At 39.1% G+C, this 115,343-nt stretch carries 105 protein-coding genes, 2 pseudogenes and 2 riboswitches (2 of these 109 running past the window's edge); of the genes and pseudogenes, 79 read left to right on the plus strand and 28 right to left on the minus strand.

Annotation, left to right across the window (positions count from 1 at the left end):
- From MKY46_RS07400 to MKY46_RS07470, 15 genes are all read left to right on the plus strand, one after another.
- Positions 1-196 carry the end of a CheR family methyltransferase gene (locus MKY46_RS07400; RefSeq protein WP_036123217.1) on the plus strand. The gene continues 578 nt to the left of window position 1, outside the view, so the window shows 196 of its 774 coding nt (coding positions 579-774); its start codon lies beyond the left edge, outside the window; it ends in the stop codon at positions 194-196.
- 407 nt (positions 197-603) lie between these two features.
- Positions 604-1,785 carry a chorismate synthase gene (aroC, locus tag MKY46_RS07405; RefSeq protein WP_036123213.1) on the plus strand — a complete coding sequence of 394 codons (1,182 nt, stop codon included), beginning with the start codon at positions 604-606 and terminating at the stop codon, positions 1,783-1,785.
- A gap of 3 nt (positions 1,786-1,788) precedes the next feature.
- Positions 1,789-2,880 (plus strand): 3-dehydroquinate synthase, encoded by a 1,092-nt coding sequence (aroB, locus tag MKY46_RS07410; RefSeq protein ID WP_036123210.1) that lies wholly within the window; start codon positions 1,789-1,791, stop codon positions 2,878-2,880.
- Positions 2,877-3,245, plus strand: a complete 369-nt coding sequence (gene aroH, locus MKY46_RS07415; RefSeq protein ID WP_036123206.1) for a chorismate mutase — start codon at positions 2,877-2,879, stop codon at positions 3,243-3,245. The genes aroB and aroH overlap by 4 nt, the downstream gene beginning before the upstream one ends.
- A gap of 18 nt (positions 3,246-3,263) precedes the next feature.
- Positions 3,264-4,364 (plus strand): histidinol-phosphate transaminase, encoded by a 1,101-nt coding sequence (hisC, locus tag MKY46_RS07420; RefSeq protein ID WP_036123203.1) that lies wholly within the window; start codon positions 3,264-3,266, stop codon positions 4,362-4,364.
- Positions 4,361-5,458, plus strand: a complete 1,098-nt coding sequence (locus tag MKY46_RS07425; protein WP_036123199.1) for a prephenate dehydrogenase — start codon at positions 4,361-4,363, stop codon at positions 5,456-5,458. The genes hisC and MKY46_RS07425 overlap by 4 nt, the downstream gene beginning before the upstream one ends.
- 59 nt (positions 5,459-5,517) lie before the next feature.
- Positions 5,518-6,804 (plus strand): 3-phosphoshikimate 1-carboxyvinyltransferase, encoded by a 1,287-nt coding sequence (aroA, locus tag MKY46_RS07430; protein WP_036123196.1) that lies wholly within the window; start codon positions 5,518-5,520, stop codon positions 6,802-6,804.
- Between the two features lie 95 nt (positions 6,805-6,899).
- Positions 6,900-8,168 (plus strand): tetratricopeptide repeat protein, encoded by a 1,269-nt coding sequence (locus tag MKY46_RS07435; protein ID WP_080717083.1) that lies wholly within the window; start codon positions 6,900-6,902, stop codon positions 8,166-8,168.
- A gap of 14 nt (positions 8,169-8,182) precedes the next feature.
- On the plus strand, positions 8,183-8,740 hold the full coding sequence (locus MKY46_RS07440; RefSeq protein WP_036123193.1) for a ReoY family proteolytic degradation factor: 558 nt from the start codon (positions 8,183-8,185) through the stop codon (positions 8,738-8,740).
- A 145-nt stretch (positions 8,741-8,885) separates the two neighbouring features.
- Positions 8,886-9,335 (plus strand): YpiF family protein, encoded by a 450-nt coding sequence (locus MKY46_RS07445; protein WP_036123190.1) that lies wholly within the window; start codon positions 8,886-8,888, stop codon positions 9,333-9,335.
- A 154-nt stretch (positions 9,336-9,489) separates the two neighbouring features.
- Positions 9,490-9,996: a QcrA and Rieske domain-containing protein gene (locus MKY46_RS07450; RefSeq protein ID WP_036123187.1), complete on the plus strand. Its 507-nt coding sequence runs from the start codon at positions 9,490-9,492 to the stop codon at positions 9,994-9,996.
- A 19-nt stretch (positions 9,997-10,015) separates the two neighbouring features.
- Complete coding sequence (gene qcrB, locus MKY46_RS07455) at positions 10,016-10,690, plus strand: menaquinol-cytochrome c reductase cytochrome b subunit (protein ID WP_036123184.1); 675 nt, start codon at positions 10,016-10,018, stop codon at positions 10,688-10,690.
- Positions 10,691-10,731: 41 nt separating this feature from the next.
- A complete protein-coding gene (locus MKY46_RS07460) occupies positions 10,732-11,505 on the plus strand; it encodes a menaquinol-cytochrome c reductase cytochrome b/c subunit (RefSeq protein WP_036123182.1) in 774 nt (257 codons plus the stop codon).
- A 317-nt stretch (positions 11,506-11,822) separates the two neighbouring features.
- Positions 11,823-12,419, plus strand: a complete 597-nt coding sequence (locus MKY46_RS07465; RefSeq protein WP_058844255.1) for a DUF1405 domain-containing protein — start codon at positions 11,823-11,825, stop codon at positions 12,417-12,419.
- Between the two features lie 60 nt (positions 12,420-12,479).
- Positions 12,480-13,154, plus strand: coding sequence for a zinc metallopeptidase (locus MKY46_RS07470; protein WP_058844265.1), 675 nt, complete (start codon positions 12,480-12,482; stop codon positions 13,152-13,154).
- 55 nt (positions 13,155-13,209) lie between these two features.
- Here MKY46_RS07470 and MKY46_RS07475 read toward each other — a convergent pair whose 3' ends face one another.
- Positions 13,210-14,079, minus strand: a complete 870-nt coding sequence (locus tag MKY46_RS07475) for a YitT family protein (protein ID WP_004232676.1) — start codon at positions 14,077-14,079, stop codon at positions 13,210-13,212.
- A gap of 115 nt (positions 14,080-14,194) precedes the next feature.
- On the opposite strand from MKY46_RS07475, the gene MKY46_RS07480 reads away from it, so the two are divergent.
- The 6 genes from MKY46_RS07480 to MKY46_RS07505 all read left to right on the plus strand — a co-directional run bounded on the left by MKY46_RS07480 (position 14,195) and on the right by MKY46_RS07505 (position 19,235).
- On the plus strand, positions 14,195-14,530 hold the full coding sequence (locus MKY46_RS07480) for a nucleotide pyrophosphohydrolase (RefSeq protein WP_036124534.1): 336 nt from the start codon (positions 14,195-14,197) through the stop codon (positions 14,528-14,530).
- A complete protein-coding gene (gene dapB / locus MKY46_RS07485) occupies positions 14,530-15,327 on the plus strand; it encodes a 4-hydroxy-tetrahydrodipicolinate reductase (RefSeq protein WP_036124532.1) in 798 nt (265 codons plus the stop codon). The genes MKY46_RS07480 and dapB overlap by 1 nt, the downstream gene beginning before the upstream one ends.
- A gap of 19 nt (positions 15,328-15,346) precedes the next feature.
- Entirely contained in the window at positions 15,347-15,751 is a 405-nt protein-coding gene (gene mgsA / locus MKY46_RS07490) for a methylglyoxal synthase (RefSeq protein WP_036124530.1), read from the plus strand.
- 33 nt (positions 15,752-15,784) lie between these two features.
- Positions 15,785-16,930, plus strand: a complete 1,146-nt coding sequence (gene bshA, locus MKY46_RS07495) for an N-acetyl-alpha-D-glucosaminyl L-malate synthase BshA (protein ID WP_036124528.1) — start codon at positions 15,785-15,787, stop codon at positions 16,928-16,930.
- Positions 16,917-18,086 (plus strand): CCA tRNA nucleotidyltransferase, encoded by a 1,170-nt coding sequence (locus MKY46_RS07500; protein WP_036124526.1) that lies wholly within the window; start codon positions 16,917-16,919, stop codon positions 18,084-18,086. The genes bshA and MKY46_RS07500 overlap by 14 nt, the downstream gene beginning before the upstream one ends.
- Positions 18,087-18,251: 165 nt before the next feature.
- On the plus strand, positions 18,252-19,235 hold the full coding sequence (locus MKY46_RS07505; protein ID WP_036124524.1) for a biotin--[acetyl-CoA-carboxylase] ligase: 984 nt from the start codon (positions 18,252-18,254) through the stop codon (positions 19,233-19,235).
- Positions 19,236-19,281: 46 nt separating this feature from the next.
- On the opposite strand, the gene MKY46_RS07510 is transcribed toward MKY46_RS07505, so the two are convergent.
- The 3 genes from MKY46_RS07510 to MKY46_RS07520 are packed head-to-tail and all read right to left on the minus strand — an operon-like array spanning position 19,282 to position 21,034.
- A complete protein-coding gene (locus MKY46_RS07510) occupies positions 19,282-20,118 on the minus strand; it encodes a DUF4097 family beta strand repeat-containing protein (protein WP_036124522.1) in 837 nt (278 codons plus the stop codon).
- On the minus strand, positions 20,119-20,721 hold the full coding sequence (locus MKY46_RS07515; RefSeq protein ID WP_036124520.1) for a DUF1700 domain-containing protein: 603 nt from the start codon (positions 20,719-20,721) through the stop codon (positions 20,119-20,121).
- Positions 20,714-21,034, minus strand: a complete 321-nt coding sequence (locus MKY46_RS07520; protein WP_036124518.1) for a PadR family transcriptional regulator — start codon at positions 21,032-21,034, stop codon at positions 20,714-20,716. Before MKY46_RS07520 ends, MKY46_RS07515 begins: the two co-directional genes overlap by 8 nt.
- Positions 21,035-21,463: 429 nt before the next feature.
- On the opposite strand from MKY46_RS07520, the gene panB reads away from it, so the two are divergent.
- From panB to MKY46_RS07575, 11 genes are all read left to right on the plus strand, one after another.
- A complete protein-coding gene (panB, locus tag MKY46_RS07525) occupies positions 21,464-22,303 on the plus strand; it encodes a 3-methyl-2-oxobutanoate hydroxymethyltransferase (protein ID WP_036124516.1) in 840 nt (279 codons plus the stop codon).
- On the plus strand, positions 22,300-23,154 hold the full coding sequence (panC, locus tag MKY46_RS07530; RefSeq protein WP_036124514.1) for a pantoate--beta-alanine ligase: 855 nt from the start codon (positions 22,300-22,302) through the stop codon (positions 23,152-23,154). Before panB ends, panC begins: the two co-directional genes overlap by 4 nt.
- Positions 23,155-23,156: 2 nt before the next feature.
- Positions 23,157-23,540, plus strand: coding sequence for an aspartate 1-decarboxylase (panD, locus tag MKY46_RS07535; protein WP_036124512.1), 384 nt, complete (start codon positions 23,157-23,159; stop codon positions 23,538-23,540).
- Positions 23,541-23,804: 264 nt separating this feature from the next.
- On the plus strand, positions 23,805-25,910 hold the full coding sequence (locus MKY46_RS07540; protein WP_036124509.1) for a 5'-nucleotidase C-terminal domain-containing protein: 2,106 nt from the start codon (positions 23,805-23,807) through the stop codon (positions 25,908-25,910).
- Between the two features lie 180 nt (positions 25,911-26,090).
- Entirely contained in the window at positions 26,091-28,862 is a 2,772-nt protein-coding gene (dinG, locus tag MKY46_RS07545; RefSeq protein ID WP_058844263.1) for an ATP-dependent DNA helicase DinG, read from the plus strand.
- Between the two features lie 167 nt (positions 28,863-29,029).
- A complete protein-coding gene (locus tag MKY46_RS07550; RefSeq protein ID WP_268987987.1) occupies positions 29,030-29,152 on the plus strand; it encodes a hypothetical protein in 123 nt (40 codons plus the stop codon).
- 174 nt (positions 29,153-29,326) lie between these two features.
- On the plus strand, positions 29,327-30,094 hold the full coding sequence (locus MKY46_RS07555) for an isocitrate lyase/PEP mutase family protein (protein ID WP_036125184.1): 768 nt from the start codon (positions 29,327-29,329) through the stop codon (positions 30,092-30,094).
- 25 nt (positions 30,095-30,119) lie between these two features.
- Positions 30,120-30,677: a bifunctional transcriptional activator/DNA repair enzyme AdaA gene (locus MKY46_RS07560; RefSeq protein ID WP_036125187.1), complete on the plus strand. Its 558-nt coding sequence runs from the start codon at positions 30,120-30,122 to the stop codon at positions 30,675-30,677.
- 14 nt (positions 30,678-30,691) lie between these two features.
- Complete coding sequence (locus MKY46_RS07565; RefSeq protein ID WP_036125188.1) at positions 30,692-31,597, plus strand: DNA-3-methyladenine glycosylase family protein; 906 nt, start codon at positions 30,692-30,694, stop codon at positions 31,595-31,597.
- Positions 31,594-32,079, plus strand: coding sequence for a methylated-DNA--[protein]-cysteine S-methyltransferase (locus tag MKY46_RS07570; protein WP_036125190.1), 486 nt, complete (start codon positions 31,594-31,596; stop codon positions 32,077-32,079). The genes MKY46_RS07565 and MKY46_RS07570 overlap by 4 nt, the downstream gene beginning before the upstream one ends.
- Positions 32,080-32,277: 198 nt before the next feature.
- A complete protein-coding gene (locus MKY46_RS07575; RefSeq protein ID WP_036125191.1) occupies positions 32,278-32,607 on the plus strand; it encodes a DUF378 domain-containing protein in 330 nt (109 codons plus the stop codon).
- A gap of 107 nt (positions 32,608-32,714) precedes the next feature.
- Here the strand turns inward: MKY46_RS07575 and MKY46_RS07580 are convergent, their stop codons facing one another.
- Positions 32,715-34,235: a CoA-acylating methylmalonate-semialdehyde dehydrogenase gene (locus MKY46_RS07580; RefSeq protein WP_340833895.1), complete on the minus strand. Its 1,521-nt coding sequence runs from the start codon at positions 34,233-34,235 to the stop codon at positions 32,715-32,717.
- Positions 34,236-34,248: 13 nt separating this feature from the next.
- Positions 34,249-35,610: an aspartate aminotransferase family protein gene (locus MKY46_RS07585; protein ID WP_036118699.1), complete on the minus strand. Its 1,362-nt coding sequence runs from the start codon at positions 35,608-35,610 to the stop codon at positions 34,249-34,251.
- A gap of 36 nt (positions 35,611-35,646) precedes the next feature.
- On the opposite strand from MKY46_RS07585, the gene MKY46_RS07590 reads away from it, so the two are divergent.
- Positions 35,647-35,862, plus strand: a complete 216-nt coding sequence (locus tag MKY46_RS07590) for a hypothetical protein (RefSeq protein ID WP_036118696.1) — start codon at positions 35,647-35,649, stop codon at positions 35,860-35,862.
- A gap of 120 nt (positions 35,863-35,982) precedes the next feature.
- On the opposite strand, the gene MKY46_RS07595 is transcribed toward MKY46_RS07590, so the two are convergent.
- Positions 35,983-37,152 (minus strand): PucR family transcriptional regulator, encoded by a 1,170-nt coding sequence (locus tag MKY46_RS07595; RefSeq protein WP_036118693.1) that lies wholly within the window; start codon positions 37,150-37,152, stop codon positions 35,983-35,985.
- Between the two features lie 140 nt (positions 37,153-37,292).
- Here MKY46_RS07595 and MKY46_RS07600 point away from each other — a divergent pair, with 140 nt between their 5' ends.
- The 7 genes and pseudogenes from MKY46_RS07600 to MKY46_RS07630 form a co-directional block, all read left to right on the plus strand.
- Complete coding sequence (locus MKY46_RS07600) at positions 37,293-38,537, plus strand: Zn-dependent hydrolase (RefSeq protein ID WP_036118689.1); 1,245 nt, start codon at positions 37,293-37,295, stop codon at positions 38,535-38,537.
- A gap of 44 nt (positions 38,538-38,581) precedes the next feature.
- Entirely contained in the window at positions 38,582-39,985 is a 1,404-nt protein-coding gene (gene hydA, locus MKY46_RS07605) for a dihydropyrimidinase (RefSeq protein WP_036118686.1), read from the plus strand.
- A gap of 99 nt (positions 39,986-40,084) precedes the next feature.
- Positions 40,085-41,452 (plus strand): NAD(P)-dependent oxidoreductase, encoded by a 1,368-nt coding sequence (locus tag MKY46_RS07610; protein WP_340833896.1) that lies wholly within the window; start codon positions 40,085-40,087, stop codon positions 41,450-41,452.
- A 200-nt stretch (positions 41,453-41,652) separates the two neighbouring features.
- Positions 41,653-42,915, plus strand: coding sequence for an NAD-dependent dihydropyrimidine dehydrogenase subunit PreA (gene preA / locus MKY46_RS07615; protein WP_036118683.1), 1,263 nt, complete (start codon positions 41,653-41,655; stop codon positions 42,913-42,915).
- A 138-nt stretch (positions 42,916-43,053) separates the two neighbouring features.
- Complete coding sequence (locus MKY46_RS07620; RefSeq protein WP_036118680.1) at positions 43,054-44,571, plus strand: NCS1 family transporter; 1,518 nt, start codon at positions 43,054-43,056, stop codon at positions 44,569-44,571.
- A gap of 45 nt (positions 44,572-44,616) precedes the next feature.
- Positions 44,617-44,826: a hypothetical protein gene (locus MKY46_RS07625; RefSeq protein WP_016995612.1), complete on the plus strand. Its 210-nt coding sequence runs from the start codon at positions 44,617-44,619 to the stop codon at positions 44,824-44,826.
- Positions 44,827-45,031: 205 nt separating this feature from the next.
- Positions 45,032-45,145 (plus strand): annotated as a pseudogene (locus MKY46_RS07630) (IS200/IS605 family transposase); the annotation flags it as partial.
- A 30-nt stretch (positions 45,146-45,175) separates the two neighbouring features.
- On the opposite strand, the gene MKY46_RS07635 reads toward MKY46_RS07630, so the two are convergent.
- From MKY46_RS07635 to MKY46_RS07645, 3 genes are all read right to left on the minus strand, one after another.
- Positions 45,176-46,345, minus strand: coding sequence for an FtsW/RodA/SpoVE family cell cycle protein (locus MKY46_RS07635; RefSeq protein WP_036118670.1), 1,170 nt, complete (start codon positions 46,343-46,345; stop codon positions 45,176-45,178).
- 762 nt (positions 46,346-47,107) lie between these two features.
- Positions 47,108-47,950 carry an IS3 family transposase gene (locus MKY46_RS07640; RefSeq protein ID WP_340833897.1) on the minus strand — a complete coding sequence of 281 codons (843 nt, stop codon included), beginning with the start codon at positions 47,948-47,950 and terminating at the stop codon, positions 47,108-47,110.
- Positions 47,947-48,453 carry a helix-turn-helix domain-containing protein gene (locus tag MKY46_RS07645; protein ID WP_340833790.1) on the minus strand — a complete coding sequence of 169 codons (507 nt, stop codon included), beginning with the start codon at positions 48,451-48,453 and terminating at the stop codon, positions 47,947-47,949. The genes MKY46_RS07640 and MKY46_RS07645 overlap by 4 nt, the downstream gene beginning before the upstream one ends.
- A 405-nt stretch (positions 48,454-48,858) precedes the next feature.
- On the opposite strand from MKY46_RS07645, the gene MKY46_RS07650 reads away from it, so the two are divergent.
- The 4 genes from MKY46_RS07650 (at position 48,859) to MKY46_RS07665 (ending at position 53,998) form a co-directional block, all read left to right on the plus strand.
- Complete coding sequence (locus tag MKY46_RS07650) at positions 48,859-50,232, plus strand: amino acid permease (RefSeq protein ID WP_036118664.1); 1,374 nt, start codon at positions 48,859-48,861, stop codon at positions 50,230-50,232.
- 151 nt (positions 50,233-50,383) lie between these two features.
- On the plus strand, positions 50,384-51,778 hold the full coding sequence (locus MKY46_RS07655; RefSeq protein ID WP_051891586.1) for a spore germination protein: 1,395 nt from the start codon (positions 50,384-50,386) through the stop codon (positions 51,776-51,778).
- Between the two features lie 25 nt (positions 51,779-51,803).
- Complete coding sequence (locus MKY46_RS07660; protein ID WP_051891585.1) at positions 51,804-52,892, plus strand: GerAB/ArcD/ProY family transporter; 1,089 nt, start codon at positions 51,804-51,806, stop codon at positions 52,890-52,892.
- Positions 52,889-53,998, plus strand: coding sequence for a Ger(x)C family spore germination protein (locus MKY46_RS07665; RefSeq protein ID WP_036118653.1), 1,110 nt, complete (start codon positions 52,889-52,891; stop codon positions 53,996-53,998). Before MKY46_RS07660 ends, MKY46_RS07665 begins: the two co-directional genes overlap by 4 nt.
- 35 nt (positions 53,999-54,033) lie before the next feature.
- On the opposite strand, the gene pgeF is transcribed toward MKY46_RS07665, so the two are convergent.
- Entirely contained in the window at positions 54,034-54,798 is a 765-nt protein-coding gene (gene pgeF / locus MKY46_RS07670) for a peptidoglycan editing factor PgeF (RefSeq protein ID WP_036118651.1), read from the minus strand.
- Between the two features lie 162 nt (positions 54,799-54,960).
- Here pgeF and MKY46_RS07675 point away from each other — a divergent pair, with 162 nt between their 5' ends.
- Both MKY46_RS07675 and safA read left to right on the plus strand, forming a co-directional pair.
- Positions 54,961-55,587, plus strand: coding sequence for a transmembrane-type terpene cyclase (locus tag MKY46_RS07675; protein WP_036118648.1), 627 nt, complete (start codon positions 54,961-54,963; stop codon positions 55,585-55,587).
- A gap of 231 nt (positions 55,588-55,818) precedes the next feature.
- A complete protein-coding gene (gene safA / locus MKY46_RS07680; protein WP_058844606.1) occupies positions 55,819-56,427 on the plus strand; it encodes a SafA/ExsA family spore coat assembly protein in 609 nt (202 codons plus the stop codon).
- Between the two features lie 384 nt (positions 56,428-56,811).
- Here safA and MKY46_RS07685 read toward each other — a convergent pair whose 3' ends face one another.
- On the minus strand, positions 56,812-57,768 hold the full coding sequence (locus tag MKY46_RS07685; protein WP_371327987.1) for a TRM11 family SAM-dependent methyltransferase: 957 nt from the start codon (positions 57,766-57,768) through the stop codon (positions 56,812-56,814).
- A 422-nt stretch (positions 57,769-58,190) separates the two neighbouring features.
- Here MKY46_RS07685 and MKY46_RS07690 point away from each other — a divergent pair, with 422 nt between their 5' ends.
- Together MKY46_RS07690 and MKY46_RS07695 are read left to right on the plus strand one after the other, a co-directional pair.
- A complete protein-coding gene (locus MKY46_RS07690) occupies positions 58,191-59,171 on the plus strand; it encodes a VanW family protein (RefSeq protein WP_036118629.1) in 981 nt (326 codons plus the stop codon).
- A gap of 102 nt (positions 59,172-59,273) precedes the next feature.
- Positions 59,274-60,098 (plus strand): methyl-accepting chemotaxis protein, encoded by an 825-nt coding sequence (locus MKY46_RS07695; RefSeq protein ID WP_036118626.1) that lies wholly within the window; start codon positions 59,274-59,276, stop codon positions 60,096-60,098.
- Positions 60,099-60,151: 53 nt separating this feature from the next.
- On the opposite strand, the gene MKY46_RS07700 is transcribed toward MKY46_RS07695, so the two are convergent.
- The 4 genes from MKY46_RS07700 to MKY46_RS07715 all read right to left on the minus strand — a co-directional run bounded on the left by MKY46_RS07700 (position 60,152) and on the right by MKY46_RS07715 (position 64,939).
- Positions 60,152-60,769 (minus strand): HAD-IA family hydrolase, encoded by a 618-nt coding sequence (locus MKY46_RS07700; protein WP_036118624.1) that lies wholly within the window; start codon positions 60,767-60,769, stop codon positions 60,152-60,154.
- A 578-nt stretch (positions 60,770-61,347) separates the two neighbouring features.
- On the minus strand, positions 61,348-62,733 hold the full coding sequence (locus MKY46_RS07705) for a DHA2 family efflux MFS transporter permease subunit (protein WP_036118621.1): 1,386 nt from the start codon (positions 62,731-62,733) through the stop codon (positions 61,348-61,350).
- Between the two features lie 362 nt (positions 62,734-63,095).
- A complete protein-coding gene (locus tag MKY46_RS07710) occupies positions 63,096-63,872 on the minus strand; it encodes a YibE/F family protein (RefSeq protein WP_036118617.1) in 777 nt (258 codons plus the stop codon).
- On the minus strand, positions 63,869-64,939 hold the full coding sequence (locus tag MKY46_RS07715) for a YibE/F family protein (protein WP_180957774.1): 1,071 nt from the start codon (positions 64,937-64,939) through the stop codon (positions 63,869-63,871). Before MKY46_RS07715 ends, MKY46_RS07710 begins: the two co-directional genes overlap by 4 nt.
- Before the next feature lie 426 nt (positions 64,940-65,365).
- Positions 65,366-65,491, plus strand: a riboswitch (FMN riboswitch).
- Positions 65,492-65,607: 116 nt separating this feature from the next.
- A riboswitch (FMN riboswitch) is annotated at positions 65,608-65,733 on the plus strand.
- 229 nt (positions 65,734-65,962) lie between these two features.
- On the opposite strand from MKY46_RS07715, the gene ribE reads away from it, so the two are divergent.
- The 10 genes and pseudogenes from ribE to MKY46_RS07765 all read left to right on the plus strand — a co-directional run bounded on the left by ribE (position 65,963) and on the right by MKY46_RS07765 (position 74,214).
- Positions 65,963-66,601 carry a riboflavin synthase gene (gene ribE / locus MKY46_RS07720; protein WP_340833899.1) on the plus strand — a complete coding sequence of 213 codons (639 nt, stop codon included), beginning with the start codon at positions 65,963-65,965 and terminating at the stop codon, positions 66,599-66,601.
- A gap of 24 nt (positions 66,602-66,625) precedes the next feature.
- A pseudogene (gene ribB, locus MKY46_RS07725) lies at positions 66,626-67,252 on the plus strand (3,4-dihydroxy-2-butanone-4-phosphate synthase); the annotation flags it as partial.
- Positions 67,253-67,270: 18 nt separating this feature from the next.
- Positions 67,271-67,738, plus strand: coding sequence for a 6,7-dimethyl-8-ribityllumazine synthase (gene ribH, locus MKY46_RS07730; protein ID WP_036118550.1), 468 nt, complete (start codon positions 67,271-67,273; stop codon positions 67,736-67,738).
- Positions 67,739-67,872: 134 nt separating this feature from the next.
- Complete coding sequence (locus MKY46_RS07735) at positions 67,873-69,315, plus strand: spore germination protein (protein ID WP_080717029.1); 1,443 nt, start codon at positions 67,873-67,875, stop codon at positions 69,313-69,315.
- 321 nt (positions 69,316-69,636) lie between these two features.
- Entirely contained in the window at positions 69,637-70,944 is a 1,308-nt protein-coding gene (locus MKY46_RS07740) for an ATP-binding protein (protein WP_036118547.1), read from the plus strand.
- Between the two features lie 97 nt (positions 70,945-71,041).
- A complete protein-coding gene (locus tag MKY46_RS07745; protein WP_058845066.1) occupies positions 71,042-71,590 on the plus strand; it encodes a histidine phosphatase family protein in 549 nt (182 codons plus the stop codon).
- A 13-nt stretch (positions 71,591-71,603) separates the two neighbouring features.
- Positions 71,604-72,449, plus strand: coding sequence for a GNAT family N-acetyltransferase (locus tag MKY46_RS07750; protein WP_340833900.1), 846 nt, complete (start codon positions 71,604-71,606; stop codon positions 72,447-72,449).
- Between the two features lie 70 nt (positions 72,450-72,519).
- Entirely contained in the window at positions 72,520-72,744 is a 225-nt protein-coding gene (locus tag MKY46_RS07755) for a DUF2829 domain-containing protein (RefSeq protein WP_036118538.1), read from the plus strand.
- Between the two features lie 54 nt (positions 72,745-72,798).
- Positions 72,799-73,554: a 3-oxoacyl-ACP reductase gene (locus MKY46_RS07760; RefSeq protein WP_340833901.1), complete on the plus strand. Its 756-nt coding sequence runs from the start codon at positions 72,799-72,801 to the stop codon at positions 73,552-73,554.
- A gap of 150 nt (positions 73,555-73,704) precedes the next feature.
- Complete coding sequence (locus MKY46_RS07765; protein ID WP_101966319.1) at positions 73,705-74,214, plus strand: QueT transporter family protein; 510 nt, start codon at positions 73,705-73,707, stop codon at positions 74,212-74,214.
- A 540-nt stretch (positions 74,215-74,754) separates the two neighbouring features.
- On the opposite strand, the gene MKY46_RS07770 is transcribed toward MKY46_RS07765, so the two are convergent.
- From MKY46_RS07770 to MKY46_RS07780, 3 genes are all read right to left on the minus strand, one after another.
- The gene (locus tag MKY46_RS07770; RefSeq protein ID WP_036118532.1) at positions 74,755-77,874 is read right to left on the minus strand and encodes a copper amine oxidase N-terminal domain-containing protein; all 3,120 of its coding nucleotides are present in this window, start codon (positions 77,872-77,874) and stop codon (positions 74,755-74,757) included.
- 416 nt (positions 77,875-78,290) lie between these two features.
- The gene (locus MKY46_RS07775) at positions 78,291-79,634 is read right to left on the minus strand and encodes a TldD/PmbA family protein (protein ID WP_036118529.1); all 1,344 of its coding nucleotides are present in this window, start codon (positions 79,632-79,634) and stop codon (positions 78,291-78,293) included.
- Positions 79,635-79,637: 3 nt separating this feature from the next.
- Positions 79,638-81,026: a TldD/PmbA family protein gene (locus MKY46_RS07780; RefSeq protein ID WP_036118526.1), complete on the minus strand. Its 1,389-nt coding sequence runs from the start codon at positions 81,024-81,026 to the stop codon at positions 79,638-79,640.
- Positions 81,027-81,203: 177 nt separating this feature from the next.
- Between MKY46_RS07780 and MKY46_RS07785 the strand changes: the two genes are divergently transcribed.
- The 4 genes from MKY46_RS07785 to MKY46_RS07800 all read left to right on the plus strand — a co-directional run bounded on the left by MKY46_RS07785 (position 81,204) and on the right by MKY46_RS07800 (position 85,230).
- Positions 81,204-81,428, plus strand: coding sequence for a transcriptional regulator SplA domain-containing protein (locus MKY46_RS07785; RefSeq protein WP_036118524.1), 225 nt, complete (start codon positions 81,204-81,206; stop codon positions 81,426-81,428).
- 12 nt (positions 81,429-81,440) lie between these two features.
- Entirely contained in the window at positions 81,441-82,469 is a 1,029-nt protein-coding gene (gene splB / locus MKY46_RS07790; protein WP_036118521.1) for a spore photoproduct lyase, read from the plus strand.
- 495 nt (positions 82,470-82,964) lie between these two features.
- On the plus strand, positions 82,965-83,900 hold the full coding sequence (locus MKY46_RS07795) for an arginine deiminase family protein (RefSeq protein WP_036118518.1): 936 nt from the start codon (positions 82,965-82,967) through the stop codon (positions 83,898-83,900).
- Positions 83,901-83,916: 16 nt separating this feature from the next.
- On the plus strand, positions 83,917-85,230 hold the full coding sequence (locus MKY46_RS07800) for an amino acid permease (protein WP_036118515.1): 1,314 nt from the start codon (positions 83,917-83,919) through the stop codon (positions 85,228-85,230).
- Here MKY46_RS07800 and MKY46_RS07805 read toward each other — a convergent pair.
- Both MKY46_RS07805 and MKY46_RS07810 read right to left on the minus strand, forming a co-directional pair.
- Complete coding sequence (locus tag MKY46_RS07805; RefSeq protein WP_340833902.1) at positions 85,177-85,983, minus strand: YqcI/YcgG family protein; 807 nt, start codon at positions 85,981-85,983, stop codon at positions 85,177-85,179. The two genes, MKY46_RS07800 and MKY46_RS07805, sit on opposite strands and share 54 nt — an antisense overlap.
- 446 nt (positions 85,984-86,429) lie before the next feature.
- A complete protein-coding gene (locus MKY46_RS07810; RefSeq protein WP_036118507.1) occupies positions 86,430-86,867 on the minus strand; it encodes a MarR family winged helix-turn-helix transcriptional regulator in 438 nt (145 codons plus the stop codon).
- A 120-nt stretch (positions 86,868-86,987) separates the two neighbouring features.
- Here MKY46_RS07810 and MKY46_RS07815 point away from each other — a divergent pair, with 120 nt between their 5' ends.
- Positions 86,988-87,575, plus strand: a complete 588-nt coding sequence (locus MKY46_RS07815) for an NAD(P)H-dependent oxidoreductase (RefSeq protein WP_340833904.1) — start codon at positions 86,988-86,990, stop codon at positions 87,573-87,575.
- A 26-nt stretch (positions 87,576-87,601) separates the two neighbouring features.
- Here the strand turns inward: MKY46_RS07815 and MKY46_RS07820 are convergent, their stop codons facing one another.
- The 4 genes from MKY46_RS07820 to MKY46_RS07835 all read right to left on the minus strand — a co-directional run bounded on the left by MKY46_RS07820 (position 87,602) and on the right by MKY46_RS07835 (position 92,695).
- A complete protein-coding gene (locus tag MKY46_RS07820) occupies positions 87,602-88,675 on the minus strand; it encodes a sensor histidine kinase (RefSeq protein ID WP_340833906.1) in 1,074 nt (357 codons plus the stop codon).
- On the minus strand, positions 88,672-89,349 hold the full coding sequence (locus MKY46_RS07825) for a response regulator transcription factor (protein WP_036118499.1): 678 nt from the start codon (positions 89,347-89,349) through the stop codon (positions 88,672-88,674). The genes MKY46_RS07820 and MKY46_RS07825 overlap by 4 nt, the downstream gene beginning before the upstream one ends.
- A gap of 14 nt (positions 89,350-89,363) precedes the next feature.
- Positions 89,364-91,121 carry an ABC transporter ATP-binding protein gene (locus MKY46_RS07830; protein ID WP_036118496.1) on the minus strand — a complete coding sequence of 586 codons (1,758 nt, stop codon included), beginning with the start codon at positions 91,119-91,121 and terminating at the stop codon, positions 89,364-89,366.
- Between the two features lie 389 nt (positions 91,122-91,510).
- Positions 91,511-92,695, minus strand: a complete 1,185-nt coding sequence (locus MKY46_RS07835) for an MFS transporter (RefSeq protein ID WP_036118493.1) — start codon at positions 92,693-92,695, stop codon at positions 91,511-91,513.
- A gap of 125 nt (positions 92,696-92,820) precedes the next feature.
- Here MKY46_RS07835 and MKY46_RS07840 point away from each other — a divergent pair, with 125 nt between their 5' ends.
- Together MKY46_RS07840 and MKY46_RS07845 are read left to right on the plus strand one after the other, a co-directional pair.
- On the plus strand, positions 92,821-93,699 hold the full coding sequence (locus MKY46_RS07840) for a LysR family transcriptional regulator (RefSeq protein ID WP_036118490.1): 879 nt from the start codon (positions 92,821-92,823) through the stop codon (positions 93,697-93,699).
- A gap of 198 nt (positions 93,700-93,897) precedes the next feature.
- Positions 93,898-95,148 (plus strand): MFS transporter, encoded by a 1,251-nt coding sequence (locus MKY46_RS07845; protein WP_101966311.1) that lies wholly within the window; start codon positions 93,898-93,900, stop codon positions 95,146-95,148.
- A gap of 52 nt (positions 95,149-95,200) precedes the next feature.
- Here MKY46_RS07845 and MKY46_RS07850 read toward each other — a convergent pair whose 3' ends face one another.
- The gene (locus MKY46_RS07850) at positions 95,201-97,036 is read right to left on the minus strand and encodes a multicopper oxidase family protein (RefSeq protein WP_036118480.1); all 1,836 of its coding nucleotides are present in this window, start codon (positions 97,034-97,036) and stop codon (positions 95,201-95,203) included.
- 312 nt (positions 97,037-97,348) lie between these two features.
- Between MKY46_RS07850 and MKY46_RS07855 the strand changes: the two genes are divergently transcribed.
- The 7 genes from MKY46_RS07855 (at position 97,349) to MKY46_RS07885 (ending at position 103,859) form a co-directional block, all read left to right on the plus strand.
- Positions 97,349-98,773 carry a tetratricopeptide repeat-containing diguanylate cyclase gene (locus MKY46_RS07855; protein ID WP_271912839.1) on the plus strand — a complete coding sequence of 475 codons (1,425 nt, stop codon included), beginning with the start codon at positions 97,349-97,351 and terminating at the stop codon, positions 98,771-98,773.
- A gap of 274 nt (positions 98,774-99,047) precedes the next feature.
- Positions 99,048-99,530, plus strand: a complete 483-nt coding sequence (locus tag MKY46_RS07860; RefSeq protein WP_036118471.1) for a cell wall elongation regulator TseB-like domain-containing protein — start codon at positions 99,048-99,050, stop codon at positions 99,528-99,530.
- 16 nt (positions 99,531-99,546) lie between these two features.
- Entirely contained in the window at positions 99,547-100,740 is a 1,194-nt protein-coding gene (locus MKY46_RS07865; protein ID WP_036118468.1) for a pyridoxal phosphate-dependent aminotransferase, read from the plus strand.
- Positions 100,741-100,768: 28 nt separating this feature from the next.
- Positions 100,769-102,064: an asparagine--tRNA ligase gene (asnS, locus tag MKY46_RS07870; RefSeq protein ID WP_036118465.1), complete on the plus strand. Its 1,296-nt coding sequence runs from the start codon at positions 100,769-100,771 to the stop codon at positions 102,062-102,064.
- A gap of 76 nt (positions 102,065-102,140) precedes the next feature.
- A complete protein-coding gene (locus MKY46_RS07875) occupies positions 102,141-102,872 on the plus strand; it encodes a DnaD domain-containing protein (protein ID WP_036118461.1) in 732 nt (243 codons plus the stop codon).
- Positions 102,873-102,885: 13 nt separating this feature from the next.
- A complete protein-coding gene (nth, locus tag MKY46_RS07880) occupies positions 102,886-103,548 on the plus strand; it encodes an endonuclease III (protein WP_036118459.1) in 663 nt (220 codons plus the stop codon).
- A complete protein-coding gene (locus MKY46_RS07885) occupies positions 103,545-103,859 on the plus strand; it encodes a YpoC family protein (RefSeq protein WP_036118455.1) in 315 nt (104 codons plus the stop codon). Before nth ends, MKY46_RS07885 begins: the two co-directional genes overlap by 4 nt.
- A 189-nt stretch (positions 103,860-104,048) precedes the next feature.
- Here MKY46_RS07885 and MKY46_RS07890 read toward each other — a convergent pair whose 3' ends face one another.
- Positions 104,049-106,697 carry a penicillin-binding protein 1A gene (locus tag MKY46_RS07890; protein ID WP_036118444.1) on the minus strand — a complete coding sequence of 883 codons (2,649 nt, stop codon included), beginning with the start codon at positions 106,695-106,697 and terminating at the stop codon, positions 104,049-104,051.
- A 2-nt stretch (positions 106,698-106,699) separates the two neighbouring features.
- Entirely contained in the window at positions 106,700-107,344 is a 645-nt protein-coding gene (gene recU / locus MKY46_RS07895) for a Holliday junction resolvase RecU (RefSeq protein WP_058845086.1), read from the minus strand.
- Between the two features lie 379 nt (positions 107,345-107,723).
- Between recU and MKY46_RS07900 the strand changes: the two genes are divergently transcribed.
- From MKY46_RS07900 to MKY46_RS07930, 7 genes are all read left to right on the plus strand, one after another.
- A complete protein-coding gene (locus MKY46_RS07900) occupies positions 107,724-107,918 on the plus strand; it encodes a hypothetical protein (protein ID WP_036118439.1) in 195 nt (64 codons plus the stop codon).
- Positions 107,919-108,134: 216 nt separating this feature from the next.
- Entirely contained in the window at positions 108,135-108,512 is a 378-nt protein-coding gene (locus MKY46_RS07905; protein ID WP_230593757.1) for a YppE family protein, read from the plus strand.
- Complete coding sequence (locus tag MKY46_RS07910; RefSeq protein WP_340833911.1) at positions 108,487-110,751, plus strand: DEAD/DEAH box helicase; 2,265 nt, start codon at positions 108,487-108,489, stop codon at positions 110,749-110,751. The genes MKY46_RS07905 and MKY46_RS07910 overlap by 26 nt, the downstream gene beginning before the upstream one ends.
- 123 nt (positions 110,752-110,874) lie before the next feature.
- Positions 110,875-112,449, plus strand: coding sequence for a helix-turn-helix domain-containing protein (locus tag MKY46_RS07915; protein WP_089933182.1), 1,575 nt, complete (start codon positions 110,875-110,877; stop codon positions 112,447-112,449).
- Between the two features lie 98 nt (positions 112,450-112,547).
- Complete coding sequence (locus MKY46_RS07920) at positions 112,548-113,516, plus strand: ABC transporter substrate-binding protein (protein WP_089933179.1); 969 nt, start codon at positions 112,548-112,550, stop codon at positions 113,514-113,516.
- Between the two features lie 29 nt (positions 113,517-113,545).
- A complete protein-coding gene (locus MKY46_RS07925) occupies positions 113,546-114,604 on the plus strand; it encodes a serine hydrolase domain-containing protein (protein WP_089933176.1) in 1,059 nt (352 codons plus the stop codon).
- Between the two features lie 209 nt (positions 114,605-114,813).
- On the plus strand, positions 114,814-115,343 hold the 5' end (the start) of the coding sequence (locus MKY46_RS07930; protein WP_089933173.1) for a ribonuclease H-like domain-containing protein. The gene runs 721 nt beyond the window's last position; the window shows 530 of its 1,251 coding nt (coding positions 1-530); it begins with the start codon at positions 114,814-114,816; the stop codon falls past the right edge of the window.

Raw genomic sequence — 115,343 nt, forward strand, 5'->3', positions numbered from 1 at the left:
CCATTATGATTTAATTGTTTGTCGCAATGTCATGATCTATTTCACAGAAGATGCAAAAGATCAAATTTATAATAATTTTAGTAAAGCCCTGCGCAAAGATGGTATTTTATTTGTTGGCTCAACAGAGCAAATTTTTAATCCAGCACGTTATGAATTTGATGTAGAGGACACGTTCTTCTATCGGAAAAATAGCTAATAATATGGATGAAAAGCTTTGTACAAATGACCAAAATAGTCTTGTACATATAGTAAGCAAGTATTAAACATAGATATTTCATACGCTTTTCGCTTATCATAAGCAAAGGCGTATTTTTTATAAAATTTAGCACTTCACTTTAGTAGTGCAACGAGTACTTTGTCAAATGCATGTTGTATCGAAGGCGAAACGTCAGCGGCAATTATGCTGTAGCGTAATGGATACAATTCAGCACGCCATTTCAGTAGTACACCGATTTCCTTTATAGACGTCGTTCAGAATATTCGCATTTAGAACGATGGAAATGGGGTGTACTGAAAAGACATTTGTAAAAGGACTGTTTTTTTAAAGAATATATGTTATAGTGAAAAATACATACTTTAGCGAGTTGAAGGGAGAAAGTGTTTATGCGTTACTTAACAGCAGGAGAGTCACACGGACCTCAATTAACGACAATTATTGAGGGTTTACCGTCACTCTTACCCATTACAGCAGAAAAAATTAATCATGATTTAAAACGACGCCAAGGAGGTCATGGACGGGGGCGCCGCATGCAAATCGAAACAGATACAGTAGAGATTGTTGCTGGTGTTCGACATGGTCAAACACTTGGCTCTCCTGTCGCACTAGTTGTAACAAATGATGACTGGAAGCACTGGACTAAAATTATGGGTGCTGAGCCATTAGCAGATGATATTAATCCTGAAGATATTAAGCGTCAAATTTCACGACCTCGTCCAGGTCATGCGGATTTAGTTGGGGGCATGAAATATGGTCACCGTGATTTACGCAATGTATTAGAGCGTTCTTCTGCACGTGAAACAACTGTGCGTGTAGCAGTCGGCTCTGTGGCAAAAGCTTTACTCAATGAATTAGGCATTTCCATTGTTGCACATGTGACTGAAATCGTAGGAATTAAGGCAGATACATCTGTACTAGAAGGAAAAACAACAGAAGAAATTCGTGCTATTGTCGAAGCAGATCCTTGTTACTGTGCTGACCCTGTAGCGTCTGCCAAAATGGTAGAGGCTATTGATGAGGCGAAAAAAGCTGGAGATTCTATCGGTGGTGTTGTAGAAGTCATTGTCGAAGGTATGCCAGCAGGTGTCGGCTCTTATGTGCATTATGATCGTAAGCTTGATGCGAAACTAGCAGCAGCCATGCTATCGATCAATGCATTCAAAGGTGTAGAATTTGGTCTAGGTTTTGAAATGGCACGACGTAAAGGCTCTGAAGTGCATGATGAAATTATTTGGTCTGAAGAAGAGGGCTACACACGAGCAACGAATCGACTCGGTGGCTTAGAGGGCGGTATGTCAACAGGAATGCCGATTGTCGTACGTGGTGTCATGAAACCAATTCCTACATTATACAAACCATTACAAAGTGTGGATATCGAAACAAAAGAGCCATTTAAAGCAAGCGTTGAGCGCTCTGATAGCTGTGCAGTACCCGCAGCATCTGTAGTTGCAGAACATGTTATTGCCTGGGAAATAGCGAATGCTATTTTGGAGCAATTTCATAGTGATCAACTACCTCAATTACAAGCTCAAATTGACGAGCATCGTCAATATACAAAGGGGTTCTGATTTATGCGTGTACCAGTTGCAACAAAATCGCATCAGTATGAAGTTGTTCTCGGTCATCAATTTCTAACTGAAGCTGTTCAAGCATTTGCAGATAAACTTCAAAAAGCAGATAAGCTGATCGTATTTACAGATAGCAATGTTTGGGCTGCACAGGGAGATTATTTCAAGGCAAATTTCCCATATGATTTTGAGGTTTTTATTTTACCTGGTGGTGAAGCTTGTAAAACCTTTGAACAATACAATGCTGCTCAAACATTTTTATTGGAACAAAAATGCTCGCGGAAATCATTTGTTTTTGCTTTTGGGGGTGGAGCTGTCGGCGATTTAACAGGCTTCGTTGTGGCAACCTATATGCGTGGAATTCCTTTTATTCAAATTCCAACGACCATTTTAGCCCATGATTCTGCAGTTGGTGGTAAAACAGCTATTAATCATCCGTTAGGAAAGAATATGATTGGTGCATTTTATCAGCCTGAAGGTGTTATTTACGATACGGCTCTTACCGAAAGCTTATCCGAACGTGAAGTGCGTTCAGGAACAGCAGAGTTAATTAAACATGCGATGATTTCTGATTCTATTTGGTTAGAGGAATTAATGACAGCTGATTCAGTGATTCATTTTAATCAAAATGAACTGGCCAAGCAGCTGAAAAAAGGAATTGAAGTGAAAGCTCAAATCGTGGCTGAGGATGAAACAGAGCAGTCCGTTCGGAAATTTTTAAACTTAGGCCATACATATGGACATGCCATTGAGGCAGCAGCTGGTTATGGCAAAGTAGCACATGGAGAAGCCGTAATGATGGGGTTGGTCTATAGCCTATTGTTAAGCGAGCGTTATGGAAAGCTGGAGCGAGCTTTCACCAAGTCATTTTTACAGTTCGCAGTGAAAAATGGCTATCCATTTGAGCCTGTGAATGATTATTCATTTGAACAGTTAACTAGTTATTTAATGAAAGATAAAAAAGTGGAATACGGCATTTTACAGTTCGTTCTTTTGGAGGAAATAGGTAAACCTTTTGTGAGAGCCATTGATTTAGAAGAATGCAAAGAAGTAGATGCCGAATATAGACAGTTATTAGCGGAGGTGCTTGTATGATTCGTGGACTTAGAGGAGCAATAACAATTGAATCGGACAGGCCAGAGCTTGTATGGGATGAGACAGCAAGATTAGTGCGTGAGGTTGTGGCAGCAAATCATGTGGAGATCGATGATATTGCATCAATCCTTATTTCTACAACGCCAGATATTACCTCTGCATTTCCTGCCCGTGCAGTACGCTTGATGGACGGCTGGCAATATGTCCCTGTTATGTGTACACATGAAATGGATGTGCCGAACGCTTTACCTTTATGTATTCGTGTATTAATTCATGCGAACGTAGAGGTAGCCCAAAAAGATGTAAAGCACTTGTATCTCAACGATGCAGTGAAATTAAGACCAGATTTGGCGCAGGCTAAATAAGTAGAGGAGATGTTTTAGATGAAGTGGAAACAACAATTGGACGGTATGCAAGCATATAAGCCAGGGAAACCAATTGAAGAAGTACAACGTGAATACGGCTTAAAGGAAGTCATTAAATTGGCATCGAATGAAAATCCGTTTGGGTGCTCACCTAAGGTAACAGCTTATTTACAAAATAATGCAGTGAATCATGCCCTTTATCCAGATGGCTATGCACAAAATTTACGTACAGCTGTTGCGAATCATCTAGGTGTCAAGGAAACACAGCTTCTTTTTGGCAACGGCTCTGATGACATTATTGCTATTATTACGCGTGCACTGTTGTATCCAGGAGTAAATACGATTATGGCGGATCCTTCCTTCTCTCAATACTGGCACAACGCTGAAATTGAAGGTGCTGAGGTACGAAAAATTCCTTGTGTTGAAGGTGCCCACGATTTAGATAGCATGGCAGCTGCAATTGATGACCAAACATCGATTGTTTGGGTATGTAGTCCAAATAATCCTACAGGAGTTGTCATACCTGATACGGCATTACGTGCTTTTCTTGCAAAAGTACCAAGCGATGTCCTTGTCGTGTTGGATGAAGCTTACATTGAATATGTAACACATCCTGGCCATAAGGATACGTTACCAATCATTGATGAATATCCGAATGTACTTCTATTACGTACATTTTCTAAAGCCTATGGACTAGCTTCATTCCGTGTTGGCTATGCGATTGGGCAAGCTGGCGTTATTGCTAAGCTTGATCCTGTTCGCGCACCATTTAATAATACAATCTTAAGTCAAGCTGTGGCAGCTATTGCACTCAGCGATCAAGCTTACATTGAAGCATGTCGTGAAGCCAATGAAAACGGCAAAAAGCAATATGTAGAATTCTGTGAAAAGCATAATTTAAAATACTTCCTATCTGATACGAACTTTATTTTCTTTGATACTCAAGCTGATAGTGATGTTGTCTTCCAAGAGCTGATGAAAAGAGGCTTTATTGTCCGCAGTGGCAATGCTCTAGGATTACAAGGGTTTATCCGTGTCACAATTGGTACAGAGGCACAAAATGCAGCATTACTTAGCCAGCTTGACGAAGTATTAACACAGCAAGGAGTATTTGCATGACACGCAAAGTACTCGTTATTGGGCTAGGCTTAATCGGCGGTTCGATTGCCCTTGCTTTGCAAAAAGCACCCGAAACAAAAATTATTGGCTATGATATGGATACACAAACACGTGAGCATGCAAAAACATTAAATATTGTGCATGAGATTGTTACAGATCCGCAGGCTGTTGCGGCAGATGTCGATATCATTATCTTTGGTACACCTGTTAATGCAACACTTGTGTGGATGGAGCAATTAAAATCATGGCCATTAAAAAATAAAGTCATTATAACAGATACTGGGAGTACAAAAAAATTAATTATGCAAAAGGCCAGCGAATTACGTGAGCTTGGCATTACATTCATTGGTGGACATCCAATGGCAGGTTCTCATAAAAGTGGTGTGTTGGCTGCAAAGGCGCATCTTTTTGAAAATGCGTATTATATGCTGACGCCGCTTGCTGGAGAAGAAATCGTTCATATGGCTAAGCTTGAAAGTTTGCTAAAATTTACACATGCAAAAGTAGTCAGTGTATCTGCGAGTGAACATGACCATATGACAGCTGTGGTGAGTCATTTTCCACATGTTATCGCAGCCTCATTGGTCCATCAATTAGGTGAGGAAAATGGAGAATACCCGATGACACGCTCGCTTGCAGCAGGCGGTTTTCGTGATGTTACACGAATTGCTTCCTCGAACCCCGTTTTATGGCGAGATATTACGCTACAAAATCGTGAGGAGCTACTTACTCAGTTAGAAGGCTGGGAAAAAGAAATGACTCGCATTAAGGAACTGCTGACGGATGGTTCTTCACAGGCTATTGAAAACTATTTTTCTGTTGCCAAAGAGCTGAGAGATGAATTGCCGATTAGTGCAGGGGCCATGTATACGCCATTTGACTTATATGTTGATGTTCCTGACTATCCAGGCGTTATTTCAGAAGTGACGGGCTTGTTAGCGGATGAAGCGATCAGTATTACGAATCTACGAATCGTTGAATCACGTGAAGATGTTTTCGGTATTCTCGTTATTAGCTTCCAAAGCGAAAATGATCGCGAACGTGCTGCGGCATGTATCCAACAACGAGCAAATTTCGAAACGTATATTTCATAGCATAAGAAAGCGTCGGTATTTCGGCGCTTTCTATCTTCATATTGAAGGGAAGAAAGTTTATGAGTGAAAAAATTTTGCAATACAATAAGCCTTCTTTACAGGGCACTTTAACCATTCCAGGCGATAAATCTGTATCCCATCGTTCTGTCATGTTTGGAGCTATTGCTAGTGGGACAACGACAGTAGAGGGCTTTTTACTAGGGGAAGATTGTTTAAGTACAATCGATTGCTTCCAGAAGCTTGGCGTTCAAATTGAGGTCGAAGGAACTAATGTAACGATTCATAGTCCTGGCATGGATGGCTGGCAGGAGCCAACAGACGTGTTGTATACGGGTAACTCTGGCACAACAACACGCTTAATGTTGGGTATTTTAGCTGGTTCTTCGGTTCATTCCGTGATGACGGGGGATGCATCTATCGGCAAACGACCAATGCGACGTGTGATAGACCCACTGCGTCAAATGGGTGCTCATATTACAGGGCGTGCTGACGGGCAGTACACACCCCTTGCTATACAAGGTACAAAACTACAGGCCATCGATTACAAGATGCCTGTAGCAAGTGCACAAGTGAAATCTGCTATTTTACTAGCAGGCTTGCGTGCTGAAGGAACAACGATTGTTAGAGAAATGGAAGTTTCAAGAGATCACACAGAGCGAATGCTGCGACAATTTGGTGCACAGGTAGAAGTAGACAATGGCGTTGTCTCCATTGAAGGCGGACAGTCTCTCAGCGGGACACATGTTGCTGTTCCAGGGGATATTTCCTCGGCAGCCTTCTTCTTAGTGGCAGGAGCCATTTGTGAGCATAGTCACGTAACATTAAATAATGTTGGTATTAACCCAACGCGTGATGGCATTGTCGAGGTACTTGAAAAAATGGGCGCAACAATGACCGTGACACCGAATGAGGATAATCAAGCTGAACCTACAGCAACCATTCAAATGGCCACATCTACTTTAACAGGCACAACAATTGAGGGGGACATTATTCCTCGTTTAATTGATGAAATTCCGATCCTTGCCTTACTCGCTACGCAAGCACATGGTCAAACAATCATTAAAGATGCTGAGGAGCTAAAAGTGAAGGAAACGGATCGCATCACGGCGGTTGTAACTGAATTGAAAAAGCTAGGTGCACAAATAGAAGCAACAGAAGATGGAATGATCATTAATGGACCAACACCATTAAAAGGTGCAAGTCTTCACACATACGGCGATCATCGAATTGGTATGATGGGGGCTGTTGCAGCTCTAATTTCGGATGGAGCCGTAACATTAGATGATGCACAATGCATTGCTGTATCCTACCCATCGTTCTTTGAACATATTGAGGCAGTGAAATAACAATTCAAGATAGACTCTCCAGCTTTTGGGGAGTTTTTTCTTGTTTCAATGGTAAATGTTTTGTAGCATAAAGGTATCAATGAAAGAATAGGTGAATGACTGTGAACAATGCGATGACTGAAATGATGCAAGCACTTGAACAAGGGGACTTAGCATTAATAGATCAGCTACTAGAATCATTTTTAACGAAGGAGCTACCTGAGGAGATTTATGCACTCGCTGAGATTTTTATGCAGTATGGGTACATGAAAGAAGCTGACCGTGTGCTGGAGCATTTACAATTTTTATTCCCAGAAGAGGCACAGTTAAAAATAGATCGTGCAAATGTATTAATGGAGCTTGGTGATGAAGATGAAGCATTGGATCTATTATTAGAAATCGAAGAAGCATCACCAGAATATCCGCAAGCCTTATTAGTTCTAGCCGATTATTATCAAATGCAGGGGTTATTTGAGGTTGCAGAAAAACGTATAAATGAAGCATTAGCGATTTTACCTGACGAGCCGTTATTACATTTTGCTAAAGCAGAACTTTTATTTGAAACAGGTCGTTTTTTAGAAGCTGCAAGGTTGTACGAAGACTTATATGAGCAGCAAAATGAATTTGCAGGTATTCAACTTGTTGAACGATTGGCAGAGGTGTATCGTGCAGGGGCTGCCTATGAAACGGCTTTTGATTATTATGTCAAGGCCCTTGAGGATGAGGTAAAGCCAGATATTTTATTTGGAGCGGCTTATTCCGCTTTCCAATCACAAAAGTACGAGATGGCTATTAAACAACTAGAGGAATTGAAAGAATTAGATCCGGATTACTTCTCAGCCTATTTATTGCTTGCGGAAAGCTATGCTATGACAGAGGATAATAAAAAAGCTTATGGGGCCATTCAAGAGGGGCTAAAACGCGATGAATATGATAAATCATTGTATTTATTTGCTGGTAAAATGGCGTTGAAAAATGGTTTGCCAGAAGAAGCGGAGCAACATCTGCGAGAAGCTATAGCGTTGGATCCTGAGTACATGGAGGCGGTATTAGCCCTTATTTCTGTGTTGGGACAACAGGAGCGTCATGAGGATGTTATCGAATTATTTGAAACGCTACAGCAAAATGATTTTGAATGGAGCACATTATATCCATTTGCAGCAGAGGCATATGAAAATTTAGAATTGTACGACCGTGCATACGAATTTTACCGTTTGGCATATAATGATTTTAAGGAAGACGCAACATTTTTAGAAAAATATGTTTACTTCTTATTAGAGGAAGGAAAACGTTCAGAGGCAAAAGAGGTTCTTGGACAATTAATCAACATTCAACCGGGTGAACCAGAGTGGCAAGAGAAGTTAGAAGCCTTAGAATTTGAGTAAAGGAGGGAGTGGGTATGACTGCTTCTGTATCAGTTGTTGATAAAAAAGCATTTGTTCGATGGTTTTTAAAAAATTATCAATTGAAACGTCGTGAGTGTGTATGGATTTTAAATTATTTATTAAGCAATGATGACTTACTAAAAAGAATCCGATTTGTGGAAGAAGCTCACTATTGTCCTAGAGCGATGGTGATGTCGACAGTAGACTCAACAGGTGTACCTTTTCGTTTCTACAAAGGCAATGTGATGACAGCAGATGCTGAGAAGTCTTTCCATGATTTACGCTTACATGAACAAGAAGATATGTATATACAATTGAATTTTCCAAATATACCACCAAGTGCACAATACTTAGCAGTTCTCGAAGAAAACCCTTATATGCCAGAAACACTGCTAGTCAGTGAAAAAGATCGTTTACTGGCAGAAGAGCTGCTTTCCAATAGCTTACTCGTATTCCAAGAAGAAAAATTACTCGCACAAATTGATGAAGCCCTCGACCAGGGAGATGAAGAACGCTTTTATGAATTGTCTAATTTGTTACAAGCATTAAAGGAAACGGCTAATTTACGTTAATCATAGGTAAAAATTGAATGTCCTTTATCCACTTCAATATGGTAACATTACTAGTGAATGAATGATTGTTTTCACTTTTAATTGGGTATCCTATTTTAGAGTGGATAAGGGCATTTTTATTTTGCGATAAAAGGAGGTTTGTTGAATGTATTTTAATGCAAACGATGTGACATCGTTTCTGGCACAGAAGGATTTCATTGATACCGCTATTGTTCCACTTGTATCCATCGATCTCTCTTCTGAAAAAATGAAACAGAGTGGTGCCGAAGTAGATTTTGTTATGTCTTTAACTTCGTTTATAGAGCAACAGTTCAAAGGCCGTTTATTAGTTATGCCACCATTTTCTTATATGACAAATTTAAAAAACGATGAATTTCCACAGCAATTAGAAGCACAATTACATAATGCTGGATTTAAGCATGTGTTCTTCATTACTTGTGACCACTATTGGACAAAGAGTGAAGAGAAAGTCAATATAGTTTGGTTACCAGCTATTCCGTTAGAGAGCATGGATGCAAGTGTGAAAAAATCTATTTTAGAAGATCAATTACGCCAGGTGATTCCAATGCTTTCGACTAAATGGGCACAGATTTAACAATTAGTTTCAATAAATGTTCACATTCTCCAGCTTTCCACAGAATGCTATATTGACCAAGCTATGGACTTGATATATCATATATATGTCCTAGTATTACTATTTGTAAAAGTATGTCCGTTGGACTGACCTTTAAGTTAGAGGGGGGAAAATAATGAGTAATAATCGAGTTTCACGTCGTCAATTTCTAAGTTATACTCTTACTGGTGTAGGTGGATTTATGGCGGCAGGTATGTTAATGCCGATGCTTCGCTTTGCAATTGATCCAGTGTTACAAAAGCATGATGGTGGAGATTTTGTAGAAACAGAGCATAAAATCGCTGACCTCACTGAAGAGCCTGTCAAAGTTGACTTTTCATTCGAGCAAGTGGATGCATGGTACAAATCGAATGTTACAAACGTAGCGTGGGTTTATAAAAATGGCGATCAAATCATTGCTCTATCACCTGTTTGTAAGCATTTAGGATGTATGGTTGATTGGAGTGGAGATTCTGGACACCCAGATCAATTCTTCTGCCCATGTCACGCAGGTCGTTACGAGAAAAACGGGAAAAACGTTGCAGGTACACCGCCTCTAGGTCCGTTGGATGAATTTGAAGTACAAGAAAAAGATGGCTATTTAATGATTGGTCCAGCAAAAGCAAATACTCTAGTTAAATAAGTAAGGGGGTACGACAACAGTGCTAAATAAAATTTATGATTGGGTCGATGAACGCCTAGATATTACACCGATTTGGCGTGATATTGCCGACCACGAAGTGCCAGAGCACGTTAACCCTGCACATCATTTTTCAGCATTCGTTTATTGCTTTGGTGGATTAACATTCTTCATCACAGTAATTCAAATTCTATCTGGTATGTTCCTAACAATGTACTATGTACCAGACGTTGTGAATGCCTGGAAATCAGTTTATTATTTACAAAACGAAGTAGCATTTGGTGAAATCGTACGCGGTATGCACCACTGGGGAGCTTCATTAGTTATCGTAATGATGTTCTTACATACACTTCGTGTATTCTTCACAGGTTCTTATAAAAAACCTCGTGAGTTAAACTGGATGGTTGGTGTAGGTATTTTTGGTGTAATGATGGGTCTTGGCTTTACAGGATACTTATTACCATGGGATATGAAAGCATTATTCGCTACTAAAGTAGGTATCGAAATTGCTGCATCTGTACCGTTTATCGGTGGGATGATTAAAATATTATTAGCGGGTGACACTACGATTCTTGGTGCTCAAACGTTAACTCGATTCTTTGCGATTCATGTATTCTTCTTACCTGCAGTATTGTTTGGGTTACTTGCAGCGCACTTTATCATGATTCGTCGTCAAGGAATTTCAGGACCGTTGTAATTGTCTTGACGGTTCGATGATCTTTAAAAGGAGGGGACACTATGCATCGCGGAAAAGGAATGAAATTTGTCGGCGATTCTCGTATTAAAGCGAATCACAGAATGCCGAATGTTCCAAAGGATTATTCCGAATATCCAGGTAAGACGGAAGCTTTCTGGCCGAACTTCTTACTGAAGGAATGGATGGTAGGTGCTGTATTTTTAATTGGATACTTATTATTAACTGTCGCTCACCCGTCACCACTTGAAGGGCCGGCAGATCCAACTAGAGCATATACACCGCTACCGGACTGGTACTTCTTATTTATGTATCAACTTTTAAAATACTCATTTGCTTCTGGTCCATACAATGTAATCGGAGCTATTGTAATTCCAGGTCTTGCATTTGGAGCGCTATTATTAATGCCATTTTTAGACAAGGGTCCAGAACGTCGTCCATCTAAACGTCCATTACCAACAGCGTTCATGTTATTAACTTTAGCTGCTATGTTCTACCTAACTTGGGAGTCAGTTGTTAACCACGACTGGGAAGCTCAAAAAGCTATGGGTGCGATTGTAGAAACAGTTGAGTTCGATAAAGAATCAGAAGGTTATAAAGTTTACGCTGGTTCAGCATGTATTACATGTCACGGTGAAGGTTTAGAAGGTGGAGCTGGAGCGCCTACTCTAATGAACACAGGTTTAACTGCTGATCAAATTAAGGACATTGCTCATAACGGTACTGAGAGCGGTAAAATGCCACCAGGATTATGGACAGGTTCAGATGAAGATCTTCAAAAACTTGCTGAATTCATCGAAAGTTTAAAAGCAGAGTAATAGTAAAAGAGTCAGGGAACTGGCTCTTTTTTTCTACCTTGTTATACTATTGGGACTGAGAGCCAAGTTAAAAGGTTCCCTGGTATAAGAATTTTTAGCGAAAAATGTCGAAAAATATTATTTTGTCTGGATTCAGCAAGTATTAGTTGTATCGAAAGTGAAGCATCAGCGGCAAAATTAATGGGACAAATAAGCGCATTAAATCAACAAACTAACACATATTGATGGTGAGGAACAATTGAAATGTAGAGGGATTGCTCTAGGATTTCAGAACAATACATAACGAATGTTTTTTAAGAACGGAAGGAGTTGACTTCATGCAACTAACAAGAGCAAATATTTGGTATCTTCTGACCCATAAATCATTCTTAATAGCACTGCTCATTATTAATCTATTAGGGACAATTTACGGCTATTATTGGTACGGTTGGCAGCTGGCTATTACCAAGCCGATTTTTTATATTTTTGTTCCTGATAGCCCGACAGCTAGCCTATTCTTCTGTTTTGTGCTGATAGCGTGGATTATAGGAAAAAGCTGGCCACTAATGGAGGTGCTCGCTCTCGTTACATTGGTGAAGTATGGTCTTTGGGCAGATGTTATGAATATTTGGACATTGATTGAAACTGGTACCATTGGCTGGCAGGGCTGGATGTTAGTTGGATCGCATTTTGCTATGGCAGTCCAAGCTATACTTTATTTGAAGAAGTATGTCTTCACTTATTGGCATGTAGCTATAGCAGCAGTGTGGACATTGCATAATGATGTCATTGACTATGTGTTTGGTCAAATGCCTATGTATCGAGATTTAGCTCAATACACAAGCTATATTGGTTACTTTACGTTTTGGTTATCCATTGCGTGTATTTTTCTTGCGATTTTCTCAATTAGGCAGCGCAAATATTTGCCGAATTAAGGTATAAATTATAGAATTATAGTATTGAGGTAGAAAGGGGTTAGAAAATTGTCAACTAGCATGTATATTGTTTATTTTGCCATTATTATGCTGCTCCCACTTTATGCACAGATGAAGGTAAAGGGGACGTATAAGAAGTTTGCAAAACAACGTACAATGAAGGGGCAGACTGGTGCAGAGGTAGCGCGTGCGATTTTAGATGCGAACGGCTTATATGATGTACGAGTTGTGCCAACGCAAGGTGTGTTGTCTGATCATTATAATCCGGCAACAAAAACAGTTGCTTTATCAGAAAGTAACTTTTATGAAGCGAGTGTTGCAGGTGCTGCGGTTGCTGCCCATGAGGTAGGTCACGCCATCCAACATAAAGAAGCTTATTCTATGCTTACATTACGTAGTAAGCTCGTTCCCGTAGCAAATATTTCGTCTAATATGTCTTGGATTTTTGTAATGATTGGTATTTTTGCAAGTAGTACGAATTTCTTGCTGTTAGGTATCATATTATTAGCAGCAGGTGTTGTTTTCCAATTAGTGACACTGCCAGTGGAATTCGATGCTTCAAAGCGTGCCTTAGTTCAAATGAATTCATTAGGTATTGTTACAAATGAAGAAGAACGTCCGGCACGAAAAGTGTTAAGTGCAGCAGCGCTAACATATGTAGCGGCGGCAGCAGTAGCCGTACTTGAGTTATTACGTTTAGTGTTAATTTTTACAAATATGCGTAGCGACGACTAAGAAAAAACTTGTTATAGTGGTACACCACTATAGCAAGTTTTTTATCTTCGTATGCTTAATGCAGTGGCTGCTTTTGATCGTCTAAGGTGAAGCCTTCCCCAGCCACATCTCGTACTTCTATAATGGAAACAAAGGCGTGCGGGTCGACTTCATGCACAATTGATTTTAATCGTACAACTTCATTGCGGCCAATGACACAATAGATCACTTCTTTAGGCTGTTTGGTAAAATGACCATGACCTTCTAAGATCGTTATCCCTCGCTCCATTCGTAGCGCGATCGTTTCAGCAATTGCACCAGACTTTTCAGATATAATAAGAGCACCACGTGCAGCGTAGGCACCTTCTTGGACAAAGTCAATAACACGAGCACCTACAAATACAGCAACTAGTGTATACATCATCGATCGAGCATCTAAGAACGTTAGCCACGAAAGGATAATGACAATGGCATCGAAGACAAACATAGTTTTCCCCATACTCCAGCCAAAATATTTATGACCAAGCCGAGCCAAAATATCGACTCCACCTGTAGTGCCGCCAAAGCGAAAAACAATACCAAGTCCAAGTCCGACGAAGACACCAGCAAAAAGTGCCACAAGTAACATGTCATCCTCTAAATGAATGGTAAATTGGTATTTTTGAAAAATCTTTAGAAAAAGAGAGACAGATAAAGTGCCGACAAGTGTATAGACAAATGATTTCTTTCCAAGCAATCGATAACCTATGATAAACATGGGAATATTTAATAATAGGTTCATTAAGGCGGGGTCCCATCCTAATGTAAAGTACAGTATGAGTGTAATCCCACTTAGCCCACCTTCACCCAGCTGATTTTGGATGTTGAAGTGAACAAAGCCGAAGCTAAAAACGGCGGCTCCGAGCATAATTGCGATAATATTACGAATTTTAATCTGTTTTAGCATTTGACCTCCTGTAGTTCCAAACAAATGAAGTAATGTTATCTATTATCTGACATTTTATTGGTTTTGACAACAATGGTGTAAATTTTATAGGATGGTAAATAGGAGCGTGATGATAATGACAGATCAATTAACAATGCAAGCATTGCAACAGCGTGTTGATGATTATATAGGACAATTTAAAGAAGGCTATTTCCCACCATTTGAGCTACTTGCGCGTTTAACAGAAGAATTAGGTGAACTGTCACGTGAGGTTCAGGATGTATATGGCCAAAAAAAGAAAAAAAGCACAGAGGACACAAATAGCATTGAAGAAGAGCTAGGAGATTTTCTCTTTGTACTAGTATGTTTTGCAAATGCACAAGGTATTAAACTAGATGAAGCACTTTTACGCGTCATACATAAATTTGAAACTAGAGATAAGGATCGTTGGACTAGAAAGGATGAAGAATGATGTCGATTCGTGTAGCCATTGCGGGTGCAAGAGGAAAAATGGGGGCTGAGGCTGTACATACGGTCATGAAACATGACAAAATGGAATTAGTAGCTGTACTAGATTATAAGGAAGTAGGAAAAACATTAGCTGATTTAGACATGTTTCCAGCAAGCTATACGGTACCTATATTTACTGAAATGCATGACCTTGTAGAAGTCACTGCACCAGATGTATTAGTAGATTTAACCAACCCACATGCAGTCTATAAGCATACTAAGGAAGCATTGAATTTAAATGTACGACCTGTAATTGGTACAACAGGATTTACAGATACACAACTAGAAGAATTATCAGCCATGGCCAAAGAAAAAGAGTTGGGTTGCATTATTGCACCAAACTTTGCGATTGGCGCTATCCTAATGATGAAATTTGCAAAAGAAGCGGCCAAATACTTACCAGATGTAGAGGTTATTGAAATGCACCATGATCAAAAGCTCGATGCACCATCTGGGACAGCGTTAAAAACAGCACAGCTAATACAAGAGGCCCGTATGCAAAAGACTCAAGGACACCCAGAGGAACAGGAAACCATTAAAGGTGCAAGAGGTGGAGACTTTGATGGCATGCGCATTCACTCCGTTCGTTTACCTGGTTTAGTGGCACACCAGCAAGTATTATTTGGAGGAGATGGGCAGCTACTGACGATTCGCCATGATTCATTAAACCGAAACTCCTTCATGTCAGGCGTTGCATTTTGCATAGAAGAGGTTATGAAAATGGATCAGCTTGTTTATGGTTTAGAAAACATCATCTAAAGATTGGGATGGAAGCTATATGAAAATCGCATTGATTGCACATGATCGTAAAAAAGACAATTTAGTACAGTTTGCTATTGCTTACAAAGATATTTTACTTGAACATACGCTATATGCTACTGGAACAACGGGACAACGTGTCATTGAAGCTACTGGTTTAGAAGTCACACGTTTTCGTTCGGGGCCGCTTGGTGGCGACCAACAAATTGGTGCTATGATTGCCAATAACGATATGGACATGGTTATTTTTTTCCGTGATCCATTAACAGCACAACCACATGAGCCAGATGTTTCTGCACTTATCCGTCTTTGTGATGTTTACCAAGTGCCACTGGCAACAAATATGGGAACAGCAGAAATATTATTAAAAGGCCTACAAGAGGGCTTTGTGGATTGGAGACTGATACAAGAAAGACGTAACTAATAAAAGACGTGATTTAGAAAGGATGATCATCGAATGAAAAAGCTAAAAATCGGCATTACCTGTTATCCTACAGTTGGTGGCTCTGGTGTCATTGCAACAGAATTAGGCAAAATGCTTGCAGAAAGAGGACATGAAATTCATTTCATCACCTCAAGCGTACCATTTCGATTGAATAAAATTTATCCAACCGTCTTTTTCCATGAAGTCGAAGTTAATAATTATTCAGTGTTTCAATATTCTCCATACGATATTGCATTAGCGAGTAAAATGGCAGACGTCATTAAGGATGAAGAGTTGGATGTGTTGCATGTGCATTATGCCATCCCACATGCGGTATGTGCGGTATTAGCACGTGAAATGAGTGGTCGAGATGTTGGCATCGTCACAACCCTTCATGGCACAGATATATCGGTGCTTGGGCAAGATTCTACGTTGTCACAAGCCATTAAGTATGGAATTGATAAATCTGATATTGTGACAACGGTGTCACATGCATTAAAAGAACAAACCTATGAATTGATTGATACAGTAAAACCAATTGAAACGATTTATAACTTTGTGGATGAGCGTGAGTACTATCCTCGTAATTCAGGAAATTTAAAAGAGCAATTTGGTATTCAAGAAGATGAAAAAGTGCTTATTCATGTGTCAAACTTCCGTAAAATTAAGAATCTTCCGGATATTATAGATGCCTTTATGAAAATTCGGGCTAATATGAAGGCGAAACTCTTATTGGTAGGAGATGGTCCAGAAAAGCATCGTGTCATGGATCAAGTAAAGGAAAGTCTGTATATGAAGGATGTTTTATTTTTAGGGAAACAGGAAAATTTAGCAGAATTATATGCGATTAGCGATATGAAACTACTACTTTCACAGCAGGAATCGTTTGGACTGGTTTTATTAGAAGCAATGGCTTGTGGCGTACCTTGTATTGGGTCAAATGTAGGCGGTATACCAGAAGTTATTGAACATGGTGTAGATGGCTATATTGTGGAATTAGGGGACACAGAGGCAGTTGCAGCGTATGCGACTCATTTACTGCAGGATGAAGAACTATTATTGCGTTTCCGGGAAGCGGCCATCCGAGCAGTAGATAACAAATTCCACTCATCTAAAATTGTTGAACAATATGAAAAACTGTATGAGAAGGTTGCGGAAAGAAATCATGCAAAACAATAAAGAATGGCAGGCAGCCTATTCAGTCATTGAACAACTAGAACAGGCTGGCTATGAGGCAGTTATTGTGGGTGGCGCTGTAAGGGATACTTTACTTAATCGCCCAGCTCATGATGTAGATGTTGCTACAAATGCCCTGCCTGAAGAAGTGAAATCGGTATTTCCACGAACTGTAGATATTGGGATTCAGCATGGGACGGTACTTGTTATCGTACCCGCTGGACCTGTTGAAGTGACTACCTATCGGACAGACGGGGAATACACGGATCACCGTCGTCCAGAAAAAGTACAATTTGTACGTTCACTGCAAGAAGATTTACAACGTCGAGACTTTACGATGAATGCCATTGCAATGCGTCTTGATGGCTCTTATGTGGATTATTACGGTGGTTACCAAGATATTGAAAAGCATATGATTCGAGCAGTAGGAGATGCACAACAACGTTTTTCAGAAGACGCTTTACGCATGCTGCGAGCGGTACGCTTTTCAGCACAGCTTGATTTTGCCATAGCAGCAGATACAATGTCTGCGATTCAAACTAGAGCATCTGATATTGCTTTTATCGCAAGGGAACGGATCAAAGCAGAGCTCGATAAGCTATGGGTAGGACAAGCAGTTTTTGGTGGTATTCAAAAATTAGAGGAAAGTGGTTTGGCTGCCTATTTACCAGGTGACTTTCAGGCTGAGTATTGGCGTGGCTTTCATACAGAGGACAAGCTCTTGGGCTGGGCTTATTTTGCCTTACTGCAAGGGACAGATTGGCGAGAGATAGTGAGAGATTACCGCCTATCTAATAAAGAAATGGCGTTTGTCAAATCGGTTTTGAGCGCATATGAAGCGTTAAAAGAGGGATGGACAAATACCCATTATTTTATGTACACAGCACAAGAGTTAGAGGCTGCCCAATATTTTGCACGGCTTCGCCAATTGGACGCAGCGCTACCACAGCTGTCTATTCGAGAATTACAGGCAATGCTGCCCATTCAGCAAAAGCAAGATTTAGTGGTGAATGGGGCGGATTTATTGAAATGGTCTGGAAAAAAAGGTGGACCATGGCTAAAAGATGCATTGGAGGACATGTTGAGCGCTATTATTCATCATGAACTCCAAAATGATCGACAACAGATTAAAAACTGGCTAGAGCAGCACTATTTCTAGGAAAGCGGGGCTGACTTATGGCTAACACAATATACAACAAGCAGCCGTCTCAGAAACATGGGACGGCTTTTATCTTTGGTGGTCATTTAGACTGATTTACAGTATGATAAAGACAAAATAGGTTACATAAAAAATAGCATAGTTGACTAAAGGATTGATGTGAAGATGACAATTTCCATGAAAGACGAAATTTTAAAAAGAATACTGGCTGCTGATGGTGAAGCAGTTTCAGGTCAGGAATTAGCAGATTCTTTGGGTGTCTCTCGGACGGCTGTCTGGAAGCATATGCAGACATTGCAGGAGGAAGGGTATACATTTGAAACCATCAAGAAAAAGGGGTATGTATTGACGGGTGTACCTAATAGCTTGAATCCAACCCAAATTGAGCTCTTTTTAAAGACAGCGCATTTTGGACGTGAAATCCATTATTATGATGTGGTAGATTCTACACAAACGATTGCGCATAAGCTAGCTCAAGAAGGAGCCCCACACGGTACGATCATTATTGGTGAGGAACAAACAGCGGGGCGTGGCCGTATGGCGCGTCCTTGGGAATCTGCACATGGTACTGGGATTTGGATGACCATTATTGTACGACCTGATGTTACCCCCCAACAGGCATCCTCCTATACACTTGTGGTGGCAGTAGCAGTTACAATGGCTATCAAAACATTATATAAGCATGTAGAACCAGCCATTAAATGGCCCAACGATTTATTAATTAATGGCAAAAAATGTACAGGTATTTTAACGGAGATGCAGGCAGAGGCTGATCTTGTGCAAGCTTTACTTGTTGGGATTGGCATAAATGCGAACCAAGCAGCAGCTGATTTTTCACCTGATATAGCAGATATAGCTACTTCATTACGATTAGAGGCTGGAGAAGAAATCAACCGCGCAGCCCTTGTGGCATCTATCTTGCACTATTTAGAACAATTTACAGAGTTATATGTGAAAGAGGGCTTCGCGAGTATCAAAACGCTATGGCAGCAATTATCCTGTACAATTGGTCAACGTATAGAGGTGAAGACATTACGTGAACGTTTTGAAGGGATTGCTAGTGGAATTACAGATGATGGCGTTTTACAGCTTACTCAGGACAATGGGATAATCCGAACGATTTATGCAGGGGACATTAAAATATTATAGAAAAGAAGCTGCAAGGAATTTTTCTTGCAGCTTCTTGAATTCAACTTTACTTCAGTGATACATCTAAATCACCATGTGATAAGGAAACATGCAGTTGATGGTCACCATTAGTTACTTGCGTCACCTTGCCACTTTGTTCTTCACCATCCATCGTAATATCACCGAAACTAGTTTTTAAGTCATAGCCTAAATCACTTTGTTTGTTTTGTAAGTGAAGTGTCATATCGCCAAAGCTAGAAGAAATGGTGGATTGACCATTTAATGTACCATCTATAGTGATGTCACCATGCTCACTTTCAATGCTAATGCCGTTACTAGCATATTGTTGGAGCGTCAAATCACCAAAGGACTGTGTAATCTCTGTTTTGTCACCAGTCGTGTTGTTGAAGGTAATATCTCCGTAATCTTGCATGAGTTGAAGCTCCTCATAATGTAATCCACGAACAGCTGTATCACCAAAATCACTGTCTATTACAACTGACTCTATTTTTGTATCTTTCGGGACATAGAGCTTGATAGAGGGAGAAGAAAAGCTATTGAAGCCAAATTGAAAACCATCCCTTTTCTTCGCCTTTGTTTCAATCGTTAAAACACCATTGTCTATATGATAGGTTACGTCTTGCTGCTCAAAGACCTGTGTCTCTAATCTATAGTCGTTATCTCTCGCAATAATTTCAATATCTCCATAGTCATTCACTATATTAATACTTGTAAACGTATCTAACTCATGTGATTGACTCACTAGATTTGTATGGCTTGGGACGTGAAGACCGTCGGCATCTTTGAAAATAAGCCAGCGACCGCCCGAAAAATAACCAACCAATGCAAGTAAAATACCTAATGCAATCATTGTCATGGCGATAAGGGTATTTTTAGATGTCATTTAGAAGCCCCCTTTCCGTTTTTTCGTTATTTTGTGGAATAGTCTTCCTAATGCTTCAACAGAAACAAGAACCGTTTTCTTAATAAAACGTGTGACAAAAGGAAAGAGTAGGACACCTAAGCCCGTTACAACCAATCCCGCACCCATAAAGAGCAGTGCAGTAGGCCAATGCTCTGTTAAAATCAAGAAGCCTGAAATAAGGGCTACGATGCCACCAGCAAAAATACTAATGACTGTCGCGATAATAGCCAGGATCAAGCTGACGATGACTGCGCCGAATGAAAAAATAAGTGCAATAGCTGTTGCCAGTAATGGCAGTGAAAGTGGCGCAGACAATATGGCTAGAATAATGAGCCAAATGGCTGACATATTCTTTTTCGTTGATTTGGCTGAGGAGGTTTCCAAATCCTTTAGTGCGAAATCAGCTAATATTTGTGAGGCGACATGAGAAGGGGAGCCAAGTTGCGACATGACCTGTTGCTCATTTTCCTCTCCAGCTTCCGCAAAGTATTCTTCATAATAAGTAAGTGCAGCATCTAACTCATGCGCAGGAAGCCGACGTAATTTTCCTCGTAGCTGTTTCAAATAGCTTGCTCTATCCATCTAAATTCCCTCCTAAAAGTACACAATCAACCTTTTCCTTATACACTTGCCATTCTTTTAATAGCTCTAATAATCGTATACGTCCTTGCTCTGTAATTTGATAATAGCGTCTATTTCTACCTTGATAGGGCTGATCGTATGTTGTTAAGTAATGTGCTTTTTGTAAGCGGCGTAATACTGGGTACAGTGTAGACTCCGAAATCTCCATGACCGATTGTACTTGCTGTGTTAAAGAATAGCCATAGGCGTCCTCTTTATCGACGATAGCCAATACACAAGCATCAAGTAAAGCTGAACCAAGCTGAAATGTCATCTCTCCACCTCACATATAGTACCTATACTTCATTTTATATTATATGACGTATAGTATGTGGATAGTATATGACTTATAGCATTAATTGTCAATTCTAATGAAAGATAAATTTTACCAATGTCGTTAAACGATGATATTGTAAAAAAATAATATTTGAAGATTAGTAGGAGAATCTGTTATAGTATGAGCTGAAGGGCAGTATCCATTGTGAACGGCACCTTCAAAAGCGCAAGATCCCATATTAACCAATATCTGCCTTGATCTTTTTAGACAGGGACGGAAGAAAACGATACGTTCAAATAGCTTTCTTTTTGTAAGCTATTGCCTCTTGATGAGGTTTTTTCCAATGAACGAAACACTACCCTTCTGTCCGTTTTCGGCACAGAGGGGTTTTTCTGTTTTCTTCCCTTAAAAAAGGAGGACTACAACATGAAAACGACGACAGATTTTTTAAAGATGAAAGCAGCAGGCGAAAAAATCGTAATGGTGACGGCATATGATTATCCGGCTGCTACATTCGCTGAAGACGCTGGTGTCGATATGATACTGGTCGGTGATTCACTTGGAATGGTCGTGCTTGGCTATGATTCTACAATGCCAGTGACTGTAGCGGATATGATTCATCATGCTAAAGCGGTTCGACGTGGAGCAAAGGATACGTTTATGGTCGTGGATATGCCATTCGGTTCTTATCATGGCGATGTCAATGAAACATTAACAACAGCCATTGCGATGATGCAACAAACTGGGGCTGACGCCTTAAAGGTAGAGGGAGCGGGTGAGGTTATTGCTGTCATTCGTAAATTAACATCAGCTGGTATTCCTGTCGTTGCTCATTTAGGTTTATTGCCACAGTCAGCAGGGGTGCTAGGCGGTTATAAAGTACAAGGAAAAACGGCTGAACAGGCTGCCGCGTTAATTGAAGAAGCAAAACAATGCGAAGAAGCGGGTGCTTGTGCAGTCGTATTAGAATGTATCCCTCACCAGCTGACTGAGGTTGTCTCCGCTAGTTTAATGATTCCGACCATTGGTATTGGTGCAGGAGTAGAAGCTGATGGACAAGTGCTGGTGTATCATGACATGTTAAGCTACGGCTCACATCATGTGCCGAAGTTTGTTCAACAATTTGCCGATATGGGCAAAGAAGCAAGCGCTGGCATGGTTCGCTATGTTGAAGCTGTGAAAGCAGGTACTTTCCCTGCACCAAAGCATTTCTTTACGATGAAAGAAGAAGCATTAGATAAGTTATATGGGGGCGTCCAAGCATGAGAGTCGTAACTACCATACAAGCATTAGCTGAAGAAATAAACGCAGCCAAGCAGGCTCATCAAACCATTGGACTTGTTCCGACGATGGGCTATTTACATGAAGGTCATTTAACATTGGCACAAACAGCTCGTGCTGAAAATGATGTAGTCGTTATGAGTATATTCGTCAACCCAACACAATTTGGACCAAATGAAGATTTTGAAAGCTATCCTCGTGATTTACCTAGAGATACTGCATTGGCACAGTCTGTTGGTGTTGATATTATGTTTGCACCAAGTGTGGAAGAAATGTATCCCCACGATGGTGGCATCCGTATACAGGCTGGTGAGCAAGCAACCATTCTTTGTGGTGCGAGTCGTCCAGGCCACTTTGATGGCGTGTTACAGATTGTCTCGAAATTATTTCACTTAGCACAACCAACTCGGGCTTATTTTGGACAAAAGGATGCACAGCAAGTTGCCATTATTGCAACGATGGTACGTGATTTTAATTTCCCATTAGAAATACGTGTTGTCCCAATTGTCCGTGAGGAAGACGGTTTAGCGAAATCTTCTCGCAATGTCTATTTAAGTGAGACAGAGCGACAGGAGGCCCCAGCCATCTATGAAGCATTACAATTGGCACGTGATAGCTTTCTAGCGAATGGTGATGCTGTGCGTGCACTGGCTAAAGCAAAAGCTCATATTCATGCACGAACGCATGGTCAGATTGACTATATCCAAATATTAGCTTACCCAGATTTAACACCCGTGACTGCTACGACACAGCAAGCTCTGTTGGCAGCAGCTGTCTATATAGGTAAAACACGCTTAATCGATAATTGTATCTTTACTGTGAAAGAAGGACTGTAAATATGTTACGTATGATGATGAATAGTAAAATCCACCGTGCAACAGTGACACAGGCGGATTTAAATTACGTTGGCTCCATAACAATTGATGAAGATATTTTAGATGCAGTAGGTATGCTAGCAAATGAAAAAGTACATGTCGTGAATAATAATAATGGTGCTCGTTTTGAAACATATATCATTGCTGGTGAACGAGGTTCAGGCGTAATTTGTGTGAATGGTGCAGCAGCGCGACTTGTGCAACGTGGTGATATTGTAATCATTATTTCCTATGTCTATGTGGATAATCATGAAGCCAAAGAGCATAAACCAACAGTGGCCATTATGGGAGAGGGCAATACTATTAAAGAAATGATTGCACATGAGCCAGAAGCAACAGTGATGTAGTGAAGTGAGTAGCATTCATTAAGATGGACGCAGCAATTTATAATTTGATATTAGATAGGAGGATGGCAAAGTATAGCCGATCCTCCTTTTTTCTGTATTCGTATCCATTACAAAAGTTTTGGAAAAATTTTTCTTTTCTTATTATTAAACTAGTTTTAAGATTATAATTTTGTAAAAAAATTCGAATGTTCTAGTATTTTGTGTCATATTTATGTAGAATTTAGTTGTTAGAACATCATTTTACTAGTGGAGGTATCATTTGTAATGGAAAATAAACGTAACAAATTTTTAACAGCAACTGCCGCAGCGTTAGCTGTAACAGCGGTAGCAGTAGCACCAGTATCGGCAGCAAGTCCTTTTTCAGATGTAAAAGAAAGTCATGCAGACTTTGATGGCATCGCTACTCTTTATGCAGCGGGGATTATTAGCGGATACCCAGATGGTACATTTAAACCTGATACAAATGTCACACGTGGACAGGCTGCTAAAATGATTGCAGGTGCCTTAAAGCTGGATACGAAAGATGTTGAGAATCCTAACTTTACGGATATTGGTGCATCCAATCCATATTATGGTTCCATTGCAGCGCTTGTAGAGCTAAAAGTTATTTCAGGCTATGGGGACAAAACATTCCGTCCAAACCAAACAATTACACATGGTGATTTAGCAAAAATCTTGTCGTCTATTCCAACATTACCAGAGTTAGAAAGTGTAAAAAACCATGCGGCTAGCGAAAATGTTACACGTGGACAGCTAGCAACTGTGATTGCAGAAGCCCTAACAAAATCAACGCCAGAAGATGGATTTACTTTATCAATTTTACATGTAAATGATACACACGCTCGTGCAAATGAACTACCTAAATTAGCAACAGCTGTAAAGGAGCAACGTGCAGCAAAGGAGAATGTTCTAACATTACATGCTGGTGATGCATTTAGCGGTACACTATACTTTAACGAATTCCATGGACAAGCAGACTTAGCATTATTAAATGAAATCGGCTTTGACGCCATGGTATTTGGTAACCACGAATTTGATTTAGGTTCATCACCTGAAGGCCATCAAGCACTAGTAGACTTTATTAAAGGTGCTAAATTCCCATTTGTGGATGCCAATACAGATTTCTCAGCAGATGACAAATTCACTGGTTTATTTACAGATTTAATTTCAAGTGAGCCTGAAAACGGTAAAATTTATTCAGGTATCGTGAAAGAAATCAATGGAGAAAAAGTAGGTATTTTCGGCTTAACGACAGAAGAAACGAAAGATATTGCTTCTCCAAACAAAGTGAAATTTACAAACTATATCGAGGAAGCGGAAAAAGCAGTGGCTGCCTTTGAAGGAATGGGCGTCAACAAAATTATCGCTTTAACACATATCGGTTATAATGATAACCCTAATGTGGATAATGATATTTTACTAGCACAAAACGTACCAGGCATTGATGTCATTGTTGGTGGTCATGATCATACAAAATTAGAGGAACCATTTGTAGTTGACACAAACACGGTTGGCGAAGCAAAAGATGCTACATTAATTGTACAAGCAAATGAGTATGTAAAATATTTAGGTACACTCGATGTAACATTTGATGGAGATGGTGTTGTCACAAAGTATAAAGGTGAATTAATTGACCTTGGTAAAGTAGCGGAAGATAAGAAATTAGTGAAGCTGCTTGCACCGTATAAAGCAAAAGTAGATGAAGTGAACAACAAAGAAATTGGTGTAACACTGAAAGAAGCATTAGCCAACCCTCGTTCAAGTGAAACTAGTCTTGAAAGTGTGCGTAGCAATGAAACAGCTCTAGGTAATATTATTACTGATGGTATGTTAGCAAAAGCACAAAAATTTACAGATAAAACAGTTGTAATGGCATTGCAAAACGGAGGAGGTATCCGAGAAGCAATTCCAGCAGGTAATATTACTGTTGGTCAGGTTATTACAGTCTTACCATTTGGTAATACATTAGCATTAATGGACGCAACTGGTGCTGAGCTAAAAGCTGCGTTTGAAGTATCATTGAAAAATGTACCGAATGAAAATGGTGGCTTCCTGCACATCGCTGGGGCAAAATTACAATATGATTCATCGAAAGAAGCAGGCTCACGTGTTGTATCTGTGGAGTACTTCGACAAAGCGACAGGTAAGTACGTTCCGTTGCAGGATGATAAACGGTATACAGTAGCAACGAATGCATACACGGCTAAAGGTGGAGATGGCTTTGATATGTTTGCGAAAGCATATGAAGAAGGTCGTGTTACAGATTTAGGCTTGTCTGACTGGGAAAACCTTCAAGAGCAATTACTATCCCTAAAAGAAGTGAAAACAACAACAGAAGGTCGTATTGTTGACCTAGCTAAAAAACAATAAACTTCTGATTGATTAGGTAAACAGGTAATCGTATTTTCTTTTACGCAACCTTAGGGGCTTCCTCTAAGGTTGCGTTTTTTGTATGGATGAAGTGGCTCATCAAAGGAGGAGAAAGGATGCCGTAAAGACAAATCTATGATAAAATTCAACTTATCTAATGTGAACTGTGAGTTGAGATGTATGATGGAAAGTCAAAAATATGCAATTGTAGATTTGGAGACAACTGGTCATTCACCAGCAAATGGAGACCGGATGATTCAAATCGCGATTGTTATTATGAAAGATTGGGAAATTGAGCGTACCTATACGAAGTTCATTAATCCAGGAAAAACCATTCCATCTTTCATTCAAGATTTAACGCATATCACGGATGAAGATGTTAAGGATGCCTTACCATTTGAGGCACATGCGGATTACATATATGAACTCTTAACTGATTGTGTGTTTGTCGCACATAATGCAGATTTTGACTTATCCTTTTTACAAGCAGAATTTAAACGTGCCGGACTATTGAAGTGGCAGGGTAAAAAAATGGATACGGTGGAGCTAGCTAAAATTTTGTTTCCGATGTCCCTCAGCTTTAAGCTAGGAGATTTAGCAGCAGATTTAAATATCGAGCTAGCCAATGCACATCGAGCAGACGACGATGCTCTTGCTACGGCAGAGCTATTCAAATATTGCTGGAAGGAGCTGTTAAATCTCCCACAGCTAACGCTAGAACAGATGCACAAGCGTTCATTTCGCATGAAATCAAATATTGCTCAGCTTTTTTTCGAGGCATTACAAATTAAACGTCAGCATCTGACAGGTCATGAAAATGTGCATTATTACCGCAATTTTGCCATTTGTAATGGTCGTAATCAGCATGAGAATGAATCACAAACGATGGACTATCCGCAAACGGTGGATGAAAAAAAGGCATTAATGGCAAAGGCACTCCCAAATTTTGAGGTAAGACCTGCACAATTTGAGATGATGGACACGATTTGGCAGGCATTACATGAACAAAAAGAGTGTGTGATTGAAGCTTCTACAGGTATTGGCAAAACCGCTGGCTATTTACTTCCTGCGATTTTGTATGCACGAGCTGTCCATAAAAAGATAGCCATTAGCACCTATACTTCTCATCTACAGGAACAGCTTGTAGAGGAAGAGCTACCTAAGATTGAAAAAATTCTTGGGACAAAAGTGAATTTATGTGTGCTAAAGGGAATGCAACATTACATTGATCTGGAACGCTTTGAGCAATGTATGGCCCATGCTGATGAATCCTATGATGATACATTTACTATTTTACAAATACTCGTTTGGCTGACAAAAACAGAGACAGGTGTGTTAAGTGAGCTCAATGTTTCTGGTGGCGGCCAACTGTTTTTAGAGAAAATCCGCAAAATACCGAGTGACAAGCCTTCAAAGGGCTTTGATTTCTATGAACGAGCGTTAAAGAATAGCACTGTTGCGGACTGTATTGTGACGAATCATGCCATGGTATTGAGCGATTTAGTGCGTCAAACACCGCTCTTTACACAAATTGATGGCTGGATTATGGATGAGGCACATCAATTTATTCAGGCAGCAATGCAGCAAGATGAGGTTGTCTTCTCCTATACACAATGGAAGTATATTTTCGGCCAAATCGGCACGATGGAGGACAGTGCTTTATTTCAACAGTTTTGCCAGGCAGCAAAGAAAAAACAGCGAGTAGCTATGCAAAATTTACAGCGACTGGATGCACAATTTATCCGTCTACAACGAACATTTGATGAAACAATTCAGCAAGCGATTCAAAAAATGCAACAGCAAGTTAAAGGGAAGCAAACTGGTAGTAAATGTACCTTGTTTTTAGAGGATGTTTCATTGGCGAAAGAGCCATTTGCACTAGTCAGTAAACTGACACAGCAATGGTTGGATCTAGCTAGTGGAATTACGCAGGCTTTCGAAAATAATATCGAGCAATTAGATAAAAATGACCTTTTTGTATTGTCTGAATGGCAGTATTGGATTCGAGAAGTGAAAATAAAAATTGCAGAATGGGAAGATATTTTTCTCTCCCCGCAGGACGGCAATTCTGTTTGGTTAGAATTTGATGTACGAAGTGTTCCAGGCAGTCTCCATGTCTTTAAAAAGCCCGTCAATGTCACACCAATTATTGAACAAGTGTTAGCACCTCTACGTCAGCAAGCAAGTATTGTTTGGACATCAGGTACATTAACGGTACCTGGCAATGAACGTTTTATTACACGTCAGCTAGGCATCTCAAATGAAGTCAAAGTTATGAAACTACAAGCACCACCAGCCTATTATGCGGGTGCTAAGGCATTTATTGTAACTGATATGCCAGATATTCAGCATGTCAGCCAAGAAGAATACATTGAGGCTGTTGCCCATGCTATTACACGGACAGTTCGTATGACAGAGGGGCGTTGCTTTGTGCTCTTTACGGCACAGGATATGCTACGAAAAACGGTCGAGCTTATTCAAGATAGTGAGCTTTTAGATGACTATATGCTTTTTGCACAAGGTGTGACAGGCGGTAGCCGTATGCGCATTTTAAAATCATTCCAAAAATTTAGCCATGCCGTGCTTTTTGGCACAAATAGCTTTTGGGAGGGTGTGGATGTGCCAGGGGATGCCCTTGCCTCTGTCATTGTCGTACGCTTACCATTTTCTTCACCAGAAGAGCCCGTTTTTAAAGCGAGAGCAAAGCATCTAACAGCTCAAGGCCGTAATTCCTTTACAGAGCTTTCCTTACCAGAGGCCATTATGCGCTTTAAGCAAGGCTTTGGTCGATTAATTCGTTCTTCACAAGATAAAGGTGCGTTCATTGTACTAGATCGTCGTATTACTAGTAAGTCCTATGGAAAAGAGTTTATTAAGGCATTACCGCCCATCGACGTAAGGAAATTACAGCTACCCGAATTGTTAAAAGAACTAAATCATTGGCAAAAATAACAGTAACCCCTTTTAGCATAAGCTAGAAGGGGTTTTACTATTGTACTGAGGGGTTTGATAATATTATTTTGCTATCATAATCACTGTTATTTGTTTTTATTTTGCACATCAAAAAGGTTGGCGTTTCGAACAATCTCAGTAATATAGTTCATGACGATTTCCGTTGCTTGTTGAACATCATAGCCATTATTGGGTTTATTACAGTGGTCATTTGGCAACGTGTAACGAAAGAAAAACGACAAGAGATTGCCTTCCAGCGTAAGCATGCAAAGGAACAGGCGCTTACTTAATGTAGTTTGATTTGAAATAACATGAAAAGACGTCAGGACAAAGCGATTGTTTTGGACGTCTTTTTTGTATGCCCCTATTGCGTCCAACGAGACCATAATAGCAAGATTGAGGACGAAATAAGTGGAGAATTCCTGATAATATGAGGTCAATCAAACAGTATGGAGGCTTTCGCTATGTCAAAAATTCAGGAATTCAATGATTTACATTGTGCACAAGAGCTGTTGTTTTTAGGAAATGCTTGGGATGTATTATCGGCATTAGCATTAGAAAAAGCAGGTTTTCAGGCGATTGGCACAACTAGCTGGGGTATAGCGAATTCATTAGGCTATGCTGACGGTGAATGGATAGACTTTCAACACCATCTAAATATTATTCAAGCTATTGCAGAGCAGGTGAACATCCCCGTATCTGCGGATATTGAAGCGGGGTATGGTCATGATGAACAAAGTATTATCGACAATGTGTTAAGAACAGCAGATGTTGGAGTAGCAGGAATTAACATCGAGGATTCCTTTAAAAAGCAAACTGGATTAAGAAATATAACAAAACACTGTCACCTGCTAGCAAATATGAGGGCAAGGCTAGATAATCATGGCTATAAAGATTTCTTTATTAATGCAAGAACAGATACGTATTTGCTGCTAATGCATCCGTTCGAGGAAACCATGATGAGAGCACAAGCTTATAGCGAGAGCGGAGCAAGTGGGGTCTTTATCCCAGGCTTAATAGATGTCAATGAAATAAGTGCTATCACAAGCAATGTGGATGCACCCATCAATCTTCTTTCTTTACCAGGATTAACAAATTGCCAACTATTAAAAGAATTAGGGGTAAGGCGTTTGAGCTTTGGCAATGCACTTTCAGATAAAATCATTGCCTATTTATCACAGCATGCTGCACAATTAGTAAAAGACCAAGATACTTCTTCTTTATATGTGTAATCTATGAAATTGAGGTGGTTCATTCGTGGACAATCCAATCAATTTATCCTTTGAGGAAAAGTGGGAAAAAATCATAGCATGTGATCAAACCTATGATGGGCTATTTTATACGGCAGTTAAAACCACTAAAATATATTGCCGTCCTTCCTGTAAATCAAGAAAACCGAAAAAGGTGAATGTTGAATTTTATGAAGATATTCAAGAAGTAGAAGCAGCCGGGTATCGTGCATGTAAACGTTGTCAGCCTGAAATAGAACATTCACCACATACCCAATTGATTAAAAATATTACAGCATTTATCATCAACGAGTATAAACAAAAGCTGACATTACAGGATATGGCGGCGCATGTCGGCATCAGTCCATTTCATCTTGAACGATTATTTAAACAAGAAACAGAAGAGACTCCCAGAACATATCTAGAAAAAATAAGAATTGATAAAGCTGCCCACTTATTAAAGCATACAGATGCTACAAATTTAGAAATTTGCTATGAAGTAGGATTTCAAAGTCCATCCAATTTTTATAAAGTTTTTCGACGGTTGAAAAATTGTTCACCTACACAATATCGACACCTTTCATAGAAAGGAGACCTATTATGAATTGGATAAATGCCGATTGTTATGTAGTCATCGAACCACCAAAAGAATTCAATTATATGGAATGTTTGCTGTTCTTAAAGCGCTCCAATCAAGAAAATTTGCATCATATAAAAAAGGACACACTCTTCAAATTATTAAAGATAAATGAACGGCTTATTTTATGTACCGTCACCGAGCAAGACAATAAAATAAAAGTATCCTTTCTGATGAATCAGCCAGCTGTCCATGAACGAGCAATCATCGTACAATATATAACAGAGTGGTTTGATTTAAACAGGAACTTGCAGGACTATTACCAGATGGCTGAACAGGATCCCATCTTATGTTCACTTACGAAAAAATATAGTGGATTACGTTTAATCGGAATTCCTGATTTATTTGAAGCACTGGTGTGGGCTATTATTGGACAACAAATCAATTTAACATTCGCTTATACGTTAAAAAAACGATTTGTAGAACATTTTGGAGAGCATGTTCACTTTAAGGGACAAAGCTACTGGCTCTTTCCGACACCAGAAAAAATAGCAGCCATTCAGGTAGAGGACTTGAGAAGCCTTCAATTTACATTGAGGAAATCAGAGTACATTATTGATATTGCGAAAAGTATAGCAAATGGTCAATTGACAAAAGGTTTATTGCGTCAAAAAGACGGCTACGAGGACATGAAACAAAGTTTAATGGCTATTCGAGGCATTGGTGCATGGACAGCCGACTATGTGTTGATGAAATGTTTACAAGAGCAATCTGCTTTCCCTATTGCAGATGTTGGATTGCATAATGCAATAAAAACACAATTAGCATTAGAGCGAAAACCAACGCTTGAGGAAATTCATCACTATGCGAAACATTGGCAAGGCTGGCAAGCTTATGCCACCTTTTATTTATGGAGGTCACTAGTATGAAACGGTATAAATTAGATTACAAATCGTCCATTGGAATTATTGAAATCGAAGGTAGTGAAACAGCTATTGATGGGATTAATTTTGCAGAGCGAGGGGAGATTGTCAATGTCCCTCAACAAGATACTCCTCAAGTGCTACTAACATGTGCTAAGCAATTGCATGAGTATTTTATTGGTGAACGTCATGCATTTTCATTTCCCTACACCTTTAAAGGTACTGATTTTCAGCAAGCAGTTTGGCATGCCTTACCTAGTATAGGCTATGGTGAAACAGCTTCTTATAAAGATATTGCAATGGCTATTAATAATGAAAAAGCTGTAAGAGCTGTCGGTAGTGCCAATGGCAAAAATAATATAAGCATTGTTGTTCCTTGCCATCGAATTATTGGCTCCAATGGAACGTTGACAGGGTATGGTGGCGGGATGTGGCGCAAAGAATGGCTACTTCAGCATGAGCAAACCTATAAAAACCCATCCAAGTAATGTTCGTTCATCGTCGTACCTTTCTTTGTGATAATAGCATCACTGCAATTCCATGCTGTATAAAAAAGTAGTTATTGCAAAAAATAAGACCGTCAAAATGGCGGTTTTAATGACTAGTCTTTGTCATTTTATCGCTTCTTATGACATCTCCCTGCTGCAAATTTAGCTTGGAGTAAAGACGATAAAGGAGGTGTACGCATGAGCGTGCTTTATAGAATTGCCTTAGTATTAGTCATTATAGGTGCAATCAACTGGGGACTCATTGGATTCTTTAGATTTGATTTAGTTGCTTATTTGTTTGGTGGACAAACTGCGGTCTTATCTCGATGGATATATGCCCTTGTTGGACTTGCGGGTCTAATCACCATACCAATTCTTGTGAAGCGATTTGAAGACGAGGATGATGTAGATACATTCACTCGTATGGACAGAAATCCTAGCTATGGCATGGAGGCTGGGGAGGAAGCGGATTTCACTGAAGTAACAAAGACAGAAGTGAAAAAAGTGGAGAAAAAAGAGAACGACTAATTAATCTGCAAAAACTGGTGACCCAATTTGGTTCGTCAGTTTTTTTAATAGAGCAAAAACATTCGCATGGCTCCTTTAAGAAGCAACACGAATGTTTATTTTAGTGATTAGTCTTGATTACTCGGAAAAGCAAAGGATGAGGTTACATCATTTCCTTGTTCCACCCATCTTTCTGATATGGTTTTCGCTTTTGTGAAGAAACGTACTTGGTCAGGGCCAAACATATGCCCTTCACCGAATCTTGAACGTTTCCAGCCACCGAAATTGTGATAGCCTACTGGAATAGGAATGGGCACGTTGACACCTACCATTCCAACTTCAATTTCAGTGGTAAATTTCCGAGCAGCCGCACCATTGTTTGTAAAGATTGTCACACCATTCCCTAATTCATGGGCATTAATAAGAGCAATTGCCTCATCCAATGTAGCTACTCGAACAATATTCCGTGCAGGTCCAAATACTTCTTGCTCATAAATTTCCATCCCAGGCTTTACGTGATCGAGTAGAGTAGGACCCAAGTAGAAACCATTCGATTGCTTGGCGATATTAGGATTTCTTCCATCACAGACAATTGTAGCACCTTCTTCCACGCTACGATCGATAAAACCAATAATGGCATCCTTGGACTGCTGTGTAATAACTGGTCCAAAATCGACTTCGGAGTCTGTATACGGACCCACTTTTAATTTGGCAATTTTATCAGCAAGAATACTGACTAATTTATTGGCTGTATCCTCACCTACAGGAATAATAGTTGAAATCGCCATACAACGCTGAGAGGCAGCTCCAAAGGCAGCACCTAGAAAGGCATTGGCAACGTGCTCTAAGTCAGCATCTGGCATAACCACCATATTATTTTTACCACCACCTAACGCTGTCACACGTTTCCCATGTTTAGAGGCTGTGGCATAAATAGCTTCTGCGACGGGTGTAGAGCCGACAAAGGAAATTGCTTCAATGGCTGGGTTGCATAACAGCTCATTGACAGCCTCTTTATCGCCATTAATGACAGTCCAGACACCATCTGGTAAACCAGCTTCTTTCCATAGCTCTGATAAAAATAGAGCGGAGCAAGGAACACGCTCTGATGGCTTTAAAATCACACAATTTCCTACGGCTATCGCCATGCTTGTAATGGCTAGTGGAACCATGGCAGGGAAATTAAATGGCGAGATAGCCGCCACTACGCCTAATGGTACTTTCATCGAATAGGCATTGATATGACCACCTACATTAACAGAATATTCACCTTTTAGTAGATGTGGGGCATTAATAGCTAAATCTACTGACTCTAAACCTCGTGTAATTTCGCCTTTTGCATCCTCCATTGTTTTGCCACTTTCAGTACAGATCATATCGATTAACTCATCCATATTTTCTGTTAATAGTTGGCGAAACTTTAGGACGATTTCTGCTCGTTTCCCAATAGATAAAGCACGCCAAGCTGGGAAGGCAGCTTTGGCAGCAGTAATCGCTTCCTGCACCTCCGCTGTTGTTGCTAAAGGAACACGAGCGATGACAGTGCCAGTACTTGGGTTGTAAACATCTGATAACTGGCCACTTTTCCCTAAAATCGTTTGTCCATTGATAAAATGACCTAGCTCTTTTATGTCAGTATTCGTTACCATCTAGCCATTCCTCCTACAGTTTAATAGATTGTAATGCCTGCACAAATTTTTCAATAATAAAATCTTTCTCATCTGAGGAGATAATCAATGGCGGAGATAATGTCAATACATTATTGAAACCTGCAACGGTTACACCATTTTTCCCAATGATTAATCCGAGTTCCTTACATTGCGCAATCACTTTGTTTACAAGCGTAACATCGAGTGGTGTTTTGCTGTCTTTATCTTGAACAAGCTCAACGCCAATCAATAAGCCTTTCCCACGAATATCCCCAACATATGGATGTTCCTTTAATTGCTCCTGTAAGGTAGCCAGAAGTGTTGCTCCTAGCGAAGCGGACTGGGCAAATAAATCTTCCCGCTCCATTATTTCAATATTTTTTAGTGCTACGGCACATGCCGCTGGTGATCCACCGAATGTGTTGACATGGCGGAAAAAGTCATATTCCTCACTCCCTGCAAAAGCCTCATAAATTTCACGGCGAACAGCTGTAGCTGACAGAGGCATATAAGCACTTGTTAAGCCTTTCGCCATTGTCACAATATCAGGCTGGATGCCGTAATTTTGAAATCCAAAAGCTTTGCCAGTACGTCCAAAACCACAAATTACTTCATCGACAATAAGCAATGCACCATGCTTTTCACAAATAGCTTTGACCCCTTGTAAGTAATGGTCATGGGGCATAAGCACGCCACCACCAGTGATGATCGGCTCCATAATGATAGCTGCAATGGAATCGGACATTTCCCATGTCATAAGATGATCAATCGCTTGAACGGATGGTAATGCACAAGGGTCCTTACTTTTAATATGATCTTCATTTGCACGATACGTGTCAGGCGGTGTGACATGAAGAAAACCAGGTGCCAGTGGCTCATATTTATATTTTCGCTGAGCTTGTCCAGTAGCTGCCAAAGCACCCATTGAGCTCCCATGATAGGCACGATAACGAGAAATAATTTTCGTTCGATTGGCATGACCTTTTTGTTGATGATATTGTCTAGCGATTTTGAAGGCAGCCTCATTTGCTTCAGAGCCACTATTGGAGAAAAAGACGACATAATCATCTTCTAAAAGCTCACTAATTTTTTCGCTTAATTTAATGGCAGGGATATGCCCTACAGATAATGGTGTATACGTATTTTCAATCAATTGCTCATAGGCAACTTTGGCAATGTCCTCTCGTCCATAGCCAACATTCACACACCATAAACCAGCCATAGCATCTAAATAGCGTTTTCCTTCAATGTCGGTAATCCATGCTCCTTTAGACGATTGGACAATCATCGTTGCATTCGGATTGTATGGCTTCATAGAGTGCCAAACAAATTGTTCATCTTTCACTTGCCAATTTGGGCTTGTTACATTAGTCACGAAGCTTCACTCCCTCTGTATAGGTGGTTGAATAGCATGCATATGTTTGTATCAGATGTGGACAACGAAAATGCACAGTTGACCCCATTTGTACTTTATATGTATGCCTTAAGTGTTTTAGAAGGGGTATTTATCTTGATTGAACTGAAGATTTCCTCCTACACTGAGGGAGATGAGTGTTTGCAGTGGGTGTTCAATCAATCGCTGAAAGAAAAGAACACCGTCAAAAAACACCACGTTCTGTGGCAATGACGGTGTGACCAATATCATGTTGCCTCACAATCTCAGGAGGATGTCGCAAATTTTGTAGCCGAGTTTTTTTGAAAAAATAGCAGAAGTAAAAAAGATTGAAAAATCAGATAATTAAGTAATCTACTGATGTGTTAAAACATCCTCAATTAAAAAAGCAATATACAGGTTAGTTTTCGTAAAGGGATTACTTAAGTCCATGTCCAATAGCATTTCGATTTTCTTTATTTTATAAAGAACCGTATTACGATGAATAAATTGACGTTCACTAATCCTACTTGTACTGCCATTTTCCTCAACAAATATGCGTAAAAAAGGAACGTAATCTGTGTTGTGCAATTCATCATAGCGATAAAGCTGTCCTAAAATATCCTGACTGAAAGACTTCATCAAGGGCTGATTTTGCACAGCCATAAGTATTTTATAGGCACCAATTTCTTGATATTTGTATAAGTAACGGTTGTTATGAAGCTGTGCTAAATGAATGACAGTTAATGACTCATCATAGCTTTTACGAGCATTTTCTAGCTCTTTATAATAGTTCCCTTTTCCGATAATAATATCTAAGAAACCGTTTTTTAAGGTGATTTTTTCATAGATTTCTTCCACGACTTTTGAGAAGGGTACATTCGGTGTTATGATTTGAGCTTTATCAATTAGAAAAATGAGGTGATTTTTATGCTTTAATTTTAAGAAGCGTTGATAGCGATTTTGAAAAGCGAATTGCATCATCACCTCATAACGGTCAATAGAGGCTTGGGTGCCAATGGTTGTGCAAGTAATGATCGCTAATTCTCTCCCGTGGGGAAATCCTAGCTGTGCTAGTTGATCTTTCATCGTGTTAGCGTTTTGTTTGTAGTGAAATAGTAGATTGAAAAGTACCTTTTCTTCGATGGAGAGCTCTTGATGATGGTTGGCAATAAATTGAAAAGTAGTTTTTAATAGATCGGCAATACGATAATTCCATGGCATTTGAAAAATAGGGAAATCATGTTGATTAGCGAAAGAGATGACGGCTTCAGGAATATCAGGAATGAAAGGCCCTGTATTAATGATAAAGCCAGCTACTTTTTTGGTGTAGGCTTGTTTGACAAGCTGTTCTAAGGAAGCTGCTTGTGCATCTAAATGAATGCCTGTTGTGACGACTAATTCATTAGGTCTACAAAACATGATTAAATCACTGCTCTCCACAACGTTAATACCAGTAACTCTGCGATACGTACCACTATGTCCAGCGACTAATGTGAGCATTGGGAATTGAACACCCTCTACAATTTTACGAATCGTCCCCATATTTACCCCCCTTAATTATGAACATAACTTACCATATATGATGTGCAGTTGCACATATTTTTTTAGTTTACTATCCATATCTCACAAGTTTTATTTATTTTAGAATGTTTAATAACTACTGTGAAAGAGAGGACTTGCATATGTATAAATGTAATAGTAGACGATTGCAAGAGTTAATTGAACAATTTAGTCAATTTGGAGCCACTGACAATGGTGGTGTCACACGTTTGTCTCTTTCGGATGAGGACGTTTTAGCAAGAAACTATTTTTGTAAGTGTTGTGAGGCGTTAGGTATGAACATTCAGGTAGATGATATGGGGAATATTTATGCCACGCTTCCTGGGAAAAAGAATGTGCCGCCCATCGTTATGGGTTCCCATCTAGATTCTGTTGAAAAAGGTGGGAGATTTGATGGCGTGTTAGGCGTACTAACAGCTATCGAGGCCATTCGAACAATAAAGGAAAATGACATTGAAGTGGATATTCCACTCATGATTGTCAATTTCACGAACGAAGAGGGGGCACGTTTTGATCCAGCCATGATGAGTTCAGGGGTCATCACCTCGAAGTTTGATAAAGAAAAAATGCTGCAATCCACAGATAAAAATGGCATTCGCTTTCAAGAAGCATTACAAGCAAGTGGCTATGAAGGAGAGCAGGTCAATCGTCTAAAAGAAGCACTGGCTTATATTGAATTGCATATTGAGCAAGGGCCAGTACTAGAGGCAAAAAAACGTGAAATTGGTGTTGTTGAAGGTGTACTAGGTATGGTCTGCTACGAAATCACCATTACGGGGCAATCGAATCACGCAGGGACAACGCCAATGTCAATGCGCAAAGATCCGATGATTGTTGCATCGACGATCATGACAGAGCTCCATGAGCAATTAGGCAAGGTGGATGAACAGCTTGTGTTTACCTTTGGTCGTATGCATGTTTCTCCAAATATTCATACAGTCATCCCGAATAAGGTGACATTTACCATTGATTCCCGTCACCAAAAGCCAGAGGTCATGCAACTGGTTGAGGATATTCTCAATGCACTTCCAGAGACAGCAGGCGGATGCCATATTCAGCCTGTCAAGCTATGGGGAAGAGATACCGTGCATTTCGATAGCGCCATTTGCAATGAAGTAGAAAGAGCATGTCAAAGCTTTGGTTACTCAGCTCATCGTATGTTTAGCGGCGCTGGTCATGATGCACAGTATATGGCAAGTATGGTTCCTTCCGCGATGATTTTTGTCCCAAGTATCGAAGGCAAGAGTCATTGTGAAGAAGAGGAAACAACCTTTGAGGATTGTGCAAAGGGAGCAGATATTCTGCTAGAAACGGTGTTAACGCTACAAACAAAGTTTAGTCTGGGCGAGACATATACACTGCATTAAACATCAAGGATTCTCTAATTTTGTGATGAAGGGTGAGGGGCACAATGAAAAAAATCATTAAAGGTGGACGAGTTGCAACTGCTGCTGACGTATTTGAGGCAGATATTTTAATTGATAACGGTAAAATTGTTCAGATTGGACAAAATTTAACGGATGCTAATGCTGAAATAATTGATGCAACAGGTAAGTACGTATTACCTGGTGGCATTGATCCCCATACGCATTTAGATATGCCATTCAATAATACGGTGACAGATGATGATTGGAAATCAGGTACAATTGCAGCGGCCTATGGTGGGACAACTACTATTTTAGATTTCTGTTTAACAGCTGGGGAAGAAAAATTGTCTACAGCGGTGGAGAAATGGCATGACAAGGCTAAAGGAAAGTCAGCTATTGATTATGGTTTCCACCTAATGATTGGCGACTTAACACCTGAAACGGAAGCTGAATTACCGAAGCTACTGGAGCAAGAGGGCATTACCTCTGTAAAAGTCTTTATGGCGTATGCAAAAGAATTCCAAGCAACAGATCGTACTTTATTTAAAGCCTTTAAAATCGCTAAAGATCTTGGTGCTGTGGTGATGGTACATTGTGAGAATGGCTATGTTATTGATGAGCTGGTAGAAGAAGCTCGACGTGCTGGTCATAAGGAACCCATTTATCATGCACTGACTCGTCCAGCCGAATTAGAGGGAGAGGCAACAAAGCGTGCCATCGAATTAGCCCATATTGCTGGAGCAAAGCTCTATGTGGTGCATGTGACATGTAAAGAAGCAGTGGATGAAATTATTGCTGCTCGTGAAAAAGGCTATGACGTCTATGGTGAAACTTGTCCGCCATATTTAACACTCGATCAATCAGCCTTAGCACAGCCAGGCTTTGAGGGAGCCAAATATGTATGGTCGCCACCACTTCGTCCGAAGTATCATCAAGAGCATTTATGGCATGCATTAAAGGCGAAACAGCTTCAGACCATTGGCTCAGATCAATGCTCCTTTAGCTTTAAGGGCAAAAAGCAGCTAGGCTTAAATGATTTCTCGAAAATTCCAAATGGCGGGCCATTCATTGAAGATCGATTCAGTATTTTATATTCGGAGGGCGTAGCAAAGGGGAGAATTTCAATCCATGAATTTGTGGATATGATTTCTACTAGTGCGGCAAAAATATTTGGCTTATTCCCGCAAAAAGGAACGATTGCGATTGGTTCTGATGCGGATATCGTTATTTTTGACCCAGAGGCAAAACGCCAAATTTCGGCTAAAACGCATCATATGAATGTTGACTATAACCCATATGAAGGCTGGGAAGTGACTGGGGAGCCTGTTAGTGTCCTAGTCCGAGGGGAATATGTCATTAAAAATAAAGAATTTGTAGGCATACTTGGCAGTGGACAATACATTAAACGTCCATTAAGAACAGTAGTTGCGGAAGCGTTAAATATTTAGCTTCCTTCAGTAGACGACCGATTGTTTTGACTGGAGAACAAAACAATCGGTTTAGTAATTGATTCACGGAAAAAATGCTCACATGAGGGGGATGTGGAAATGGTTCCGATTCAAGAAAACGCGATGACCATACAGCTTAGACGTAATTTCATGGAATTAAAAGGAAAGATGACAAAGAATGAGGCTATTGAGGAAGCCAATCGTTGTCTATATTGCTATGACGCTCCATGTATTAAAGCCTGTCCAACAAGTATTCAAATCCCGAATTTCATAAAAAAAATTGCATCTGGTAATATGAAGGGTTCTGCTACGACTATATTAGAAGCAAATCCTATTGGTGCAAGCTGTGCGAGGGTTTGTCCAACAGAAGAACTGTGTGAAGGGGCGTGTGTCTTAAATTCTTCAACAAAGCCAATTAAAATTGGTGAGTTACAGCGTTATGCAACGGATTGGGCAATGGAAACAAATGCCCAGCTATTCCAACCAGGCCAGCATAATGGACAGAAAGTAGCCATTATTGGAGCAGGCCCTGCTGGTTTATCGGCAGCACGTGAACTCAGCCGCTTAGGCTATCATGTAACGATTTATGAGGCGGAGGCAAAGGCTGGAGGTTTAGGTAGCTATGGCATTGTAGCGTTCCGTTTACCAAATGAAGTTGTAGATTGGGAAGTGGACCAAATTGAACAGCTCGGTGTGGACATTCAAACCAATACAACTGTAGGTGTGGATATTACAGCAGCTGAAATTTTGGCGCAATATGACAGTGTGATATTAGCTGTCGGTATGGGGGCTGTGCCGAATCTGGGCATTAAAGGTGAAGAACTAGAAGGTGTACATGATGCCATTGACTTTGTGCGAAAAACAAAAATGGGACCGCTTACAAATGATATTGTAGGAAAACGAGTAGCTGTGATTGGAGCAGGAAATACAGCCATTGATGGTGCTACAAGTGCAGTGCGCTTAGGTGCTGACAATGTGCAAATTCTGTACAGAAGAACGCAAAAAGAAATGACAGCGTACAAATTTGAATATGAATTTGCTAAGCAGGATGGCGTGGAATTTAAATGGCTAACTGCACCGAAGAAAATTATTGGCAATGAAGCGGGCAAGGTGACAGGCATTGAATGTGTGAAAATGAAGCTTGGTGAGGCTGGTGCTGATGGGAGACAACGACCAGAAGAAGTTGAAGGCTCCAATTTTATCATCGAAGTGGATGCGGTGATTAAAGCCATTGGACAAACGCGTTTTGTATCGTTAATTGAAGCCTTTGGTTTAGCCCATACAAATGGGGTTGTCGATATTGATGAAACGACAATGCAAACGTCTCATGACAAAGTATTTGCTTGTGGAGATGTTGTCTTTGGTAATGGACAGGGGGAAGCGATGGTGGTGACCGCTGTACAACAAGGAAAAGATGCAGCATACAAGATTCATGAACGTTTAAGAAAACCAAGTGAGATTGCATAAAGTGAACCTTCAATCCGTGGAGGTTTTTCATCCTCCACGGATTGTTCGTTTCACCAATCGGGTTTTTACAGGCTGTTGATTCAGCATTTGAATATTTGGGCATACCTTTACATTCTGAAGTCGGGGTCTTACAGCTTATACCTGATGCTATGCTTTCGGTACAAAATAGCTTGTTAATAAGGGATAGAGGGGGAACTTATATGGCTGACTTACGCATTAATTTAGCGGGTATCAAATCACCTAATCCATTTTGGCTAGCATCCGCACCACCAACGAATTCAGGTTATCAAGTACAGCGTGCATTTGAAGCAGGCTGGGGTGGTGCTGTTTGGAAAACATTGGGGGAACCAATTTTAAATGTGTCCTCTCGTTTTGCAGCAGTTAGTTTTAATGGTCAACGTGTCGCAGGCTTCAACAATATTGAGTTAATTACAGATCGACCATTAGAAGTAAATTTACAAGAAATATATGAGACGAAAAAGAGATTTCCGAATCATGCGATTATTGCCTCGTTAATGGTAGAGCCAAAGCAGGAAAAGTGGCATGAAATTGTGAAACGCGTAGAAGATGTGGGGGTTGATGGTCTTGAGCTTAACTTTGGTTGTCCACATGGGATGGCAGAACGAGGCATGGGTTCTGCCTCTGGTCAAGTCCCTGAGTTGGTGGAAAAACAAACGTACTGGGTAAAGGAAGCAGCGCGTACACCTGTTATTGTGAAGCTAACACCAAACATTACAGATATTACTGTAACGGCGGAGGCAGCGACAAGAGGTGGAGCAGATGCAGTTAGTATGATTAATACGATTAATAGTTTAGCAGGTGTCGATTTAGATTCGTGGAATACAGTGCCTAATGTAGCTGGCAAAGGGGCACATGGTGGCTATTGTGGTCCAGCAGTTAAACCGATTGCCCTCAATATGGTTGCAGAATGTGCCCGTAATCCATTAGTCAATGTACCGATTTCGGGCATTGGTGGTATCTCGAACTGGCAAGATGCAGCAGAGTTTATTTTAATGGGTGCCACAGGCGTCCAAGTATGTACAGCAGCGATGCATCATGGCTTTAGTATTGTGGAGGATATGATTGATGGACTGAATAATTATTTAGATGATAAAGGCCTAGCTTCGGTCATGGATTTAGTAGGTCGCTCTGTGCAAAGATATTCAAGCTGGGGTGATTTGGATTTAAATTATAAAATTGTTGCAGAAATTAATAATGATGTTTGTATCAATTGTAATAAATGCCATATTGCGTGCGAGGATACTTCCCATCAATGTATTGATCTCTATACAGAGGGTGATCGTCCAATGCTAAAGGTTCGTGAGGAAGACTGTGTCGGCTGTAACCTATGCTCCATTGTTTGTCCTGTCGACGGTGCCATTACAATGGTAGAACGTCCATCAACGATTCCGCCAATGACATGGAATGAACGTCAAGCCCTTCTGAGCAGTCTGTCAAAATAATGGCCTCTTTAGCTCAATACTGAATATAAGATAAAAGATGATTAAAATCGAAATTCCACCTTCCTTCAGCATTTGGTGGAGGAAGGCATAACTTCAAGTAGGTTGTCACGGAAATTAGAGAAAAAGGAGAGAAGTAGGATGGAACGTGAAGGGAATTATTTGAAATCCCCAGATTTACTTCCAGTGACACATCAACAAAGAAATATTGGAACATTTGGTTTTGCAGTGATTTGGATTGGCATGGCGATTGTTCTAGCGGCTTTTGCCATTGGTGGCTCAGCCATTATGAACTTATCACTACCAATGGTTATTGTAGCAACATTGGTAGGCTCTTGTTTAATCGGTGTCTTTATGACGTTAATTGGTGATATAGGAATTGAGCATGGGCTATCATTCCCAGTCTATATGCGTGCACCTTTTGGCACATTCGGTACACATATACCTTCCCTTGTACGTGGTGTCACAGCTGCTTGTTGGTTTGGTCTTAATACGTATTTCGGTGCTTTAGCGATAAATGGTATTTTAAATTTAATGTTTGGCTTTAATAATTGGTTTATCTGTTTCCTTGTATTTGCTGCTCTTCAACTTTTTAATACATCCCTAGGTATTAAATCCATTGAGCGCTTTGCTGATTTAGCAGCACCTGTCATTATTTTAATTTCTTGTTGGATGTACTACACATTAGCAGATAGTGCAACGTCACAAGGAAAAAATATTTGGACGTGGGTGGAAACCCCAACAACAGGCATTGCTGCTTTTACCGCTTTTATGGTAGTCGTGATGGCAAATATGGGCTTTTGGGCAACACTCGCAGCCGATATGCCTTCCCTATCTCGTTTCTTTAAGGCACCTAAAAATGAGCGAAATTGGTTTAAGCGTAATAAAACACAGCTTGTTGGCTCATTAATTGTTATGCCAATTACCAATACATTCATTGTCGCAATTGGAGCAGTTTGTTATATGGCTGTTGCATCGGCTGATCCGATCAACGCCCTACAACAAAGTGCAAGCGGCTTTATTTTAGGTATTTTATTGTTGATGATTGTGTTAGCGCAATGGTCGACTAATACCTCTGCCAATGTTGTGCCAGCTGCGACGATTTTCTCTAATATTGGCGGACCTAAAGTACCGTTTTGGGTAGGGGTTGTCATTGCAGGAATTATTGGTATTATTGCACAGCCTTGGAGCCTATTTGATGTGATGGTCAATGTCCTATTAATAATTGGCGGTATTTTAACGGCCATTGTAGGTATTTTATTTGCTGATTATTACCTAATTCGTAAACGCCGTGTTCATGTTAAAGAGCTTTATGAGTTAGATGGGCAATTTAAATATTATAAGGGCTTTAATATGGCCGGGTTAATTGCCTGGGTCATTGGGGGAGCGGTCGCGAATATTTTTGCAACTTATTCCTCTTTAGTAGGATTTGTTGTTGGAGCGGCTGTATATTATGTATTAGCGAAGTATTGGTGGTTTAAAAAGTATCCACAGGCGGAGCTAGAAGACCCGAGTGATGCCAAATATTTAGGCATTACAGTCGGGCATAATTTGGATGAACTATTTGGGCAACCAGCATCTGCTCCAACGTCGGCCCTAGAGGAGGAAGAACTTGTGGAGCAACCAGATCCTCTGTTAGAAATGAAGGGCGCCGAGTAAGATAGACTACATCAAGACATTTTCAAAAGAAGGTGAGGTGATGACATGTCTGAATTCCAACAAAGCACAGAGGAAATCCAAAAAGTAGATCATTATTTAGATAGTGGCTTTAAAATCAAATATGTCTACGAAAATTTAAGTGGGATGTTTGTAGAATTTGCTCGTCAGGAAGAAGTGACATTGTTGCAAATTCTGACAGCGGATGCACGTAAATACTTCTCTGCAAAATTACAAGAACAAACATTATTACAATAATGACCTACACTCTATTCCTTTCAATGAGATGGGAATAGAGTTTTTTGTATCTTTTGAAACGATGCGAGGGTTCCAAAGAGCTTCTAGCTATAGACAAGAAAAAAACCCCTTTCGTACAATGAGGTCTGGTCAATCAACTCCGTACGAAAGGGAATCCAAATGGATTATAAAAGTTTAGCACACAACATGGAATTGTAAGTATTAAATCGTCTTTGCTCCCCAGTATAGAAGACAGATTATTTATGGGCAAATCAAAGCAGATATAGGTAAAGTTTTACGCCAGATGGTAAGCATAAGAAAGCTACTCCTGCTAGAAGCAGTAATACTAAAAGCTTATACATTTCATTATTTATTCCTTTGTTGCTTTAAACATATAGCCGCTATAAGATTTGTAGATAATCATCACAATACCCATTAGCATAAAATTTGATATTAGTGAACTTCCACCATAGCTTAAAAATGGCAGTGTCATACCAGTTACTGGTAGAAGTCCAATGGTCATACCAATATTTTGGGTAATTTGGAAGGCCAATAAGCTAGAAATTCCTGCACCCATCAGTGTCATAAATGGGTCTCTTGCTTGTACTGTAATAACAACAATACGGTAAATAACAAAAAATAAAAGTGCAATTATAAAGGATCCTCCAATAAAGCCTAGCTCTTCGGCAATATTCGCAAAAATAAAATCAGTATGTTTCTCCACGACATAAACATTATTGTTCATGTATCCTTTCCCAGTAAACTCACCTGTACCAATTGCTAAAAACCCTTGCCTCGTTTGATAAGAAGAATCTGGATATTCATATGGCTGTAACCAACCATGAATTCGAGAAATTTGATGCCCTGATAATTTATTTAAAATTTTATCTGTAAAAAAATCGTGGGATTTTACATATAAAAGTACCACAACACTAATAATTGATAGAGGGACGGCTGTAAAGATGACAAGCAATTTTCTTTGTATACCTGAAAAGAAAATCATTGGTAAAATCATCGACATATAAAGCATGACCATGCCTGTATCAGGTTGCTTGTAAACGGCGAGCATCGGTGGAAGTGATATAATAGCAATTATGAAGAGAAGCCTCATATCCGTGAAAAAGGTAGGACGTTCGTATTTCTCTCGATGTGCGACGATAACCTTGCTGACAACGATTAAAAAGGCGAACTTTAAAAACTCTGACGGCTGAAATGATCCTAGCAAAGGAATTTGGTACCAGCGCTTCGCCTCGTTTATAGTTCTAGCTATACTTTCAGGTGCAATGAATAAGCTAAATGTTAATAACACCATTATCCAATAAAACGGCCAGCCAATTTTTTTAAGCTGTTCAATATCAAGTATGGCTATCCCATACATAGTTAAAAATCCGATTATGTAATAAATAAACTGCTTTATAATAAATGAGCTTGAATACTGTTCGAACACCGTACTACTGGAATGGACAAAGAGACAACTAATCATACCTAGTAGCATCAAGCTAATTACTAAACTTTTATCCAATTTATTGAAATGTAACATTCAAATATCTCCCCTTTGTTAGAAGCAACTATTAACGATAACGATTGGTAACTATGGAAGGTTGCGACATAACGGGGTAATAAATTTGACTTCAGATTATTTTGCTTAACTATTCATCCAATTTCCACAAAAATAGAACAAGTGATTTCTAGCTATATACTTTAATTATTGGTGATATATGGATAACTGGTTTTTTGATACATATGGGAAAGACAAGCTACTTGTACTATCGAATGGATTATTAGGTATTTTTAATGTTGATAATTTAGGGAAAAGTTATACTAGCCTATTAATCAAATTAAGCGTTAAAAGAAGTCTCTACTAACCTAGTGGAGACTCCTCTTAGTGTGGAAAAACAAAACAATCAATTGAAAGGGAGAAATGGATTTCCGTTGCAGGCTACTTGCTTTCCTGTGGGCGAGCTCCGAGCCGCTTCCTCCGCTACCGCTCCGTTTAGAGGCTCGCCTGTCTCGCTATCCCACGGGAGTCAAGTAGCCTTCCACTCCAGCCCACAAAAGTTTTACCTTTTTAGCGAAATTTTCAAATAAAGTGAAGGTGTTCACTACTTTTTATGAAGAGGTGTTGTCACGCATCACTTCTCCATATTGAAAATAAGAGCTTATTCCCTCTAAAAATAATGGGCTATTTAATCGCTATATTACTATGAAAAAAGTAAAGGCACTTTGCAGAATGGTTGATTGGAGTGGAGCCAGCGTCACTCCTAGGGGATTTAGTGATCTGACCCCAAAAATATAAACTTTTTTACGAAGCTTTTCGATACTCAACGGGACTTTTTCCGTTGAGTTTTCTTTTAATCCGCTCATGATTGTAATAGTAAATATAATCTGCTAATGCTTTTGTCAATTCTACATAGTTTTTAAACGTAGTCGTGTACAGAAATTCTGATTTCAGAATACCAAAAAAGCTTTCGATTACGGCATTATCTAAACAATTTCCTTTCCGTGACATACTTTGCTTGATTTCATGCGTTGCCAATAGCTCTTTAAAACGTGGTATTTGATATAACCATCCTTGATCAGAATGGATGATTAAGCCACTCTTTTTCGATAACTTTGTATACGTAAACGCCATTTTAAAAGACTGTTGAACTAACTCAAAATTGGGTGCTTTCGAAACCTCATATCCAACGATTTCTCGATTGAATAAATCTAATACAGCCGATATATAGAGTTTTTGACCATTTATTTTAAACTCTGTGACATCGGTTACCCATTTCTGATTGGGTGCAGTAGCTTCAAAATCACGTTGGATGACATTCTCTGCGACATAGCCGACTGTCCCTTTATACGAACGGTATTTTTTAGGGCGTACCGTCCCTTTTAAGCCCAATTCTTTCATCAATCGTTGGACTGCTTTGTGGTTGATTAAAATCCCTTCATTTCGGAGTGCAAGACAAATACGACGATAGCCATAACGACCCTTATGGTAATGAAAAAGTATCTGGATTCGTTCTTTGATCGCCTGATATTTATCTGGTTTTACCCATTTTTGAAGATGATAATAATACGTACTTTTCTTAAGTTTCGCGACTTTGAATAGAGCTTGAAGTGGAAATTCCAGCCTTAGCTCATACACAGCTCTCACTTTTTCTTCGGTTTGAATGCTTCCTTTTCTTGAACTAAGGCTTTCAACTTTTTTAAATAGGCGTTTTCCATACGTAAATAGTCAATTTCCGCTTTTAACTCTTCCATTGTTTTTTCGTTTAAGTCAGACGAAGGTGGTTGTTTTTTTGGCATCGATTGGCACTCCTTTTCTATTTGATAGAGTACCTTATCAGCCTTGGACATCCATTGTTTTTTCCATCTCCGAATGGTTTCACGAGAAGGAATATTAAACTTCGCAGCAGTCTGAAGGAGCGAATCGCCCGTCTCTATCAGATGTTGAATTACTTTTATTTTAAAAGAATCTTCGTAATTCGTGAACCCTTGAGGACGAATAATTCCTTCGATGCCATGATAGCGATATAATTCAATCCATAATCGAACGTACTGTCGATCCCTCTGTAATCGATTGGCAATCTGATACGTACTTTCTTTTTCTTCAAAGTAAGCTAGAACTGCGGCTAACTTTTGTTCATCAGAAATCACTAACTGCACCCCCTATAGTAGATTTTTAAGTCCAATATTTTGGGTGCAGTTCATAGCGTCACAGATGAGACCCTGGAGCGAGCGTAAGTGAGTGAAGCGGCTCATCGGACGCCCCCTGGAAAGGTCGCTGACGGAACGGAAATCAACCTCTCACCTTGCAAATTTGCTTTTTCTGCCGTTGACATCATCTTTTTTCAACAACATGAGAAGTCTCTACTAACCTAGTGGAGACTCCTTTGCGTTATTTAGTAAAGTTATAAAATGAAAGAACGGTATGAGCTAAATCTATCAAAATATCATTATTTTTTGTTTTTCCTAAAAATACATTTGTCTTTTTTAGAAAAATTGATTATGATTTTAAAGGTATTCAACGTAGAGAGAACATCGGAAAAGAGGCGTTAACGAGTGGCCAATAAGGAATTAAAACGAGGATTAGAAGCACGTCATATCCAAATGATTGCACTTGGCGGTACGATTGGTGTAGGGCTATTTATGGGCTCGGCCAGTGCAATTCAATGGACGGGACCTTCTGTACTCCTTGCCTATGGTATTGCAGGTATTTTTATTTTTTTCATTATGAGGGCAATGGGTGAGATGCTTTATATGGAGCCGAGTACAGGCTCTTTTGCAACGTTTGGCTATAAATATATCCATCCTTTAGCGGGGTATTTAACAGCGTGGAGTAACTGGTTCCAATGGGTTATTGTTGGGATGTCTGAAATTATAGCAGTCGGAACGTATATGCAATACTGGTATCCAGAATTACCAGCGTGGATACCAGGTCTTATTGCGATGATTATTTTAGGTTTGGCGAACTTTATTTCTGTCAAATCATTTGGGGAATTTGAATTTTGGTTTGCGATGATTAAAATTGTCACGATCATTTTAATGATTGTAGCAGGTGTAGGGCTGATCTTCTTTGGCTTTGGCAATGATGGTATTGCCATTGGTTTATCTAATTTGTGGAGTCACGGTGGCTTCTTTACAGGTGGCTGGACAGGCTTCTTCTTTGCCTTATCTTTAGTTGTTGCTGCATATCAAGGGGTAGAGCTTATCGGGATTACGGCTGGAGAAGCAAAAAATCCACAAAAAACGATTACTAATGCCATTCAAAGTATCATTTGGCGTATTTTAATTTTCTATATCGGTGCGATCTTTGTCATTGTGACGGTGTATCCTTGGGATGAACTTGGGACAATAGGTAGTCCATTTGTGGCGACATTTGCTAAAGTAGGTATTACAGCTGCCGCAGGTATCATTAATTTTGTTGTAATCACAGCAGCTATGTCAGGCTGTAACAGTGGGATTTATAGCGCTGGACGTATGTTATATACTCTTGCGATGAATGGACAAGCACCAAAATTTTTCGCCAAGCTTTCAAGGAATGGCGTACCTTTATTTGGAACAGCAGGTGTGTTAGTCGGGCTATTCATTGGTGTCATCCTAAGCTATATTGCTCCTGAAAATTTATTTGTTTATATATATAGTGCGAGTGTTTTACCAGGAATGATTCCATGGTTTATTATTTTAATCAGTCAAATTCGCTTTAGAAAAGAGAAGGGTATGCAACTGGCTAAGCATCCTTTCAAAATGCCTTTCGCACCCATTACAAACTATGTAACGATTATCTTTTTAATCATGGTATTAGTTGGTATGTGGATTAATGATGATACACGTATATCATTAATTGTTGGTATTATTTTCCTAATCCTCGTAACAATTAGCTACTATGTGTTTGGGATTGGCAAAAACCGCTACAGTAAAGATTCTATAGAATAAGCTAGAGGGATGTATCTCAACGTGAGATGCATCCTTTTTTCTGTCTATTTTTACTAGCACAATTTTTACATAAATGAACGGATAAAAGCCAAACTACTAAAAAATGAATGACAATGACTGGTATTCATCGGAATTAAAGGGGTTGAAAGAAATGAACGAGATACCGGAACAAATTGTAGCTAAATTGACGCAGGAAATCAACGAAATTGATGATGTAAAACTGAAAATGGTGGCGACAGAAGAGGGAGATGTCACGGTCATTTATTTCTCCTCGCTCATTGAAAAAATGACCTTACAAACCATGGTGACGATTCCGTTGGCTAATAATTTAAAACAAATTCATCAAATCGCTCAATATGTGGACCCAAAGGATGTCCAGGGAGCCGTTAAAAAATTGAATGCTGGGCAAACCCTCCTTTTTTTTCATGAAACGAATGCGTTGTTAAGCGTGGATACGTATAGTGCACCGACAAGGGCCATTACAGATACTGAAACGGAGTCCACAGTAATCGGTCCACAGGATGCATTTACAGAATCATTAGAAACAAATATTTCATTGGTGAGAAGACGCATACAAAGCGCTATGCTTAAAAACGAAAACCGTGTTGTCGGGTCTGAAGCCAATATTAAAATCTCGATTATGTATATGGATAATATTGTGAGTCATAAAAATTTAGAGGATTTAAGAAATCGGATAGATCAAGTAGATTATCCATTATTTACGGATATATCTGTGCTGAAGCAATTAATTGAGGATAATCCGTTATCACCCTTTCCGCAATATTATATGACAGTTCGTCCAGATAGTATTTGCCGTTATCTTCTAGATGGTAGAATCGTCGTTTTTATGGATAATAGTCAGTTAGCAATTGTTTGTCCTACGTCTTTTTTTGAAATGTTTGTGTCGATTGAAGATTATTACAACCGATGGACAACGGCAACTTTACTAAGGATGTTACGCTTTTTTGGTTTTTTCCTAACAATTATGATTACCCCCATGTATATATCAGCTCTAACCTTTCATCCAGAAATATTGCCCTATGAATTATTATTAAATCTTCAAGAGTCGAGGAGTAAAGTACCATTTCCACCGCTGATTGAAGTGCTATTTATCGAGCTGATTATTGAAGTGTTACGAGAAGCGGGTTCTCGAATGCCTGCCAAAGTCGGTCAAACAATTGGTATCGTAGGAGGTATTGTCATTGGGACTGCTGCTGTAGAAGCGGGGTTACTCAGTAATATTCTCATCGTGCTAGTCGCGACATCGGCCTTATTATCGTTCCTACCGCCGATTTTCTTAATGAGTAATACTAGCCGTTTTGTGCGCTATATTTTTATCTTATCAGCAGGACTCTTTGGCTTATTTGGCCAGATGCTCGCCTTTGCCTGGTTAATTCATCATTTATTAAGTTTAAAATCTTTAGGAACGCATTATATGACACCCGCTATTCCTAGAAAGCCAAGCGATTTATTGGATGGTGTCATCCGATTTCCAACTAAATACCTAAAAAGTAAATCAGGTCTTTCAAAAGCACAGAAAAAATAGAACTAGAAGAATGAGGTGGTCAACTTTGAGTACAACGAAAGGCAAAGTATTAAATCGCTATCATGTCATTTTTTTAGCTCAAAGTGTAATGCTTGGTACGGGTATCCTTTCACTACCTCAAAAATTAAGTTCTATGGGATATTCTCAAACATTTATGCCGCTTTTATATGGTCTGATAGCGACTCTTACACTGTTTGCAATGGTATGGCTGTGTTCGAAATTTCCTAATGATGATTTATTTAAGATGAACGAAATACTTTTAGGTAAATATATTGGGAAAGCCATCAATTTTTTCATCATTTTACAATGTACTGTTTTTAGTGCAGGGATTATAAGTAACTATATGCATTTAATACAAAGTACAGCGTTACAGGAACAAACGATTACATTACCTGTACTTTGCTTTTTACTTTTGCTTATTTACATCGTAAATGGCGGTATAAAATCAATTGCAAGATTTTGTATCATGACATTTTTTATTACGATTTGGATGTTCTATTTTACAAGGTGGGCGATTGAAAAAGGGAGTGTAAGTCATTTTCTTCCTCTCTTTAATTTTACGACTAAAGAGTTTTATGCAGCATTCAAGCAAGGCTATTTTTCATTTCTTGGATATGAATTAATTGTATTTTATTTTCCTTTTATCATTGATAAAAAGAAGGCTTTTCGTCATTCTTTATTAGGTGTTTGGATTAGTGTTTTTTTATGTTTTATAACAACGCTTATCAGTGTGATGTATTATTCGGAATGGCAATTGAAAAATGTAGAGTTTTCGGTGTTGAATTTATTTAAAGCAGGGGAATTTACCTTTATAGAGCGTATTGATATTATTGGCATTACACTTTGGGTATTTCTGATTTTAACTTCTATGACTGCTTATGTATGGTGTGCCAAACAAGGTGCCCATGCATTATTTCCATTACCTAAAAAAAAGAAGAATTATTACTTATATATGATTACCTGTCTGATCTTTGTCATTATTAAAATGCCTGTTTCGAGAGAAGTTCAGGATAAACTATTTTTGGCAAGTAACTATATAGGTTATATCTTAATTATATGGCCACTATTTTTAATCATGATCTACTTATTTAGGAAAAAGCAGGTGCAAGTATGAAAACACGTCTATGTATACTCAGTTTGATTGTTTTAATTTTACTTGTGGGCTGTTCTCGAAAAGAACTAAAAGTGCCATTAGAGGATATTGGCATGGTTGATTCGATGGCATTTGATTACATTGATGAAAATGAGATGAGGCTTACAGTGGCTATTCCTCAATACTCTCCAGAGGCAGAGCAGGATACGCAAAATTTTTCCATTACGACAGATCTAGTGTCCAGTGGCATAGTCAAAATAGAAAAACAATCAGATAAAAAGATTGTTTTCAATCAATTACGTGTGGTATTAGTCAATGAGGATTTTGCACGAAAAGGAAATGTCAGAAAGATTATTCAGCATTTATATCGCAATGCAGAGGTGGGAAATAAAGTGCTCATCGCTGTTGTAAAAGATAACGCAGAAGCTATTCTAAAGGGAGATTATCCTGATAAACCTAATATTAACTTTTATTTAAATGATCTATTAGAACCTAGTATTAATACAGCCTTTAATCCAAACACCAATATCCATGATTTTATGTATACAATTACGAATCCAGTAATTGATACCATTTTACCTTATATTGAAAAGCGAGGAGATAAATTAGAGGTGGAAGGTGTTGCAATTTTCAAAGGAAATCATATGCATGAACTGATTAAACCAGAGGAAGCACTGGTGATTCAAGCTTTGAATGGACGGAAAAATCTTGCTCCGTTACACTTAGACTTAAACGCAGGGCATGGGGAAGAGAAACTCATGATTGATTTAATTGAGAGCAGTGTAAAAAAAGAGAGTAATCAAAACGTGAATTCACCAAAATTAACGATTTTCTTAACAATCAAGGGTACATTAAGCGAGTATAAGGGTAAAAGAGAATCTCATTTGTTTACAGTTGAAAGCATTAGTAATTTAGAAAAAGATGTGAATAAACAGCTTGAACAGGATATTGGTGATTTTTTAGAGCGATTAAATAAAGCAGAGGTGGACCCAGCTGGCTTAAGTGAAGAATTTAGAATGTACTATCATGGGAAATGGACGACGAAAAAAACGAGGGCGCTTATTAGTAAATTAGATGTTAAAGTCCATGTAGAAACGTCCATTATTAGTACAGGTACATTAAAATAAATGGAGGCCAATTCGTCAAGAATTGGCCTTTGCTATTAGGATGTTTTCCGCATAATAAAGCTTAAATGTCTTCCTGCCTGTTTGTCCTGACGGTAGGAAAAGCCATTTGGGCTAAGGAACGTACAAGTTTCATCAATTTGAATTTGGTCAGCTGGAATACCAGCAAGCTCACATTGTTTTTTTACTGTTTGCTGATTATCAATATGATATTTATTCGTTTCTGCATTGTAGTACATAAAGTCTTCCGCATAACCAAGGCTGTGAAACTTTTCGTAGACATCTGCGTCCACCTCAAACTTTTGCTGACTCAGCGCCATACCAATTTGGACATGAAAATCCTCTGGTCGACATTGTTCTTCATTCATCAGATGCTCAAACAATTTGGGCGTTATTTCTTTGACAGTTCCTTGCCAACCTGAATGAATAACGCCAACTAGTCCGTTCACAGCATTATAAAAAATAACGGGAACGCAATCAGCCGTAAAACTACATAATAATAAATTCGGCTCTATGGTATAAAGGGCATCGGTATTTTTAACTGCTGTATCGATTTGCTCAGCACCTCGCCCTTTATCAGCTAATGTGACTTTATGAAAGTTCGCACTATGTGTTTGCTCGGTGCAAATAAAATGCTGCAAATCACAGTTCAACGTAGCGGCTAAATGCTGCCGATTGTCGATGATAGCTTGAACATTATCACAAATATGCAAAGCCATATTGTTTTGCTCTAGTTCCATGTCATCTTTCAAGGTAGTCCCAGCGATAAATTGTTCATTATCCACATAAATTTTTGTTTTCATTCAATCACCTCGTTTTACTATATAGGATTACTTATGGAATGTATAGGTTGCATCTATTTGATATTTAGCTACCCCTTTACCCTTCTATTAAACTTTTAGACATAATGAATCGTTTTCCTCACATATAGTAGGAGGAATGCTATATAGGGGAGAGAGCGAACATTGACTGAACTAAACCTATTATTAATTTGCCAATTAGGAATGGGTCTGTTTTGGATAATTACATACATACTCGTGATTTATAAAGGGTGGCAAGATAAAAAATATGGAATGCCTATGGCCGCTATTTGTGCCAATATTTCATGGGAGTTTATCTTTGCTTTTATTTACCCACAAAATGATCTCCAACGATACATTACACTCATTTGGCTTGTATTGGATATCTTTATTTTAATGCAGTTTTTACGCTATGCGCCAAGTGAATATCGTAGGATACTTACTAAAAAAATATTGTATGGCTCCTTTTTGGTTACGTTACTTTTCAGCATGTTGATGATTTTTGGCATCGTCTATGAGTTTCAGGATTTTGAAGGGAAGTACACAGCATTTTTCCAAAATCTTATGATGTCAGGGTTATTTATCGCTTTATTGTTGCAAAGAGGGAACTTAGCCGGTCAATCAATGGGAATTGCCGTCTGTAAAATGGTAGGTACATTGTTTGCTGCGGTTGGCTTTTATCTCTACTTCCGTACGCCATTGATTACCATTATTTCCATGGCAACGCTCTTTTATGATGGGCTCTATATTCTACTAATTTATCGATTAAAACGTAAACAATTAGCAAAATAGGCTATTTTGAGTAATTTTAAATAGCTGAATGTATTAGTAATGTATGCCAATTACAAAAAGATTGCAACTTGATGACAAAGCATATGATGAAAAATAGCGTAATAAAGGGTTTTGTTCGTTTGTGTTGTGCCGATGTCATACAATTGTAAAAATCCTTCCAAATATTTTGTGATGATTATGGCTCTGAAACTATTTACGATAATAGTAGAGCAAACAGGAAGGATGATGAACATGTTCAAAAAAATAAAAAAAGCAACACTCGCTTCAGTAATCGCAGCTTCATTATTAGTACCAGCAGCGGCAATGGCAGCCGAATCCTATACAGTGACATCTGGTGACACACTTTGGAAAATAGCGTTGAAAACTGAGACAGGCGTACAAGAATTAATAGATGCCAATCCACAGCTTGCCAATCCGAATCAAATTTCCCCTGGGCAAAAAATCAATATCCCTGTAAAGGAACAGGCCACGGTTGAGCAAGAGGTTGTTAAACTTGTTAATGCAGAACGCGCCAAAGCAGGTCTGCCAGCATTACAGGAAAATTGGGAGCTATCCCGAGTAGCCAAATATAAATCTCAAGATATGCATGATAAACAGTACTTTGACCATACAAGCCCAACATATGGCACACCTTTTACCATGATGAAAAACTTTGGTATTACGTACAAAGCTGCTGGTGAAAATATTGCAAAAGGTCAACGCTCAGCTCAAGAAGTTGTAACAGCTTGGATGAACAGTGCAGGACATCGTGCCAATATTCTCAATAAAAGCTATACCCATATCGGTGTAGGCTATGTGCAGGATGGTCATTATTGGACACAAATGTTTATTCAAAAATAAAATAGGACCCTGTTCTGTACTTGAGCTTTTTTACAAGAGTTAAAAATGATAGAGCATCTACTGGCTCATTTGATAGCTAGTAGATGCTCTTTTTTACGTAAACTTTGAACGTCATTTCTGTTGCTTCGAGAGTAATTTCCCTTTCTTCACGGGAATTCATCTTGCTTATCGACAATAGGGCGTGCTAATTAGTAGAAATAACTTTTCATGCGATACGGCTGAAAGTTGATAATTAAAATTCCGATGATTTCTCTATAAATTAGAATGGACGAGGGTTTTCAGTTAAGATTCTATATTAAAAGTTGCACAACAATATATTAACCCTGTTCTAAAATTAGGACAGGGTTAACATTATTTTATTGTCCTTCACCATATAGGTGTTTCTCATTTACATAAAATAATTTGACGTAAAAAAGACTGTTTTTTAGCAATACATCGGTCAACTATCTCGAATCCAGCTTCTTCAATTAAGTCATCAATCGTATCAATTGTAGCAATAATAATTTTATCTGAAATTCGTCGAGCGTGCTTTAGTATCTCACTTTGTTCTTCCCTTGATGCGTGAGTAAATAAGTTATATGGTAAATCAACAATCGCTACATCATAGTGCTCCGTTACCTCTGAAATCGGTCCTAGTGTAATTTTACCTTCTAGTCCGAAATAAGTGATATTACTTCTGGAACCCTGACATACATGATAATTAATGTCTCGACCTTCAATATCAATACCCATTGAAAGTCCCTCAATTATGACAGTTCCTATTCCACAACAGGGATCGATAGCACGTACATTTTCTATATGTGGAACTGCAATATTAGTAATAGCACGAGCAACTCTTGTGCTCAATGCGGTTGAATAATTGTGTGGCTTCTGTTTATGTTTAAGCCAAATGGGTTCACTTTTTGTATAGTTGCCAAAATACCAACGACCGTCTAAAGTAATAATCCCCAAGATAATTTCTGGATTGTCTAAATCTGGTTCTCCGTTAATCGACAATCCAATTTCTCTTTCAATTTTACGACGCTCTGCATGGTCTATTTTATTAGTAGTATTTATGACCATTTTATTTAAACTAATTACTTTGTAAGTGTTTTCTCCTACATTGAAATGCTTAAGACGATCCTTTAATACGTCTAAATCATTCTCTTCATATAATATCTCAAGTCTTTCTTCAATAAATGGGCTACGGCTTGGATCAATTTTAACATCGCTAATTAAATAGTTTGAGTCAGAATCTTTTCCAAAAAATGAGCGCATCTCCATTCTACATAAATCATATTCATCAATATGATGAATATAAGTGTAGATATACTTATCACGTATTTTTAAATCATTAGTCAATTTATTTTTCTTCCTTTAAATTCTATATTTTTATTTGTGGGAAATGTAGGTATAAGTAGTGTTTTAATATAAAACAAAATTTAGTCATTTATTTTAATCTAAAGAATCATTCTACTAAACTTTAGCCTTATATGCCATTTTATTTCTTTGAGAAGTAATGTTTTTAGGCTGTATAAATGATTCATGCGGAATAATCTTATCTAAATTAAGATAGCGAAGAGAAAATAGCTGCACCAAATAGTACTTATAATCCTCTATCGTCTAAAGGTTTATTCAATCATAAAATTTCACAGGTAATGGTGGCCTTCATATAGTGTGTTTTTGCAGTATTGACAAATAAAAATCATCAAAAAACAACACACTATGAGCAATCTACGAATAAGATGTCTCTGTAGTATGAAGATAGAGGTAGGTGTTCATGGTTGAGAAAGAAGTGGCTGGCTATATGCGGCATTATCTGTACGCTTGGGCTAGTAGGATGTCAGGACAAAGCGGCAAACGATAACAAGCTAGAACAAGAAATTCAACAACATGAAGAAGCTCAGCAGTCTGTTACGTATGAACAAGAGCACCCAATTGAGCCTATTGTAGAGCTTATTGATCCCGTAACACAGCAGATGGTTCAAACAATCTCTCCTAAGGAATTTGGCTTTGACACAGATCCGCAAGCTTATTACCAGCAGCTAGAACAATTAGCAAAGGAATTGGCGAGAGGAACAGACACAATGACTGGCTATGATCAACGAATGGTGCTCGATCGATTGGGAGAAGAAGGGCAAGTAATCAAAGGAAGACCGCAAACTATTTTAAAAGAAAGCGAATTAGTAGAGCGAATTCTAGAGGCTTCAACGACGGGTGGTCAAGTGGAAATGCCGCTCTATGTAACAGAAAGTGGCTATTATTTAGAGGATCTTCCTTTATTAGAGGATGTCGTTGTTGCATCCTATACGACATATTTCAATAGCACAGATAGTGGAAGAAATAAAAACATCGAGCTGTCGGCTAGGGCAATCAATAATGTCATTGTAGGTAGTGGTGATTATTTTTCTTTTAATACGATTGTGGGTCCGAGGGATGAAGCGAATGGCTATCAACCTGCACCGGAAATTATTAATAAGAAGGTAGTCATGGGGATTGGCGGTGGAATCTGTCAAACGTCTTCAACCCTGTTTAATGCTGTCGATCAAATTCCAATTAACTATGTGGAACGTCATCACCATTCCTTAGATGTGGGGTATGTACCAAAGGGAAGAGATGCTACTGTTTCCTACGGCAGTTTAGACTTTAGGTTCCAAAACACGAATGATGTACCATTTTTAATAAAGGCTACCTATGGCAATGATTTTCTAACAATTGAAATCAGAACGGCAGCGAAATATGTAGAAAAATTGACAAAGTCATAATGGCATGACAAGACACCACTGGACGTTGGTGTCTTTTTTTAAGTGACATGATATAGTTAAATTGAGATATTTTACAAAAGCTTTGGGAGAAGGGGAAAGACAATGCATCTAAAACTACAGGCAGCGATTGATTCGATTGATTTATACCAAGCAACTTATCCAGAGGATGCTTGTGTCATCGTGGCAGATAGAGAGAAAGTTCTTGCCTATAAACCGGGGAAACGTGTTGATTTAAAAGTAGGGGTTGGTGAACCAGTACATAAATATCGAGGGACTGCAACGGAAATAGCCTTAAGCTCAGGTCGCTTTGTGAAAGAAGAGCGCGGGGCGGAAGGGTTTGGCATGGCATACATTGCCTCTGCACAGCCTATTTTTGACGGAGGTCAGGTAATTGGTGTAGTAAGTGCCATTATTTCCAATGAAAAAATGGATAGTATGCGCTTGTTGGCAACTGAGCTTTCAAGTGCTGTTGAAGAAATGACGACTACCAATGAAGGATTAGCTACTTCCAGTATGGATGTGTCCAATCGTTTAGAGGAATTATCGAACTTCTCGGAATCGATGGCAAGTGATATTAAGCAGATTAATGACATTGTGAATTTAGTAAAGGATTTGGCTATGAAATCCAAAATTCTCGGCTTGAATGCATCCATTGAAGCAGCACGTTCAGGTGAGCATGGTCGTGGCTTTGCCGTGGTTGCTTCAGAAATACAAAAAATGTCCCAAAGCAGTACAGAAAGTGCTGATAGCATTACAGTGCAACTAGAAAATATTAAACAATCCATCGATCAAGTCAATGCGTCAGCAAATCAAATTTCTGCGTTTACACAGCAATTTGCTGCGAGTATGCATGAATTAACAGATGCCTATAAAGGGGTTAATAGCACGGCAGAAAAGCTCATGCAGATTAGTGAGATGAAAGGATAATAATATAAAAAAAGGATAATAGACAGGTAACATGCTATTATCCTTCCCCATAATTAAATAATCGCTAAAATTTCCTGTGGTGTAGCGACCTTATATTCAGGATTTTCGTTTTGCACGACCTCTATGGCATCATAGCCCCATTCTACCCATACAATCGGGACACCTGCTTTCTTACAAGCCACGATATCCCTTTGTTCATCCCCAATATATAACACGTCAGCTGAGTTGACATTTGAGTCCTTTAAAAACTTTTTCATCACTTTATCCTTGCCAAAAATTCGATTGGAGCAAAGAACATCTGCTACACAGTGAATACCGTTCATTTTAAGAAATGCTAAAATATTTTCCTTAGAATTAGAGGAAATAATAATGATTTTATAGCCTCTCTTATCAATTTCCATCAGGACTTCCTTCATTCCATCAAAAAGATGAACATCATTTAATGATTGACGATACAATTTATAAAATTGCGGTAAAATCATGGGCAATTTATACATTGGGAAATCAAATAATTTACTGCGTTCAGAAATCGATAATTTTTTCAGTGTATCAATTTCCTTTAATTCGATGCCTTTAAATTTATATTTTTGCGCTAATGTATTCCATGCTGATGCAAACACTGCGGTTGAATCTGCCAGTGTTCCATCAAAATCAAAGATAATATGCTTCATTGCCAATTTTCTCCTTTTCCATCTCGTTGTAATTGACGTTTTATCTTAATTCAGCAAGTGTTTTTTGTACCAAAAGTGAAGCAGTACTTTAGAGAAAGAAAAATACTTGTGTTGTTTTCTCCAATGGGTGTTCAAATGCCCGCTAAAAAAGCTGAACTCAGGCTAAGAATGCCACATCTTGTGCCATATCTGAGTAATCATCATCATGTTAACCCGAAGCCTCGGCGGAAGTCACTGATTTTGAAGTTGACCTGCACGATGCAAGTCAGTTAACTGTTACAGGACGTGATGGTCTGAGGTTAACATTCTACTCATCAGCTCGAAAAAACGGGGCGCAAAGTTGATCTGCGCGAAAATGCAGAATCAGCGGCAATTACGTCAAAGGCGTAATTGATGTTTAAAGATATGACATAGGATGGGCGACCTAGTGTAGTGCATCATGAAACAACAACTATTTTGAGCGTACGTAAACATCTTATGGTAAATATTATCAGAAAATACTGCGATTGCAACGGAAATGACATAACAAAAGGAGGTGCCTTAAAATTCCTTCGAGACACCTCCCTTCTATACTAAAATTATTGAGTTTTTTTCAAAAAGAAAGAGAGTATGACATTGATGAATGCCAGAGCAAAACTGATTGCAAAGACAAATGCAGAGCCTGAAGCCGCCGCCTCTTGAGCATTAGTTGTACTGTCAGTTAAGAATTGCTGTTGCTTAGCTGAGAACAACGAGACCATTACAGCAATGCCTATGGCACCTGATACTTGTTGAGAGGTTTGTGTAATCGCAATACCATCAGGAAAATATTGTCTTGGCAAAGCATTGAGCGTATTCGTTTGGACAGAGGCCAATACCATACCAACCCCAAGCATCATGATGATATGTGTTAACACTAATGCCCAAGTAGCTGTTTCGGTACCATTTAAAGCATAAAGTCCATAGCCAATCACAACAAGTATGGTTCCGGGGGTAATGATTGCACGTGGTCCGTATTTATCGAAGTATTTACCGATGGTTGGTGCTAATAGGCAGTTTAGTAGACTACCAGGAAGCATCATTAAACCTGTTACAAAGGCCGATACCAAAAGTGCCGTTTGCATATACATCGGGAGCACCACTAGCATAGACAGCATATTGAAGAAGGTAATCATATTCATCAGAAGACCCAATACGAACATTGGATACTGGAAAGCTCTCAAATTTAACATAGGATGGTCCATTTTTGATTGACGCAACACAAATAAACATAAGGCAATTACACCTAGTAAAATGGTACTAAGTACGTTGATGCTTGTCCAACCCAATTCTCCACCGCTACTTACACCATAGACGATGCCACCAAAGCCAATCGTAGATAAGATAATAGACCATATATCTATAGTAAGCTGCTTTCTTTCATTCACATTGGGAATAAAGATAAAACCAAAAATGATCGAGAATAATAAGAAGGGGACAGTAACCCAAAATATCCAGTGCCAGGATAGCGTGTCTAAAATCATCCCTGCTAATGTCGGGCCGAAAGCGGGTCCTGCTAAAATGACGAGACCCATCATCCCCATAGCACTACCACGTTTATTAGCTGGAAAAATCGTGAAAATCACATTTTGCGTTAATGGTAATATAATCGCTAAACCTGCAGCTTGAATAACACGTGCTATAAGTAAGACAGCAAAGATTGGTGCAACAGCGGCAAGTATGGTACCAATTATGGAAAAGAGTAAAGAGATTATAAACATTTGGCGAGTGGTAAATTTTTGCATTAAAATGCCTGTAACAGGTACTAAAATGCCTAATGTGAGAAAATAGCCTGTTGCTAGCCATTGGATAGTTGTGGCATCCACGCTGAAAAGTTGGCTAAGTTCCCCTAGTGCAATATTTAATGCTGTCTCACTAAATAGCCCTACAAAGCCGGCTACTAAGAGAGCAGCCATAATTGGACCTGTTTTTATTTCCTTATTCACTGTAAAAACTCCTTCAAAAATGTTCAACTTTCATAGAATGTATAAAAACAGAATATTCGGAAAAATAAAGTTGCGATGCTTCTACTATTTCATGTTCTGCATTATAAAAAAGTCTATGAAGATATAATCGTGATGTCGATTATCAGCGATCATGATTCCTTTTAGCTAGTACACCTCCGCGATACTAACTGCTCTGTTTTTTACTATAGCAAAAAAAAATTCTCAAATGTAAGTACTAATTTGAGCGATTACTATACGATTTCATCATTTAGACACATTTTTTTGAGATAGCATTCATTTTTTGAAGGAGAGGAGGAGATTTGTCCAGACCTCTCACAAACGAGTGATAGGTCTGAACTCTTTTATGAGAGCTTTTCGGTTTTTTCACGTGTTCGAATTAAGTAATAGGCATTGACGGAGGAGGCGATCGGAATAATCAGTGCAATACCGATGCCAGCACAAAAAATAGTCGTCATTTCAGCACTAAAAACCTTGGAGTTGACGATTTCACCAATCGAATAGGAGAGATCTTTGAACCATATTAATAAGTTTAAATAGCCACCAAAGAAAGCGAAGAATAACGTATTCGTATCGGTTCCTAAAATATCTCTCCCGATATTTAAGCCGGATGTAAATAATTTCTTTCTACTAATCGAAGGGTTACGATAAAAAATCTCATGCATGGAAGTAGCAATGGAAATAGCGACATCCATAATTGCTCCAATCGTACTCATAATAATGACGGAGGCACCAATCTGCACAAAATCAACACCAATATAAAGGGAAAAGATGCTTATTTCTTCTGTTGATTCTTCACCAAATCCTTGAATCATCAACTTTTTCGTTACAAATGTAATAAAAAGAAGTAAGACAACAATCGTCACCATAGTAGAGATAAATGCTGTAATGGTTTTACTGTTTGTTTTATTGATATAGAAAAGGCTAATACAACTAATAATTGTACAGGCAACGAACGTTAAGATGATGGGGCTATTTTTAGGGTTGGTCATTAAAAAGATCGTCACAAAGAGCACACCGAAATTTAGGAATAAAGAAAGAAACGAACGTACACCTTGCTTCCCGCCAATTGCGACCATCAATAGACATAAAATAAAAGCTAATAACACAATTACATTCATTCTTGAACCCTCTTTCGATTAATGAAAAATAGAGCAGTATACTGACTGATCGGAATCGTGAGGACAACGCCAATACCACCTGCTAAGGCGCGAGCTAATTCTAAAGAAAGATTCAAGGACAGCGTGAGTCCTAAAGTAGAAGAATTTTTCAAATAGAGAATAACCATCGGTATGGAGCCGCAAAGGTAGGCAAAGAACAAAATACTCGTAATGGTGCCCATAATATCTTTCCCGATTTCATGCCCTGAAGATTTAAGTGCCTTCACAGAAATAGTAGGGTCTTGTTCATATAAAGCAAAGATTGAAGAAGCCATCGTAATAGAGACATCCATGACAGCCCCAAGTGAGCCAATAAATAAGCCAGCCATAAAGACTGTACGATAAGGGCGTGTTAAAAATTGCATTTCTTCATAGCGAAGACCGTTTTCACCAGTTAACCACATCACGACAGAGCTAATGATGAGTGCCATAACGGTTCCTAAAAGTGTAGACACAATAGCTGCATACGTTTTCGTGTTCAAGCCGCTAATAAGTAACAACGAAATGATCGTAAATAGAAGAGCGCAAATACCACTGATGACTAACAAGCTCAGGTTACCATGTTTCACATATAAATCTAACGCGAATGATAAAATCAATGCATTGACAATTAAACTAATGATGGAAAACAAGCCTTGTCTTTTTCCTATAAGGAGTAAGACAAAAATAAAAATCCACGCAATCATGAGAAGGGTTTGATCTCGTTTTAAATCGAGAATGGTCCCAGTTAGCCCTGACTGTGATGCGTGATTATCTATGGAGACAAAGATTTCATTGCCCACACGGTATTCTTGATCGAAAGCTCCAGAGGCGGAATAGTCATTCGTCAAATGGATGGATTGCCCTTTATGTGGTCCATTTTGTATCACGGCTGTAATATGCTGTGTAAATAAATAATCATCATTATCATACATATCTGTCATTGGTTCTGATTCTGCTACATCAGCTTTTATCACCTCAGCAATCGGTCGATCATAAAATGATTCATTATGATGAACGAACACAATCGAAAGCACGCAGCAGAGCATTAATAAGGCATAGAAAATACCTTGCTTCAATGGGATGTTTTTAAAAAATAGCAAGTAAATGACCTCCAAAGTGCTGGACTGAATTGTCACTTGTAAAGGAACGTTTTAGTGAAAGGGAAGTTCCATGCACAGTTTAAATGTTATCAGTTTAATGATTTCGTTTACATTTATCAAGTCATTGTTATATTAAGCTGAAGACTCCCTTGCTGGCGAGTGATTAAACACCCGCTGAAATAGGGGAACACCATCAAAAAACGCTGCCTCCTGTGGCAATAACATTGCATGTTGCCTCAATGCCTCAGGCGGACGTACAAACGCGAAAAAACTGGATGCATTGTTGATCTGCTATAATTCTTTTTGAAAAATTTTTAAAAAGAAGGATGGATAATAGAATAAAATAGTGTTATCGTAAGATTAGCTAAATAAAAAATCCTTCGGGGTAGGGTGAAATTCCCGATCGGCGGTGATGAAGTAATTCAAAGTCCGTGAGCGCAAGCTGATTTGGTGCAAATCCAAAACCGACAGTTATAGTCTGGATGGGAGAAGGGTAAAAATGCGAGCTTTTTAAATTGATTGTAATTTAGAAGGTCTATTTTCCTATGCATTTATTACACTACTTCCCACAAGCTTGTTGGGAAGTTTTTTTATTTAGTGCCAATCGAATAGAAGATGTTCTTCGGGGTAGGGTGAAATTCCCAATCGGCGGTGATGAAGTAATTCAAAGTCCGTGAGCGCAAGCTGATTTGGTGCAAATCCAAAACCGACAGTTATAGTCTGGATGGGAGAAGAACAAATGAGATGACAGTCTATGGAAAAAATAGTTTTCAATTAGGCTTATTTGTTGATGTCTTATACTCCCAAACCCCTTTGCTGAAAGGGGTTTTTGTTTTTTATCGATAGCTAGAGCTAGAGAAGGAGGAGACGGATAAAACTGGAGAAGTGACGGATAGACCTTCGAAACTGATGGATAAGACTTCAAAAGTGAAGGATAGAAGCCTAAATCAATGAAAAGTAGGTGATGGAATGTTTACAGGGCTTGTAGAGGATATTGGCATTTTAAAAGCCATGCAAAGCGATAGGGACAGTATGAAAATAACAGTTCAATCAGCCAAAATAGCAGAAGATGTCAAGCTTGGAGACAGTATCGCGGTTAATGGTGTTTGTTTAACGGTGACATATTTTACGGAACAGACGCTTACGATGGATGTGATGCCTGAAACAGTCAACGCAACCAATTTACAGCAGCTCGTGGTAGGGGATTCCGTGAATTTAGAGCGTGCCATGCCTGCTAATGGGCGATTTGGCGGTCATTTTGTTGCTGGGCATGTGGATGGGGTCGGTAAAATTTTGCGCAAACGTCCAGTAGCCAACGCAGTCTATATCGATATCGAATTGTCAGAGGAACTAACCAAATTTTGCATTCCGAAGGGTTCTATTACGATTGATGGCACAAGCTTAACCCTTTTCCATGTTGACACGAACAGTGTCACGATTTCACTAATTCCCCATACGTACAAAGAAACCGTATTAGGCATGAAGAAGGATGGAGCGATTGTGAATATCGAAACAGATTTAGTTGGTAAATATATTTTACAGCAACTGAAAAAAGGGCAAGCAACACCAACCATTACGAGAGATTACTTAGCACAACATGGTTTTTAACAACTGAACGAGGAGATGACAAAAGTGCTATATGCAATTGAAGAGGCCATTGAGGATTTAAAGCAAGGCAAATTGATTGTAGTGGTTGATGACGAGGATCGGGAAAATGAAGGAGATCTTCTGGCACTCGCTGAATTCATGACACCAGCAACTATAAACTTTATGGCAACCTATGGTAGAGGATTAATTTGTACACCGATTTCACAGCAGCTTGCACAACAGCTAGATTTACATCCGATGGTTCAGCACAATACGGATAATCACCAAACAGCGTTTACCGTAAGTATCGACCATGAGGATACAACGACAGGAATTAGTGCGTATGAACGAGCATTTACGATACAAAAAATGATTGAAAAGCAAGCGAAGCCGATTGAGTTTCGTCGACCTGGTCATGTTTTTCCGCTCATTGCGAAGGATAATGGTGTTTTAGAGCGAAGAGGGCATACGGAGGCGACTGTCGATTTGGCAAAACTTTGTCATAGTGTGCCAGTGGGTGTTATTTGCGAGATCATGGGCGATGATGGTCATATGCTACGCTTTGAGGAATTGATAAAGTACGCAGCACAGCATGACTTGAAAATGATATCAATAGAGGCACTTGTAGCATACCGCAGTCAATTGCTGACAACTGAAAATAAAATTTCTATTTAAAAAGGAGAAAGAACAATGGGTCAAACATTTGAAGCACAATTAATTGGAACGGGTTTAAAAATTGCAGTTGTGGTAGGTCGATTTAATGAATTCATCACAAGCAAATTATTGGACGGTGCAATGGACGGCTTAACACGACATGGTGTTGATGAAGCGTCTATTGATGTTGCTTGGGTTCCAGGAGCTTTTGAAGTTCCTTTTATTGCGAAACAACTAGCAGAAACAAAGAACTATGATGCCATTATTGGTTTAGGTACGGTTATTCGCGGCTCTACAACACACTATGATTATGTTTGTAATGAGTCAGCAAAAGGTATTGCCAATGTATCGCTATCAACCAATGTCCCTGTTATTTTCGGTATTGTGACGACGGAAAATATTGAGCAGGCGATTGAACGTGCTGGTACAAAATCTGGTAATAAAGGATACGATGCTGCCATGTCTGCCATTGAGATGGCTAATCTAAAGAAAATGATTGGATAATGACCAAATGTTTCTTTGAATATTTTGCACATCCATGGGAAAAATATGCTTAAGTGTATTTATTGAAGGTAATCGTTTTTCATAAATGTACTAATCTGGAGCTGGCTCAGTAGGAGATGAGAAGTATTTCATCAATGGAACAAATGATCAATTTGAAAATGTTGAAATCACTATTTCAACGCTCTGCTGATGTGATTTTTCAACAATATAAATTTCAGCAATATACAGTACATTTGATAACTTGTGATGCAATGATCAACGAACAAATACTTCAGACGGTAGTTGTTCAGCGAGTCCAATCCTTATTAAGTGATGTCGCTGATGACATGTTAGAGGAACAAATCGACCAGCATTTACACATTCCCTATTTACAAAAGGTTTTAACGCAAGAGGATGCCATAACAAGAGTCTATAAAGGGCATGTATTATTGTATTTTGAAGAAAATCAATTACTATTTTCTAGTGATATTTCTAAAAAACCGAATCGAGAGCCCGGAGAAACATCGCTAGAATTAGTGGTCAAAGGGCCAAGAGATGACTTTATAGAAGATGTTTTTATTAATATTGCTTTATTAAGAAAGCGTTTGCCCACTAATTCTTTTAGTGTAGAAACATTAGAAATTGGGAGACGTTCCAAAACCACTGTAGCGGTACTCTATATGGATGACATTGTGAATTTAAATATGCTAGAACAAATCCGTCTACAATTACAAAAGATTGATACGGATATTGTTGTCAATGGTGATTTATTGATGGAAGCAATTGAACAAACAGCCAAAGTACTGCCCAGGCATGATTATACCGGGAGACCGGATTTTGCTATGCAGGCATTAATTAGGGGAAGAATACTAATAATGATTGATGGTGTTTCCTACGCATTGATCACACCTACGAATATAATGTTGCTCTTTAAATCGGGTGAGGATAATGATTTTCCTGTCATTGTCAGTTCAATGGAAAGATTGCTTCGTATTGTTGGGATATTAATTAGTATGCTAACACCAGGCTTTTGGCTTGCGCTGACTACGTATCATCAAGAACAACTTCCTTTTCTTCTTCTAGCAACAGTTGTTGAGTCGAGAACGGGACTGCCATTCCCAACGATTCTTGAAATACTAATGATGCTATTTATGTTTGAATTGTTTCGTGAAGCCAACTTACGTCTTCCGAGTGCAATTAGTGGATCAATTAGTGTTGTGGGAGGTTTAATTATCGGAGATGCAGCGATAAAAGCTGGCGTTACGAGCCCTTCAATGATTGTTGTCATTGCAATTTCGAGTATTGCGGCTTTTACATTGGTTAACCAATCATTTGTAACAGCCATGAGTATTTTTCGACTAATCATTATTATAGCCTCTGCCTTTTTTGGATTATTTGGTTTTTTTATTGCAGTATTTTTCATCATCTTATACGCAGCGAATATGCGTGTGCTAGGTGTACCCTATTTAAATTTTAGTGCACATTTGAAGAAGGAAAATCTAAAAAAATCATTATTAAGACTTTCATCAAAGGGCTACAGTAGACGACCTTCCTTTTTAAAGCCACAGGATCGAACACGTACTTCGAATAAAAAATAAACAAATTTCATTGAAGATCAGGTATTGTAGTAGGTACCTGATCTTTTTGTGACTTTTGCTTTAGGAAGGTATTACATTAGCCTATAGGATAGGAAATGAGACATAAAATGTTATTAGTTACCTTTTTAGTTTACTTTCTTGTAAAGGATTATTAAACTATTGGTTACGGTGTGTAATTTTAGTAGAGTTCAAGTAAAATGGATTTTCTGTTTTCATTTCTGTAGGATAATCAAGAAATGTTCACTTTACAAACAAAAAATAGAGTTAATTATTATATAATGATATTCCAGAATATTTATAGGTGAGGAAGTCCCGTTTTATATGAAAAATCGAAAAATAAAACTAATATTAATTCTATCAACGCTTTTATTATGTTTGTTTACAAGTTTAAACATCATTACATCCTATGTGAAAATTAAAAAGACCGTTGAAGAGTCAATTGCCAATCAAAGCTTAGAGGCTGCCAACTCCATTGCTTCTTCTATTGATACAGCTGCTTATCAGCAGTTTTTGAAGAATCCACAGAAGAATGATTATTATTGGGAAGTAAGAAGCTATTTAAATGATGCCAGAGTAAAACTAGGTGCATTGTTTGTTTATACGTTGAAGGTGGATAATCCAGAAGTATCAAGTGCGATGATTATGGGGCTGCCAAATGAACTGAAAAAAGGCTTTGATATAGGAGAGGTTTGTACTGTCCCAGCAAAGCAAGTGGCAAAAGCCTACAAAGGTGAAACCTATGTTACAGAGGTGATTCATGATTCTGTACATGGTTCTTATTTATCGGTTGGTACACCTATCAAAGATGAGAATGGTAAAATTATTGGGTATCTAGGCATTGATATCAGCGCAGACACATTAAATGGCATTAAGGGAAAAGTCATTGAAGACAATTTATTTATTTTTATTTTTAATGGTGTATTTATTTTAATTGTCATTGGTTCTTTTTTATTTTTACAACGATGGTATCAAAAAGAGGTAGCGAAAGAAGTCGGCGCTACAGAGGACACATATCAAGCAGAAATTAAAACTTTGATTACTTCGGTATCATCATTACGTCATGATTTCACTAATCATATTCAAGTGTTACATGGTCTTTTACAATTAGAAAAAACAGAGCAAGCAAAACAATATTTGTCTTCACTATCTAAAGAAGTTCAAGCGATTAAGTCTTTAAAATTAAATATTGACCACCCAGGTCTGTCCATCTTATTACAAACGAAAAAATTAACCGCTCAAAATCATAATATTGATATGGACTTTACCATTTCTCAAAATGACTTTAATAAGATTAAAACGACAGATTTAATCAAGATTCTATCCAATTTAATTGATAATGCCATTGATGCTGCGGTTGAATTACCTGAAGGACAACGTAAAATTATGATTTGCTGTACAGCTGATGAAGTACAGTATGAATTTAAAATTACTAATACAGGGCCAAATATTGTGGATGCTGACCACATATTTAAGCAAGGGTTTTCAACGAAAAGGCATGAGCAGGGTCGCATAAGAGGACAAGGGTTATTTATTGTGAAAGAAATTGTCCATAAATACAATGGTCATATTTCAATCGACTCATCGAAACATTTAGAAACAACTGCTATTGTCCATATTCCCATTAAATAACTGAAAATAGGCTTCCTACAAATTGTAGGGAGCTTTTTTCTATTTGTTAGACATACATTACAAAATAGAAAGTGTTATGATGAAGGGGATGAAAAAAATGGAAAAGGATCTCCTGACGTTATTGAGAAAGGGTGGGCTTCATTTATATGCAAGGCATGGAACGGCCACAGTTGGTGTAGATCAGGCATATGGCACGTTTCACAGTTGCCGCTATCAAAGAAACCTATCAGAGCATGGTCGTAGGGAGGCTGTTTACTATGGTCAAATGCTGCGTTATTGGCAAATTCCCATCCTTTCGCCCATTACAGCAAGTCCGTTCTGTCGAACAAAGGAAACGGCTCTACTTGCATTTCCAACTAACGGTGTACAAATTGACCCTTTTTTGTTTGAGATCTTCATGTTAGGTGGCAATCTTACCAGTGCTGAGCAAACTAGCATTTTAACGACACTGACATCCAAGCTGGAAATAAAACCATCACAAGGCATGAATAATGTAATGATTGGTCATAGCTTTCCGAGAGACGTGGGCCTTGGCATCCTTTCGAATATGGGGACGGTTGTCATCAAGCCTAAAGGTCCAGGGCGTGGGTATGATATCGTGAAAAAACTAACCTTAGAAGATTTAGCGACATTAGATTCCATTTGAGAAGAGGGAAAATATGAAGGTCAAAACAGTTGAACAATGCACATTAGAGGAAGTATTGAAAGCATGGAACAAAGGCTTCGAAGGCTATTTTGTGGATATCCATATGACGGCCGAAATGTTTTTACATCGACTGGCTGGGGAGGGGCTGTCTCCTAAACATTCCATTGTCATTTTTGACCAAGATGAACCGATTGCAGTTGTTATGAACGGTTTCCGTATCATAAATGGCAAGAAAACAGCTTGGAACGGTGGTACAGGTATTTCCCCAGCCTATCGTGGTAAAGGCGTCTCACGCTTATTAATGGAGGAAACCTTAGCTATCTATAAACGAGAACATGTAGAAATCGCTACGCTGGAGGCAATTAAAGAAAATCAGGTAGCTATTGCTTTGTATGAAAAATATGGCTATGAGGTTGCTTCTTCATTATTATTTTTAAGTGGCGAATATGGAGCGAACGTAGCGCCTACAGCCGCCATTCACGTTGCAACCATTCGCCCTGAGCAGCTAGCATATCTCTCTTTTTATCAGGAAGATGTTCCTTGGCAGTGTGGCTGGCAGAGTGTGAAGCAGGGGGAAGCCAAGGTTTTCTATAATGACAACAATGAAGCCCTAGGCTATATGCTATACAAAACCGTGTGGAATGACAGCGGTGAGATGGAGCGTATTCTACTCTATCAATTGGTGATCCTAGCAGAAAGTCATATAGATTTAATACCGCAATTTTTAGCCAGCGTCACAACACATAAAGTTCAGATAACGACAGTGAACTTTTTAGCAAGCAATCCAGCAACAAGCTATTTATTAAAGAATGGGCTTAAGGTGACAACAGAGCAGGTACAGATGACAAGGAGATTCTAGGCATGGTTGCCAACCTCCTAAAAATCCAGTATACTAATGCGATAAAGAATGGAAATAAAGGATGAATGAGATGACTTTTGAAGAAGTATTACCACGCTTAAAAGCAGGAGAAAAAGTAATTCGCAATGGCTGGGGTGGTGCTGAGCTATATGTGAAGCTGGTTGGTCAAAGCCAGCATGATGGTGAGACATTGAATCCTTATTTTTTAATTAACGTTCGTGGTGAGGGCTATACAATGTTCACACCTACAGTATGTGATCTATTAGCGGAAGATTGGATAATCGTAGAATCGTAATGAGTGAAGTCATCTCTTCTAGTGAGATGACTTCTTTCTGTAAGGAGACACAATATGAAGTTTGATGAATATAGAGAAAAGACGGTTTTTATTACGGGGGCCGCTTCAGGCATTGGACATGCTCAAGTTATTGCATTTTTAGAAAATGGAGCAACTGTTTTTGGATTGGATGTAGAGGAGCAGGGGTTAATACAGTTACAGCAGCAATATCCTGATCGTTTTGCCTATAAGGTTGGCTCTGTAAGTAGCCAACAAGATGTGGAGCAGTCGTACAAAGAAGCTATTTCACTATTTGGGCAAATTGATATTTTATGTAATACTGCTGGGATTTTAGATGGTTTTGCGAAAACTTTGGATACAGACGAAGCGCTGTGGGATAAAATTATGAACACGAATGTGAAGGGCACGTTTTTTGTGACGAACACGATCTTACCACATATGGTAGAACGTGGCACTGGTACAATCGTCAATATGGCGTCGATTGCTGGACTTGTTGCTGGTGGTGGCGGTGCAGCCTACACAGCTTCTAAGCATGCCATTGTCGGTTATACGAAGCAGCTAGACTTAGATTATTGTCGAGCGGGTATTCGTGCGAATGCGATTGCGCCTGGAGCCATTCAAACACCGATGAATAAGGCTGATTTTGAAGGGGACGGGGAAATGGCTGAATGGGTAGCTGAAGAAACGCCAGCAGGTCGATGGGCACAGCCTTATGAGGTGGCGAATTTGACTTTATTTTTAGCAAGCTCGGCTGCCGATTATATTCATGGGGCAGTGATGCCGATTGATGGTGGTTGGCTGACAAAATAGCATTGTTCAATTCGATATTCTTCTGCTATAATACGCAGGTAAGCAAAAACGGCTTGCACTACGGCACTTCAGATAGGGCGTGAAGCTCTCTTCCTTTGGTCGTAGTTATTACTAAAATAGCAACTAGCTATTTTACAAAGGAGAATAAAATTGAATACATCTATTGTAAAAGATTCTAGCCGTGTTTCTGTAAGTGAACTTACAAAAACGGCACTTGTTGCAGCCCTTTACGTCGCTGTAACGGTTATGTTGTCAGTCATTAGCTTTGGCGCTGTTCAGCTACGTTTGTCAGAAATGTTTAATTATCTGGCACTGTACAATAAGCGCTATGTGGTAGCGGTGACGATTGGCGTCATACTTGCAAACTTCATGTCGCCAACATGGATTTTAGATGTGCCAATCGGTGGAATTGCGACCTTTCTTGTCTTATTACTTTGTAGAAGCGTCACAAAACATATGACAAATGACATTGCAAAAATGGTTGTTACTGCTTTGATTTTTGCTGTCTCCATGTTTACGGTGGCTGGTCAATTAACTATCCTTTACGATCTACCATTTTGGGCGACCTGGTTCACAGTGGGCGTTGGGGAATTATTGTCTATGACTGTTGGTGGACTGACTATTTACTTATTAAATAAAAAAATTGATTTATCTAAATAAATTCGATGAATAAAAAAGACATTATCATCGTAAGGGTGAGAGTATCAAGTTTAGAATAACTCTAACACTTCGGCTGAGTTATCCGTTCAAACTACCGCTTTAGTTATTACTTCATCTACTTAATATAGTATTTTTCACTGAATATCAAAAAAGCCTCTTTGCCCGGATTCTGTCTAGCATTTTTCAGAACAAAATCCGGGCTTTTATTTATTTCCTCACGACCTAGGATATCCCAAATAGCAAACCAATAGCTAACTCCTTATAAGCCGATTTTAGCTCACTTCCAAGCTACTTATGCCAAACAACATATCCAACTGCTAGAGCACAATTACCTTATTTCTATGATCCTTAAGCGGATAAGCGCATTTTACATATTATTAAACTGACTTTCACAACGACTTGATTGCTATCGATGCTTGTCAGACCAATCATTTGTGGAAGGGTCTAGAGACAATGTATTGCGCAGCACACAAAAAGAAAGGACTCCCGATGATCCATAAAGGAGCATTGGGAGTCCCTACTATAAAGAAATTCTTTGTCCTATTGATTAATTGGAGTGTCTTGGGACGGCTCAACATTGATATTATCAGGCTTTGCCAGAAGCTGCACCGAATTAATAGACGAGTTTGATAGTATATAATTTCCATTTACCACAGCTAACACCTTAGCAACGTATTCTGTGGAGGAAGTGAGTGGGTTACCAAATGCATCCAATTCTATGCTTAGATCTTGACTTACATTGGAGAGCCCATTTTGATAAATTCTAGTACTATTATCATTATTCATTGCATTACTTTCTTTGAAACCATCTGCTGCATCTTTAGGTAACATAAACACTCTATACTCCGTTACGTTTTGTCCGTTTTTGACATCGAAGCTAATTTTAATATCGGAATATTTATTTTTGTCCCCTTGAACACTCAGTTTCACATTCTCCACCGCTACAGGTGCTGAATGATCCACTAAAGTAATAGCAGAAGATGCGAACGATAAGTTATACATTGCCTTGGAATTTCCATTACCTATGGACAATATATACACGCGATATTCTTGGCCATTTGTTATAAGTTTTCCATCCGTATCTTTACTACCAGTTCCCAAACTCATACTATATTGGCCTTTATTTATATCTGTATAATCAGTGACTTTAAGAGCTGCGTTCACATCAAAGCCATTTGCTTTTGATGCGGGTACGACAAGAATACGGTAATTACCTATATTGGATTCATCAGAAGGCTTCGAGAATGATATTTGTAAATCTCGACCATCTCCATAATCCCCAATATCGCTTACATTAATATTACTTACCGCCTGAACAGCTTTACTTTTACTAAGTGTAATCACAGGCGAAGCAGAGGATAGGGCATAAGTATTTGGAGTATTTCCATTGGCTACAGTTAGTACATAGACGCGATAGCTAGTTCCTTCCGTAATAAAATTACCGCGCACATCCCTAACTCCATCCAACGTTCTAGTTGCAGCTATATTCCCACCTTTGCTTTCTGTAATGTAATAATTGCTACTATTGGCTTGTGAAAGATTAAAGCTGCTGTAATAAGCTGTAGGTACGATTAGAATTCGATAATGATTGACATTTGCTTCATTAGAGGGCTTCGTGAACGTTACTTGCACATCACGCCCATCTCCATTATCAGCTATATCCGCCACATTCAGATTGGTTACAGCTTGCACATTAAAATTCTTATTTAGCGTAATCGTAGACGTCGGTGCAGATAGTGCATTGCTTCCTATTCCATTCGCTACAGTTAAAACATAGATACGGTAGCTAGTACCTTCTTTGATCGTATTACCGCGCACATCCCGAGTATTTTCAGCTAACGCCTGCTCATATGTGGACTTTCCAGATTTGTAGACAGTCGTGTAATTGTTGCTGGATACATTATTGGCTTCCGTCAGACTGAAGTTATTGTAATAAGCTGTTGGTACAACTAGAATCCGATAGTGACTAATAATTGACTCATCTACAGCTTTATTGAAAGAAACAAAGAGGTCACGCCCGTTGCCATAATCACTTACATCGCTTGCATTGAGATTCGATACTGCACCCGCATTGCTGCTAAATAGCGTAATCGTATTGGAGGCTGAAGACAACACGTTATTCGCTGAGTTATTTGCTACGGCCATAACGAATACACGATAGCTAACTCCATTCTGAATGGGATAACCATCAGTATCTCTTGCCCCTGAAGAGAGCACCTGCGTAATATTGTAGCCTGTCTTGTTCACTTGTGTGTAATAAGTGTTAGATAAACTGTTCGCCTTCGTCAATGTAAAGTTCGAATAGTTGTTAGCTCTTACAACAAAAATTCGGTAAGCGTTGATATTAGATTCATTGGACACATTATTGAAGCTTACTCTCAGGTCTCGACCATCCCCAAAGTCATTGACATCACTCACTTGTGTAATAATCGGAGTAGACATTGTATTTTGACTAAGTGTTACTGATGATGAGGCAGACGACAGTTTATTGCCTACTGAATTCGTATTACTTACAGACAGAACGACCGCTGTATAAGGTACGTTATTTCTAATGAACTCACCAGAGGTATCACGTGCTGAGGAAGACAAAGTTCCTACTAACGTACTGCCGTTACTCCCCGATTTACTTACAGTTGTATAGTAACTGCTTGATAAATTATTCGCAGTAGTAAGACTAAAATTGCTAGCATCCTTGGTTTTTACGATAAACACACGATAATTGGAAATATTGTTATCATTCTGCGGACGAGTGAAGCTAACTGAGACATCGCGTCCATCGCCAAAATCGTTAATATCGTTAATCTTTACATTTGTTACCTCTGTAACAGAAGACAAATTGGTTAAGGTCATCTTCGGAGAAGAAGTCGATAAAACGCTAGAATAAGAACCTTTCCCAACAGCAAGTATACGAACCACATAAGGCTGATCATTTCTAATGTAGTCTCCGTCCACATCTCGTGAATTCTGCGATAAATTGATGGTACGGTTCGAACTTGAAGTAGTTACCACTGTATAATTAGAAGGGGAGACTTTCAAGGCAGATGCTAAATTAAAGCTTTTTGAAGCCTTCACAACCATAATGCGATAATGATCGACGTATGATTCTGTAGACGATCTGGAAAAGCTAACCTCCATGTCACGTCCATCTCCCTGATCATTAACATCGCGAACGGATACATGGCTCGCAGGAGCAATACTGATATTGCCTGGAATGTTTGGATTGCTTGGAGTGTCAGATTGAATCGTTACGGTCTGATTTACTGAGTTCCAGTCAACATCCTGACCAAGCGCTTCACTAACGAAGCGGACTGGTACCATTGTTCTGCCTCTTAAAATTTGTGCTGGTACATCAAGCGTAACTGACTTGCCATTAATAGTAGCTACCTTCGATTTCATCTTGAGCACTACTGTTGTATCTTCTTTATACCCTGTTACCGTTTGACTCTTTGAATCCCAATTTACACTGGCACCCAATGCCTCAAAGATTGCTCTAAGTGGCAGCATAACACGCCCTTGAATCATCGCTGGCGGTTGATCGGTCTTCAATTGAACCCCGTCCACAGTAATTGTGATGGCTTTTGCCGCTTGTGCGGTTGCCGGTTGCAGCAATAGCGGTACAATAAGCATTGCTGCGAAAAATAAAGTCCATATTTTTTTCATAAATTCCACCCTTCTTCATGCCATATGACTGACGCAGCATGACAATTAATTTAACGTATCAAAGGGCTAAAAGTTTCATCCTTTTACCTAGTAAAGAAAATTTAACCATTTTAGGCTATATCGATGCTATTTTCTGATTCACTTACCGTAACAAAGATTGAGAATTTTGAGGGGAGGTGCCCAACTATTCGGTGCAGGAGGATCGGTTAATAACGAGGATTATACTTAGAGTCTTTACGAAACAAAGGAAGCAACTCCCTTGCCCATAGTCGTTTCCACTAAAGGTTGTGGATTTCTATCATCAGTTTCATTTTGTCAACTGAATCAGAGGTGTTTGACGTGACTATAGATAAAAGAATTGCCGAGAAATATCATATACTATGGCTTGAACTATAGAAGTGTTTACTTTTTAGTTTTTATTCCACTGTCACTGAAAGTTCCTTTACAAGTAGCGAAGAGGAGCCATAGCCTTTTGGCAGGAAGTAAAGCTCAGAGCTAGTTTCTTTGATACCATTTAAGAACTCGAAAAAATTTCCGGCTATTGTCATTTGCTTAACAGGGGAGGCAATTTTTCCATTTTGAATATGAAACCCTTTTGCAGCGACTGAAAAATCACCTGTAACCGTATTCGTACCAGAGTGAAGCCCAGATAATTCAGTAATAAATACCCCGTTACTAACCGAGTGAATTAACTCATCAAGAGATTTCTCGCCAGTTGAAATATATAAAATTTGGGGCGCAATCGTTAACGTTCCTTTGTAAGAATCTTTATGGGCATGCCCTGTTGTTTCACAGTTATCCTTTTTAGCTGTTTTCCTGTTATGCAAAAGTGTTTGGAGTGTACCCTCTAAAATAATTTCCTGCTCTTTTGTTGCAACACCTTCACCATCAAAGTTTGCTCCAGACAATGCGGCAGGATGGAATGGCGTACTCAGCAATGTAACTGCTTCTGATGCCACTTTTTGTCCGACTTTTCCTTTTAATAGAGATTGATCTTTTTGAGCATTTTCAGCTGATAGTATTGGCATAAAAGTGTCTAATAAAGAGGCTGATGCATCAGAGCGGAAAACGATTGGATATTTTCCACCTGGAATCGATTTTTCACCTAAATTGGCAAGGGCTTCCTCAGCTGCTTCTTTTGCAATATCATCAACATGAAGAGAATGGAAATCACGTGTCATTTTCAAATAACGGCCTGTTTTCATTTCTTCACCCTCCTTTACAACTGTGGAGAGGAAAATCACTAAGCCGTTCTCTTTATGTGATAAGTCAAGATTTTTACTATTTACTAATGAACGTTCAGCTGTATATTCTTGCAGTAAACAATAATCAAGAGCAATGATGCGTGAATCGTATGCACGAATCTTTTCTTCGATGGAACGAAGAAGCTCTATTTTTTCTGGAATTCCGATAGTCTCTAATTCTTCATTGTAATATTCATAAGATGGATATTCAGAGCTGCCATTAAAAATAACTATGCCCTCATCCTCATCAAGTATGTTTGCATTTGCTTTTGCGCTATTAATTAAAAAGGAAATCGAATCATCGTCTAACTTTTCCGTATAGGAATAGCCCATTTTTCCGTTGTAAAGTCCTCGTAGACTTAGACCTCCGTCTTCAGACGTTTCGTAGCTATCAATCTCGCCCTCGTAGAGCGTGCATCCAATAGATTTATTTTGTTCATAATAAACCTCAGCTTCTATAAAACCAGCTTCTAGCGCCTTGTCTAATAGTTTTTCTTGAAATTTAGCAATGTTCATCAATTACTCCCCCTTCGTTCCACCAACTGTTATTTCACTTACACGTATCATTGGCTGACCTACATTGACAGGAAGGCTCCCGCTAAGTGAACCACACATACCCGCTCCATGGGCGAGATTATTACCTACTCGATCAACAAGTTGCAATGTTTTTGCGCCATTGCCTATGAGTGTTGCGCCACGTACAGGGCGTTCAATTTTTCCGTCTTTGACGATATAGGCCTCCATCACCGCAAAATTATAATCGCCAGTAGCAGGAGAAACTTGTCCACCACCCATATATTTTGCATATATACCATACTCTGTCGATGAGATAATATCGGCTGGCGTAGATGTACCTGGTGCGATATACGTATTTGTCATACGTGATGTAGGATTAAATCGATAGGATTGTCGACGAGAAGAGCCTGTGGGCTGAGCATTCATGCGTCGAGCATTAAATTTATCGATTAAGTAGCCCTTTAAAATACCATTTTCAATTAAAATATTCTTCCTTGTTTTTTCTCCTTCATCATCAATATTTAGGGAGCCCCACTCGTTCGGTAGTGTGCCATCATCGATATATGTAACAATTTCAGGAGCGACTCTTTCACCGATACGATTGGCGAAGACCGAATTGTTTTTGGCAACAGCAGTTGCTTCTAAGCCATGTCCACAAGCCTCATGGAAAATGACACCACCAAATTCATTATCAATAATGACAGGGAATTTACCGCTTGGACATTCATCTGCGTGAAGCATTGTGACAGCGATACGTGCAGCCTCTCCTGCATAATGGTTAAGGTCTAGCTTTTCAATAAATTCAAAGCCTGCATGCGCACCTGGGCCATAGAATCCTGTTTGTACTTCAGTCCCTTCTGTAGCCGTCGCTTGCATACTAAGTCTACTGTGAACTCGCGTATCCTCTACAAATTTACCCTCTGAATTTGCGATCAGGACGTTTTGTTGCTCATCAAGATATCGAACTTTTACTTGGTGAATCCGAGGATCATAATGTCTTGCAATAGCGTCTGCTTGTCGCATGACCGCTGTTTTTCTTGTGTGCTCCACTGTATGAGGCATGTGGAGAATTTGATGAATAGGCGTGATGATTTCTTTGTGAAGAGGGTGAATGGTACCCGATCCACCACCTTTGATAGCTAGGGCTGCACGTTCTGCTGCTGCTAGTAAACCTTCCTCAGAAAAATCATTGGTGTAAGTATAGATGCTTTGAAGTCCTGAAAAAATACGGATGCCGATTCCAAAATCACGCCCAGAAATACTTTGTTCAATCTTGCCACTTTGTAAGACAAAGTCATTTACATATTTATCTTCAATAAAAATTTCAGAAAAATCCCCACCAGTTGCTAGCGCGGCTTCAAGTACATTTTCAATAATGGATTGTTTAATCATATATCTTCCTCCTTTTCTTGATTGTGCCAAATAGTTAAAAAATTCTGTATTATACGATCTTCTCAGATTTGAAGTTATGGTCACATAAAATTATGTATAGTACTTAAAAAATTTTTTTATGACATATTTCTCTAACCATTTCACCACACTAACGGAAAGAAAGAGGAAGGTGAAGAAATGCAACAACCATATAATGTCGGTGATATCGTTTATATTTTTTATCGGAATCCTCATATTCAGGATGTAGCGAATATACAGGAAGCCGCAGTGGTTTATCATCCAGAGCAACCAGAGGAGCTGGCTCTATTTTTATTTGAAACGTATTATCCAATTTCAAATGATATGTTAATTTTTTCAAGCGAGATGGCGGCTGAGCAAGCCTATCATCAGTATTTTCATTGAGGGAGGGCTACTATGATCAAACCGTTTATCCCTCAGCTCGTCTATTTTGAGCCTGATGCGCTCCAGTATCCATTAGGTCAGGAGCTAAAAGAAAAATTTGAACAAATAGGGATTGAAATTCGCTATACGACTTCGCACAATCAAGTAAGAAATCTTCCTGGCGACAATGATTTTCAAAAGTATCGAGTAGCGAAATCGACATTAGTAGTAGGCATTCGAAAAACGTTAAAGTTTGATACATCTAAGCCCTCAGCAGAGTATGCGATTCCGTTTGCAACAGGCTGCATGGGGCATTGTCATTATTGTTATTTACAAACAACAATGGGCAGCAAACCTTATATTCGTACGTATGTGAATGTTGATGAAATTTTAGAGCAAGCAGATCTTTATATGGCAGAACGAGCTCCTGATATCACACGCTTTGAGGCATCCTGTACTTCAGATATTGTAGGGATTGATCATTTAACACATACGTTGAAGCGCGCTATTGAACATTTTGGACAAAGTGAGTTAGGCCAATTACGATTTGTGACGAAGTTCCATCACGTAGATCACCTATTGGATGCCAAACATAATGGTAAAACGAGGTTCCGCTTTAGCGTCAATGCTGATTATGTCATTAAACATTTTGAGCCAGGAACATCACCATTAGTGAAGCGTATAGAGGCTGCGGGGAAAGTGGCAAGGGCTGGATATCCGCTTGGATTTATTGTTGCCCCAATCTATCTTCATGAGGGCTGGCAGGAGGGCTACTATGAGATGTTTGAGCGTTTGGATGCGGAATTGCCAAAGGATGTACGTGACGACATCACATTTGAGTTTATTCAACATCGTTTTACAAAGCCTGCCAAACGCGTAATTGAAAAAAATTATCCCATGACGAAGCTAGAACTTGACGAAACAGTGAGAAGGTATAAATGGGGGAAATATGGGATTGGTAAATATATTTATCAAAAAGAAGAAGAGGAAGATATAAAGGAACACTTGTATGGCTATATGCAAAAATTCTTCCCTCAAGCAAAATTAGAATATTTTACATGACAATAAGAGGGAACAATGTGTTCTCTCTAACTTATTATTTGTGTATGTTAAATCATCTGATAAATCCAATAATGAAAAAATACCACATTGTCTCTGATTCACGGTAATTAATGACTAAATCATCTGTAGTATTCTTGTAAACTAAACGGCAGTTACAGAGTAAAGTTCATCGCCATTAGATAGTAATCAGGTCCAGAAAAAATTAAGATTAACTGTAAATCTGTGCTGGCTAGTCCTGTTTCTTCTGGTCTCTCTCCTTTGTTAAGCTATCCACTAATTCCATCAAGTCACCTGGAAGCCCCAACCACCATTATATCTCTCTTGCCATAACACTACGTTTTCACTATTTAACATGATGATAACGGAACTAAGTAAAAAAGATTGGTTGATGCCCTCTATATTTATTTAGAAAATCCTTCTTATTTATTGTGTTTGTATAATCTAAATGTCAATGGTAACGCTAACAGAGATTGAATAAGAAGGGGAGAGTACTGGATGGATTCATTTCAAGTAAATTGTTGGTCTGAATATGACGAACTGAAGGTTGTGATGCTTTGTGCACCTTCGATAGTAGATGTAACAGATAGCACAATAGCGGAGCAGGTTGGATGGAGTGATACAGTCAACCATAATAAGGCGATGGACAATTTCCTAGCACTCAAAACAATTTTAGAAAACGCTGGAGTAAAGGTTCTAGATTATGCAAATGAGCTAGCCCATGAGCAGCAATTGTTAAGTGAACAGCTTATAAATCGTTATTTTGTGCGTGATCTTGCCTGTGTCATTGGTAATCGACTTTTACCTGGAAGGGCTGGGAGCTCATTAAGGAGACCAGAATATCCTCTAGCCCATGCCCTTTTAGAGAAATGGTTTCCTCAACAATTTACGGCACAGTCGCAAGCACTTCATTCATTTGAGTGTGGTGATCTGTTGATTTTAAACAAGGATGCTGTGCTCATTAATCTCGGAATGAGAACGACATTAGAGGCCATCGACAAGATAAAAGAAAGCATTTTTCAAGAGGGATTTTCGGAAATTGCCGTTATTGATTTACCGAAAAGTAATGACACACTGCATTTAGATATGAATTGTAATGTTGTGAACGTTAATTTGGTCATCGCTAAAAGCTTTGTGCGCCTTTTTCCTGTACAGGTGTTGACAGCACAAAGCAGCCGTTTCGACATGATTGAGCCATTTTTAAAGCGTCATGGTTTTGATGTTTACTGGCGTGACACCTATAAGACAATACCAGATATTAATTTCATCAACCTTAATCCAGAAACACTATTGATTAGCAAGCAGGCGACGAAACAGCAATTCTTGGCGCATCCACTTCTAAAGAAAAAGAACGTGCTTGAAGTCGACGTCACAGAGCTTGAAAAGGGTGGCGGTGGCATTCGTTGTATGACATTGCCATTGGTAAGAACGTAGCGAAGGACTGATAAACATGACTTCTACTTCAAATAAAGGAAGGTTGTCTTGGTGGCAACTTTCGCTTCTCGGTATCGGTTGTACACTGGGAACAGGCTTTTTTCTTGGGACAAGTATGGCCATCCATAAAAGTGGACCGGCTGTGCTCATTCCTTTTTTGTTAGCAGCTATATGTACGTATATTGTGTATGAGGCACTTGTCAAAATGTCTGTGGAAAACCCTGATAAAGGCTCCTTCCGTACTTATGCCAAGCAGGCTTTTGGGCGATGGGCAGGATTTAGTAATGGCTGGGTGTACTTAATTTCCGAGCTATTAATCATGGGTAGCCAGCTGATGGCACTCGGTATATTTACGAAGTTTTGGTTCCCAGCGTTACCACTCTGGGTTGCTGCATCGATTTATGCTGTCCTTGGCTTAGTCGTCATTCTTACTGGCATGAAGGGCTTTGAAAACTTTCAAAATATTTTCGGGGCATTAAAAGCCGCTGCGATTGTCATGTTTATTATCGTAGCGATCATCATCATCATAAGAGCTACACAATCAGCTCCAATCGAATCATTACAGTCAAATTATGAAGGATTTTTCTCACAAGGAATCAAAGGAATTTGGCTTGGCCTGCTCTATGCATTTTATGCCTATGGTGGAATTGAGGTGATGGGTTTAATGGTCATCGATTTAAAAAATCCAAAAGAGGCGCCAAAAGCAGGGAGAATTATGCTCATTGTCATTACTATTATTTTTATCATGGCTATTGCGCTTGCGTTGGCACTTGTTTCCTGGAAAGACTTTTCGATAGATGAAAGTCCTTTTATTACAGCGCTTCAAGGTTATCATATCCCTTTTGTGGCAGATATTTTTAACGGTGTTTTAATCATTGCTGGTTTTTCAACCATGGTTGCTTCGCTTTACGCGGTCATAACCATTCTCACTACACTTGCCGAGGATCATGATGCGCCTGCCATCTTAGCAAAAAAGGGGAAGATGAAAATTCCTTTTCCTGCCTTTTTATTTTTAACAAGTGGCTTAGTAATTACGATTGTCATTGGTTTTTTGATGCCCGAAAAAATCTTTGAATATTTGATAACGGCAGCAGGTTTAATGTTGATCTATAATTGGCTCTTTATTTTAATAACATATAGAAAGCTAATGGAGCTATCGAGGTGGGAGCAAATTAAGAACAGTCTTGGCATGTTGCTTATTGCTGTAACCGTGTCTGGTACTTTAGGCGAAAAAACGAGCAGACTCGGTTTTTGCGTGAGCCTGCTCTTTATTGTCCTAATCGGTGTGGCGACCTGGATCGTTGTGAAAAGGCAAAAAAACATTGCGTAATGTCCTATTTTCCTGTGACATCCGTAAAAAAGGGCATTCGGATGGACTATGATTGTCATCACTTAAAAAATATTGCTTCCATTCATAGCTATCCTCTTGACCATACCATTTTAAATCTGGATGCCCTGGAATCTCGTCATATTCTGCGATGCGCTGGCGGATAAGTTTTTTGATTTTTCGTCCAAATGCAGTAGTGTCGTTTATATCGTCAAATATCCAACGTGGCTGAATAGCCATTAGCAAAGTAGAAAAGTGACGACTCTTCCGCAATTGATGAGCTGGTGTTGCACAAGAAATAAAATAGGGTTCTCCATTAAAGCAAAACTCCCATTCATGATGGTCTGGATTTGTCGGTATTGCCTCAGGCCAATCTAACTCATCCATATTGGTTAAATTGTTTAAAATGGACCAAAATAATTGCTGGTAATCCGCCACCTTATAGCTATCAAGCATATCATGAGGGGTATGAAAGAACACCGTGAGCGTTGTATATTTTCCAAAAGATCTGGATGCCTTCCCATATTCCTTTAAGCATTGCGCTAACATCTGAATCGATTGCTCCTCCCGTGGATCCCCTATAAAGCTATAGCGTAAATGGTTCGATAAAAACCCCATTCTGGCTGGTACACAAGGAAACGTATTCCCTTCATCGGCAATTGTGGCAGCAAAGTCAGTATAGGCTGACTGTTGCCACAACGGCAATGTTTCCAACTGTTCCTCAATCCACTTCCGATCAAACACGACTACTTCCACTGGAAACTCCTCCTTTTACTCACATTTATTCTATTAAAGAAAAAGCAAATGGGTTACGACCCTGTGCAGCGTGCAAGGATGTTCTTTTTAAGGAGATTTTTAAAGATTTAAGGTAAATCATCAATAGTCAATTTTAGTTAAGGGATTGCTTTGATTAAGGAAATAGCTAAAAATCATCATCTTTTGCAGAGGTTTGGGCTGTTGCGAGCGCTTCGGGCAAAGGAAAGAACGGTTTTGAAGCAAAAGAGAGCACTTCGAGCAAAGATATGAGTGGAATTGAGCCAAAAGAGAGCGCCTCGAGTAAAGGTATGAGCGGTGTTGAGTCCAGGGTGAGCGCTTCCAGTCAAAGAATGGGCGGTATTGAGCCAAGAGAGCGCTTAAATCAACGTTAAGAGCGACTTTAACCTCAGAAAGAGTGATTCAAGCCGCTAACACACAATCGAGGCTTAGTCTTTTTGTTGAAAGACCTTTTGCTCAAGGATGGTTAGGGCATGCTGGATGTCCTTTAAATCATCCGATGTGGCATGCTGAATAAGCGCTAAAAAGCGTTCCTCAATACAGGCGAATGCCTCTGCCATCATTTTTTCACCTTCGGGTGACAGGCGTACATATTGCTTTCTTCGATCCTCTGTGTCGCTAAATTTTTCAATTAATTGGCGTTCTTGTAGTTTTCGTAATTCACGGCTTGTATTCGGTAAGGACATGTGCTGACATTCACTGATTTCGGTTGGTGTGACAGGTTGGCTTACTTTAATATATTCAAGAATTTTATAGTGAAGCGGTGTGATATTAGCTGTGGTTACATTTTGTGTGAGATCATGTGTCACTTGATGGATCGTGGCTGTGAATGATACAAACTGATGAAATAAAGTACTTTTATTCAATGGGATCACCTCTACTGACAAGATAACAAATAACTTGTCCTAAAACAATTATCATTTGACAACTAAAAAGGGATGGTTTATTATTTTGTTATCAAATGATAAGTAATGGGAGGGCACATGATGAAAACGTTAATTATTTATACATATCCAAATCATAAAAGTTTAAATTATGCTTTTTTACAGGAAGTATTAAAGGGTTGTCAAGAGAATCCTGCCATCGAAGAAATACAGATACTAGATTTATATGAAGAGGAATTTGATCCACGTTTAATTTTCCATGAGCATAAACGACGTCGTGATATGTATCAGGATCCGAAATTGGAAAAATATCGACAACAGCTTTCCTGGGCGGATCAGCTTGTATTTGTTTATCCGATCTGGTGGGGAAGACCGCCAGCAATGTTGTTAGGTTTTATTGATCAATTGTTTGCAGCTAACTTTGCTTATCGGGATACAAAGGGATTATTTCCAGAGGGACTTTTAAAAGGGAAGTCGGTTGTTTGTGTGTCGACGATGAAGGGACCAACCAATTATCCGCTTTTATGGTTGAATAATGCGCATAAAATTTTAATGAAGAGAGCATTGTTTAAGTTTGTTGGGATGAAAAAAGTAAAGTTTTTTGAGTTTGGGAATATGGAAAGTAAAAAGGGGAAACAGCAGCAAAAATTGGATAAAGTATATCACTATTTTAGAAAAGTTGCTTACTAGTTAAAAATAACTCGTGCAGACCGCTTTTAGTCGTTTGCACGAGCTGATGTACTATCGATGGGCACTGTAACCAAAAAGCTTGTAAATTCAGCGAGCTTGCTCTCCACAGCAATAGTTCCATGGTGCATATCAATAATTTTTTTGACAATGGCTAATCCTAAGCCACTGCCACCATTAGCCGATGTTCGTGATTGATCAGCCTTATAAAACCTTTCAAAAATATGCATTTGTTGTTCTTCTGTTAGACCAATTCCAGTATCTTGAATAATGACAGTGATCGAATCTAACTGCTTCTTCATAGACAACGTGATGGTCCCTTTAGCAGGTGTAAATTTAATGCTGTTCGTCAGCAAATTCATCCAGACTTGATTCATTAAATCCTCATCTGCTGTGATGCTTATATTGTCAAGATGGAGGTCAAAGTCAAGCTGTTTGGCTAGCCAATTCGGTTCAAGAGCTAGGACAACAGTGCGTAATTGTTTATCAAGCCGATAATTTTTAGGTTCAAAGGGATGGTGATGTGATTCTAAGGATGTTAGTTTGAGTAAGTTATCACTGATTTTTGATAAACGATTACTTTCCACTTCAATAATGTCTAAATAATGCTGACGCTTTTCTTCGGGCAAATTAATATTTTTAAGTGCCTTCGCAAAGCCATTAATAGACGTTAAAGGTGACTGAATTTCATGAGAGACGTTTGAAATGAACTCTTGACGCATTCTTTCAAGTTCACCTAATTCAACGGCCATATGATTGATGCCATGGATTAATTGCCCAAATTGGTCTTTTTCATCTGCTTTCAAGTCTAACTGGACATCAAAATCACCTTTTGCCATGCGACTTAATGCATCAACGATTTTATCCCAGTAGTTACGTTGTCGGTTCAGTCCAATTAAAAAGATAATTGCAGCAGAACAGGCAAAGAGTACAAATACACCAATTACCGTGCCTAATTGTAGCCAGAAACCATGGGGCTCTGTCCCCAATCGAGCATACAGCCAAGTGGTTGCGTGATAGGCAATAAAAGCAAATACAGTATTGGCAATAAGGAACAGGCAAAAGACCATTGCCAATCTTACAAGGAATCTTCGTTTTCTCATGACATTAATTCCAAACGATAGCCAAGACCACGAATAGTGCGAATGACAAAGCCACTCAGCTCTTGTGGGAAACGCTCGCGTATTCTTTTAATATGAACATCGACTGTTCGCTCATCTCCCTCATAGTCATAGCCCCATATTTCTTCAATTAATTGTTCTCTTGAAAAGGTTTTACCAACATAGCTGGCTAGGGTAAATAAAAGCTCGAACTCCTTTAAGCGAAGTAGAATAGTCTGTCCATTCATATCTACTTCATGTGTATGGCGATTGAGTTTGACGTTACCTGCTTCGACAACCTGAGAGAGAGAAATGCGATATCTTTTTAAAATCGATTTTACACGCACGATTAGCTCGGCTGGCTCGAATGGCTTCACGAGATAATCATCTGTCCCTAAATGAAAGCCTTTGACCTTTTGAGAAGTTTCGCCCTTCGCTGTCAGCATCAGGATAGGGAGGTCTGTATCAAATGAACGTATTTCCTCACATAATGCCCAGCCATCCATATTGGGCATCATAATATCCATTATGACCATATCCACTTTTTCAGTGGCTAATTGGGACAGTGCATCCACACCGTCCATAGCCTCAATCACCTCTAAGCCTTCATTTTGTAGAAAGACTTTTACTAATTCTCGAATATGTGCATCATCATCCACCACTAATAGTTTTGTCATCTCAACAAACCCCTTTATTCATCCTCTTTAATACGTAATTGTTGCATCGCAAACTCACGGTACATAGCATGTGTTTCAAAGAGCGTTTCGTGTGTACCACATCCTGTAATATGCCCTTTCTCAATAAAGAGTATTTGATCGGCATCTACTACTGTTGATAGACGGTGCGCAATAACCAATGTTGTGCGACCTTCCATTAAGTTGTCTAATGCTTTTTGTACATAAATTTCTGACTTACTATCTAAACTCGATGTTGCTTCATCTAACATTAATATTTGTGGATTACGTAAAAGCGCTCTTGCAATAGAGATACGTTGACGCTGTCCTCCTGAAAGCTTAATGCCTCGTTCTCCAACTTCTGTATCAAACTTATCTGGCAGCTCGTTAATAAATTGATCGGCATAGGCCATTTTGGCTACATTTTCTAGCTCATCATCTTGCACATCTCGCTCAATACCATAGCAAATATTTTCTCGAATCGTTCCTGATAATAGGGCACTTTCCTGCGCCACATAGCCAATTTGACTGCGCCAAGAATGGAGTGAGAATGTTTCTATTGGTATATCTCCTAGCGTAATACTACCGCTCGTCGGCTGATAATATCTTTCTAACAGTGAAAATGTAGTTGTTTTACCACCACCACTTGGCCCGACGATGGCTGTTACTTTGCCTGGTTCAATCGTGAAGTTTATATCAGATAAAATAGGTTCTTCCCCATAAGAGAAATCGACATTTTTAACATAAATGGGTTGATTTACTTTTTCAACTGTTAAGCCTTCTTCAATATGTTCCTCTTCATGTTCAAGCAATGCACTAATACGTTCTGTTGCACCCATTGCTTTTTGCAGTTGAGTAAAGAACATTGTCAATTGCGTCATTGGCATAATGATTTGGATTAAATATAAAATAAATGCCACCATATCGCCAGCCGTCAGCTCCCCAGAGGAAACACGGACACCGCCATAGCCAATAATAGCTACAAGCACAGACATCAGCACAAATGAAATAAGCGGTGAAATCAATGCATGGATTTTTGCTTCTTTTAAGCCAAATGTAAAGAGATTAGAAATACCTTTTTTTCCACGCGCATATTCAATTTGTTCAGCATTGGAAGCCTTGACTAGACGTGTTTCGGGTAAAACTTGATTCAATACAGACGTAAATTTCGCTGTCTCATCTTGCATACCTTTTGAAATGACAAACATGCGTCGACCAAGCAACATTAAAATGACCATTGCCAGTGGTACAGCAATCAGCATCACTAACGTCATTTTCCAATCTAAAAATAACAGAATGATGATCGAACCAATAATCGAAATAACACCAGATAAACAGTTTGCTAAATGCTCTGTAATCAGTTCTTTCACAACAGCTGTGTCATTTGTAACACGGCTCAAGGTTTCCCCTGTATCATGTTCATCATAATAGGGGATTGGTAAGTGTAGCAGTTTTCTCCATAACTGATCGCGTAATTTTGCTACAACATGATGACCAACTCGATTTAAATAGTAAATAGATAAGCCACTCGCAACAGCTTGTGCGATAAAGGCAATACCTAGCACAATGATTTGCCAATAATTAAGTGATTCTAAAGAAAAGCCATCCACTAATTGTTTTGTAAATAATGGAACAATAAAACCTACACCCGTTGTCGCTAAACTCATCACTAAAGCGATGACGAGTAGCCAAATCGGCGGCTCAGCCCGTTTTATTAATTGTATAAAGCGTCGCCAATCTTTTTGTTTTGTCGTATCTTTTGATGTCTCTTGCAAAGAAATAAGCCTCCTTCATTGTTCGAAAACAATGTTTTTCGTTTCTATGGCTTTACTATAGCATGCGATTATGAACTGAATATGAAATGAATCGTCATTAAAAAAGGTGATGTCACCATCATCTTTTGCTATTAGTCTGCGAATTCATCATGGTAGCAAGACTTCCCAAGCAAGCGATAGGTTCTAAGCTTTAGTTGAATTTGTAAAAGTTCCTCATAGCTTTTTAAATCAGTTTATAAAATTTCTTTAATCTATTCGATACGATAAATCAACATTTCCTTGGCGGTTTCGCTAATTTTCATATTTATGTAGATGCAATATGAATTGCAGAGGTACCCATTTAATGAAGGCCAACAAACGATTCAAAAATAAAAAGACGACCTACCTTGCTAGGAAGTCGTCTTTTTCATATGGATATGAGGTTGATTCTGATTGCCAATTTTTAGTTGAATCAGGACCATAGCTAGAACGATGATAATCATGCCAATAATCGCAACTGAAAAATTGCCTGTGAAGTCTCGTACTAGACCAACAAAAAATGGACCCAGGGCAGCGAATACGAAACCAATTGATTGTGTCATGGCTGCCAGGAAGCTTGCCTCGCTCATATCCTTGGCCTCATCGATAGGTAATGTTAATCCTAATGAGAATAGCCCACCTGCACCAATGCCAATCAACATACTACTTAACCAAGGATTATAAGAAAACAGTAGCATCAATAACCCAATTAATTCTAATGATGAACTGCTGATTAGCCATACAGCTCGATGCTGAAAACGATTATTTAAGATAGGCACTAAAAACGTGGCAGGCATTTGGGCGACGGTTAATAGTGTCAGCATCATGCCAGCATCGTGTTTGCTGTAGCCCATATTTTCAGCGATTGGTGGTAACCAAGCCATTATGGTATAAAACATGAAGGCCATTAAACCAAAAAAGCCTGTTAAAAGCCAAGCCTTTTGATTCGTTAGCATGTGCTTCACATTTATACCAGCACTAGATGGTTTAGCAGCGCCTGATTTTTGTTCGACTGGTTTCCACCAAAAGACTAAAGCAATCAGGGCAAGTATAGCCCATGAAGCGGCAGAAGCTTGCCATGAATGAAAGAGATTGCTCAATGGGATGGAAAGCCCTGAACCAAGTCCAGCGCCTACAACAAGTGCTAACGAGTAAAGACCGATTACACGAGACGGATTCGAAAACTTCTCCTTAATATAGCCCGATAATAAAGGACCCGCTATAGCAATACCAATGCCTGATAAAAAAGCCGTAACTAGCATCACCCAGGCAGAATAAGCAAAAAATCTTGCAGCTGTTGCTAGTCCAATAAGAATAAGGGAGTAAGCAATGGCTCTCTCAATGCTCCAACGATTGGCTAGTTGTATCGCAAAAGGAGCAAACAAGCCCATACATAGCACAGCTAAAGATGTTAATAAACTTGCAGTAGCCGCACTCATATGTAAAGATTCGCGGATGATGCCTAACAAAGGTGAGACCGAAGTAATCACAGGACGTAAATTAAATGAAGCTAAAATAATAGCGATAATGGGTATAATTGTTTGCTTTGCATTCATGTTATTTCAACTCCGATACAATTCATAGTAAGTTCAAATTGAAGTCTATACTAACCAAGATGATTGAACAATACTATTATTACTATTACAATAATAGATAAAAACTATGATTGGGTGTGATCGGTGTGGAAATACGTCATTTACACTATTTTATGGCAGTCTGTGAGGAGTTACATTTTACAAAAGCTGCTGAGAAACTTGGCATTTCTCAGCCAACATTAAGTCAGCAAATACGCGTGCTTGAGGACGAGTTAGGTATGCCATTGTTTGATCGGATTGGAAAAAAGATTGTTGTAACAGAGGCTGGCTCTCTATTATTTAGCTATGCTACGGAAATGCTCACAACATTACAAAATGTTAAAGATGCTATCAATGATTTACAGGAGCTGCAAAGAGGACAAATAAGTGTTGGCATTATGCCATCTGATTTAGATTATCGGATTACACAGCTTGTCATTGACTTTCATCAAAAATTTCCGAAAGTAAAACTGAGGATACTGGCTTCTATTGATATTATGCGGCAGGTTCTTGAAAATGAAGTGGATATTGGCATTGGGACGAATGTGGAGCCAGATGATCGTTTGGTAATCATTCCTTTACGTAGAGAGGAGTATGTGCTGACCGTTTCACAGGAGCACCCATTGGCGAATCAAACCGCTATCACCATTGCTGAATTGAAAGGCCTGCCTATGGTGATGTATCCAGAAGGCTTCTTTGGCAGAGAGATTGTAGAGGAGGCTGTAAAAAAACATGGTTTTCAGCTTCATTCTATTCTTGAAACAAGCTCTGTCACGTCGATTATGAATCTTGTCCGTGCCAATATTGGTGCGACAGTGCAACCATACCATCTAATCCAACAAATAAATGATCCTACTTTGTGTAGTATACGTATTTCAGATGGAGCACCTAGCCGTAGCTTGTCTATCATTTACCGAGTAGATCGCTATGTCAGCCAAGCAACAACAGCATTTATTAAACAAATTAAAGAATATTTCAAGGCTTGAAGCAAACAGTTAAGAAGATAAATTGCCAAATAAAGTTCCTTTTTTTGGTGAGATTACATATACTATTTATAAACCGACAGTCAGTCTAATTTATGTAGGGCAAGATATGAAGCGTGTAAAGTTTCACTTGTGCCTACACTTTTTTTACACAAATAATGACCGACAGTCGGTCTAATAAATTGAAGAGGTGGTCATTAAATGGAAATAACAATAACAGAAAAGGGCTATTCGAAAGATTTTTTTATAATGGTAGTTGGGCAAATTATTTCTATTTTGGGCTCTGCACTTTTAAGATTTGCTTTGTCACTTTTTGTGTTAGATATGACAGGACGCGCAGATCTTTTCGCTTTGCTTTTTGCTATTTCATGCCTACCTATTTTACTTACGCCATTTGGTGGTGCTATAGCAGATCGATTCAATCGACGTAATTTAATGGTCCTATTTGATTTTATCAGTAGTGCTATTGTCTTTATTTTCTTTTTCGTGTTACTGACAGACAATCATTCCGTGTTATCGATAGGGTTTGTTATGGTGCTGTTATCACTTGTCAGTGCAATGTATACACCAGCCGTAATGGCTAGTATCCCTATATTGGTTAGTGAACAGAAACTAGAACAAGCCAATGGCATTGTCAACGGAGTGCAGGCTTTGGCAGGTGTGACTGCACCTGTACTAGGGGGAATTTTATATGGTGTGCTCGGCCTAAAAATGCTGGTCATTGTAAGTGGTTTTTTATTCTTCTTTACAGCTATTGTAGAAATGTTTATGACGATTCCCTTTATAAAGCGAGACTACGATGGGCATTTGGTGCAAATATTAATGAAGGATATGAAAGAAGGTTTTACCTATGTGGTGAAGCAAACATTTATTTTAAAATGCACGCTACTAGCTGCTTTATTGAATTTATTATTGACACCGCTTTTTGTTGTGGGCGTGCCGATTATCCTTCGCGTCACAATGGAAAGTAGTGATGCATTATATGGAATAGGTATGGGTATCATTGATTTGGCAACCATTTTAGGAGCATTAACGATGGGCTATTTTGCACAAAAGCTTCGTATTCACAACCTCTACATTTGGGTGTTGCTGTCGGCATTATTAGTCATTCCTATGGCGATGGCTGTGTTGCCTCGAATGTTACTAGTAGGCTATTATCCTTCATACGGCATCTTTATTGGGTGTGCCGTTGTGATTGCGATGATGATGACGATCATTTCCATTTACGTGATGACCCTTGTCCAAAAGCAAACACCAAATGATAAATTAGGGAAGGTCATGGCAATTATGATGGCAGTATCACAATGTATGGCTCCACTTGGGCAAATAGGGTATGGTATGTTGTTCGAGGTCTTTCAAGGTAGGATTTATATACCTGTTCTCATGATAGCTGTATGTGTACTATTGTTAGCGTTCATAACGAACAGAGTATGGCGATTTGAGACTAAATGATTTGTTATAACAAAGAAAACCACCTTTTTAATGGTAGTTTTCTTTGTAAAGCTTAAAATCTTCTCGCTCTATGACGCCTCTGCCTGTTAGTAGGAGCCTGCGTAGGCAAGAATGGGAAGAGAAGTGGTGGCCTAAACTGTGCATTATTGCCTACATGGACAGCCAGCGATTCCTTTTCACTCGTAGGAGCCGCACTCTCTTCCTCCTGTGCTATGGCGTTTAATAGCGGTGCTGGAGACTCGTTATGATGTGTAGTACTGGTAGTTTCAGTAGGATTTGTTGTAGCAGTCGCTTCTTGATGTTGTGCTGGATGTTCGATGGCAGCATGTGGCTGCTGGACTGCATGGACGTCTTTCATGACGAGGATTGGCCGCATCATATCATGGTCCTCGTGCTCAAGGAAGTGACAATGCCACATATAATGACCAATATGATCTTTCCAATGCATAATAATTTTCGTTACCTTACCTGCATCAGCTTTCACTGTATCCTTCCAGCCTCGCTCATAGTCACGTGGCTCCTCAGGTGGCCCTGTGAATTCTATAATGCCTTCATTTTGATAAAGTTCCAGATTAAAAGGTCTTCGCTCCAAAATTTTAAATTGAATGAGATGTAAGTGAATAGGGTGAAGAAAAGGTGTAGCATTAATAAAATTCCATATTTCCACACTATCTAAAGATGGTTTTTCTGTTGCTGGGTCATGGTACATACGGTCATTTAATAATAACATGGGGCGTCCAAATTCATCAGTTGTAGCTGTCAAAGGCAGTTGTCTTTCAATATGTGCATGGTGTGTATGGAGATCCATCGTAACGGCTAGCCTTTCAGGAATATCACTTGTATCTTCACATTTTAAAGGTACTGTGACTCTAAATTGCATAATGACATTTGTGTGTTCATTACTGAAATCTGTATCCGCATTGATTAAGGTGATTTCCTGTCCCGCACAGTTTGAAAAATCGATAATCACATCTGTACGTTCTGCTGGCAGCAACTCGACAGATTGGATCAGTTGGGGGGCGGATAAGAAACCGCCATCTGTACCAATTTGAAACATTGGCTGACCATTTGACAGGCTGATAACATAGCCCCTCCGATTGGAACCATTAAGAAAACGAAATCTATATTTACGTGGCTCTACATCTAAGTAAGGCCATAATTTTCCGTTCACTACGATTGTATTACCAACAAAACCAGGTGTAATAGAGGGGTGAACGGGGACTGGAAATGGTGGTTCATCAGGATAAAACAACGAGCCATCCTCATTAAAGGATTTATCTTGTATTAAAACCGGATATTCGTAGTCACCGCATGGTAAATTAGCGCGTTCCTCAAGTGCATCTCTCAGTAAATAAAAGCCTGCTAATCCTGCATAGACATTTAAACGTGTTAAGGCCATTGCATGGTCATGATACCACATGGTAGTGCCAGGCTGATGATTTGTATATTCATGTATTTCCTTATTAAATTTTGGCCCAGTATGCCGATAGTCTCTTGTGTACCATGCTTCTGGATGACCATCACTCTCCCAATCCACATTGGCGCCATGTAAGTGAGTGACGGTTCTTACCTCTTGAGAATCGTTGGCGGCATGAAGTGTAAAATCTACGGGCAAAAAGTGCTGTAAGGGTAGCTGATTTTTATATTTCACATAAATGCTTTTGTCTTTAGTAGCTTCAATGGTTGGTCCTGGATAAAGCCCGTTATAGCCCCAAATGTATGTTTTGGGGAAATGCTTATGAAAACGGTGCTCGCCTTCCATCATGACTAATTCGTAATAATCATTTTTTTGTTGCCCTCTACTATATTTGGGTTTAGCTGTCATTGGTTTTGGAAGTTCATCTACAAATTTTGGAATAGTTGCTGGATCAGAAGGGTTAATTTGCATACTCACAACATCACGTCCTTTTTCAATACTTAAAATGGCTAATTATTTCATCATATGGGTAAAAACAATAGGTAACGGGGACAATGATGGAGAAAAGTGTGTGAAGGCATAAAAATTTAACGACAACTATGAATGGAAAGCGATGATTCATTTTGAAGGTGTAGCGCAAGAAAAAGATGGTTGGACCTAGTAAGAGATTTTGAAATGCAGGAAATAGTTGGTTATCTAATGAAAAGGGCGGACGGAGTGAATAAATATACCTTATAATTGAGAAAGCACAAAGTGTATAGGGCTTGGAGAAGTGGTGAAACGGTGAAATTAACATTAGAAGAGTTAAATAAAACGATTATGGAAATGCGCACGAAGGGGTTTTTAACGGAAGCACTAAAACTAGCGGATCAAGGTCTTTTAGTCGCATTAGAGAGCGAAAATTATGCATATGTATTGGATTTGTACTATCAAAAAATACTAGTTCACCATTCTTTAGGTGACACCTTAAGCATGGTCAGTCTTATGCATGATTATGAGGCGATTTGTCAAAAATATGGTTCTAGCAAAGATTTAATGCATTATCATTTAATCATGTCTTTAATCTATGACTTGGTAGGCATACGTGAAAAAACAGTAGAGATGACGAAGAAATCGATCGCCTATGCACAAGAGTTGCAGGACGCCATCATGCTTGTTCGGTGTCATAATAATTTATGTTATTTAGAGGTGGAGAAGGGCTGTACGAAGGAAGCACTTCAAGCAGGGCTTTTAGCTAGAACATATAATCAGTCCTTATCTAAGACAATGCCCGATCTTGCAAAATTACATGATATTCGTATTAATAATAATTTAGCAGATGTTTATATTTTAGAAGGGGATTTTAAAACGGGGAAGGCCTTGCTGGACAGTACGTTATCCTCTGACATTATTCATCAGCATAAACGCGAAAAAGTAGCTGCGTTGTTTGGCTATGGCTTTTTATATGAAAAGCAGCAAAAGCTTGAAGAAGCCGTCCCCTATTATAAAAAGGCTGTAGAGCTTGCTAAATCCTACGGGGATAAACCGACAACGAAAAAAGTCATGCGTTTACTGTTAGATGTATTGTATCAATTGAATTGGCGGGATGAAATTTTTGATGTACAGCGTGAATATATTGATCTTACAGAAAAAATGAGTGTTGCGAATTTACTACAGCAAGTCATGAATTTGGAATTTAAGCGTCAAAAGGAGAAGCTTGAGAAAAAAGCCCATTATGATCCATTAACGGGCGTGTTAAATCGTCATTTTTTGGATCATGAGCTACATGAATGGTTAAACATAGCCGAAATGACGCAATCATATGTGTGTATTACGGTACTAGATATTGATCATTTTAAATTGTTTAATGATATGCATGGTCATCTGTTTGGGGATATGGCTTTACAGCTTTTAGCCAAGGGCTTGAAGAACTTTTTACATAAGGAAGATGTGAAAATTATTCGGTATGGCGGAGATGAATTTATCCTTTGTATCAAGCATCAACAAAAGGACTATATCAAAACACTTGTCAACAACACGCATGCTTATTTACTCACTTTAAAGCTAGAACAAGAGCATCAAAGCTATCCGTTAAAGGTGAGTATGGGTGCTTGTGTCAACAATCAGCAAAATTATCAGTATAAAGAGTTATTTGAGCGAGCAGATAGCTGTTTGTACGAAGCGAAAGATAATGGCCGTGCCAGCTATGTTCTGTGCGAACTATCATAAATTTACGCATTCCTATTTACTTGGTTGAATAGGAATTTTTCAATGGAATTAAATTTGCTATACCAATCATTTGAAAACGTTATTCTAGCAACGTACAATATATGAAATTAGGAAACACGACAGTACAAAATTGTTGTATAATGTTGTGGTATGAGGAAAGAAAGCAGGTTGACAAAATGGAAAGCAAAATGAATGGTTATACAGTGATAGACATACACAAGCTTCAGCTATGTGTTATGCCAAAACAGCTCAATAGGAAACATAAGGTGAATAGATGAAAAACTGGTTAATTTTCATTTCTGTCTTTATTGTTTCATTGTCACTTGTCATTAGCATTTTAGTACTCTGGAAAGCCGAGGCTCCGTTCCGTTCAATTGAAGAGAAGGCTGAACAGTTGGCACTCGATGCCAAAGCCCTTGCAATTGTCTCGGAGTCCTACACATATAATGGCAAACATTCGTATGTTACTGTGTTCGGGGTAGACGAATACGGTGATAAAAAAGCTGTCTTTGTTCCAACGAATCTAGATGAGGATTCCATTCAGGAAGTGTTATTAGAAGATGGTATTACGGAAAAGCAAGCATTATCGGTTTTTAAAAATGAAGGAAATGTACAAAAAGTCCTCCACATGAAATTAGGTTATGAGGAACCTGGCGCTGTTTGGGAGATTACCTATCTAAACAACCATGATCAGCTCAACTATGTCTATATCATGTTTAAGGATGGCGACTGGTGGAAGCGCATTACGAATTTATAAGAGGAGTAGATCCCAGATGAAAAATTTATTAGCAACACGTGTAAAAACTTTAACACCATCTTCAACATTAGCTATTACTGCGAAAGCAAAAGCATTGAAAGAGCAAGGTATTGATGTTATTGGTCTTGGGGCTGGTGAACCAGACTTTAACACACCTCAAAATATTTTAAATGCAGCCATTGATTCAATGGAAAAAGGATTAACAAAATATACACCTGCTGGCGGACTTCCAGTTTTGAAAAAAGCTATTATTGATAAGCTTCAACGCGATAATAATCTTGCCTATCAATCAAATGAAGTCATTGTCGGCGTAGGGGCAAAGCATATTTTATATACGCTATTCCAAGTTATTTTAAACGAGGGCGATGAGGTTATCATTCCAATTCCTTATTGGGTGTCTTATCCAGAACAAGTGAAATTAGCTGGTGGCGTACCTGTATATGTTGAAGGTACACGTGAACAAAGCTATAAAATTACAGCGGATCAACTAAGAGCAGCTGTGACAGATAAAACGAAAGCTGTTATTATCAATTCACCTAGCAACCCATCAGGCATGATTTATTCTCGTGAGGAGCTAGCAGAGCTTGCAGCTGTTGCAGAAGAAAAAGATATTTTAATCGTGTCAGATGAAATTTATGAAAAGCTTGTATACAATGGTATTGAGCATTTTTCAATTGCACAACTTTCTGATGCAGTGAAAGCACGTACAATCGTTGTAAATGGTGTGGCAAAATCTCACTCTATGACAGGCTGGCGTATTGGGTATGCTGCAGGTGACGCAGACATTGTTAAAGCAATGACTGACCTTGCATCACATTCAACATCAAATGCGACAACAACAGCACAATATGCAACTGTGGAGGCGTATAATGGCCCTCAGGACGCAGTAGAAGAAATGCGTCAAGCATTTGAATCTCGTCTTGAAAAAATTTATCCACAGTTAAGTGCAATTCCTGGCTTCCATGTCTTAAAACCACAGGGTGCATTCTACTTATTACCAGACGTAGCAGAAGCTATGGCTCACACTGGCTATGATTCAGTAGATACATTCGCTGCGGATATTTTAACAGAAGCAAACGTAGCAGTGATTCCAGGCTCTGGCTTTGGTGCACCAACTACAATGCGATTATCCTATGCTACATCTTTAGAATTATTAGAAGAGGCAGTCCGTCGTATTGATGCATTTGTAAAATCAAAATGGCAAGACTAATCCCTCTAGTCGACTTTGGAGGATTTCTATGAAAAAAATTATGATTAAAGATATGCCACAGCATATCGGTGAAACAGTCAAAATTGGCGTTTGGTTAGCTAACAAACGTTCAAGCGGAAAAATCGCGTTCTTACAGCTACGTGATGGTTCTGGCTTTGTACAGGGCGTTGTCGTGAAAGAAGAAGTAGGCGAAGCAATTTTTGCTACGGCAAAAGGAATGACGCAAGAAACGTCTATGTACGTTACGGGCGAAGTGAAAGCTGACGAACGCTCAAGCTTTGGCTGTGAGCTTGCTGTAACAGGTATTGAGGTACTACATGCAGCAACAGATTTCCCAATTACACCAAAAGAACATGGTCCTGAATTTTTAATGGATAACCGTCATTTATGGCTACGCTCTCGTAAACAGCATGCCATAATGAAAATCCGTAACGAAATTATTCGTGCCACATATGAATTTTTCAACAATAATGGTTTTACAAAAATGGACCCACCAATTTTAACAGGATCTGCACCTGAAGGTACTTCAGAGCTATTCCATACAAAATATTTTGATGAAGATGCTTATCTATCTCAATCTGGTCAGCTTTACATGGAAGCGGCTGCAATGGCGTTAGGAAAAGTATTCTCATTCGGTCCAACTTTCCGTGCTGAAAAATCTAAAACACGTCGTCACCTAATCGAGTTTTGGATGATTGAGCCTGAGATGGCATTTGTAGAATTTGAAGAAAACTTAGAAGTACAAGAGCAATATGTAGCGCACATCGTACAATCCGTACTGGCAAACTGCAAATTAGAATTAGAGCGACTTGGCCGTGATACATCGACACTTGAAAACATCAAAGCGCCATTCCCTCGTATTTCGTATGATGATGCGATCAAACTTTTACATGAACAAGGCTTCGACGATATCGAATGGGGCGATGATTTTGGTGCGCCACATGAAACAGCTATTGCGAATTCATTTGACAAACCCGTATTTATTACTTGTTACCCAGTAGGCATTAAACCATTCTATATGCAACCACATCCAGAGCGTGATGATGTTGTCTTATGTGCTGATTTAATCGCACCAGAGGGTTACGGTGAAATTATTGGTGGTTCTGAGCGTATTCATGACTATGAATTATTAAAATCACGTTTGGAAGAGCATAATCTATCATTAGATGCTTATGCATGGTATTTAGAGCTTCGCAAACATGGTTCTGTCCCACATTCAGGCTTTGGTCTTGGATTAGAGCGAACTGTAGCATGGATTTCTGGCACAGAGCATATCCGTGAAACGATTCCATTCCCACGTTTACTGAACCGCTTATATCCATAAGCTAATCAATTTAAAAGTCGCGTAGTGAAATATCTACGCGGCTTTTCTACTTACTAAAGAAGGAGTCTGGAGAAACATGAACGTAAATAATCATCGACTCCGTACATGGACTGAGCAGAGAATGATTCCCATTCCTCAGCTTTTTTTTCAGTTTTATAAGGAGTTAAATATGGAAGATGAAGAGGCACTCATTGTCATGCACTTATTAGCCTTTCATATGGAAGGGAATGATTTCCCAACACCTAATGATCTCAAAAATCGCCTCACAATGTCTGACCATGACATCACATCACGTTTACAACGCTTAATGCAAAAAGGTTTTCTTGAAATTTCACGCGATGTTGATGCGGGAGGCAAGCTATATGAAAAATATTCCGTGTACCCACTATGGGAGCGCATTGTGCAGATGATGGATATGAAAGAGCAGCAAAAAACGGCAGTGACACTTCGACAAGAAGAAGGCGAGCTATTCCGTCTATTTGAAGAGGAAATGGGGCGTCTTTTATCTCCTTTAGAGCTTGAAAAAATAGGATGTTGGCTTGATGAGGACAAGCATAGTCCAGCGCTCATTAAGGAAGCACTAAAGGAGGCTGTCTTTGCTGGGAAACTGAGTATTCGTTATATTGATCGCATTTTATTAGAGTGGAAAAAGAAAAATATTACGACACCACAAGCCGCACAAAAGCAAAGCGAGCAGTTCCGTGAGAAACAGACATTTAACAGAGCACCAGCGCGGACAGCTCAACAAGAAACAACGCAACCAACGAATAAAGTACCATTTTATAATTGGTTAGAGGAAAGAGAATAGGGGGGCATCTGGTTTGTTAACAAAAAAACAGTGGGAGCATTGTCTAGAAGAGATGGATCGAATGTTTCCAGATGCACATTGTGAGCTCGTGCATGACAATGCCTTTGAGCTGACGATTGCTACATTATTATCCGCACAATGTACAGATGTACTAGTCAATAAAGTAACGAAAACATTATTTCAAAAATATAAAACGCCAGAAGATTATTTAGCGGTATCCTTAGAGGAGTTACAGCAGGATATTCGTTCTATCGGTCTTTATCGTAATAAGGCAAAGAACATTCAGGCATTATGTCAACGATTGCTCACTGAGTATGGTGGTGAAATACCTGCAACACGTGAAGCACTTGTGACATTACCAGGCGTAGGGCGAAAAACAGCCAATGTCGTGCTTTCCGTTGCCTTTGATATTCCAGCACTTGCAGTAGATACGCATGTGGAGCGAGTTTCAAAACGGCTAGGGCTCTGTCGATGGAAAGATTCGGTGCTTGAAGTAGAAGAAACGATTATGAAAAAAACACCTATGGACAAATGGTCGAAAACACATCACCAGTTAATTTTCTTTGGACGTTATCATTGCAAGGCACAAAATCCTGGGTGTCATGCCTGCCCTTTACTCGCTGATTGTCGTGAAGGTCAAAAACGCTTAAAGAAAGGCTTGGTGAAGGAAGCGTGAACAATGAGGCTATCGCAAAAGATAAAGTAGATGCATGGTTTGCTCAATGGTCAACCTTGCAAGCAGCGATCCATACAGCCCACGATGCGAGAAACGGTACAGCTAAAGGGCTAATGGAACAAGCCATCGAGCTATTTGAACAACTTGTACAGGCAGCAGGCGATGAGGTGCTACCGATCAATGGTGTTGAAAGACTTTCCTTTATTAAAGCCAAGCCAGGCCAATACGCATGCTACCGTCAGCTAGATGAATTATTCAAAGAAACCAAAAAGCGCACAGCTCGATTGCGAATTCAAGCTAGCAAAAGCTAGGAGTCGATAGACCACCAAGATGCGGATAAAGTGCAAGAAGTGGTGGATAGAAAGTCAAAAGTAGCGGATAGAATGAGCAAAGTGATGGATAGAGTGCCAGAATTGATCGATAGAGCACTAAAGTGCAACAAAGTGTTAAGAACGAATTTAAAAAGCCGAGAAGCAAATTGCTGCTTCTCGGCTTTGTGTTTATTCTGAGCTTTGGTCTTCTTCTATTGGGTTGGTTGGTTCGGTAGGAGGGGTTGGCTGTTGATTGCCATCATTGTTACCACTGTTGCTACCGTTACCGTTATTACCTTGCCCATTACCATTATTATTGTTGTTATTGTCATTGTCGTCATTCCCGTTGTCATTGTCTTCTTGACCAGGATCTGTTGGTAAATCGATTTCTGGCTCATCTGGGTCTTCTGTTTCTAAATCTTCCTCAGGCGTACTTGTGATTTGGAAGGTAGTTGTGCCAGGTTCACTGCGTGTGCCATCTACAATGGCTACGACAGAGATTGTGTAATTACCATCTTCAAGCGTGTTGCCAACAGTTAAGCCTTTGCTGTCTGTTGTACCAAGCGTTATTGATTCTCCGCCATCACGTTTGGCAGTTACTTCAAATGAAGTTGGTAATGGTTCATCTGTTTTTGGATCTAGGATCGCATCATGTTCCCAAGAGATATTAATAGACTGTGCTCCTAAATCTAGGCTTGCTGATACATTGTAAGGTGTAGATAATTCTGGAGCCTCGTACACACTCGACACCTCTGTTGGTTCAGTACCACGAACGAATAGTTCTGTTTGACGTAGTTCGCTAGGTGTATAATCACTTGCTAATTTAAGTGGTTTAGAGCCGACTTCAATCGTTGCTTCTACAACGGTATTTGGCTTTTTAAAGCTTGTATTTTCAACATTTGATGAAATATCTTGCATAATTGATTTAAATAAATTTTGTGGTAATCGACGTTCTTCCCACGTTGTAATTGGATCAAAGTGTTTTTCATAACCACTCCAGATAGCAATGGAGTAGTTTGTTGTGTAACCCGCAAACCATGAGTCTGGTACACTTGTATTTGGTAAATTATATTTGCTAAAATCTTCTGCTGAGTAGTTGGTTGTACCTGTTTTACCTGCGATATCTAAGCCAGGTACATTGGCAGCAGTACCAGATGCATCTGGTTTATTGCCAACTACATCACGTAGCATATCTGTCACCATATAAGCTGTGTAATCGCTCATAGCCACTTTAGGCTCAGGTGTGTAATTTTTAGATGTTTTACCGTCACGGTAGACGATTTTTGTAATGGCATGTGGATCTGTATAGACCCCGTTATTGCCGAAAGCAGCATAGGAAGCAGCCATTTGGATAGGGGAGATTGTAATGGCACCTCCACCAATCGCATCTGACTCATATAGATTTTCCGTTTCAATTCCTAAACGCCCTACAAATTCTTTTGCTTTGTCAGTACCAACCTCTTGTAATGCTTTGACAGCTGGTACGTTACGTGATGCATATAACGCTTTACGTGCCGTCATGGCCCCCATATATCTGCCATCCCAGTTCGTGATTGTTTGTTTTGAATTTGTATAGTTCATTGGTTCATCGACAAGTGTTTGACCTGTAGACCATTTTAAATATTCAATTGCTGGACCGTAGTCAACTAATGGTTTCATTGTGGAACCAGGTTGATTTTTTGTTAGGTCATCTGCATAGTTGAAACCACGCTCAGCACCGTAATGACGACCACCACCAACGGCTTGAATGGCACCAGTCTTTGTATCGATGACAGCTACACCTGACTGAATTTCTTCAGTAGGGAAATTACTGTCGTCGTTCATTACGTTTTCTACAACTTGTTGGGCATTCGGATCAAGTGTTGTATAAACTTTAATTCCTTCTGCCATCGCTGTTCCATCACCATTATTTTCTAATTCATTAATCACAATATCGAGGAAGGCATCATATTTCGAACCTGCAAATGATTGACGTGTTGCATCATCCGCTAGACCTGATTGGACTTCCATTTGTTTTGCTTCTTCCATCTCAGCTTTTGTAATTTTTCCATGTTGATGCATTAAGCCTAAAACCGTATTACGACGTTTTTTCGCAAGCTCAGGGTTTTTTAATGGATTATAAGCATTTGGTCGTTGGACTAATCCTGCTAATAATGCTTCTTCATCTAATGTTAAATCTTTTAATTCTTTACCATAGAAATATTGTGCTGCTGTTCCGAACCCGTAAATACGACCCGACATGAGCATTTTATTGAAGTACATTTCAAAAATCTCTTCTTTTGAATACTTACGTTCTAGTTGGAAGGCTAGCCAAGCTTCTTGTGCCTTACGCTTTAGTTTTTTCTCGTTTTGTAAAAATGAGTTTTTGACAACTTGCTGTGTCAGGGTAGACGCACCTTGTGCACCAAAGCCATCACGGAAGTTTGCCAAGATAGCACCGCCTAGACGATAAAAGTCCATGCCGTGGTGCTCAAAAAAGCGCACATCTTCCGTTGCGAGAATAGCATTGACCATATCTTCAGGTATATCTTCATACTTTATATATTTACGGTTTTCAGCACCGATTGTAGCAAATAGTTCACCGTTTTTATCGTAGAACTCTGAAGAAACAGGGTCCTTTAATAATTCTTCATCAAGCTCTGGAGCTGTGCTTGCATAGTAGGCAAACAATCCAGCGCCTCCAATGAAGCCCGCCACACCGATTGCTAAGAGTGTTAAGAAAATACGTTTAAACCACGTCTTAGCAGGTGAAGATGATGTTGTTTTTTTCTTACCTTTTTTATTTTTTTCAGCGAGAGCTTTTTGGTGCTCTCCACGTGTTCGACGACGTTCAGTCATTCTTATTTCTCCTCACTTTCAGACCTGAAGCATGTTGCATCGATCCATTGTTGGATAATGGGTAAGTAATCGATACGTGGATAATAACTTGTAGGAATTTCATATGCCTCTTCTTCAATCGTTGAAAAGGGTATCGATTTACGATCGCCATTCTCCATTGCTTGCCAGGCCTTTTGTAAAACTTCGTAGGGCACAATAAAATATCGTTCAAAGGCAGAAAAGCGAACGATAATAAAAGCCATACCATTTTGTTCCGTCACTTGCTGCATATGGATCATTTGATGCTCATGAATATTTTTTAAGGGGAAGCTCGTTTTGGAAGCCGTTTCCTTTGCATCAAAATCTATATAATGCCCATTCCAAACACCATTGTAGTCGGTTGTAGAGGGTGTTCGAAAATATGCTTCACGAATAACAGCAGCACTTCGTGAAGGGTACTCTACTTTGACGATTTGCACAGGAACAGGTTTCTTATGAATGATAGCAAGTCGCCTTTTTATATAATAGTCGTTTGCTTCATTAATTTCATCTTCTAGAGTCTTGCCACGATTACTAAAAGACAAATCTTTGCTATTCCTTTTTTTTTCTGTTTTCTGTACAGACACATTCGGCGTATACAATTTTCCGTTTGGATAACGAATTGTCATTCAACTCACCCTTTATCATACTGCTTTTCTATACACTAGTTTACCATGTTTTAGCGGCTATTCTCTACCTCCATCAGTCATGTTATTGCTAATAGAATCGTAGAGAACAGATGGGAAGTAGAAACAAATTACGTCGAAAAATCACTAGCTTCTATTTTACTCGAATCGTCAAAATAACTGATTAATTTTAGTCATGAATTGGCTGAAAATATGTCCCTTTCAGATCTTTCATAGAAGACGTTTTTTTTAGGTTGAAGGTTCATTTTTAAAAATTTATCGAAAATCTTCTTCTTTCAGCTAACTTACGCTTATTTTGTCACGCTTGAAGGTAATTCTATACATACGAGGAATACTAAAGTAAAGCAAAGGAGGCGTTATATTGAACAAGTTAGAACAATTAGTTGCGCAGTTAGATCTGGTCAATCAATTACTTTTCACGAGAGTGTCCCTGGAAAACAATGCACATAGTTTGCACTTTTTTATGCAGCTTCAAGCGGTTAGCCAGAAAGTAAGCTTAGCAGAAAAGAACTGGCAAGTAAAGAATGCTTGTTCGCCTATTAGTAGTGAAAAATGATAGACTTTGGTACACTTATCTCATAAGCAATTGAACTAACACAATAGCATTAAAATTGATACATTATTTACCGTGAAATAGCGGTGAATAAAGATCAAGAGCGTGATATTTCCATAGTTGCTTTGTTGGACAAAATATACTCACCATGTATATGCAGTGACTACGAAATATATTTGCTTATGCGTAATTGATGAGAGATGAGGTGCAAAATTGTTAGTGATTCAGCAAACATCCCAATTAATAGATGAATGTGAACAATGTGTTTTACGATTCTGGCAAATGCGTGAGGAAGATCGGACACCTGATTTTTTCCAAGAGGTGAAACCACATGCTGATGAAATTCATCAACTATTGAAGGAATGGCAGCAAGAGGCCAATACATGGATTCAAAAAAATAAACCGAAATATATGCATACACAGCAAATTGCTTCAGTGGTAGAATCGATGGAGCAATTTGTTGTGCAATCTTTTTATAAAGAAACTAGTAAAAAACGTTTTTTAGATGCGACCCATTCTACCTCCTATACTTTAAAAACCTTTGAACGATTACTAAAGGAGGAGGAATCGAATGCTATCGAAGAAACGAACGATTAGGGAGCTTTTACAGGAATGGAGATACGATGAAGAATTAAAAGAGCGTATTTTACATTGGCAAACACTAGAAAGTCGACCAGCCAAATATGCACCTTTCCCAGGAAATTTACACCCATCCCTAGTGAAAGCACTACAGGCAAGGGGTATCGAGCAACTATATACACACCAGCGAGAAGCCTTTGATTTGGCGCAGCATGGTACATCTTTTACAGCGGTTACGCCAACTGCTTCGGGTAAATCCTATTGCTATCATCTACCAGTGCTGCAAAAAATAATAGAAGATAAAAATGCGCGGGCCATTTATTTATTTCCAACAAAGGCATTAGCACAGGATCAAAAAAATGATTTAAATGAACTCATTGAGCAAAGTGGCGAGGAAATTTTAAGTTATACGTATGATGGAGATACGGCGCCAGGCATTCGCCAAAAAGTTCGAAAGGCAGGGCATATCGTTATGACGAACCCCGATATGCTGCATTCCGGAATTTTGCCACATCATACTAAATGGGTCTCACTCTTTGAAAATTTGCAGTATATCGTTATTGATGAATTGCATACATATAAAGGGGTATTTGGTTCGCATGTTGCCCACGTTATTCGAAGACTAAAGCGTATTTGTGAGTTTTATGGTAGTAAGCCGGTGTTTATTTGTACATCAGCTACCATTAAAAACCCGAAAGAACTTGCTGAGCTTCTGACGAATGAATCACATGCACTAATTGCTGATTCAGGCGCACCTGTTGGCAAAAAAACCTTCCTTTTTTATAATCCACCAATTATTCATAAAACATTTGGGGTGCGTAGAAGTGCCGTGTTAGAGGTTAGTGATTTAGCCAAAAGGTTGTACATAGCTGGCATTCAATCCATCATTTTTGCCAAAAGTCGAGTACGAGTCGAGATGATTGTCACGTACTTAAAGGAGCTCACTCGCAATAAGCTACTCGATGAATCTGTGCGTGGCTATCGAGGTGGATACTTGCCCTCTGAGCGACGTGTCATCGAAAAAGGCTTGCGTGAGGGTACGATTCAAACAGTGGTTAGCACCAATGCATTAGAACTAGGTGTTGATATCGGTCAATTACAAGCTTGTATTATGACAGGTTACCCGGGAAATATTGCAAGTGCTTGGCAGCAAGCAGGACGTGCGGGAAGACGTCAGGATGAGGCATTGATTATATATGTTGCACAATCTTCTGCATTGGATCAGTATGTGGTCAATCATCCTTTGTTTTTGCTTGGTAGTACGCCAGAGGAAGCGCGTATCTATCCAGAAAATATGTTGATTTTAATGGATCATTTGAAATGTGCCGCCTTCGAGCTACCCTTTTCAATAGGCGATTCGTATGGAGAATATGACATACAGGAATTGTTGGATTACTTGGCGGAGGAAGGGGTTGTCTTTAAGACGAGTGACAAATGGCATTGGATGAGTGATCGTTTCCCTGCGCATGATATTAGCCTGCGTTCTGCGTCACAGGAAAATGTGGTCATAATTGATCTGTCCGTCCCTGCACAGACAAAGGTGATTGGAGAAATGGATCGTCATAGTGCCATGACCCTTTTACATGAAGAAGCCATTTACCTACACCAAGGTATTCAATTTCAAGTGGAGAAGCTCGATTGGGAAGAAAAAAAAGCCTTTGTACGTGAAGTAGATGTGGATTACTATACAGATGCCAATCTAGCAGTCGAAATGAAGGTGCTAGAGGAGGATCGTAGCCGTCCCTATGGAGGCGGTACAATTAGCTTTGGCGATGTTGGCTTAGTCGCACAAGCAACGATCTTTAAGAAAATCCGCTTCGGCACACATGACAATATCGGTTCAGGGCCTATCCACCTCCCGCCAGATGAAATGCATACAAGTGCTTCGTGGCTTTCGTTCAATAGGGTGTCTCAATGGTCAGAGGCAGAATTAACGGATGCTATGGTAGGAGCTGCTTATGCGATGAACGCTTTTATCCCGATTTTTATCCAGTGTGATAGTAGTGATGTAGCAGTTGTGCCGCAAGTAAAGGCATCACACAATGAGTTACCAACGTTCTTTGTTTATGATAAGTATCCAGGTGGGATCGGTTTAAGTGAGAGAGTATTTGCACTATGGGAAGAACTGTTAAACAAAACGCTACAACATGTATCGAGCTGTCCTTGTGAATCAGGTTGTCCGTCTTGTATTGGGGCGCAAGATAGTTTAGAGCAAGGGAAGAAAAGAGTGATAGATCTTCTTCGAATGTTAAATTAAATAAAAAGGGCTTAGGGAATAAGCAAGTTCGTTCCTCAAGCCCTTTTATATTTTATAAATAGTATCATCTTATTTGTTAAAACGAGGGTTACCTACTACGCTTGTGGGAAGGAGGAAGTCGATTTGCTATTCGACCAAATGACACATTTTCTTTTTCATTTTCTTGATATTAAAATTTTATCAAGCAAGACGAAACGGCATTATCAACAAAGACTTGAGAGCCATTGCTTACTGTTTACCACAAAGGGGACTGCTAATTTGGCTTTTGGAAATCACCAACACAGGCTGCTTAAAGATAGTGTCTACCTTTGCCCTGCTCAGAGCGAGCTTATCTTAAAGGTGGATTTAGAGAAGTTAACTACCGTTTACCTTATTACCTTTAATGCTCTCCCACAGATGGAGGCGAAGACTGATAGAGGAGAAGAGATAAATCTTGAACAAACAGAAGAAATCATCCGTCTTTGTAACAGTCTAATGGCATTGGTTGAGAGTCCTATCAAAGAGGACATTTTATTAAGCCAAGCACATTTTTACTTGCTTTTACATACCATCACTCAGCATCGTAAAACCTCTAATAGAGACTTGCAACATATGTTAGAAAAAACAAAACAACATATGGAGTATCATTTTCAAGAAGCTATTCAAGTGAAAGATTTAGCCCAAATGATGAATATAAGTGCAAAATATTATATGGAACTATTTCGAAAACAGTTTGGTATTAGTGCCATCCAGTATTTAATGAATATAAGAATGGAAGCGTCTAAATGGCTTTTAATAAAAGGAGGTAAAACCCTTCGAGAAATTGCAAGTGAGGTTGGGTATAAAGACGAGTTTTACTTCAGTCGTCGATTCAAACAACAAATGGGTATGTCTCCCTCTCTATTTATGAAAAGTCGTAGAAAAAACATCGCTGTTTTAGATAGTTCTTTTTTTGGCTTGCTTGCACCACTACATTATATCCCCATTGCAGCACCGCTCCATCCAACATGGCGATTTCATTACTATAAGACTTTTGGCAATCATGTACCTATTCAGCTAGCTGTGGGCAGAACGCCAGCCGTTTTAAATGAAAATATCGCGTTACTTCTACAAGAAAATCTGCAATATGATTATATATTTTGCTTAGATAATGTGACGGATGAGCAGTTGACGATATTACAAAAGAGAGGCCATGTTTATCGACTTGCGTGGAGCAGTTTATCATGGCGTGAACAGTTGCTAGAGGTTGCAAAAATCCTAGATGCAGAGATGGAAGCAAGGAAATGGCTTATAGAATACGAACAAACTGTACAAGAGGCGGTTGCTAGCTTAGCGTACATTTGCCATGAGCGAAGTATGTTATTTTTGTTAGTGAGAGGGGATGAATGCTATCTGTATCAGGATAGAAGTATTCAAGAAGTTTTGCTGGAGGACCTAGGACTAAATGTGATGATCTCTGACACACAAGAACCTATTACAATTGGGCAATTATCTGAAATGAATCCAGATTTCATCATGGTACTTGTTTATGAAGACGAAGAATCGATGATGAAATGGGACGAGCTTCAATCAGATGAGCTGTGGCTTGAATTGAAATCAGTGCGAAATGATTCCGTCTATACACTTACTCATTTTCCATGGCGCGACTATGCTCCGTTGCCACATTTACTGATTGTAAAAGAAGTCATGCAATTGTTAACCGCAGATAATTCATTATAAAATCCGCCTTTTCTACATGGACGCCAAAAGAACGCTTGTTTATTATTGATAATAGTTTTCATTCTCAATTGAGATTAGCGTAAAAGGAGGCGTTCTTGATGAAAAAAACTATGGTCATTTTAAGCATCATAGTATTAACTTTAACTTTATCTGCATGTACAAAAGATAAGGAAGAATCAACATCATCTGTCTTGCAAAAAAAGGAAAGTGAAGAACAGACAACAAAAATTACTTATTTAAATAATCATTACAGCGTTCCAGTAAAACCAGAGAAAATTCTCTTTTTAAATGCCTTTGAATCCATTGAGGATGCTGTGATTTTGGGCATAGAACCCTATGCAGCAAGTGCAATTGGTAGTGATGAGGAGCCATTCCCCAGTTTTTTTGGCGACGTTACGGCGAATACAATTCCTTTATTAACAACGAGTGGGGACAGTTTGGAGTACGTTTTGCAACTTGCACCAGATTTAATTATCAGTACAGATATGGAAGATCCAAAAGTTTTAGAACAGTTAGAGAAAATCGCACCAGTAATTCCAACTTCTCATTATGGACCAGATTGGCAGGAGAATCTTGAAATGCTAGCTGAGATTACTGGAAAGGCTGAAAAAGCAAAAACACTTATTGATAAATACCATCAGGATAAGCAAAATGCTATCCATTATCTCGATTCATTCCAAGACAAGGATATAGTAGCCATACGTATTCGAGGTGGCGAAATGATGATTTACCCTAAAGACGTATTTCTCAATGATGTACTATACGGTGAATTGAATCTCCCTGTGCCAGAAGCTATTAACAAGGTGAATCAGCAAACCGTTATTACTTTGGAGGGCCTCTATCAAGCCAATCCAGATTATATTTTTATTCAGTATGATCTTTATGAAAATGATATGGATGGAAGTATACTTGAGGAGCTTCAACAAAGCCCAGTTTGGAAAGGATTAAAGGCAGTCGAAAGCAATCAAGTTTTTATTAATGCTGTAGATCCATTGGTAATGGGTGGAGGGACATTGAATGGTCGAATTCGTATTTTAGAAGCAACTATGGAAGCATTAGGTAACTAAAATACGTAAAGGTGATAAGGAGCGATTGTGTGAAATTATCAGAGGAACTTGAGCAACTATTTATGTCAAAATTTGAACAAGGGCTTTTCTCAGGCAATATTTTAGTAGCGAAGGAAGGTAAACCTATTTATATAGGTACTTTTGGCTTATCAAATTACCATAGTGGCAAGAAGCTTTCCGAAAATTCCTTATTTGAGTTAGCTTCAGTAACGAAGCCTATGACAGCCATGGGCATTATGATTCTCGAGGAACAAGGGAAACTTAATTATGATGACACTATCAAGAAATGGATTCCCTCATTTCCATACGAAACCATTACTTTACGACATGCATTAACACATACATCTGGATTGCCAGATTATATGGAATTATTCGAAAGCCACTGGGATCATCATTGTATTGCGACGAATAGAGATGTACTACGTTTACTAACGGAACATAGACCACCGCTCTATTTTGACTCAGGTGAAAAGTATCAATATAGTAATACAGGTTATGTTTGCCTGGCAATGATAATTGAAAAAGTATCAGATATGTCCTATGCCATGTTCATGTTACAGCATATATTTAAACCGTCAGCAATGCAACGAACAAGGGTCATGAATCGCAGGTATCATCCTGAAGATGTTGAGGATTTTGCTTTTGGCTATATCCGTGATGAGAATAGTGCATTAATCTCCTTGCCTGACGACCTTCCAGGTTATGAGTTTGTGAACTATTTAGACGGAATCCAAGGAGATGGAATGATTCATTCAACCATAATGGACTTACTTTCGTTGGATAGAGCACTAAAAAGGGGGGATTTGCTTTGTGCATCATCTCTTGAATTGGCTCTGTCCTCAATTGTGACAAAGGATGGTCAAAAGACACCATGTGGCTTTGGTTGGTTCATTGATCAATCACCAAAAACAGGGAAAAAGGTATTCCATAGTGGTGGTTGGCCAGGTTATACCACGATGTTATGCCGTTATATAGAGACTGATTACACCATTATTATCCTCAATAATGTAGAATACCATACAGAAGATAACCTGCATGAAAGCGTATCAGATTGGTTACAGCAAATTGAAACATATATATTTCATTGAATGTGATACAGATAGAAACTCAGTGGGACTTTTTCCATTGAGTTTTTTTATCTTAATTCTGTGGATAGTATGCTATAGGTCGTGATAGTTTTAGGTTAACTTCTGCTCGTCAGTGTGAAAAACTAGACGAAATGACTTTGAATGAGTCTAACAATCATGGTAATCTTGCAAGAGAGTCTTATACTATAAGCAGAAAATGAGTGAAATGCATGTCTTACGAAAATAAAATACTACAAATGAAAAAAATGCTTGGTAAAAAACCAACGGCAGCTCAACAAAAGGTAGAAGAACTAGCTTATCAAAAGCCAGCTAAGCCGAGCTATACCGAGCGCTGGGAAAAGGCGGGGCTTACGGTTGTAGAAAATGATTTTGGGATTGTGTTTAAGCGCCATGTGCAGTATCCGTTTTCTTATCAGCATGGTCATTATCAGCTACAGTCATTCTTTGATGCCTTGAAAAAATGGCAGGGTGCCGAATTTGACCATCCTTATGCACTTGATTTACAGGAGCCTGTATTATTTTTTGATACGGAAACGACGGGCTTAAAAGGTGTTGGTACGCATATTTTTTTGCTTGGGTTTTTAGAGGTAGACGAAGAATGTTTTAAATTGACTCAATATATTCTTGCAGATCCTGCACATGAGGCAGCTTTCTTGTTTGAATCAAAGCTTTGGCAAAAATCAGCGACTGTGATTACCTACAATGGGAAAAGCTTTGATTGGCCGCAACTTGAAACGAG

It is taken from the genome of Lysinibacillus sp. FSL M8-0355 (assembly GCF_038008985.1).
Lineage (GTDB): Bacteria > Bacillota > Bacilli > Bacillales_A > Planococcaceae > Lysinibacillus > Lysinibacillus fusiformis_D.

Coding starts and splice junctions, on each gene's coding strand:
- MKY46_RS07480 (WP_036124534.1), top strand. CDS start 14,195: ATGACAGATCAATTAACAATGCAAGCATTGCAACAGCGTGTTGATGAT.
- aroH (WP_036123206.1), top strand. CDS start 2,877: ATGATTCGTGGACTTAGAGGAGCAATAACAATTGAATCGGACAGGCCA.
- MKY46_RS07575 (WP_036125191.1), top strand. CDS start 32,278: ATGAGCGTGCTTTATAGAATTGCCTTAGTATTAGTCATTATAGGTGCA.
- MKY46_RS07920 (WP_089933179.1), top strand. CDS start 112,548: ATGAAAAAAACTATGGTCATTTTAAGCATCATAGTATTAACTTTAACT.
- safA (WP_058844606.1), top strand. CDS start 55,819: ATGTTCAAAAAAATAAAAAAAGCAACACTCGCTTCAGTAATCGCAGCT.
- MKY46_RS07740 (WP_036118547.1), top strand. CDS start 69,637: ATGAAAAATCGAAAAATAAAACTAATATTAATTCTATCAACGCTTTTA.
- ribE (WP_340833899.1), top strand. CDS start 65,963: ATGTTTACAGGGCTTGTAGAGGATATTGGCATTTTAAAAGCCATGCAA.
- MKY46_RS07425 (WP_036123199.1), top strand. CDS start 4,361: ATGACACGCAAAGTACTCGTTATTGGGCTAGGCTTAATCGGCGGTTCG.
- dinG (WP_058844263.1), top strand. CDS start 26,091: ATGATGGAAAGTCAAAAATATGCAATTGTAGATTTGGAGACAACTGGT.
- MKY46_RS07890 (WP_036118444.1), bottom strand. CDS start 106,697: ATGACTGAACGTCGTCGAACACGTGGAGAGCACCAAAAAGCTCTCGCT.
- MKY46_RS07435 (WP_080717083.1), top strand. CDS start 6,900: ATGACTGTGAACAATGCGATGACTGAAATGATGCAAGCACTTGAACAA.
- MKY46_RS07775 (WP_036118529.1), bottom strand. CDS start 79,634: ATGAACATTGCTAAATTTCAAGAAAAACTATTAGACAAGGCGCTAGAA.
- MKY46_RS07595 (WP_036118693.1), bottom strand. CDS start 37,152: ATGGGGACGATTCGTAAAATTGTAGAGGGTGTTCAATTCCCAATGCTC.
- hisC (WP_036123203.1), top strand. CDS start 3,264: ATGAAGTGGAAACAACAATTGGACGGTATGCAAGCATATAAGCCAGGG.
- splB (WP_036118521.1), top strand. CDS start 81,441: ATGATCAAACCGTTTATCCCTCAGCTCGTCTATTTTGAGCCTGATGCG.
- MKY46_RS07695 (WP_036118626.1), top strand. CDS start 59,274: ATGCATCTAAAACTACAGGCAGCGATTGATTCGATTGATTTATACCAA.
- MKY46_RS07620 (WP_036118680.1), top strand. CDS start 43,054: ATGGAACGTGAAGGGAATTATTTGAAATCCCCAGATTTACTTCCAGTG.
- MKY46_RS07785 (WP_036118524.1), top strand. CDS start 81,204: ATGCAACAACCATATAATGTCGGTGATATCGTTTATATTTTTTATCGG.
- MKY46_RS07850 (WP_036118480.1), bottom strand. CDS start 97,036: ATGCAAATTAACCCTTCTGATCCAGCAACTATTCCAAAATTTGTAGAT.
- panD (WP_036124512.1), top strand. CDS start 23,157: ATGTTACGTATGATGATGAATAGTAAAATCCACCGTGCAACAGTGACA.
- MKY46_RS07635 (WP_036118670.1), bottom strand. CDS start 46,345: ATGTTACATTTCAATAAATTGGATAAAAGTTTAGTAATTAGCTTGATG.
- MKY46_RS07445 (WP_036123190.1), top strand. CDS start 8,886: ATGTATTTTAATGCAAACGATGTGACATCGTTTCTGGCACAGAAGGAT.
- MKY46_RS07700 (WP_036118624.1), bottom strand. CDS start 60,769: ATGAAGCATATTATCTTTGATTTTGATGGAACACTGGCAGATTCAACC.
- MKY46_RS07515 (WP_036124520.1), bottom strand. CDS start 20,721: ATGGATAGAGCAAGCTATTTGAAACAGCTACGAGGAAAATTACGTCGG.
- MKY46_RS07715 (WP_180957774.1), bottom strand. CDS start 64,939: ATGCTCTGCTGCGTGCTTTCGATTGTGTTCGTTCATCATAATGAATCA.
- MKY46_RS07710 (WP_036118617.1), bottom strand. CDS start 63,872: ATGAATGTAATTGTGTTATTAGCTTTTATTTTATGTCTATTGATGGTC.
- MKY46_RS07655 (WP_051891586.1), top strand. CDS start 50,384: ATGAACGAGATACCGGAACAAATTGTAGCTAAATTGACGCAGGAAATC.
- recU (WP_058845086.1), bottom strand. CDS start 107,344: ATGACAATTCGTTATCCAAACGGAAAATTGTATACGCCGAATGTGTCT.
- MKY46_RS07860 (WP_036118471.1), top strand. CDS start 99,048: ATGAAAAACTGGTTAATTTTCATTTCTGTCTTTATTGTTTCATTGTCA.
- MKY46_RS07800 (WP_036118515.1), top strand. CDS start 83,917: ATGACTTCTACTTCAAATAAAGGAAGGTTGTCTTGGTGGCAACTTTCG.
- MKY46_RS07735 (WP_080717029.1), top strand. CDS start 67,873: ATGGAACAAATGATCAATTTGAAAATGTTGAAATCACTATTTCAACGC.
- MKY46_RS07470 (WP_058844265.1), top strand. CDS start 12,480: ATGTATATTGTTTATTTTGCCATTATTATGCTGCTCCCACTTTATGCA.
- ribH (WP_036118550.1), top strand. CDS start 67,271: ATGGGTCAAACATTTGAAGCACAATTAATTGGAACGGGTTTAAAAATT.
- aroC (WP_036123213.1), top strand. CDS start 604: ATGCGTTACTTAACAGCAGGAGAGTCACACGGACCTCAATTAACGACA.
- aroA (WP_036123196.1), top strand. CDS start 5,518: ATGAGTGAAAAAATTTTGCAATACAATAAGCCTTCTTTACAGGGCACT.
- MKY46_RS07815 (WP_340833904.1), top strand. CDS start 86,988: ATGAAAACGTTAATTATTTATACATATCCAAATCATAAAAGTTTAAAT.
- MKY46_RS07835 (WP_036118493.1), bottom strand. CDS start 92,695: ATGAATGCAAAGCAAACAATTATACCCATTATCGCTATTATTTTAGCT.
- dapB (WP_036124532.1), top strand. CDS start 14,530: ATGTCGATTCGTGTAGCCATTGCGGGTGCAAGAGGAAAAATGGGGGCT.
- MKY46_RS07865 (WP_036118468.1), top strand. CDS start 99,547: ATGAAAAATTTATTAGCAACACGTGTAAAAACTTTAACACCATCTTCA.
- MKY46_RS07820 (WP_340833906.1), bottom strand. CDS start 88,675: ATGAGAAAACGAAGATTCCTTGTAAGATTGGCAATGGTCTTTTGCCTG.
- MKY46_RS07625 (WP_016995612.1), top strand. CDS start 44,617: ATGTCTGAATTCCAACAAAGCACAGAGGAAATCCAAAAAGTAGATCAT.
- MKY46_RS07665 (WP_036118653.1), top strand. CDS start 52,889: ATGAAAACACGTCTATGTATACTCAGTTTGATTGTTTTAATTTTACTT.
- MKY46_RS07440 (WP_036123193.1), top strand. CDS start 8,183: ATGACTGCTTCTGTATCAGTTGTTGATAAAAAAGCATTTGTTCGATGG.
- bshA (WP_036124528.1), top strand. CDS start 15,785: ATGAAAAAGCTAAAAATCGGCATTACCTGTTATCCTACAGTTGGTGGC.
- MKY46_RS07465 (WP_058844255.1), top strand. CDS start 11,823: ATGCAACTAACAAGAGCAAATATTTGGTATCTTCTGACCCATAAATCA.
- MKY46_RS07505 (WP_036124524.1), top strand. CDS start 18,252: ATGACAATTTCCATGAAAGACGAAATTTTAAAAAGAATACTGGCTGCT.
- asnS (WP_036118465.1), top strand. CDS start 100,769: ATGAAAAAAATTATGATTAAAGATATGCCACAGCATATCGGTGAAACA.
- MKY46_RS07570 (WP_036125190.1), top strand. CDS start 31,594: ATGAAACGGTATAAATTAGATTACAAATCGTCCATTGGAATTATTGAA.
- MKY46_RS07770 (WP_036118532.1), bottom strand. CDS start 77,874: ATGAAAAAAATATGGACTTTATTTTTCGCAGCAATGCTTATTGTACCG.
- aroB (WP_036123210.1), top strand. CDS start 1,789: ATGCGTGTACCAGTTGCAACAAAATCGCATCAGTATGAAGTTGTTCTC.
- MKY46_RS07565 (WP_036125188.1), top strand. CDS start 30,692: ATGAATTGGATAAATGCCGATTGTTATGTAGTCATCGAACCACCAAAA.
- pgeF (WP_036118651.1), bottom strand. CDS start 54,798: ATGAAAACAAAAATTTATGTGGATAATGAACAATTTATCGCTGGGACT.
- MKY46_RS07540 (WP_036124509.1), top strand. CDS start 23,805: ATGGAAAATAAACGTAACAAATTTTTAACAGCAACTGCCGCAGCGTTA.
- MKY46_RS07780 (WP_036118526.1), bottom strand. CDS start 81,026: ATGATTAAACAATCCATTATTGAAAATGTACTTGAAGCCGCGCTAGCA.
- MKY46_RS07910 (WP_340833911.1), top strand. CDS start 108,487: ATGCTATCGAAGAAACGAACGATTAGGGAGCTTTTACAGGAATGGAGA.
- MKY46_RS07475 (WP_004232676.1), bottom strand. CDS start 14,079: ATGCTAAAACAGATTAAAATTCGTAATATTATCGCAATTATGCTCGGA.
- MKY46_RS07510 (WP_036124522.1), bottom strand. CDS start 20,118: ATGACATCTAAAAATACCCTTATCGCCATGACAATGATTGCATTAGGT.
- MKY46_RS07555 (WP_036125184.1), top strand. CDS start 29,327: ATGTCAAAAATTCAGGAATTCAATGATTTACATTGTGCACAAGAGCTG.
- MKY46_RS07580 (WP_340833895.1), bottom strand. CDS start 34,235: ATGGTAACGAATACTGACATAAAAGAGCTAGGTCATTTTATCAATGGA.
- MKY46_RS07875 (WP_036118461.1), top strand. CDS start 102,141: ATGAACGTAAATAATCATCGACTCCGTACATGGACTGAGCAGAGAATG.
- MKY46_RS07760 (WP_340833901.1), top strand. CDS start 72,799: ATGAAGTTTGATGAATATAGAGAAAAGACGGTTTTTATTACGGGGGCC.
- MKY46_RS07610 (WP_340833896.1), top strand. CDS start 40,085: ATGGTTCCGATTCAAGAAAACGCGATGACCATACAGCTTAGACGTAAT.
- MKY46_RS07460 (WP_036123182.1), top strand. CDS start 10,732: ATGCATCGCGGAAAAGGAATGAAATTTGTCGGCGATTCTCGTATTAAA.
- MKY46_RS07450 (WP_036123187.1), top strand. CDS start 9,490: ATGAGTAATAATCGAGTTTCACGTCGTCAATTTCTAAGTTATACTCTT.
- MKY46_RS07845 (WP_101966311.1), top strand. CDS start 93,898: ATGGAAATAACAATAACAGAAAAGGGCTATTCGAAAGATTTTTTTATA.
- MKY46_RS07745 (WP_058845066.1), top strand. CDS start 71,042: ATGGAAAAGGATCTCCTGACGTTATTGAGAAAGGGTGGGCTTCATTTA.
- preA (WP_036118683.1), top strand. CDS start 41,653: ATGGCTGACTTACGCATTAATTTAGCGGGTATCAAATCACCTAATCCA.
- hydA (WP_036118686.1), top strand. CDS start 38,582: ATGAAAAAAATCATTAAAGGTGGACGAGTTGCAACTGCTGCTGACGTA.
- MKY46_RS07500 (WP_036124526.1), top strand. CDS start 16,917: ATGCAAAACAATAAAGAATGGCAGGCAGCCTATTCAGTCATTGAACAA.
- mgsA (WP_036124530.1), top strand. CDS start 15,347: ATGAAAATCGCATTGATTGCACATGATCGTAAAAAAGACAATTTAGTA.
- panC (WP_036124514.1), top strand. CDS start 22,300: ATGAGAGTCGTAACTACCATACAAGCATTAGCTGAAGAAATAAACGCA.
- MKY46_RS07755 (WP_036118538.1), top strand. CDS start 72,520: ATGACTTTTGAAGAAGTATTACCACGCTTAAAAGCAGGAGAAAAAGTA.
- MKY46_RS07825 (WP_036118499.1), bottom strand. CDS start 89,349: ATGACAAAACTATTAGTGGTGGATGATGATGCACATATTCGAGAATTA.
- MKY46_RS07520 (WP_036124518.1), bottom strand. CDS start 21,034: ATGACATTTCAGCTTGGTTCAGCTTTACTTGATGCTTGTGTATTGGCT.
- MKY46_RS07750 (WP_340833900.1), top strand. CDS start 71,604: ATGAAGGTCAAAACAGTTGAACAATGCACATTAGAGGAAGTATTGAAA.
- MKY46_RS07795 (WP_036118518.1), top strand. CDS start 82,965: ATGGATTCATTTCAAGTAAATTGTTGGTCTGAATATGACGAACTGAAG.
- MKY46_RS07600 (WP_036118689.1), top strand. CDS start 37,293: ATGTATAAATGTAATAGTAGACGATTGCAAGAGTTAATTGAACAATTT.
- MKY46_RS07590 (WP_036118696.1), top strand. CDS start 35,647: ATGCATATGTTTGTATCAGATGTGGACAACGAAAATGCACAGTTGACC.
- panB (WP_036124516.1), top strand. CDS start 21,464: ATGAAAACGACGACAGATTTTTTAAAGATGAAAGCAGCAGGCGAAAAA.